At 71.0% G+C, this 114,463-nt stretch carries 112 protein-coding genes (1 of these 112 cut by a window edge); 65 read left to right on the top strand and 47 right to left on the bottom strand.

Annotated features, from left to right (window positions below):
• On the bottom strand, positions 1-509 hold the 5' portion of the coding sequence (locus AB0F40_RS02910; protein ID WP_357463895.1) for a hydrolase. 307 nt of this gene lie to the left of the window's left edge; the window shows 509 of its 816 coding nt (coding positions 1-509); it begins with the start codon at positions 507-509; its stop codon lies beyond the left edge, outside the window.
• 279 nt (positions 510-788) lie between these two features.
• Between AB0F40_RS02910 and AB0F40_RS02905 the strand changes: the two genes are divergently transcribed.
• The 9 genes from AB0F40_RS02905 to AB0F40_RS02865 all read left to right on the top strand — a co-directional run bounded on the left by AB0F40_RS02905 (position 789) and on the right by AB0F40_RS02865 (position 10,154).
• A complete protein-coding gene (locus AB0F40_RS02905) occupies positions 789-1,952 on the top strand; it encodes a right-handed parallel beta-helix repeat-containing protein (protein WP_357463892.1) in 1,164 nt (387 codons plus the stop codon).
• Between the two features lie 270 nt (positions 1,953-2,222).
• Positions 2,223-3,116, top strand: a complete 894-nt coding sequence (locus tag AB0F40_RS02900; protein ID WP_357463889.1) for a CPBP family intramembrane glutamic endopeptidase — start codon at positions 2,223-2,225, stop codon at positions 3,114-3,116.
• Positions 3,117-3,184: 68 nt separating this feature from the next.
• Entirely contained in the window at positions 3,185-4,729 is a 1,545-nt protein-coding gene (locus AB0F40_RS02895) for a histidine kinase (protein WP_357463886.1), read from the top strand.
• The gene (locus AB0F40_RS02890; protein WP_357463883.1) at positions 4,726-5,433 is read left to right on the top strand and encodes a response regulator transcription factor; all 708 of its coding nucleotides are present in this window, start codon (positions 4,726-4,728) and stop codon (positions 5,431-5,433) included. The genes AB0F40_RS02895 and AB0F40_RS02890 overlap by 4 nt, the downstream gene beginning before the upstream one ends.
• Positions 5,434-5,533: 100 nt before the next feature.
• A complete protein-coding gene (locus AB0F40_RS02885; protein WP_357463880.1) occupies positions 5,534-7,234 on the top strand; it encodes a carbon starvation protein A in 1,701 nt (566 codons plus the stop codon).
• Positions 7,235-7,237: 3 nt separating this feature from the next.
• A complete protein-coding gene (locus tag AB0F40_RS02880; protein WP_357463877.1) occupies positions 7,238-7,519 on the top strand; it encodes a cory-CC-star protein in 282 nt (93 codons plus the stop codon).
• Positions 7,513-8,526 (top strand): ArsA family ATPase, encoded by a 1,014-nt coding sequence (locus AB0F40_RS02875; RefSeq protein WP_357464061.1) that lies wholly within the window; start codon positions 7,513-7,515, stop codon positions 8,524-8,526. Before AB0F40_RS02880 ends, AB0F40_RS02875 begins: the two co-directional genes overlap by 7 nt.
• Positions 8,527-8,617: 91 nt before the next feature.
• Positions 8,618-8,872: a helix-turn-helix domain-containing protein gene (locus AB0F40_RS02870; RefSeq protein ID WP_357463874.1), complete on the top strand. Its 255-nt coding sequence runs from the start codon at positions 8,618-8,620 to the stop codon at positions 8,870-8,872.
• The gene (locus AB0F40_RS02865) at positions 8,865-10,154 is read left to right on the top strand and encodes a type II toxin-antitoxin system HipA family toxin (RefSeq protein ID WP_357463871.1); all 1,290 of its coding nucleotides are present in this window, start codon (positions 8,865-8,867) and stop codon (positions 10,152-10,154) included. The genes AB0F40_RS02870 and AB0F40_RS02865 overlap by 8 nt, the downstream gene beginning before the upstream one ends.
• A gap of 411 nt (positions 10,155-10,565) precedes the next feature.
• Here the strand turns inward: AB0F40_RS02865 and AB0F40_RS02860 are convergent, their stop codons facing one another.
• Positions 10,566-11,306, bottom strand: a complete 741-nt coding sequence (locus tag AB0F40_RS02860; RefSeq protein ID WP_357463868.1) for a hypothetical protein — start codon at positions 11,304-11,306, stop codon at positions 10,566-10,568.
• Between the two features lie 389 nt (positions 11,307-11,695).
• Between AB0F40_RS02860 and AB0F40_RS02855 the strand changes: the two genes are divergently transcribed.
• The 8 genes from AB0F40_RS02855 to AB0F40_RS02820 all read left to right on the top strand — a co-directional run bounded on the left by AB0F40_RS02855 (position 11,696) and on the right by AB0F40_RS02820 (position 22,419).
• A complete protein-coding gene (locus AB0F40_RS02855; RefSeq protein WP_357463865.1) occupies positions 11,696-12,595 on the top strand; it encodes an ATP-binding cassette domain-containing protein in 900 nt (299 codons plus the stop codon).
• A gap of 107 nt (positions 12,596-12,702) precedes the next feature.
• Positions 12,703-13,905 carry an ABC transporter permease gene (locus tag AB0F40_RS02850; protein ID WP_357463862.1) on the top strand — a complete coding sequence of 401 codons (1,203 nt, stop codon included), beginning with the start codon at positions 12,703-12,705 and terminating at the stop codon, positions 13,903-13,905.
• Positions 13,902-15,698 (top strand): PQQ-binding-like beta-propeller repeat protein, encoded by a 1,797-nt coding sequence (locus AB0F40_RS02845; RefSeq protein ID WP_357463859.1) that lies wholly within the window; start codon positions 13,902-13,904, stop codon positions 15,696-15,698. The genes AB0F40_RS02850 and AB0F40_RS02845 overlap by 4 nt, the downstream gene beginning before the upstream one ends.
• 68 nt (positions 15,699-15,766) lie before the next feature.
• Entirely contained in the window at positions 15,767-17,527 is a 1,761-nt protein-coding gene (locus tag AB0F40_RS02840) for a PQQ-binding-like beta-propeller repeat protein (protein ID WP_357463856.1), read from the top strand.
• Positions 17,528-17,593: 66 nt separating this feature from the next.
• Positions 17,594-19,258 carry a PQQ-binding-like beta-propeller repeat protein gene (locus AB0F40_RS02835; RefSeq protein ID WP_357463853.1) on the top strand — a complete coding sequence of 555 codons (1,665 nt, stop codon included), beginning with the start codon at positions 17,594-17,596 and terminating at the stop codon, positions 19,256-19,258.
• A 38-nt stretch (positions 19,259-19,296) separates the two neighbouring features.
• Entirely contained in the window at positions 19,297-20,982 is a 1,686-nt protein-coding gene (locus AB0F40_RS02830; protein ID WP_357463850.1) for a PQQ-binding-like beta-propeller repeat protein, read from the top strand.
• A 75-nt stretch (positions 20,983-21,057) separates the two neighbouring features.
• Positions 21,058-21,843, top strand: a complete 786-nt coding sequence (locus AB0F40_RS02825; protein ID WP_357463847.1) for a deoxyribonuclease IV — start codon at positions 21,058-21,060, stop codon at positions 21,841-21,843.
• Positions 21,844-21,912: 69 nt separating this feature from the next.
• Complete coding sequence (locus AB0F40_RS02820; protein WP_357463844.1) at positions 21,913-22,419, top strand: hypothetical protein; 507 nt, start codon at positions 21,913-21,915, stop codon at positions 22,417-22,419.
• 60 nt (positions 22,420-22,479) lie between these two features.
• Here AB0F40_RS02820 and AB0F40_RS02815 read toward each other — a convergent pair whose 3' ends face one another.
• Entirely contained in the window at positions 22,480-23,070 is a 591-nt protein-coding gene (locus AB0F40_RS02815; protein ID WP_357463841.1) for a TetR/AcrR family transcriptional regulator, read from the bottom strand.
• A 150-nt stretch (positions 23,071-23,220) separates the two neighbouring features.
• On the opposite strand from AB0F40_RS02815, the gene AB0F40_RS02810 reads away from it, so the two are divergent.
• Positions 23,221-23,781, top strand: coding sequence for a hypothetical protein (locus AB0F40_RS02810; RefSeq protein WP_357463838.1), 561 nt, complete (start codon positions 23,221-23,223; stop codon positions 23,779-23,781).
• A 1-nt stretch (position 23,782) separates the two neighbouring features.
• Positions 23,783-25,246, top strand: a complete 1,464-nt coding sequence (locus AB0F40_RS02805; RefSeq protein ID WP_357463835.1) for an NAD(P)/FAD-dependent oxidoreductase — start codon at positions 23,783-23,785, stop codon at positions 25,244-25,246.
• Positions 25,247-25,306: 60 nt separating this feature from the next.
• Here AB0F40_RS02805 and AB0F40_RS02800 read toward each other — a convergent pair whose 3' ends face one another.
• Positions 25,307-26,191 (bottom strand): DNA/RNA non-specific endonuclease, encoded by an 885-nt coding sequence (locus tag AB0F40_RS02800; protein WP_357463832.1) that lies wholly within the window; start codon positions 26,189-26,191, stop codon positions 25,307-25,309.
• Between the two features lie 95 nt (positions 26,192-26,286).
• On the opposite strand from AB0F40_RS02800, the gene AB0F40_RS02795 reads away from it, so the two are divergent.
• Together AB0F40_RS02795 and AB0F40_RS02790 are read left to right on the top strand one after the other, a co-directional pair.
• On the top strand, positions 26,287-28,974 hold the full coding sequence (locus tag AB0F40_RS02795) for a phosphoenolpyruvate carboxylase (protein WP_357463829.1): 2,688 nt from the start codon (positions 26,287-26,289) through the stop codon (positions 28,972-28,974).
• A 199-nt stretch (positions 28,975-29,173) separates the two neighbouring features.
• Positions 29,174-29,956 (top strand): CbiX/SirB N-terminal domain-containing protein, encoded by a 783-nt coding sequence (locus AB0F40_RS02790; protein ID WP_357463826.1) that lies wholly within the window; start codon positions 29,174-29,176, stop codon positions 29,954-29,956.
• Positions 29,957-30,032: 76 nt separating this feature from the next.
• Here AB0F40_RS02790 and AB0F40_RS02785 read toward each other — a convergent pair whose 3' ends face one another.
• Together AB0F40_RS02785 and AB0F40_RS02780 are read right to left on the bottom strand one after the other, a co-directional pair.
• Positions 30,033-30,974 (bottom strand): 5'-3' exonuclease, encoded by a 942-nt coding sequence (locus AB0F40_RS02785; RefSeq protein WP_357463824.1) that lies wholly within the window; start codon positions 30,972-30,974, stop codon positions 30,033-30,035.
• A 1-nt stretch (position 30,975) separates the two neighbouring features.
• Positions 30,976-31,206 carry a hypothetical protein gene (locus AB0F40_RS02780; protein ID WP_357463821.1) on the bottom strand — a complete coding sequence of 77 codons (231 nt, stop codon included), beginning with the start codon at positions 31,204-31,206 and terminating at the stop codon, positions 30,976-30,978.
• 211 nt (positions 31,207-31,417) lie between these two features.
• Between AB0F40_RS02780 and AB0F40_RS02775 the strand changes: the two genes are divergently transcribed.
• Complete coding sequence (locus AB0F40_RS02775) at positions 31,418-31,816, top strand: hypothetical protein (RefSeq protein ID WP_357463818.1); 399 nt, start codon at positions 31,418-31,420, stop codon at positions 31,814-31,816.
• A gap of 56 nt (positions 31,817-31,872) precedes the next feature.
• Here AB0F40_RS02775 and AB0F40_RS02770 read toward each other — a convergent pair whose 3' ends face one another.
• From AB0F40_RS02770 to AB0F40_RS02740, 7 genes are all read right to left on the bottom strand, one after another.
• Positions 31,873-32,274, bottom strand: a complete 402-nt coding sequence (locus AB0F40_RS02770) for a CrcB family protein (protein ID WP_357463815.1) — start codon at positions 32,272-32,274, stop codon at positions 31,873-31,875.
• Positions 32,274-32,747: a CrcB family protein gene (locus tag AB0F40_RS02765; RefSeq protein WP_357463812.1), complete on the bottom strand. Its 474-nt coding sequence runs from the start codon at positions 32,745-32,747 to the stop codon at positions 32,274-32,276. Before AB0F40_RS02765 ends, AB0F40_RS02770 begins: the two co-directional genes overlap by 1 nt.
• Before the next feature lie 50 nt (positions 32,748-32,797).
• Positions 32,798-33,259 (bottom strand): universal stress protein, encoded by a 462-nt coding sequence (locus AB0F40_RS02760; protein ID WP_357463809.1) that lies wholly within the window; start codon positions 33,257-33,259, stop codon positions 32,798-32,800.
• Between the two features lie 24 nt (positions 33,260-33,283).
• Positions 33,284-34,309 carry a sigma-70 family RNA polymerase sigma factor gene (locus AB0F40_RS02755; RefSeq protein ID WP_357463806.1) on the bottom strand — a complete coding sequence of 342 codons (1,026 nt, stop codon included), beginning with the start codon at positions 34,307-34,309 and terminating at the stop codon, positions 33,284-33,286.
• A gap of 101 nt (positions 34,310-34,410) precedes the next feature.
• Positions 34,411-36,606: a SpoIIE family protein phosphatase gene (locus AB0F40_RS02750; protein WP_357463802.1), complete on the bottom strand. Its 2,196-nt coding sequence runs from the start codon at positions 36,604-36,606 to the stop codon at positions 34,411-34,413.
• Between the two features lie 129 nt (positions 36,607-36,735).
• The gene (locus tag AB0F40_RS02745; RefSeq protein ID WP_357463799.1) at positions 36,736-39,765 is read right to left on the bottom strand and encodes an AAA family ATPase; all 3,030 of its coding nucleotides are present in this window, start codon (positions 39,763-39,765) and stop codon (positions 36,736-36,738) included.
• A 65-nt stretch (positions 39,766-39,830) separates the two neighbouring features.
• Positions 39,831-40,085, bottom strand: coding sequence for a hypothetical protein (locus AB0F40_RS02740; RefSeq protein WP_357463796.1), 255 nt, complete (start codon positions 40,083-40,085; stop codon positions 39,831-39,833).
• Positions 40,086-40,382: 297 nt separating this feature from the next.
• Here AB0F40_RS02740 and AB0F40_RS02735 point away from each other — a divergent pair, with 297 nt between their 5' ends.
• The 5 genes from AB0F40_RS02735 (at position 40,383) to AB0F40_RS02715 (ending at position 45,386) form a co-directional block, all read left to right on the top strand.
• On the top strand, positions 40,383-41,087 hold the full coding sequence (locus AB0F40_RS02735; protein WP_357463793.1) for a hypothetical protein: 705 nt from the start codon (positions 40,383-40,385) through the stop codon (positions 41,085-41,087).
• A 171-nt stretch (positions 41,088-41,258) separates the two neighbouring features.
• Positions 41,259-41,630: a YciI family protein gene (locus AB0F40_RS02730; RefSeq protein ID WP_357463790.1), complete on the top strand. Its 372-nt coding sequence runs from the start codon at positions 41,259-41,261 to the stop codon at positions 41,628-41,630.
• Positions 41,618-42,865 carry a DUF6596 domain-containing protein gene (locus AB0F40_RS02725; protein ID WP_357463787.1) on the top strand — a complete coding sequence of 416 codons (1,248 nt, stop codon included), beginning with the start codon at positions 41,618-41,620 and terminating at the stop codon, positions 42,863-42,865. Before AB0F40_RS02730 ends, AB0F40_RS02725 begins: the two co-directional genes overlap by 13 nt.
• A 126-nt stretch (positions 42,866-42,991) precedes the next feature.
• Positions 42,992-43,177, top strand: a complete 186-nt coding sequence (locus AB0F40_RS02720; protein WP_357463784.1) for a hypothetical protein — start codon at positions 42,992-42,994, stop codon at positions 43,175-43,177.
• A 124-nt stretch (positions 43,178-43,301) separates the two neighbouring features.
• Positions 43,302-45,386, top strand: coding sequence for a penicillin-binding transpeptidase domain-containing protein (locus tag AB0F40_RS02715; protein WP_357463781.1), 2,085 nt, complete (start codon positions 43,302-43,304; stop codon positions 45,384-45,386).
• Between the two features lie 72 nt (positions 45,387-45,458).
• Here AB0F40_RS02715 and AB0F40_RS02710 read toward each other — a convergent pair whose 3' ends face one another.
• From AB0F40_RS02710 to AB0F40_RS02680, 7 genes are all read right to left on the bottom strand, one after another.
• Positions 45,459-45,926 (bottom strand): hypothetical protein, encoded by a 468-nt coding sequence (locus tag AB0F40_RS02710; RefSeq protein WP_357463778.1) that lies wholly within the window; start codon positions 45,924-45,926, stop codon positions 45,459-45,461.
• Between the two features lie 193 nt (positions 45,927-46,119).
• Positions 46,120-46,524: an SHOCT domain-containing protein gene (locus AB0F40_RS02705; protein WP_357463774.1), complete on the bottom strand. Its 405-nt coding sequence runs from the start codon at positions 46,522-46,524 to the stop codon at positions 46,120-46,122.
• Positions 46,525-46,669: 145 nt separating this feature from the next.
• On the bottom strand, positions 46,670-47,335 hold the full coding sequence (locus AB0F40_RS02700; protein ID WP_357463771.1) for a response regulator transcription factor: 666 nt from the start codon (positions 47,333-47,335) through the stop codon (positions 46,670-46,672).
• Positions 47,332-48,726, bottom strand: coding sequence for a histidine kinase (locus AB0F40_RS02695; RefSeq protein WP_357463768.1), 1,395 nt, complete (start codon positions 48,724-48,726; stop codon positions 47,332-47,334). The genes AB0F40_RS02700 and AB0F40_RS02695 overlap by 4 nt, the downstream gene beginning before the upstream one ends.
• Positions 48,727-48,906: 180 nt before the next feature.
• Positions 48,907-50,127: an amidohydrolase gene (locus AB0F40_RS02690; protein WP_357463765.1), complete on the bottom strand. Its 1,221-nt coding sequence runs from the start codon at positions 50,125-50,127 to the stop codon at positions 48,907-48,909.
• 182 nt (positions 50,128-50,309) lie between these two features.
• Positions 50,310-50,606, bottom strand: coding sequence for a DUF4287 domain-containing protein (locus tag AB0F40_RS02685; protein ID WP_357463762.1), 297 nt, complete (start codon positions 50,604-50,606; stop codon positions 50,310-50,312).
• A gap of 113 nt (positions 50,607-50,719) precedes the next feature.
• Positions 50,720-51,151 carry an HIT family protein gene (locus AB0F40_RS02680; protein ID WP_357463759.1) on the bottom strand — a complete coding sequence of 144 codons (432 nt, stop codon included), beginning with the start codon at positions 51,149-51,151 and terminating at the stop codon, positions 50,720-50,722.
• 197 nt (positions 51,152-51,348) lie between these two features.
• On the opposite strand from AB0F40_RS02680, the gene AB0F40_RS02675 reads away from it, so the two are divergent.
• On the top strand, positions 51,349-53,463 hold the full coding sequence (locus AB0F40_RS02675; protein ID WP_357463756.1) for an NAD(+) synthase: 2,115 nt from the start codon (positions 51,349-51,351) through the stop codon (positions 53,461-53,463).
• Positions 53,464-53,554: 91 nt separating this feature from the next.
• Entirely contained in the window at positions 53,555-54,301 is a 747-nt protein-coding gene (locus AB0F40_RS02670) for a copper resistance CopC family protein (protein WP_357463753.1), read from the top strand.
• A gap of 10 nt (positions 54,302-54,311) precedes the next feature.
• Here the strand turns inward: AB0F40_RS02670 and AB0F40_RS02665 are convergent, their stop codons facing one another.
• Positions 54,312-55,733, bottom strand: coding sequence for an MFS transporter (locus tag AB0F40_RS02665; RefSeq protein WP_357463750.1), 1,422 nt, complete (start codon positions 55,731-55,733; stop codon positions 54,312-54,314).
• Positions 55,734-56,008: 275 nt separating this feature from the next.
• Between AB0F40_RS02665 and AB0F40_RS02660 the strand changes: the two genes are divergently transcribed.
• The 4 genes from AB0F40_RS02660 (at position 56,009) to AB0F40_RS02645 (ending at position 57,327) form a co-directional block, all read left to right on the top strand.
• On the top strand, positions 56,009-56,290 hold the full coding sequence (locus AB0F40_RS02660) for an HU family DNA-binding protein (protein ID WP_253872310.1): 282 nt from the start codon (positions 56,009-56,011) through the stop codon (positions 56,288-56,290).
• 175 nt (positions 56,291-56,465) lie between these two features.
• A complete protein-coding gene (locus AB0F40_RS02655; RefSeq protein WP_357463747.1) occupies positions 56,466-56,720 on the top strand; it encodes a helix-turn-helix transcriptional regulator in 255 nt (84 codons plus the stop codon).
• The gene (locus AB0F40_RS02650; protein ID WP_357463744.1) at positions 56,705-57,130 is read left to right on the top strand and encodes a HipA N-terminal domain-containing protein; all 426 of its coding nucleotides are present in this window, start codon (positions 56,705-56,707) and stop codon (positions 57,128-57,130) included. Before AB0F40_RS02655 ends, AB0F40_RS02650 begins: the two co-directional genes overlap by 16 nt.
• A complete protein-coding gene (locus AB0F40_RS02645; protein WP_357464064.1) occupies positions 57,094-57,327 on the top strand; it encodes a hypothetical protein in 234 nt (77 codons plus the stop codon). The genes AB0F40_RS02650 and AB0F40_RS02645 overlap by 37 nt, the downstream gene beginning before the upstream one ends.
• Positions 57,328-57,339: 12 nt before the next feature.
• Here AB0F40_RS02645 and AB0F40_RS02640 read toward each other — a convergent pair whose 3' ends face one another.
• The 3 genes from AB0F40_RS02640 to AB0F40_RS02630 all read right to left on the bottom strand — a co-directional run bounded on the left by AB0F40_RS02640 (position 57,340) and on the right by AB0F40_RS02630 (position 62,327).
• Positions 57,340-59,853, bottom strand: coding sequence for a lysylphosphatidylglycerol synthase transmembrane domain-containing protein (locus AB0F40_RS02640; protein ID WP_357463741.1), 2,514 nt, complete (start codon positions 59,851-59,853; stop codon positions 57,340-57,342).
• Positions 59,854-59,959: 106 nt separating this feature from the next.
• Positions 59,960-60,739, bottom strand: coding sequence for a CPBP family intramembrane glutamic endopeptidase (locus tag AB0F40_RS02635; RefSeq protein WP_357463738.1), 780 nt, complete (start codon positions 60,737-60,739; stop codon positions 59,960-59,962).
• A gap of 70 nt (positions 60,740-60,809) precedes the next feature.
• Positions 60,810-62,327: a peptidase S10 gene (locus AB0F40_RS02630; RefSeq protein ID WP_357463734.1), complete on the bottom strand. Its 1,518-nt coding sequence runs from the start codon at positions 62,325-62,327 to the stop codon at positions 60,810-60,812.
• A 186-nt stretch (positions 62,328-62,513) separates the two neighbouring features.
• On the opposite strand from AB0F40_RS02630, the gene AB0F40_RS02625 reads away from it, so the two are divergent.
• Genes AB0F40_RS02625 through AB0F40_RS02610 form a run of 4 tightly spaced genes read left to right on the top strand, consistent with a single transcriptional unit; the run spans position 62,514 to position 65,140 of the window.
• Positions 62,514-63,230, top strand: coding sequence for a hypothetical protein (locus AB0F40_RS02625; RefSeq protein ID WP_357463731.1), 717 nt, complete (start codon positions 62,514-62,516; stop codon positions 63,228-63,230).
• Positions 63,223-63,525 (top strand): transcriptional regulator, encoded by a 303-nt coding sequence (locus tag AB0F40_RS02620; RefSeq protein WP_357463728.1) that lies wholly within the window; start codon positions 63,223-63,225, stop codon positions 63,523-63,525. The genes AB0F40_RS02625 and AB0F40_RS02620 overlap by 8 nt, the downstream gene beginning before the upstream one ends.
• Positions 63,522-64,370 (top strand): ABC transporter ATP-binding protein, encoded by an 849-nt coding sequence (locus AB0F40_RS02615; protein WP_357463725.1) that lies wholly within the window; start codon positions 63,522-63,524, stop codon positions 64,368-64,370. The genes AB0F40_RS02620 and AB0F40_RS02615 overlap by 4 nt, the downstream gene beginning before the upstream one ends.
• The gene (locus tag AB0F40_RS02610; RefSeq protein WP_357463722.1) at positions 64,367-65,140 is read left to right on the top strand and encodes an ABC transporter permease; all 774 of its coding nucleotides are present in this window, start codon (positions 64,367-64,369) and stop codon (positions 65,138-65,140) included. The genes AB0F40_RS02615 and AB0F40_RS02610 overlap by 4 nt, the downstream gene beginning before the upstream one ends.
• Positions 65,141-65,216: 76 nt before the next feature.
• Here AB0F40_RS02610 and AB0F40_RS02605 read toward each other — a convergent pair whose 3' ends face one another.
• From AB0F40_RS02605 to AB0F40_RS02555, 11 genes are all read right to left on the bottom strand, one after another.
• A complete protein-coding gene (locus AB0F40_RS02605; protein WP_357463719.1) occupies positions 65,217-67,793 on the bottom strand; it encodes a heavy metal translocating P-type ATPase in 2,577 nt (858 codons plus the stop codon).
• An 85-nt stretch (positions 67,794-67,878) separates the two neighbouring features.
• Entirely contained in the window at positions 67,879-68,187 is a 309-nt protein-coding gene (locus tag AB0F40_RS02600; protein WP_357463716.1) for a cation transporter, read from the bottom strand.
• A 44-nt stretch (positions 68,188-68,231) separates the two neighbouring features.
• Positions 68,232-68,558: a metal-sensitive transcriptional regulator gene (locus AB0F40_RS02595; protein WP_357463713.1), complete on the bottom strand. Its 327-nt coding sequence runs from the start codon at positions 68,556-68,558 to the stop codon at positions 68,232-68,234.
• Positions 68,559-68,590: 32 nt separating this feature from the next.
• The gene (locus AB0F40_RS02590; protein ID WP_357463710.1) at positions 68,591-69,184 is read right to left on the bottom strand and encodes a hypothetical protein; all 594 of its coding nucleotides are present in this window, start codon (positions 69,182-69,184) and stop codon (positions 68,591-68,593) included.
• A complete protein-coding gene (gene eccCa / locus AB0F40_RS02585) occupies positions 69,181-73,245 on the bottom strand; it encodes a type VII secretion protein EccCa (RefSeq protein ID WP_357463707.1) in 4,065 nt (1,354 codons plus the stop codon). Before eccCa ends, AB0F40_RS02590 begins: the two co-directional genes overlap by 4 nt.
• Positions 73,242-74,054, bottom strand: coding sequence for a hypothetical protein (locus AB0F40_RS02580; protein ID WP_357463703.1), 813 nt, complete (start codon positions 74,052-74,054; stop codon positions 73,242-73,244). Before AB0F40_RS02580 ends, eccCa begins: the two co-directional genes overlap by 4 nt.
• Positions 74,054-75,412 carry an EsaB/YukD family protein gene (locus tag AB0F40_RS02575; RefSeq protein WP_357463700.1) on the bottom strand — a complete coding sequence of 453 codons (1,359 nt, stop codon included), beginning with the start codon at positions 75,410-75,412 and terminating at the stop codon, positions 74,054-74,056. The genes AB0F40_RS02580 and AB0F40_RS02575 overlap by 1 nt, the downstream gene beginning before the upstream one ends.
• Positions 75,409-75,624: a hypothetical protein gene (locus AB0F40_RS02570; protein WP_357463696.1), complete on the bottom strand. Its 216-nt coding sequence runs from the start codon at positions 75,622-75,624 to the stop codon at positions 75,409-75,411. The genes AB0F40_RS02575 and AB0F40_RS02570 overlap by 4 nt, the downstream gene beginning before the upstream one ends.
• The gene (locus AB0F40_RS02565; protein ID WP_357463693.1) at positions 75,614-76,897 is read right to left on the bottom strand and encodes a DUF6177 family protein; all 1,284 of its coding nucleotides are present in this window, start codon (positions 76,895-76,897) and stop codon (positions 75,614-75,616) included. The genes AB0F40_RS02570 and AB0F40_RS02565 overlap by 11 nt, the downstream gene beginning before the upstream one ends.
• Positions 76,894-77,796 carry an FHA domain-containing protein gene (locus tag AB0F40_RS02560; RefSeq protein ID WP_357463689.1) on the bottom strand — a complete coding sequence of 301 codons (903 nt, stop codon included), beginning with the start codon at positions 77,794-77,796 and terminating at the stop codon, positions 76,894-76,896. Before AB0F40_RS02560 ends, AB0F40_RS02565 begins: the two co-directional genes overlap by 4 nt.
• Positions 77,797-77,952: 156 nt before the next feature.
• Positions 77,953-79,632 carry a DUF222 domain-containing protein gene (locus AB0F40_RS02555; protein ID WP_357463686.1) on the bottom strand — a complete coding sequence of 560 codons (1,680 nt, stop codon included), beginning with the start codon at positions 79,630-79,632 and terminating at the stop codon, positions 77,953-77,955.
• 279 nt (positions 79,633-79,911) lie between these two features.
• Between AB0F40_RS02555 and AB0F40_RS02550 the strand changes: the two genes are divergently transcribed.
• From AB0F40_RS02550 to AB0F40_RS02520, 7 genes are read left to right on the top strand one after another with little or no spacing between them, the layout of a single operon-like run.
• Positions 79,912-80,247, top strand: a complete 336-nt coding sequence (locus tag AB0F40_RS02550; RefSeq protein ID WP_357463683.1) for a hypothetical protein — start codon at positions 79,912-79,914, stop codon at positions 80,245-80,247.
• A 38-nt stretch (positions 80,248-80,285) separates the two neighbouring features.
• Positions 80,286-80,597, top strand: a complete 312-nt coding sequence (locus AB0F40_RS02545; protein ID WP_357463680.1) for a pore-forming ESAT-6 family protein — start codon at positions 80,286-80,288, stop codon at positions 80,595-80,597.
• Positions 80,598-80,601: 4 nt separating this feature from the next.
• Complete coding sequence (locus AB0F40_RS02540) at positions 80,602-80,949, top strand: DUF6507 family protein (protein WP_357463677.1); 348 nt, start codon at positions 80,602-80,604, stop codon at positions 80,947-80,949.
• Between the two features lie 3 nt (positions 80,950-80,952).
• Positions 80,953-83,040 (top strand): hypothetical protein, encoded by a 2,088-nt coding sequence (locus AB0F40_RS02535; RefSeq protein WP_357463674.1) that lies wholly within the window; start codon positions 80,953-80,955, stop codon positions 83,038-83,040.
• Between the two features lies 1 nt (position 83,041).
• Entirely contained in the window at positions 83,042-83,473 is a 432-nt protein-coding gene (locus AB0F40_RS02530) for a hypothetical protein (protein ID WP_357463671.1), read from the top strand.
• 47 nt (positions 83,474-83,520) lie between these two features.
• Positions 83,521-84,138, top strand: coding sequence for a hypothetical protein (locus AB0F40_RS02525; protein ID WP_357463668.1), 618 nt, complete (start codon positions 83,521-83,523; stop codon positions 84,136-84,138).
• 1 nt (position 84,139) lies between these two features.
• Positions 84,140-85,087 (top strand): hypothetical protein, encoded by a 948-nt coding sequence (locus AB0F40_RS02520; protein ID WP_357463666.1) that lies wholly within the window; start codon positions 84,140-84,142, stop codon positions 85,085-85,087.
• 18 nt (positions 85,088-85,105) lie between these two features.
• On the opposite strand, the gene AB0F40_RS02515 is transcribed toward AB0F40_RS02520, so the two are convergent.
• On the bottom strand, positions 85,106-86,737 hold the full coding sequence (locus AB0F40_RS02515) for a PQQ-binding-like beta-propeller repeat protein (protein WP_357463663.1): 1,632 nt from the start codon (positions 86,735-86,737) through the stop codon (positions 85,106-85,108).
• Positions 86,738-86,858: 121 nt separating this feature from the next.
• Here AB0F40_RS02515 and AB0F40_RS02510 point away from each other — a divergent pair, with 121 nt between their 5' ends.
• The 21 genes from AB0F40_RS02510 (at position 86,859) to AB0F40_RS02410 (ending at position 105,539) form a co-directional block, all read left to right on the top strand.
• Positions 86,859-87,449 carry a hypothetical protein gene (locus AB0F40_RS02510; RefSeq protein WP_357463660.1) on the top strand — a complete coding sequence of 197 codons (591 nt, stop codon included), beginning with the start codon at positions 86,859-86,861 and terminating at the stop codon, positions 87,447-87,449.
• 84 nt (positions 87,450-87,533) lie between these two features.
• Complete coding sequence (locus tag AB0F40_RS02505) at positions 87,534-88,235, top strand: SAF domain-containing protein (protein WP_357463657.1); 702 nt, start codon at positions 87,534-87,536, stop codon at positions 88,233-88,235.
• Between the two features lies 1 nt (position 88,236).
• Positions 88,237-89,031 carry a hypothetical protein gene (locus AB0F40_RS02500; RefSeq protein WP_357463654.1) on the top strand — a complete coding sequence of 265 codons (795 nt, stop codon included), beginning with the start codon at positions 88,237-88,239 and terminating at the stop codon, positions 89,029-89,031.
• Complete coding sequence (locus tag AB0F40_RS02495) at positions 89,028-90,797, top strand: ATPase, T2SS/T4P/T4SS family (protein WP_357463651.1); 1,770 nt, start codon at positions 89,028-89,030, stop codon at positions 90,795-90,797. Before AB0F40_RS02500 ends, AB0F40_RS02495 begins: the two co-directional genes overlap by 4 nt.
• Positions 90,794-91,669, top strand: coding sequence for a type II secretion system F family protein (locus AB0F40_RS02490; RefSeq protein ID WP_357463648.1), 876 nt, complete (start codon positions 90,794-90,796; stop codon positions 91,667-91,669). Before AB0F40_RS02495 ends, AB0F40_RS02490 begins: the two co-directional genes overlap by 4 nt.
• Positions 91,666-92,577: a type II secretion system F family protein gene (locus AB0F40_RS02485; protein ID WP_357463645.1), complete on the top strand. Its 912-nt coding sequence runs from the start codon at positions 91,666-91,668 to the stop codon at positions 92,575-92,577. The genes AB0F40_RS02490 and AB0F40_RS02485 overlap by 4 nt, the downstream gene beginning before the upstream one ends.
• 63 nt (positions 92,578-92,640) lie before the next feature.
• Positions 92,641-92,838, top strand: coding sequence for a hypothetical protein (locus AB0F40_RS02480; RefSeq protein WP_357463642.1), 198 nt, complete (start codon positions 92,641-92,643; stop codon positions 92,836-92,838).
• The gene (locus tag AB0F40_RS02475) at positions 92,835-93,248 is read left to right on the top strand and encodes a TadE/TadG family type IV pilus assembly protein (protein WP_357463639.1); all 414 of its coding nucleotides are present in this window, start codon (positions 92,835-92,837) and stop codon (positions 93,246-93,248) included. Before AB0F40_RS02480 ends, AB0F40_RS02475 begins: the two co-directional genes overlap by 4 nt.
• A 236-nt stretch (positions 93,249-93,484) precedes the next feature.
• Positions 93,485-93,997, top strand: coding sequence for a hypothetical protein (locus tag AB0F40_RS02470; protein ID WP_357463636.1), 513 nt, complete (start codon positions 93,485-93,487; stop codon positions 93,995-93,997).
• A 137-nt stretch (positions 93,998-94,134) separates the two neighbouring features.
• The gene (locus AB0F40_RS02465; protein WP_357463633.1) at positions 94,135-94,506 is read left to right on the top strand and encodes a pilus assembly protein; all 372 of its coding nucleotides are present in this window, start codon (positions 94,135-94,137) and stop codon (positions 94,504-94,506) included.
• A 1-nt stretch (position 94,507) separates the two neighbouring features.
• Positions 94,508-94,957: a pilus assembly protein gene (locus tag AB0F40_RS02460; RefSeq protein WP_357463630.1), complete on the top strand. Its 450-nt coding sequence runs from the start codon at positions 94,508-94,510 to the stop codon at positions 94,955-94,957.
• Positions 94,957-98,223, top strand: coding sequence for a LysM peptidoglycan-binding domain-containing protein (locus tag AB0F40_RS02455; RefSeq protein WP_357463626.1), 3,267 nt, complete (start codon positions 94,957-94,959; stop codon positions 98,221-98,223). Before AB0F40_RS02460 ends, AB0F40_RS02455 begins: the two co-directional genes overlap by 1 nt.
• A gap of 32 nt (positions 98,224-98,255) precedes the next feature.
• Positions 98,256-98,879 carry a hypothetical protein gene (locus AB0F40_RS02450; protein WP_357463623.1) on the top strand — a complete coding sequence of 208 codons (624 nt, stop codon included), beginning with the start codon at positions 98,256-98,258 and terminating at the stop codon, positions 98,877-98,879.
• The gene (locus tag AB0F40_RS02445; protein ID WP_357463620.1) at positions 98,879-99,040 is read left to right on the top strand and encodes a hypothetical protein; all 162 of its coding nucleotides are present in this window, start codon (positions 98,879-98,881) and stop codon (positions 99,038-99,040) included. The genes AB0F40_RS02450 and AB0F40_RS02445 overlap by 1 nt, the downstream gene beginning before the upstream one ends.
• A 65-nt stretch (positions 99,041-99,105) precedes the next feature.
• The gene (locus AB0F40_RS02440; RefSeq protein WP_357463617.1) at positions 99,106-99,690 is read left to right on the top strand and encodes a hypothetical protein; all 585 of its coding nucleotides are present in this window, start codon (positions 99,106-99,108) and stop codon (positions 99,688-99,690) included.
• A gap of 353 nt (positions 99,691-100,043) precedes the next feature.
• The gene (locus AB0F40_RS02435) at positions 100,044-100,592 is read left to right on the top strand and encodes a hypothetical protein (protein ID WP_357463614.1); all 549 of its coding nucleotides are present in this window, start codon (positions 100,044-100,046) and stop codon (positions 100,590-100,592) included.
• Between the two features lie 58 nt (positions 100,593-100,650).
• Positions 100,651-100,977 (top strand): DUF6507 family protein, encoded by a 327-nt coding sequence (locus AB0F40_RS02430; protein ID WP_357463611.1) that lies wholly within the window; start codon positions 100,651-100,653, stop codon positions 100,975-100,977.
• A complete protein-coding gene (locus tag AB0F40_RS02425) occupies positions 100,971-103,307 on the top strand; it encodes a hypothetical protein (RefSeq protein WP_357463607.1) in 2,337 nt (778 codons plus the stop codon). Before AB0F40_RS02430 ends, AB0F40_RS02425 begins: the two co-directional genes overlap by 7 nt.
• A complete protein-coding gene (locus AB0F40_RS02420) occupies positions 103,304-103,987 on the top strand; it encodes a hypothetical protein (RefSeq protein WP_357463604.1) in 684 nt (227 codons plus the stop codon). Before AB0F40_RS02425 ends, AB0F40_RS02420 begins: the two co-directional genes overlap by 4 nt.
• Positions 103,988-104,122: 135 nt before the next feature.
• A complete protein-coding gene (locus AB0F40_RS02415) occupies positions 104,123-104,719 on the top strand; it encodes a hypothetical protein (protein ID WP_357463601.1) in 597 nt (198 codons plus the stop codon).
• Positions 104,720-104,822: 103 nt separating this feature from the next.
• On the top strand, positions 104,823-105,539 hold the full coding sequence (locus AB0F40_RS02410) for a rhamnogalacturonan acetylesterase (RefSeq protein WP_357463598.1): 717 nt from the start codon (positions 104,823-104,825) through the stop codon (positions 105,537-105,539).
• Positions 105,540-105,556: 17 nt separating this feature from the next.
• Here AB0F40_RS02410 and AB0F40_RS02405 read toward each other — a convergent pair whose 3' ends face one another.
• From AB0F40_RS02405 to AB0F40_RS02355, 11 genes are all read right to left on the bottom strand, one after another.
• Positions 105,557-106,129: a hypothetical protein gene (locus tag AB0F40_RS02405; protein WP_357463595.1), complete on the bottom strand. Its 573-nt coding sequence runs from the start codon at positions 106,127-106,129 to the stop codon at positions 105,557-105,559.
• Positions 106,126-106,767 carry a hypothetical protein gene (locus AB0F40_RS02400; protein WP_357463592.1) on the bottom strand — a complete coding sequence of 214 codons (642 nt, stop codon included), beginning with the start codon at positions 106,765-106,767 and terminating at the stop codon, positions 106,126-106,128. Before AB0F40_RS02400 ends, AB0F40_RS02405 begins: the two co-directional genes overlap by 4 nt.
• The gene (locus tag AB0F40_RS02395; RefSeq protein ID WP_357463589.1) at positions 106,764-107,246 is read right to left on the bottom strand and encodes a hypothetical protein; all 483 of its coding nucleotides are present in this window, start codon (positions 107,244-107,246) and stop codon (positions 106,764-106,766) included. The genes AB0F40_RS02400 and AB0F40_RS02395 overlap by 4 nt, the downstream gene beginning before the upstream one ends.
• On the bottom strand, positions 107,243-107,776 hold the full coding sequence (locus AB0F40_RS02390) for a hypothetical protein (protein ID WP_357463586.1): 534 nt from the start codon (positions 107,774-107,776) through the stop codon (positions 107,243-107,245). The genes AB0F40_RS02395 and AB0F40_RS02390 overlap by 4 nt, the downstream gene beginning before the upstream one ends.
• Positions 107,773-109,062: a hypothetical protein gene (locus AB0F40_RS02385; RefSeq protein WP_357463583.1), complete on the bottom strand. Its 1,290-nt coding sequence runs from the start codon at positions 109,060-109,062 to the stop codon at positions 107,773-107,775. Before AB0F40_RS02385 ends, AB0F40_RS02390 begins: the two co-directional genes overlap by 4 nt.
• A 1-nt stretch (position 109,063) precedes the next feature.
• Positions 109,064-109,354: a hypothetical protein gene (locus tag AB0F40_RS02380; RefSeq protein ID WP_357463580.1), complete on the bottom strand. Its 291-nt coding sequence runs from the start codon at positions 109,352-109,354 to the stop codon at positions 109,064-109,066.
• Between the two features lie 108 nt (positions 109,355-109,462).
• Positions 109,463-110,806: a glutamate-1-semialdehyde 2,1-aminomutase gene (gene hemL, locus AB0F40_RS02375; protein ID WP_357464058.1), complete on the bottom strand. Its 1,344-nt coding sequence runs from the start codon at positions 110,804-110,806 to the stop codon at positions 109,463-109,465.
• Between the two features lie 71 nt (positions 110,807-110,877).
• Positions 110,878-111,894, bottom strand: a complete 1,017-nt coding sequence (gene hemB / locus AB0F40_RS02370) for a porphobilinogen synthase (RefSeq protein WP_357463577.1) — start codon at positions 111,892-111,894, stop codon at positions 110,878-110,880.
• Between the two features lie 43 nt (positions 111,895-111,937).
• Positions 111,938-112,687: a uroporphyrinogen-III synthase gene (locus tag AB0F40_RS02365; RefSeq protein ID WP_357463574.1), complete on the bottom strand. Its 750-nt coding sequence runs from the start codon at positions 112,685-112,687 to the stop codon at positions 111,938-111,940.
• The gene (gene hemC, locus AB0F40_RS02360) at positions 112,684-113,739 is read right to left on the bottom strand and encodes a hydroxymethylbilane synthase (RefSeq protein WP_357463571.1); all 1,056 of its coding nucleotides are present in this window, start codon (positions 113,737-113,739) and stop codon (positions 112,684-112,686) included. The genes AB0F40_RS02365 and hemC overlap by 4 nt, the downstream gene beginning before the upstream one ends.
• Positions 113,740-113,811: 72 nt before the next feature.
• A complete protein-coding gene (locus AB0F40_RS02355) occupies positions 113,812-114,258 on the bottom strand; it encodes a hypothetical protein (protein WP_357463568.1) in 447 nt (148 codons plus the stop codon).
• Positions 114,259-114,463 lie beyond the last annotated feature (205 nt).

Below are 114,463 nucleotides of genomic sequence, written 5' to 3'. Positions count from 1 at the left end.
TGTCCGCCGGGCTGGCTCAGGGTGATGCCGGGCAGGATCTCGCGGTCGCCCTGCCACAGCTGGACGGCGTCGTCGGGGCGGGCGAGCCAGTGCGCGTCGGGTGTGCTGATCAGGATGGGGACACCGCCGAGGCGGCGGCTCCACTCGACCTGGACGCCGTACATGTGTGGGTGGCTGGCCACGATGTACGCGAGGCCGCCCAGGCCCTGGACGGCGGCGATGCCTGCGTCATCGACATAGCCAGGGACGTCGAACATCAGGTTCCCCCGCGCGGTCCGGACGACCTTCGCGGTGGGGCCGATGCCGACGTCGGGCACCGTGGTGAGGCCGAACAGGTCGGGCTCCAGCTCCTTGACCGCGATGCTCTGCCCCTCGGCCGCGAGCTCCTCAAGCGTCGTCCAGTGCTGCCCGTCGGCGGGCACCCACTGGCGTTCGTCGGCGCAGATGGCGCAGACGTCGGGCCGGGACGCGTGCTCCACGCCGCACGTGCGGCAGATCCAGAACGTCATTCGACTGCTTCCCTTCGTCGGGCTCGTGCTCGGTCACAATGCGCCTCGGCGTGCGCCGTGTCCAGCACATTCGCCCGACCGCGAAAGCCCCGGCCGATCCCCGCGCGCGGCCGCCCGGCCCGCACGTCGTCCGCGCCCTGCCCGCGCGTCGCCCCGCGTGTCGCCGGGTGAATCGTTTCGGATCGCCGACGGCTCTGGCGCCGGAGCCACGCGGTCCATAGGCTCGTGGCCACGTGCCTCTACATCGTTGTAGGGCTGGGTTCTCAAGGAGGAGTGACCATGGCACCAACGTCACCACGTCGCCCGCGGCTTCTCGCCGCCGGGGCAGCAGCACTGTCGGTAGTCGTCTCCCTGCTCGCCGCGCCGGGGGTCGCGGCAGCGCCGACCAGCGCACCGCTCACGACGGCGTCGCCCGGCGGCTCGACGTCGGATGTCGCGCGGGCCGCTGCCTGCGGTGACGGTGCTGACGCCCTTGTCACCGGCAGCCAGTCGTCGGGGTTCACGGCCACCTACCACGGGCAGACCGTCTACCAGGGCGAGTACTACATCACCGCGATCTGGGAGGCGATCGGTGCCCTCGACCCGGGTCGTACGAGCCAGGAGAAGGTGTCGGTCATGGCCAGCGCCTGGATCGGCAACAACACGATCGACCTGCCGAGCCACACGGCGTTCGAGGTCTGCGGCACCCTCGACACCGGCTACGTCGCCGGACGGGGCGCGATCCAGGCGATCGGGGTCCAGGACGTCTCCATCCCCACCCTGAACATGACGGGCGCACCGTACTTCGGGCTGCGCTTCGCCGACGTCGACGACCTGCACCTGGGCCAGATCGACCTGCGGATGACCGGCGGCATCGGTATCCGGTTCGAGCGGGACCTGCCCGGCAGCTCGAACGTCCGCATCGACTCCGTCTACGCCTCCGGCATGCCCGGCCACGCGATCGAGACCTGGCACATCGACGGCCTGCGGGTCGGCACCGTCACCGCGCGCAACGTCGGTGAATCAGGGCTGCTGATCCAGGGGACGAGCAACGCCACCATCGGGACGGTCGACGGCGAGAACGTCGGTACGGGCACCGGATACGCCACCTTCCGCATGGCCAACGACAACGGGCCGAACGTCACCGTGGACCACGTGCGGTCACGAGGCGGCGGCCGAGGCGTGTTCTGCGTGTCCAACTCGCGCGGCGCGCGCATCAACTCCGTCGACCTGGCGAACAACGGCAACAACTCGATCCTCATCGAGAACTGCTCGGACATCACCATCGCGGGCGGGACCGTCAACGGGGGCGGCGAGGTGCGGCTCGCCGCACGTTCCGAGTTCCCCAACAACCGGAACATCCACATCGCGCTCCGTGTGGACAACACCTCCGTGCGCGAGTCGCCGTGCGGGGAGAACACCACGTGGAACCTGAGCGGGAACGGCGCGCGCAACATCTGCTGACCCGCCGGGACCTGCAGCGCGATCTGCGGCCCACCGGGAGATGGCCTACGGCACTGACTCGCCGTACCGGGTACGGCGAGTCAGTACCGCAGGCCCGACACCAGCCCGGTCTCGCGCCGCTCCGTCTCCAGGCTCAGCGTCCCGGCTCCGTCTCCCGACTCCGTCTCCCGACTCAGCCTCAGGACGGAGGCGCTCCCGGCCCCGAGCCTCCTACGTTGGGAACATGGCCCTGCTACCGCGAACGTGCGAATCGAGCCGACGGAGCCTGCCGTGAGCGGGCCTGACCCGAACACCGCGGCGGCAGCCGGCGCCGGGCCCGCCGCGCCGCCACCGGCCGCCCGGCACCGGTGGATGCCCGCGCTGGCCGCCGCAGGATGCCTGGTAGCGGCGGTCGTCGCCGGCGGTCACCCGGTCGTGGGGCCGGTCACCGCAGGGGTCTCCGCCGCACTGGTCGTGGGGCTCGCCGGGATGTTCGGCACCCGGCGGCGTCCGCCGTCGGGCGCCCAGAGCGTCGCGGCGCTCGCGGCCTGCATCGTGGCGGCGGTCTGGCTGCTGCGCGGTGCGGGGGCGGTGCTGGAGGTGGCAGGCTTCGCCGGCGCCGGCTCCATCGCCCTGTGGCCGATCCCGCTCGTAATCGCACTCGGGCTGTACGGGCCGCTCAGCCGGATCGGAGCGCTCGGGCTGGTGAGCGACTGGTTTCTCCGGGGCACGATCAACCGGCCGGGACTGTGGCTCACCGCCGCGATCGTCCCGGTCGCGGCCCTGGTCCTCGTGCTCTGGTCCCTCGCGACAGGGGAGGACGGCAGCGGGTTCGACACGTACCGCCGGATCCTCGCTGACCAGGGGGCCGCTGTCCTGGTGCTCGGGGCGCTCGTGTTCTCCTTCGTCAACGCCGCCGCGGAGGAAGCCGCGTACAACGGCGTGGCGCAGCGGGCGTTCGGTCTCGACCTGGGCCGGGTCCTCGCGGTGGTGCTCGCTGCCGCGATGTTCGGTGCGTCCCACTGGTACGGCTTCCCGAACGGCTGGTGGGGCGTGCTCCTCGCGACGGCGTACGGACTGGTCCTGAGCGTGCTGCGGCAGGTATCGCACGGCCTGCTGCTGCCGTGGGTGGCGCACGTCCTGGCGGATCTCACGATCGTTGCCCTGCTGCTCACGCTCTGGTGACGCTCGGGTTCGCCGGCTCCTCCTTCAGGCGGAAGCGCGCACGCCCCAGGAGTTCCTACCCTGGGGGCATGGTCCATGCCCCACCCCGGTCCGAGACGCGGCCGCCCGACGTCGACCAACCCGCCGTCGGCGGTCCCGACGTGCCCGGGCGGCCCGGGCACCTGGCGGGCCTGCTCGACTGGTTCGGCGTCGACTCCGACTGGGAGCGGGTCCCCGCGGGCCGCGACGCCTACCGCAGGGACCTGCTGCTGGGCGCGGGGTTCGCGGTGCTGGCAGCCATCTCCGTCGAGCTCGGCCGCAGCATGGGCATCTTCGAGGAGGCGCGGGAGCCGCTGTGGCTGATCATCCTGCTCGCGGTGGTCAGCACGGCCCCGTTGGCCTGGCGCCGTCGCTACCCCCTGGTGTCGCTCGCTCTCGTGTACGGCATATGGCTCGGGCTCGGCCTGACGATCAGCGCGGTCACGGTGCTAATGCCGATGCAGGTGATGTACTTCGTCGCGCTGTTCACGGCAGTGGCCTGGGCGCGCGACCGGCGGGCGATGCTCGTGGTGGTCAGCATCTGCGTGCTGATGATGTTCACCTGGCTCATCTGGATGTTCGCGGTGCAGCAGGGCATGGAGACGCTCCTCGAGGAGTTCCCGACGCGCGCGGACTGGCCCGGTCTCATCGAGCCCTACCTCGCGAACGCCGTCTACCAGCTCATCACCAACATCGCGTTCTTCGGCGGCGCGGTGGTGGCGGGCCAGATGCAGTGGAACGCGGCCCGGCGCCGGCGGCAGCTCGCCGACCAGACGGACACCATCGAGAAGCAGGCCGCTGCACTCACGGACCAGGCCATCGTGACCGAGCGGGTGCGGATCGCGCGCGAGCTGCACGACGTCGTCGCCCACCACGTGTCGGTGATCGGTATCCAGGCGGCTGCGGCCCGCCGGGTGCTCGACCGTGACCCGGCCCGGACCGCTGAAGCGCTCGTCACCATCGAGCGCGAGTCGCGCGAGGGGGTCGCGCAGATGCGCAACCTGGTGGGGACGCTCCGCTCCGTGCCCGACGGCGGTGTCCGGGGCGGTCCGGCGAGGTCGGACGGCGGCGGCTCGCGGGCGCCGGAGCCGGGCCTGGCCGATCTCCCGGCGCTGACCGCCGCCGATCACGACGGCCTCGACACGACGTTCCGCCAGGTCGAGGAGCCACCCGGCGTCGCAGCCGACGTCACGGATCCCATGGGGCTCAGCCTCTATCGCACCGCCCAGGAGGCGATGGCGAACGTGCGCAAGCACTCGACGGCCCGGTCCGCGACGGTCACGCTGCGCGTGGTGCGGGCACCCGAGGCCGTAGCGGGCCAGCAGTTCGAGCACGGGTTCGCCGAGATCGAGGTGCTCGACGACGGGCGGCCGCGCCGCGGGACGTCCGGCTCCGGGCTGGGGCTGCTCGGGATCCGGGAGCGTACGGCGACCCACCAGGGCGTCGTCGACATCGGCACCAGGGCGACCGGCGGATTCCGGGTCCGGGTCCGGCTGCCGCTCCCCGCGCCCGGTGCCGAGGGTCGCGGCGCCCTCGGCACCGCCACCGACACAGCGACCACAGGCATCACCACAGGATCGGAGAGCGACGCGTGATCCGGGTACTGCTCGTCGACGACCAGGCGCTCGTGCGCTCCGGCTTCTCGCTCATCCTTTCGGTGGAGGACGACTTCGAGGTGGTCGGTGAGGCGCCCGACGGCGCCGCGGCGATCGAGCTGACCCGTGCACTGCGCCCGGACATCGTGCTCATGGACGTGCAGATGCCCGTCATGGACGGGATCGAGGCCACGCGCCGGATCGTCGCTGAGGACCTCGCGAAGGTGCTGGTGCTGACGACGTTCGACCACGACGAGTACGTGTTCGACGGGCTCGCGGCCGGGGCGTCGGGGTTCCTGCTGAAGAACTCGGACGCGGAGCACCTCGTCGAGGCCGTACGGACCGTGGCGGCCGGGCACGCCCTGCTCGCGCCGCAGATCACGCGCCGCGTGATCGAGCAGATGGTGGCGGGCGAGCGGCCGCTGCCGGGTGACACCGGTGCCCCTCGGCAGGCGCACGAAGCTGCCGTCGGAACCCGCCCCCGGCCGACGGTCGAGGCCTCTGACGGCCTGGCCCTCCTCACTCCGCGGGAGCGTGAGGTGCTGGAGCTGGTGGGTACCGGGCTGTCGAACGCGGAGATCGCAAAGACCCTGTACCTCGGCGAGGCGACGGTGAAGACCCACGTCTCGAACGTGCTGTCCAAGCTGCACCTGCGGGACCGGGTCCAGGCGGTGGTTCTCGCCCACCGCGTCGGGTTGGTGTGAGGCAGTGAACGGGACGACCGGTCAACGCTCTGTATTGGTAACCATCGAAACTAGTATGGTGTGCCGGTTCCCCCGTCGACGATGACCCTGGAGGCCCCCCGTGAACTCCCTCGTCCTGGCCGTCATCGGTATTGCACTGATGGTCGCCGGATATCTGCTGTACTCCAAGTTTCTCGGTAAGAAAGTTTTCCGACTCGATCCCGCCTTCAAGACCCCTGCGCACGAGCTGAACGACGGTGTGGACTACGTCCCCACCAACAAGTTCGTGCTCTGGGGCCACCACTTCACCTCCGTCGCAGGCGCGGCCCCCATCGTGGGCCCCGCCGTCGCCGTGATCTGGGGCTGGCTGCCCGCTGTGCTGTGGGTGACCATCGGCACCGTCTTCTTCGCCGGCATGCACGACATGGGCGCCCTCTGGGCGTCGCAGCGCCACAAGGGCCAGTCGATGGGCATGCTGTCGGGCAAGTACATCGGCACGCGTGGCCGGGCACTGTTCCTCGTCGTGATCTTCCTGCTGCTGCTCATGGTCGTCGCCGCGTTCGCGGTGGTCATCAAGAACCTGCTGATCAGCACTCCGTCGTCGGTCATCCCGGTGTGGGGCGCGATCCTCGTGGCCCTCGTGATCGGCCAGATGATCTATCGCTGGAAGATCAACCTGCTGGTCACCACCATCATCGGCGTCGTGGCGCTGTACGCGCTGATCATCGTCGGCGACGCCAACCCGATCGTCCTGCCCGACCCGATCCTTGGCATGTCGCCGGCGACCTTCTGGATCGTGGTGCTGTTCGTCTATGCGGGCATCGCGTCCCTGCTGCCCGTGTGGGTGCTGCTGCAGCCCCGCGACTACATCAACGGCGTCCAGCTCTTCATCGGCCTGGGCATCCTGTTCGGCTCCGTGCTGCTTTCGGCGCCGGCGATCGTCGCCCCGGCGATCAACCAGAACGTCCCCGAGGGCACGCCGCCGCTCGTCCCGCTGCTGTTCGTGACGATCGCCTGCGGCGCCATCTCGGGCTTCCACGGCATGGTGTCCTCCGGCACCTCGTCGAAGCAGCTCGACAAGGAGACGGACTCCCGGTTCGTCGGCTACTTCGGTGCGGTGGGTGAGGGTCTGCTGGCTCTCGGCGCGATCATCGCCGCGACGGCCGGCTACCGGACGCTCGCCGACTGGGAGGCCGTCTACACCGCGTTCAACGAGGGCGGTGTGGGCGCGTTCGTCGAGGGCGGCGGCAACATCCTCAACGCGGGCCTCGGCATCCCCCTTGGCCTGTCGGCCACGATCCTCGCCACCATGGCGGTCCTGTTCGCGGCGACGACGATGGACACCGGGGTACGCCTGCTGCGCTTCGTGGTCCAGGAGGCAGGGGAGCTCGCGAAGATCAAGGTCGGCGGCATCCTCGGTACGGTGATCGCGCTCGTCGTGTCCGTCGGCCTGGTGTTCAGCCTCGGGGCCGACGGCGAGGGCGGCATGCTGATCTGGCCGCTGTTCGGTACCACGAACCAGCTGCTGGCGTCCCTGACGCTGTCCGTGATCGCCGTGATCCTGCTGCGCAAGAAGATCAACCCGCTGCCGGTCGTGATCCCGCTCGCCGTGGTCATGGTCATGTCGATCTACGCGCTGGTGCTCCAGATCGGCACGTTCTACGCCGAGCAGAACTGGATGCTGCTGGTGCTCGACATCATCATCCTCATCGCCTCCCTCTGGGTGGCGCTGGAGGCGTTCATCGCCATGGGCAAGGCCCGCGGCGGTGTCGACGACGAGGACGACGCCGACAACAAGCCCGTCGCGAGCGTCGAGGGCTGACCTGTGCTCAGCCGCCGGTTCGGCACCGCCCGCCGGCGGCTGAGCGCTGTCTCCGAGGGGCTGCGCGAGTTCTACGTAGCGCCCTACCGCCGCACGTTCGCGCGCGCCCAGCGCGACGAGGACGACCTCTTCATGCTGCTCGTCCTGAGCGAGGCCCTCGGCGTGCCCAACCCGGCGTCGTACTACACGGCCGAGCTGCTCCCGCTCGTCTACGAGCGCGTGCACGAGTGGCACACCCGGATGGGCATGGACCGATCACCGCTGGAGGACGTGTCGTGCTGCTGACCGACGTCGTACGCGGTCGGCGCGTCCTGTTCCTGGGCGGGAAGGGCGGCGTCGGCAAGACCACGACGGCGTCCGCCCTGGCGCTCGCGCAGGCGCAGGCGGGCCGCCGGGTCCTGGTCGTCTCGACCGACCCCGCGCACAACCTGGGGCACCTCTGGCAGCGGGACGTGGGCGACGCCGTCGTGCCGCTGTGGAGGGCCGAGGCGGGCTCGGGCCGTTCGAACGGCACCGGTCCGAACGGCACGGGCCCGAACGGCGCGGGGCTCCTCGACGGCGTCGAGATCGATCCTCGGCGCACGACCGACGCACATCTGGCCCAGGTCGGGTCCACGCTGCGCCGCCTGATGCCGGACCACCTCGCCAAGGAGGTCGACCGGCATCTCGACCTCGCCAGGGACGCGCCGGGGACGCACGAGGCGGCGGTGCTCGAGCGGATCGCCGACGCAGTGGAGACGGGTCTGACCGACTACGACCTCGTCGTGTTCGACACCGCGCCGTCGGGACACACCGCCCGGCTCATGGCGCTGCCCGAGACGATGTCCGCCTGGACCGAGGGGCTTCTGCGGCGTCGCGACCGGGCCGACAAGTTCTCGGGTGCACTCTCCGGGCTCGGCGTGCGCGACCCGAAGGCGGAGCGGGACAGCGAGATCCGGCGCACGCTGCTGCGGCGCCGGGAGCGCTTCGAACGCCTGCGCTCGGTGCTCACCGACCCGGGGACGACGTCGTTCCTGCTGGTGCTGGCCGCGGAACGGTTGCCGGTGCTGGAGACCGTCGAGCTGGCCGGGACCCTGCGGAAGCTCGGTGTGCCGGTGGGTGGCTTGGTCGTCAACAAGCGCTCGCCCGCCGGCGCGGGCGGACTGCTCGCTGCCCGTCGCGCGCACGAGGACGAGTGGCTCGCGGTGCTGGACGCTGAGCTGGGCGACCTGCCGCGGGCCGAGTGCGAGCTGCTACCGGGCGAGGTCACGGGTGCCGCCGGTCTGGCGCAGTTCGGCGCGGCGCTGCGCTAGCCGGTGTCACCGATCGTTGACTTTCAGGACCGATGTCGCCGATCGTTGACATACACTTGGAATGTCACCGATCGACGTCATGGAGGTCAAGATGCGCGTCGCAAACGCCACGGACGTGGGCGCCGTCCTCCGTGACGCTCGGCAGCGGCAGGGGATGACTCAGGCGGAGCTCGCCGATTCGGTCGGAGCGTCTCGAGCCTGGGTGGTCGCTGTAGAGTCCGGTTCTCCTAATGCACGGCTCGACCTGGTGCTGCGCGCGCTGCAGTGGGTCGATCTGGCGGTGGACGTCTCGCGGGACGAGGACGGGGCCGAGCTGGACCGGTTGTTCGGTGGCGACGATGACTGACCGGCTCACCGTCTGGCTCGACGGGACGTACATCGGGAACCTTGACCAAGCTGACGACGGGATCTTGACGTTTCGGTATAGCGATACCTACAGGTCGAGTACACGCGCGAGCGCGTTGTCCGTGTCGATGCCGCTTGTTCGTGAGCATCATGCGGACGCCGTGGTCCGACTATGGGTCGACAACCTGTTGCCGGACAACGACGACGTGCGGGCACGGTGGGCGCGGGAACTCGACGAGCGTCGGGTGACGGCGTTCAACCTGCTCAAGCACATGGGAGCGGACTGCGCGGGCGCGGTCCAGTTCCTCCACGATGACGAGACGTTCGACAGCGCCGGCGAGTTCGTTCCCCTCGCCGATGATGCGATTGCGGCACACCTTCGGACACTCCGGCACGACGACAGCGCGTGGGACTTCGAGGAGTCTGGCGGGCGTTGGTCGCTCGGTGGTCAGCAGGGCAAGTTCGCGCTCGCGCGCAGTGCTGACGGAGCGTGGGGGCTGCCGACCGGGCGAGCCCCGAGCACGCACATCTTCAAGGTGGGTGTTGCGCGCCTCGCTGACAGCGATGCTGCTGAGTACGTGACGATGCGTGCGGCGCGCAAGTTGGGACTGCAGGTGGCGGAGATCGAGCTCTGCCGGTTCGGTCAGGAGCTCGCCGTAGTGGTCGAGCGTTTCGACCGCTCGGGCGAGTCGGGGCCTGGCTATGCATCTGGCCTTGCGCCACGCCGTGTGCATCAGGAGGACATGTGTCAGGCGCTCGGCTTACCTCGGACTCTCAAGTACCAGGCTGACGGCGGACCATCGGTGGGCGACATCTCGGCTCTGCTCGGGAGGGTCATCCCCCCTCGGCGGTTGGAGCGAGCGCGACACGGATTCGCCGAGGCGACGGTCTTCAACTGGCTGACTGCTGGCACAGACGCGCACGCGAAGAACTACGCGCTGATCCACGTCGGGGGCAGTTCCGCCCTGGCACCGCTCTACGACCTGATGTCCGCTGCGCTCGTCATGGATGAGCAAGAGGTCTTCTACCGTGGCAAGCTCGCAATGAAGCTCGGTGGTCAGTACGGGATCCGACAGGTCGGCTGGCGTCAGGTGGAGAAAGCTGCCAGGGACCTCGCTGTAGATGCGGACTGGCTGATCCATCGCGCTACGGAGATGTGGGAATCGATCCCTGCCGCGTTTGCCGATGCCGTCGACGAAGCGGGCTCTGCGATCGACCCCTCTGTTGGGCGGCAGTTCAAGGACGGTATAGCCGCTCTGGTCGGACGGCTCAAGCCAGTCTGACGACGTACCGGGTCGTCGCAGGAAGGTCTCGCCGGCTCGGCAGCTCCGGGTTGCTCAGGCGTTCTGCCACCGCTGCGCGAGGCACCGCCCGGTACCTCTCGCGACGCCGCCACGACCACGCTCTTAGTGGCGGTGAGTCGTTTCGAGGCGGAGATGCGGCTTCGTGGCAGCGTGATGCTGACCCTGGCGATGAAGACCGTCCGGTTGATCCTGGCTACCGATACCCGGCTCGGGGCTGCTGTTACCGGAGCGGCATTATCGGCACTGGCGGCTGCCCGCCGGATAAGGCCCTGAATCGCCCATTTATTCCTTGATCGGGGGTTTCGAGAAAGCACAGAGAAGCGCGGCCCACGCGAAAGGGCCTCGCTTCTTTGTGTCCTGTGCTGCGCGAGCACTGTTCGACGAACCGGACTATTCGGTCGGCTTCGTAGAAGGCTCCGTGGAAGGCTCGGGCGAGGGCTCCGTCGACGGTTCCGTCGACGGCTCTGGCGACGGTTCCGTCGAGGGCTCCTCGGTCGGCTCCTCGGTCGGCTCGGCCGGCGGTGGCTCGGTCGGCTCTTCGGTCGGCGGGTCCGTTGGCTCCTCCGACGGCGGATCGGTCGGCTCCGGCTCCGGCGTCGGCTCGGGTGTCGGGGTAGGCGTCGGAGTGGGCTCCGGGGTCGGCGTCGGGGTCGGGGTGGGTGTCGGCTCGGGCGACTGCGTCGGCGGCGTGGTCGGCCCCTGGGTCGGCGGCGTCGTCGGCTGCACCGTGGGCCGGGCCGACGGCGTCGTGGGGGCGCTGGGCCAGTGGCCCTTGCCGAAGTCGACGGTCGGCGGCGGCGTCATCGTGAAGGCGCTGCCCGGCTGGTCCGCGGACGAGCCGGCCATGTGCTTGGGCGTGTACGTCGACGCGGGCGGCGGTGTGTACGTGAACAGGCCGCCCTGCGGCTCCGGGTTCGAGCGCACGTCGACCGTGCCGTGCTCATCAGGCCGGGAGGTGGGCTCGCGCTTCACCATCATGGGCGGCAGACCCTGCAGTGCGTCGGGCACGACGGGTGCGGCCGTCGTCTCCCAGTCCTGGTCCTGGTCCGGCTGCACTGCTACGGCACCCACGATCCCCGCCGTCAGCACCATGGCTGCGGCTGTTCCTGTGACGATCAAACGCTTGCGCACGCTTAGCTCCCCCTGCGGGTTCAGATACTGCCTTGTGCCCCTCTGCTGTGACGTTTCGGCACTGGTGCACCGAACCGCGAAACATCCTCCGGAGCGCAGTGCTCATTTCTCCGGGGACGGGCTGTCGAACCGTTCAACGCCGCCGTCGTTCTCACGGCGTTCCGGACGGGACAATACGTGGCAGAACACCATCGGCAACCGGGACGTGTAATAAGGGTGCGCGCAACCGTGGTCGGCAGAATGTCGCGAGATCGGCAACTCGAAATGCCGATCTTCTGACATTTTGCCGACTACCTGGGGGAATGGAGCTCGCAGGCCATCCAGAAGGCGGAGGGGAGTCCACCTTCCGACGGATCCCCTGCCGGCGTCCGGCTCATAGCGTGCTCGCCATGAGCGATCTGGAGGTGCGGGACCTGACCCGCGTGTTCTCGACGGGCGGCACACCCCGCCGAGCGGTGGACGGCGTGAGCTTCACGGCCTCGTCGGGCCTGCTCACGGGGTTCGTGGGCGGCAACGGCGCCGGCAAGACGACGACCATGCGCATGATCATGGGCGTGCTGGCGATCACGAACGGCGAGGTGCGGTTCGACGGCTTGCCGGTCACCCGGCACGATCGCCGCGAGTTCGGGTACATGCCCGAGGAGCGCGGCCTCTACCCGAAGCAGCCGGTGCTGGAACAGCTGGTCTATCTGGCACGGCTGCGGGGGATCGCGGCCCCGGTGGCCCGGCGCGAGGTGCTGGAGCATCTCGATCGCCTGGGCCTCGCGGACCGGGCGAAGGACCACGTGGAGAAGCTGTCGCTGGGAAACCAGCAGCGCGTGCAGATCGTCGCGGCGATCATGGGGCAGCCGAAGGCGCTCGTCCTCGACGAGCCGTTCAGCGGCCTGGACCCGGCCGCCGTCGACGCCATGGTGGACCTGCTGCGCGAGCACACCCGGCGTGGGGTACCCGTGCTGTTCAGCTCGCACCAGCTCGACCTCGTGGAGCGGCTGTGCGAGCAGCTCGTCATCCTGGGCGGCGGCAAGGTCCTCGCCAACGGCACGCCCGACGACCTGCGGGCCCAGGGCGTGACACGGCACCGGCTGGTGCTCTCGGGCGACGCCGGGTTCGTCCGTGGTGTGCCGGGCGTGCTTGCCGTGGACGTGGACGGCCCGTCCGCGCTGGTCGAGGTGCACGACGACGCAGCGGCCGACCGCCTCCTGACCGCGGCCCTCGAACGCGGCACCGTCAAGGAGTTCTCCCCCGTACGGCCGACGCTGGCCCAGATCTACCGCGAGGTGACGGCATGAGCCCGACGCGCGGCGGAGAGTGGGGGCCGAGGGGCGACGCACGCGCGCGCAGCGAAGCCGCAGGCTCAGGCCGGAACGGCGAGGGCATGAGCAGGAGAGGCGACGGAGTGAGCAACGCATGGATGGTCGTGGCGACCCGCGAGATCGTGGTGCGGGCGCTCAACAAGGGATTCCTGATCGGCCTCGCGGTGACCGTCGCCATGATCGGCGGACTGATCGGCTTCACTGCCTACCTGGACGGCCGCACCCAGTCGTTCGACGTAGCGGTCGTCTTGGGCGACGAGTCGGCCGAGACGGCCCTCGGGTCGGCGGCCGCGGAGGCGGCGTCGGACGACCGGAAGATCGAGCTGAGCGTGGTGCGCGTGGAATCCGTCGCCGCGGCCGAGGCGGCCCTCGACGACGAGACCGCCGACGCCTGGCTCAGCTCCGCCGCCACACCCGGGACCGACGGCTGGACCCTGTCCGGCTGGCGCGAGCCCGACACGGAGCTCACCCAGCTGATCGAGACCACGGTGCGCGACCAGGTGCTGGCCGGTCACGCGGCCGACGCCGGAACCACGATGGACGCCCTCACAGCGGGTAGCGAGGTCGAGACCGAACGGCTCGACGGCAACCCCGTGGATCCGCAGATCGTGTTCGTGGCCGGGTTCGTGCTCGCGTTCCTGTTCTTCATGGGGGCCGTCGGGTCGGGCGCGATGATCGCGGGCAGCGTGATCGAGGAGAAGCAGTCCCGGCTGGTCGAGATCATCGCGACGGCAGTGCCGCTCCGGCAGCTGCTGGCCGGCAAGATCATCGGAAGCTCCGTGATCGCGCTCGGGCAGAACCTCCTGCTCGCCGCCGTCGGGCTCATCGGGGCCTCGTTCACCGACCTGTCGGCGATCCTGCCCGCCATGACGACCACCATGCTCTGGTTCGTCGTCTTCTTCACCGTCGGGTTCGTCGCGGTCGCGGCCCTGTACGCGGTGGCCGGCTCGCTCGCGTCGCGCACCGAGGACCTCCAGTACACGACCAGCCCTCTGATGATGCTGCTCATGGGCGTGTACGTGGTGACGTTCTCCGCGGACGGCATGCTGGAGCGCGTCCTGTCCTACATCCCGCCGGCGTCGATCGTGTCGATGCCGGTGCGGGTGCTCAACGGTGACGCGCTCTGGTGGGAACCGCTCGTGTCGCTCCTCATCCTCGTCGTGACGACGCTCGGCGCGGTGCTCCTGGCCGAACGGGCCTATCGCGGGGCGCTCATGCAGACCGGCGGCCGGGTGACGTGGAAGACGGCGTTGGCCGCGGAACGGGGCACTACCCTCGGGGCGTGACCGAACGCACCCCGCACGACGACGCCGCGCCCGGGAGCCCTGAGCCGTCGAAGGTGCACACCTTCGACCTGATCGACGAGGTTCCCGGCGTGTCCGACGGCACCGGCCCGGACGACGGCGGCCAGGACGGAGCCGACCCCGAACCGGAGGAGCCGGACGCCGCGCAGGACCAGCCTCGGGAGCGGGCTCCCCGCGAGCCCGGCCGGGTGACGGTGGCGCTCGCGGCTGCCCGCACCGCCGTCGGGCGGACGGCGCGGCGCGGTGGGGCAGCCGTCCGGCGGCGGCTGCCCACCACCCGCCGCGGCAAGGTCCTGCTGGTCGGCGGGACGGCGTTCGTGCTCGTGCTGGCGGTGGCGGCCGGAGTGCTGGTGAACGCTCAGCTGCGCGAACGGGCGCTCCTCGCCACTCCGAGCGGTGTGCGGAGCCTGGAGGCCAAGCCCACCGAGCAGTGGTCGATCGACCTCGACGACCCGATCGCCGCGACCCTGATCGAGATGCCGGGGGTGCTCGCGGTCGTCGGGGACGCGAAGGTGCGCGGCGTGGACCCGGCGTCCGGAGACGTGCGGTGGACCGTCGACGTCGGTGCGGACACGCGCTGCGGTCCGGCGGCGCCCCTCGGGATCGGCGGTCCGGCGTCGACCGAGCCCGCCGATCCTCTGGTCTGCGTCACGTCCCCGGGCGACGCCGGTGACGGCGACGGCGACGGCAAGCAGGTCGTGACGGTCGTCGACGCGGACGGCGCCGCGCAGACGCGTGAGATCGATCCGGACGCCTTGGTGCTGCCCGCCGACGACGGCGGGCTCATCGAGCTCGAGCCCACGGGCGGTGACCTGGAGCAACGGCCGGTGGTGGTCGACAAGCTCGGCGCGCCGCACCTGCCGAAGGACTTCGTCGGACCCGACCTGGCGGTCCGTGCGGAGGACGCCGCGACGGGCGCGGAGCGCTGGAGCGACATCGTGGCCTTCGGCGCCCCGCGTCCCGACAGCTGCGTGACCTACGACGACAACGCCGCCCCGGTGCTGGATGTCGTCGGCGCCCTGGGCTGGGACCTGCACGGCGGTGTCCTGGAGGTCCATGGCTGTGGCGTCTCCGCGGCGTACCTGCTCGGCGGCACCCGGCTCGACGACCCGGAGGACACGGCGGACCCACCGGCCGACGGCGTGGACACCGCGTCGTTCGCGCCCCTGCCGGACGGCGGCTGGATCGGGCCCGATGCGACGGCCACCGACGTCACGATGCCCAACGACGTGGTGCACCTGCCGCACGGAGCCAGCTTCGCGCTCGCCGGTCAGGTCCTGCTGCCCTGGGCCACCGACGGTCGTGACCCGGGCCTGCTGCTGGAGCGGGTCGGCGTCCACGTCGAGGCCAGGTCCACCGCCGAGGGCGACGCGGGGGCGCAGCTCTGGTCGGCGCCTGAGCTCCGGGCCACGACGCTGCTGGCCCGTGTGTCCGGCACCGCCGTCGTCGTGGACGAGCGGGGTGCGGTGCGCGCCATCGATCTCGGTACCGGCGCGGACCGCTGGACGCTCGACCCCGAGGTGCTCTCGTTCGGCGAGCTCGTCTGGGCCGCGGAGTCGACGATCTTCGGGGCCTATACGGACGGCGACACCCTGCTGCTCCCGGTGACCGCCGACCCGAGCGGCAGCACTCCGGGTCTGCGGCTCCTGGCCGTGAACCTCGACGACGGCTCGGTGCGCTGGGAGATCGCCCAGGAGACCCCGTACACGCAGCTGATCAGCGTCGACGGGTACCTCGCGCAGATCACGCAGCATGGCGTGGTGGGCCTGGGCTGAACCGGGGGTGTGGACAAGGACCACCGGACCGGCTGAACCGTGCGAGGCCCGGCACTACGCTCTGCCGCATGGCGCGCGACCCGGACGAGGGTGATGCGTTCGTCTTCGACCTGGTCGACGACGACGCGGCCGCCGGTGCTGCGTCGGCGGGTCCGGCGGGTCCGGACGGCGCCGGTGCCGACGGCGCCGGTGCAGACGGCGCCGACGCGGACGGTACGGACGCGACAGACGGTCCGGGCGGTACCGGGCCTGCGGAGGCCGACCCGGCGGCGTCGGGCAGCCCCGGACGGAGGCGGCGCGCGACCGCGCAGGTCGCGGCTGTCCTTGCGGTGGTGCTCGGGACCGGGCTAGCGGTCGAGAGCATGCAGGACCACGCGCGGATCGAGCGGATGCGGGCCATCCCAGGGGGTGTCGCCGACGTGTCGTCGCCCCTGGAGGAGACCTGGGCCTGGCACGGGGCCGTCGGTCCCGGTGGTGGCACCACCGAGGTCGCGGTGCTGGGCGACGTGCTGGCGTTCGAGTCCGACGGAGAGCTGGTCGCGCTGGACCCGGCCACGGGTGAGGAGGCCTGGACCGTCGAGCTGCGCGAGGACGCGGAGTGCGGGCCGACGGCCGCACCCTTCCGGAGCGATCTGGTGACCTCGTCGTTGGTGTGCCTGCAGGGCAAGGGCGCCGAGCGCGAGGTGATCGTGGTGGGACCGCGCGGAGCGGCGTCGCCCCCGCGGGCCCTCGACGCCACGGACACCCGCCGGCACGGGCCACCTCGCGTCGGGCCGGACGGGACGGTGCTGCGCGCGGAGCGGGTGGGGCCGCTCTCCGCGATCGACGTGACGGGCGCCCGGTGCACTGACGGCGGTGAATGTACCGGGACGGTGGAGTCCGGCCGCGACCTCGTGCTCCGAGCCGAGGACGCGGCGACCGGTACGGAGCGCTGGACGGTGACGGTCCCGTTCCGGCCGGCGGATGCCATGCAGTGCGCCCGTACGTTCGGCGGGTCCTGGAGCGGCTCGGAGAACCGGCTGGTGTTCAGCGGCGCGCTCGCCCCGGACGCCTTCGGCGGCTGGGCCTCGCCCGATCGCATCGACTTGAACGGCTGCGGCATCCAGGCGGGCGTCACCCCGCGCGGAGCGGTGCTCGGCACCGAGCTCGAACCGGGCACGGGCAACGTCACCAGCCTTGGCGCGGGCCGGTACGCCGTGTCGAGCTTCGCCGGCGCGGTCCGTGCCTCCCTGCACGCCCCCGACGGTGACGTGGTCGGCGAGGTCACCGGATACCCGCTCGCGCCGCTGGCGACCGACGCGGTCGAGCCGACGACGCTCCTCGCGGTGGACGAGCCCGGGCGGCGTCTGCGGGCCTACGGGCCGGACGGCACACCGCGGTGGGACATCACGCTCCAGTCGAGCGGTCAGGAGTTCCTCGCCCAGGTGGGCGACACCGCGGTGGTCACGACCGGGGCCGGCAGCGTGCGCGGGCTGGACCTCGCCACGGGCGCGGAGCAGTGGGACTGGGGCGGGTCGAGACCGGCAGCCGGCGGTGACGGCGGGTACTTTGGCACCGTCTACGTGGCCCAGGCCTTCACCGACGGCGAGTCCGTGCTGCTGCTGATCGAGGGTGAGTCCGGCGGTGCGGAAAGCCTGGTGGCGCTCGACGCGGTCTCCGGCGCCGTGGTCTGGGAGCGGTCCGGCGGTGGGGAGACCGATGTGTTCGGCCCGGCGGACGGCGGCCCGGCGGACGGCGACCCGCCAGGCCAGGACATCAGCGGCTATCTGGCCGCGGTGGACGGTTACCTGCTGGAGGTCGCCCCCGGCGGCGTCCGCGGCCTTGGATGAAACACGAACCCGGAGGAAACCCGACCTTGGATGAAACTAGGAGTCTCCCGGCATACCCTCGACTGCATGGCACGTGATCCGGACCAGGGTGGTGCGTTCGTCTTCGACCTGGTCGACGACGACACGGCTGATCTCGACGCACCGCTCGCTCGGTCCGGCACAGCTGCCGGGAGCGATCCGGACGGTGCCGAGATCGATACCGGCGAGCCGGCGCCGTCGGCCGAGCTGGGCAGGAGGGCGCGGGCGTTGGCCCCGGTCGCCGCGGTCCTGGCGATCGTGCTGGGCACCGGGTTCGCCATCGACGGCCTGCGGGACGACCGGCGGATGGAGCGGATGCGTGACGTGCCAGGGGGCGTCGTCGACGTGTCGTCGCCGCTCGAGGAGACGTGGGCATGGGAAGGAGCCGTGGGCTCGCCCCTGGTCACGGCTCAGGGACGAGGGAACGACGTGGCACTGCTGGGTGACCTGCTCGCGTTCCAGTCGGGTCGTGAGCTGGTCGCGCTGGATCCCGCGACGGGCGACGAGGCCTGGGTGATCCCGCTGGGCTCCTTTCCGGACTGCGGGCCGACGGGCGCAGCGGGCTGGGACGAGGTCACGACACCGACCCTCGTGTGCTTGACGGGATCCCCCGAGGCTCGGGAGGCCATGGTGATCGGGCCGGACGGCGTGATCGCGGGCGGGAGACCCCTCGACGCAGCGGACGAACGCCGGTACGGGCACGCCCGTCCCGGCCCGGACGGCCTGGTGCTCCGTGCGAAGCGAGTGGGACCCGAACCGGCGGAGGGCAGCGGCGATGCCGAGTGCACGGAGTCGTGGGAGTGCACGGGTACCGTCGAGTCGGGTCGCGACCTCGAGGTCCGTGCCGAGGACGCCGTCACCGGCGAGGAACGCTGGACCGCGACCGTCCCGTTCCGGCCGACGCCGGCCGAACAGTGCAACAACTGGTCCGGCATCTCGTGGGACAGCGCCGACAGTGCGATGGACCTGGACGAGATGATCGACACCGACTCGTTCGGCGCGCAGTTCACCGGTGGGCTCGTGCAGCTGCACGGCTGCGGCGTCACGGCAGGCCTGACGTCGGGCGGAGAGGTGCTCGGCCTGGAGACCGAGCCGGGGGCCGGCGGGGTGATCAGCCTCCGCGCCGGAGGATACATCGAGTACGAGTACGACGACGACGGCGTCCGGACCACTCTCTACGCGTCCGACGGCGGGGTGGTCGACGAGGTCGACGGCTATGTGAGCGAACCCGGTGCCCTGGACAGCCCCGAACCCGGCGCCCTCCTCGCTTTCGGCGGCGAAGAGTCGCGGCTGCGAGCCTATGGGACGGACGGCACGATGCTGTGGGACGCCGCCGCGCTGGACGGCGCCCAGGTCTTCATCGCTCAGGTGGGCGGGTCGGCGATCGTCGGCTCCTGGTCCGGGGCGGTGTACGGGCTGGACCTGGCGAACGGCGAGGAGCGGTGGACGTGGGGCGACCCGGACCCGAACGACGAGGGGCCTGGCGACCTGTTCGTGACCCGGGGATTCACCGACGGCAGGTCGGTGCTGCTGGTGACCCATGGCGGCGCCGGCGCCAGTGGGCTGGTGGCGCTCGACGCGCTCTCGGGTGAGCTGCTCTGGGAGCGGCCGGGATCGACCGATCTTGACGAAGCAGGGTTCATGAACGGGATGGTCGCCGTGGACGGCAACCTGCTGGAGATCACGCCCCAGGGTGTGCGCGGGCTCGGCTGAGCGGCTGGTGCTGAGCGGTTCGGCATACGCTCGGCCGCATGGCAGGTGATCTGGAAGAGGACGGCGCCGTCGTGTTCGATCTCGTCGACGACGACGCGGTCGACGGCGATGCGCCCTCCGGCCACGCCCCTGCAGGCCGTGCGGGGGCGGCGGGCGCCGACCTGGACGGCGCACGGGGCAGCTCCGCGGACGAGACGTCGTCGGGCTGGTCCTTGCTGGGCGGCGCCCTGGGCGTGCGGCTGCGCCTGCTGGCCCCGGCGGCTGCAGTGCTGGCCATCGCGCTGGGCACGGGGTACGTGCTGGACGGGGTCCGCGAGGCCGCGCGGGTCGACGCCGTCCGCGAGGTGGGCGGCGGCGTGGTGGACGTCTCCGCGCCGCTCACCGAGCTGTGGGAGTGGGAGGGCGCCGTGGGCTCCGGGATCTTCGGCGCGGAGGGCGGTCCTGCCCAGGTGGCGGCGCTCGGCGACCTGCTGGTGTTCATGTCGGAGGATGACCTGCTCGCGCTGGAGCCCGCCTCCGGCGCAGAGGCGTGGGCGATACCGCTCGGCGAGGACCCGGAGTGCGGGCCGACCGGCTACCCGGGTTGGGAGCCGGTAGCCACCGCGACCGTGGTGTGCGTCTCCGGTCCGACCGCGGACCGCGAGGTCATCGCGGTCGGGCCCGACGGCGTCCCGTCCGCACCGCGTGCTCTCGATCCCGCGGACCTGGCCAGGTACGGCAGCGCGAGGCCCGGGCCGGCCGGGACGGTGCTGCGGGCCGCGCGTGCCGGTACCGGATCGGCGCCGGACGGCGGCGATGCCAGGTGCGCGACGCCGGACGAATGCACGGGAACGGTCGAGTCGGGCCAGGACATCGTCGTGCGTGCAGCGGACGCCGTCACCGGCGAGGAGCGCTGGACCGTGACCGCTGGGTTCGTGGCCACCCCGGCCGCAGCCTGCACCACGCGGCGGAGCCGGACCTGGGACGGGACCATCAGCTTGGCGAGCGGCGACGACGCCCTCGACCGGGAGGCGTTCGGCGCGCGGATCGGGACCGGTCACGTGGACCTGTACGGCTGCGGAGCCAATGCCTCGATCACCGCGGAGGGCGCCCTGCTCCGTGGAGTGGGCGAGCCGGGAGCCGGGCGGATCGCCGGCCTCACCACCGGCGGCTATGTCGCGTCGGCCTACGGCTCCGCGACGCACAACACCGTCTACTCCGCCGACGGCGAGGCCCTCGCGGAGCTGGTCGGCTACCCGTTCGAGGCAAGCGTCGTCGACGGCGTGGGCACGCTGCTCGGCGCCGACGAGAGCGGGTCTCGCCTGCATGCCTACGAGCCGGACGGGACGCCGCGCTGGGCGGGCGCTGCCGGGTCGAGGTTCGTGTGGTTCGCCGCCGAGGTCGGTGACACGGCGGTCCTCCTGGCGGACGACGGCGCCGTGCACGGCCTCGACGTGAGCACCGGCCGCGAACGGTGGGTCTGGACCCCGGCGGAGCGCGCCGAGGACGCACCGCCCTGGAACGGTTCTGACTACCAGGCGTTCACGGACGGCCGGCACGTGCTCCTGCGCCTGCCGGACGCGGTTCGTGGCACGGCCCTCGTGTCGCTCGACGTGGCCTCGGGCGAGCATCTCTGGGACGCGGCCCTTGCCGACGTCCTCCGCCTGCGGCGGGACACCTCGCTGGTCGCGGTCGACGGCAACCTGCTCGCGGTGGCACCGGAGGGAGTGCGTGGGCTCGGCTGACGCTCGAGCCGCCGCTGTACGCCGGCCGGGGTGCCGGCCGCCGCCGTGTCGGTGTGCCGTTCTATGGTGGGGTCCATGGTGAAGATCGGCGCGCACGTGGACCTGACCGACGCGATCGGCGCGGCAAGGACGCTCGGCGCGGACACGGTGCAGGTGTTCCTCAGCGACCCGCAGGCGTGGAAGGTCCCCGACCTTCCGTACGAGGGCGGTGCGGAGGCCCTCCGCGCCGACGCCGCGGCGGCCGGCCTGGACCTGTACGTGCACGCCCCCTACGTGATCAACGTGGCGTCGACCAACAACCGGATCCGTATCCCGAGCCGCAAGCTGTTGCAGCAGATCATGGACGGTGCCGGAGCGATCGGCGCCAAGGGCGTCGTGGTGCACGGCGGGCACGTGACCGCGCAGGACGAGCCGGCCAAGGGCTTCGACAACTGGCGCAAGGCGATCGACGCCCTGGAGACCGACGTCCCCGTGCTCATCGAGAACACGGCGGGCGGGGACTACTCCATGGCGCGCCGCCTGGAGCGGATCGAGGCGCTGTGGGCGGCCGTGACCACGGCGGACGGCGGGGACAACGTCGGGTTCACCCTGGACACCTGCCATGCCTGGGCCGGCGGGATCGACCTCTCGACGGCGGTCGACCAGATCCGCGCCATCACGGGCCGCATCGACCTGGTGCACGCCAACGACTCCCGGGACGTCGCCGGGTCAGGGGCCGACCGGCACATCCACTTCGGCGAGGGCCTGATCCCGGAGGAGCTGCTGGTGGGGGTGATCGCGGCGGCGGGCGCGCCCGTCATCTGCGAGACCAAGGGCGACATGGCACCGGACATCGCCTGGCTGCGTGACCGCCTGGCCTGACCTTGGTCGTGCATCGTCGACCACCGGCGACGGGAGCGGTCCCGCCCGGGTACGGGTTCAATGGCGGTCATGATGCGTAGGAAGTCGTCCACCGCCGTCGCCGCCGTCGTCCTGCTCGCCGCTCTCACGTCGTGCTCCTCCGGCTCTTCGAACGGATCTCCCGCCGAGGACGGGCCCAGCGGGTCGAGCTCCGAGTCCCCGGCGTCTGACTCCTCGCCGACTCCCACGGAGCCGGCCGCTCCGTCGCCCTCACCGACCGGACCGTGTGCCGACGGGACGTGCGAGCTCGAGGTCGCCGTGGGTGACATCGTGACAGTGCCGGAGACATACGGCCTCGGGCCGATCGAGGTGATGGCCATCACCAGCGAAGGGGTAGAGCTGGCCGCGCCGCTGACCGGGTCGGGCTACAGCGTCTCCGGCTGTTCCGGTGGCGGCGGCGTGTCGTCGGCCGGCGGCGGAGGCGTGGGGCTGACCTGCGGTGAGGGACCCGCCGCGACCATCAACGACGCCATGAGCCTTGAGGTCGTCGAGATCCGCCGCACCGCTGCCGTCCTCCGTATCGAACCCGTCGGGTGACGATCGGCTCGGCCTGAGGCAGGGTGGAACCTGTAGGACAGGCTTCGGCACCGCACCGGCTCACCAACCCGTCGGTGCGCGGGACGCGCCGCGAATGACTGCCTGGCAGCTGCGGAGGAACGAGGCCGCGATCTTGGTGGGGTCGCCCAGGTAGCCGGCGACCATGACCCCGTCGCGCAACAGCATCAGGTCGTCGGCCACGGCAGCGGGATCAGCCAGCCCAAGCGGGGCGACGAGGCGCTCGAACGCGCTCGTCCACCAGTCACGATGTGTGTCGACGACCTTGCGGACGGAGCTGTCCGGGTCGGGGTACTCGGCGGCCGCGTTGATGAAGGGGCAGCCGCGAAAACCGGGGGCGCACGCGGCCGTCCCGGTGTGCTCCGACATCAGGCGCAACGAGGCGTCGACGTCTCCGGCACCGTGGGCGATGGCCGCGTCCACACCGTTCCGCTCGAGCTCCGCGCGGGACTCGAGGTACGCGACGATCAGGTCGTCCTTGCTCTGGAAGTGACGGTAGAACGTCACCTTCGTGGTGCCCGCCCGGTCGATGACCTTGTCCACGCTCACGGCACGCAGCCCGTTCGCGTAGAACAACTCGCTCGCCGCCTCGATCAGGCGCTCCCGCATCGACCCTTGCACGGTCGCGATCATACGTGGCTCCTCTCGTCCCTCCCCTTGCGCTGCACGGGCGTCGCTGTGTACTGTCCGAATCGGTAGAGTTACTAGTCAGTCTACCTAGAGATACCGCGCCGGGGGAAGAGCGCCAAGCCCTGAACCACGGCCCTCATCGAAAGGAACCTCATGTCTACGACCGCGGAATCCTCCGCCGTAGCCACCGCTACCTCGTTGCGGAACCTGTACTTCGTCCGGTTCGGCTTCGCCATCCTCTGGGCGGCCGGGATGTTCGCCGTCGGCAAGAGCCTCGGCCCGGTCACGATCGGCCTGCTGGTGCTCTACCCGCTGTTCGACGTCGCAGCGGCCGTCGTCGACTTCCGGTCCTCGAAGACCGCGCGCCCGACCGTGGGCCTGTACTTCAACATGGCGCTCAGCCTGCTCACCGCCGTCGGGCTGGCCGTGGCGGTGACCTCGGGTGTCCCCGCGGTCCTGCGGGTGTGGGGCGTCTGGGCGGTCACCGCCGGCATCGTCCAGCTCATCGTCGCGATCCGTCGCTACAGGCTCGGCGGCCAGTGGGCCATGATCCTCAGTGGCGGCATCTCCGTCCTGGCCGGTTCGAGCTTCTACCTGGCCGCAGGCACCCCGAAGGGCGTGCTGACCCAGGTGGCCGGGTACGCGGTCCTGGGTGGCGTCTTCTTCCTGGTCTCCGCGCTGCGCCTGCACCGTGTCGCGAAGAAGGAGAGCTGAGATGGCCGAGACGGCCCGGGCGGACGAGAGCGTGTTCGACGTCGTGGTGATCGGCGCGGGGCCGGTCGGCGAGAACGTCGCCGACGGCGCCGTCAAGGGCGGCCTCACCGTGGCGATCGTGGAGAGCGAGCTGGTCGGCGGGGAGTGCTCCTACTGGGCCTGCATGCCCACCAAGGCCCTCCTGCGCGACGCCGCCGCGCTGCGCGCCGTGCGCAGCCTGCCCGGGGCGAACGCCGCGGTGACCGGTGAGCTGGACGCGGACGCCGTCCTGGCGCGCCGCGACGCCTTCGCCTCGCACTGGCACGACGACGGCCAGGTCGCCTGGCTGACGGGCGCGGGGATCTCCCTGGTGCGGGGCGTCGGGCGGATCAGCGCCGCCCGCACCGTCGAGGTCACCCACACGGATGGACGGGCCACGGTGCTGAGGGCACGGCACGCGGTCGTCGTCGCCACCGGCAGCAGCGCCCGCATCCCGCAGATTCCCGGGCTGGCCGACGCCGCGCCGTGGACCAGCCGGGAGGCCGCGGCCGCCAAGACCGTCCCGGGGCGGCTGGCGATCATCGGCGGCGGCGTCGTGGGCGCCGAGATGGCCACCGCGTACGCGGCGCTCGGCGCGCAGGTCACCCTGATCGCCCGCGACGGCCTGCTGCCCACCGTGGAGCCGTTCGCGAGCGAGCTGGTGGCCGAGACGCTCAAGGCGCGGGGCGCGGCGCTGCACCTGCTGACCGAGCCCGACAGCGTCCGCCGCGACGAGGTCGGGACGGTACACCTCACCCTCGCCGACGGCACGACGCTGCAGAGCGACGAGGTGCTGGTCGCCACCGGCCGCACGCCGAACACCGGCACGGTCGGCCTGGACCGGGTCGGGCTCACGCCGGGGGACTGGTTGCACGTGGACGACTCCCTGCGCGTCCTGGGAGATGACGGCACACCCGTCGGCGACGGCTGGCTCCACGCCGCCGGCGACGTCAACCACCGCGCTCCCCTGACGCACCAGGGCAAGTACCAGGCCAGGGCCCTCGGCGAGACCATCGTCGCCCGGGCCGACGGGGCTGCCGTCGACACCTCTGCCTGGGGCCGGCACGCGGCCACCGCCGACGAGCGCGCGGTGCCGCAGGTGATCTTCAGCGACCCCGAGATCGCCACCGTCGGCCACACCGCGGCCTCCGCCCAGGCCGCAGGGATCAGCGTCCGGGCCGTCGAGCACGACCTCGGAGCGGTCGCGGGTGCCGCCCTGCACGCCGACGGGTACACCGGCCGGGCCACCATGATCGTCGACGAGGACCGGAAGGTGGTCGTCGGCTTCACCGTCGTCGGCCCCGACGTCGCGGAGCTGCTCCACGCCGCCACGATCGCCGTCGCCGCGGAGGTCCCGATCGACCGGCTGTGGCACGCCGTCCCCGCCTACCCCACCCTCAGCGAGGTCTGGCTCCGCCTCCTGGAGGCCTACGGCCGCCCCGCATGAACGCCGTGGGTCGTGAGCGCGGTCGTCGCGCCTGGAACGGACGCGTAACGATGGTCGCGCTCACGACCGAGGGGTGGCGCGGGGTGGGAGGGCGATCTGGTCCGGGGTCCTGATCTCCGACCAGGCACGTGCTCGCGGGAGGCGGTGGATCGTGATGTCCGTCGGCCGGCTGCCCGACGGCGTCGGTGGTGGCACCGCGAGCACGTCGGCCGCCGGCAAGGGGCCGAGGCCGAGCCGGGTCAGCGCCGCGACGTCGGCCACCGGCACCTGGTACGTCCGGAACGGGCCGAGCGGCGGGATGTCGTCCCGAGCCAGGGCCTGGGCGGTGATCTCGTGGAGCTGGGCGTCGTCGAGCTGGGGGGTCTGGTCCAGCACGAAGCCCGTGGACCGCAGCACCTCGCCCGGCCCGACCCACGCGACCACCTTCCAGAACAGGCGTGGGATGCGGACACCGCGGTAGGCCGGGTCGTCGGCGGCGAAGACGGGCCCCGTCTGCACGGCGATGCGGTGGTCGTGGGCGGCGGCGTACGCGAGCACATGGTCCTCGAGCCCGTTCCACAGCTCCTTGGACTGGTTGAACCTGTTCACCTGCGGCGCGGCGTTCGTGTAGGTGAACGTGTCGTGGTTGGCCCGCGTGGCGGTCTCGGCGTCGCCCCAGACCGGATCGAGGCGCCGGACGAGATGGCCGCGGTCGAGCGGGTTGCCCGCGTAGAGCTCGCTGCCCGACTGCTCGCCGTGGGGAACCCGGCCGTCCAGGCGCCACCGCCCGGTGCGGCGCAGCGCGAGGAGCGTCGCGCCGTCGATGACGCAAGCGGTGGCCGCCGCGAGGCGCCGGTGCGGGTCGAGCAGGACCGAGAAGTGCGTGTAATCCAGGACACGTATCTCGGCGGGCGAGACCGGGAGCGGGACGGTGAAACCGAGGAACTCTGCGTCGTAACCGGTCACAGACAGACAGCCAACCAGAGTCGGACAGGTCATGACCAGACCAACAACCGGACACGATGAACGTCCATTGGCAATCTCGTCCTAGGCTCTGGCCCGTGAGTGAATCAACTCAGACCGTTCGCGGCAACGCCCGGCACGAGGTACCCGACCCGCTGCGCGAGGATGTGCGCCTCCTCGGCGGACTACTCGGCAGGATCCTCCGCGAGGACGGGGGCCAGGATCTGCTGGACGACGTCGAACGTCTCCGCGAGCTGACCATCCGCGCCTACGGCGACCCGTCGCCACACGCGCTCGACGAGGCGGCGGACCTGGTGTCCTCCTTCTCGGTCGAGCGCGCCGAGCAGGTCGCCCGCGCCTTCACCTGCTACTTCCACCTCGCGAACCTCGCCGAGGAATACCACCGCGTCCGCGTGCTGCGTTCCCGAGAGGCGGCGACGACCACCGGTCCGGCCGTCCTCGAGGACACGATCCCCGCGGCGTTCGCCCAGCTCACCGAGGAGGTGGGACGGGACGAGGCGCTGCGCAGGCTCGGTGAGCTGGAGTTCCGGCCCGTGCTGACGGCCCACCCGACCGAAGCCCGCCGCCGGGCGATCAGCGGCACGATCCGCCGTCTCTCGGACCTCCTGGCCGAGCGGGACACCCGCCGCCCCGGCGGGGTGACCCTCGCCGAGAACGAGCGGCGCATCCTCGCCGAGATCGACACCATGTGGCGCACCGCACCGGTACGCACCAGCAAGCCCTCGGTGATCGACGAGGTCAAGACGGTCATGGGCGTGTTCGACGCCGTCCTCGTAGACGTCTTCGGCGACGTGTACCGCCGCCTCGACGACTGGCTCCTTGCCGACGACGCCGGCCGCGCCACCCCCGTCGCCAAGCCGTTCGTGAAGCTCGGCACCTGGATCGGCGGTGACCGCGACGGCAACCCGAACGTCACCGCGGAGGTCACCCGCCAAGCGGCGACCCTGGCGGCGGACCACGCGCTGGCGGCCCTGGAGCGCCTGGCGATCGAGACCGGCCGCAAGCTGACGCTCGACGCCGACGGCACCACGCCGTCGTCGGACCTCAATGCGCTGTGGCAGCGGATCCGGCAGATGTCCGACGACGTCGCCCGGCGAGCCGAGGCCGCATCGCCGAACGAGCCGCACCGCGCCGTCATGCTCGCGCTCGCCGAGCGGATCGCCGCCACCCGATCCCGCGACGCCGACCTCGCGTACGCGAACGCGGAGCAGTTCGAGGCGGACCTGCTGGTGGTCCAGAACTCGCTCGTGGCGGCGGGCGCCGCCCGCGCCGCGTACGGAGACCTGCAGCGCCTGGTCTGGCAGGTGCAGACCTTCGGGTTCCACCTGGCGGAGCTCGAGGTGCGGCAGCACTCGCAGGTGCACGCCGCGGCGCTCGCCGAGATCCGTGAGCTCGGTGTCAACGGTGCACTCAGCGACAAGACCCGCGAGGTGCTCGACACCTACCGCGCGCTCGGTGCCATCCAGCGCCGGTTCGGCGAGCGTGCCGCGCGCCGGTACATCGTGTCCTTCACGCAGGAGCCCGAGCACCTCGCCGCCGTCTACGAGCTGGCTGCGCACGCCTTCGCGGACGACCCGGAGGCCGGGCCCGTGATCGACGCTGTCCCGCTGTTCGAGACCTTCGCCGACCTGCAGAACTCGGTGCCGATCCTGGACTCGATGCTGGAGCTCCCCGTCGTGCAGAAGCGGCTCGCCGAGAACGGCCGGCGGGTCGAGGTGATGCTCGGCTACTCGGACTCGTCCAAGGACGTCGGGCCCGTGGCGGCGACGCTCGCACTGCACGACGCCCAGTCGCGCATCGCCGAGTGGGCGCGCAACAACGACCTGAAGCTCACCCTGTTCCACGGCCGTGGCGGTGCGCTGGGCCGCGGCGGCGGCCCCGCGAACCGCGCGGTGCTGGCCCAGCCGCCGCACTCGGTGGACGGCCGGTTCAAGCTGACCGAGCAGGGCGAGGTCATCCTCGCGCGGTACGGCGACCCCGTCATCGCGTCCCGGCACATCGAGCAGGTCGCCGCGGCGACGCTGCTGGCCTCCGCGCCGTCGGTCGAGACCGTCAACGAGGAGGCGACCACGAAGTTCGCCCCGCTCGCCGCCGACCTCGACGCGACGTCTCGCGCCAGGTTCCACGAGCTGGTGAAGGCTGACGGGTTCCCGCAGTGGTTCGCGCAGGTCACGCCCCTGGAGGAGGTGGGGCTGCTGCCGATCGGGTCGCGTCCCGCCAAGCGGGGGCTCTCGGTCAACTCGCTCGACGACCTGCGTGCGATCCCCTGGGTCTTCTCCTGGTCGCAGGCCCGTATCAACCTGGCCGGCTGGTTCGGCCTTGGCACGGCGCTCGCCGCATGCGGCGACGTGGAGCTGCTGCGGGCGGCGCGCAACGAGTGGCCTCTGTTCGAGACGCTGCTCGACAACGTCGAGATGTCGCTCGCCAAGACCGACGAGCGGATCGCCGCGCAGTACCTCGCGCTGGGCGACCGGGACGACCTGGGGCAGATGGTCCTGGAGGAGCTCCGACTGACCCGCGAGTGGGTGCTGAAGATCAGCGGCAACGAGTGGCCGCTGGCCTCCAAGCGTGTGCTCGGACGGGCCGTCCAGCTGCGGTCGCCGTATGTGGACGCCCTGTCGCTGCTCCAGGTCCGCGCGCTGCGCGGCCTGCGCACCGGGTCCGACGGCGGCTCCGCGGTCGACGGCGACTACGCCGGCCGGCTGCAGCACCTGCTGCTGCTCACGGTGAACGGGGTCTCGGCGGGTCTGCAGAACACGGGGTGAGGTGGGGTCGGCGCGGAGCGGCTGGAGCGGCGGTCGGCGAGTTCGGTCGGTTGCTCCGCCGTCGCGTGCCAATTCGGTCGCTTGACCTGAGATCGGTCGGTTAACCGACCGATCTCAGGTCAACTGACCGATCTGAGATCAAACTGACTGATCTCGGGTCGAGGCTCCGATCTCAGATCGACCGAACGAGGGAGACACGATGAGCGCGGTACTGGTCGGCACGTCCCATGGGACCGACGATCCTGCCGGGCGGGCTGCCGTACGCGCCCTGCTCGACGGCGTCCGCGTGGCCCGGCCCGAGCTCGACGTGCGCGAGGCGTTCGTGGACGTCCAGCAGCCCGAGGTCGGCGACGTGCTGGCGGGCGCGGTCCGGGACGTGGGCAGCGCTGTGGTCGTGCCGCTGCTGCTCTCGACCGGATACCACGTTCGCCACGACATCGCGCAGGCCGTCGCCGCCGTCAACGCGTCCGAGGGCGCTGGCTCCGACCGGTCCGCCGGCGCTGCTTCCGACGGGCGCACGGCGGTCGCCGCCGAGCCGCTCGGGCCGCATCCGCTGCTCGTCGACATCCTCGCCGACCGGTACGCCGCCGCTGAGGCGGCACACGGCCCGTTCCGGTCAGACGACGTCGTGGTGCTCGCCGCCGCCGGATCCTCGGTGGCAGCTGCCGCGACGGCGGTCGAGGAGGTCACGAGCGCGCTGGCGCAGCGTCTGGGACGACCCGTGACGCCGTCGTACGGGGCGGGCGCGGAGCCGCGCGTGCCTGCCGCTGTGGCCGCGGCGCGAGCAGCCGCCGGGACGCCTGCGGCGCGTGTGATCGTCGTGGCCTACCTGCTGGCGCCGGGGTACTTCCTGGACCGGGTGCTGGAGGCGGGCGCCGACGTCGTGACCGACCCGGTAGCGGGTCCCGCCCGAGCCGACAAGGCAGACCCGCGCCTGATCCAGGTGGTGCTGGACCGCTACGACGCGGCCATCAGAACCTGACCCACCTGACCTGACCCACCTGACCTGACGTTCAGGCCCATCCGAGCGACCTGAGCGTCTGACCCGGCCGGGGTGCTCAGGCCCAGCCGAACGCGGTGCGTACCCGTCCCACGCTGGACTTCAGGCCCCACTGCTCGGTCAGCGTTTCCAGCGCCTCGGGGTCGGCGGGTGCCGTGGGCACTGCCGGATCGAACGTAGGCAGCGGTACGTCCCGCGCCACCTGCACCACGACCGGCGCGACGCGCAGATAGGAGTCGGCCTCCTGGAGGCGGCGACGCTGCGTGGTCGTCAGGCCCTTGTCCCCGGCATCGCGCGCCGCGAGGATCCCGGCCAGGGTGCCGTACTGGGCGAGCAGCTTGGCGGCGGTCTTCTCGCCGACTCCCGGCACGCCCGGCAGGCCGTCGCTCGGGTCGCCCCTGAGCGTGGCCATGTCGGCGTAGGCCTGCCCCGACGTGACGCCGTACTTCTCGGCGAGCCGCTCCTGGTTCACCACGTCGGGGTCACGGATGCCACGCGCGGGGTACAGCACCCGCACCCCTGCGGCGTCGTCCACCAGCTGGAACAGGTCCCGGTCGCCGGTGACGATGTCCACCGGCCCGGTCCCCTGCTCGACGGCGCGGGCGGTCAGGGTGCCGATGACGTCGTCGGCCTCGTACCCGGGCACCCCGACTCGCGCGATACCGAGCGCCGCGAGCAGGTCCACGATGATCGGGACCTGGGCGAGCAGTGCCTCGGGCACCTCCTCGATGCCGGTGGTGCCCGGCACCTCCTGTGCGACGCGGTGCGCCTTGTAGCTCGGGATCGCCTCGACCCGGAAGGTGGGACGCCAGTCGTCGTCCCAGCACGCGACCATGCGGTCGGGACCGTGGGTCGTGGCCAGCCAGGCGATGGTGTCCAGCAGGCCGCGGACGGCGTTCACGGGCATGCCGCTGGGCGCCCGGAGCGAGTCGGGAACGCCGAAGAACGCGCGGAAGTACAGCGAGGCGGTGTCGAGTAGAAGAAGCTTCTTCTCCGGCATATCAACGTCCTCCGAACGGGTCAGTGACCCAAGTGTCGCCAGTGGGCGCGAACGCATGTTCAGCGGCCGCGATCCAGTCGTACGAATCGGTCGTATGAACCTTGCCCTTCGACACGAGGATGGCGGACGGCGTCGTGGTGAATCCGCTGTAGACGATGCGGTCGCCGTCCTTGATCACGACCTCGTACGACGTCCGAATGCTGAAGAAGGGCAGGACGCGCTTCTTGCCCACACGCCTAATCTTGATCAGCACAGATGCGTCCTCGCGCGGAAGTACAGCGAGGCGGTGTCGAGGAGCAGCAGGCTCATGGGGCGAAGCCTGCCACGCGCCACCGACACACGGGAGCCCGGAGTGCCGAAGCTGTTGGGCATTTTGTGGGGCGAATCCGGGATAAATGCCCTCCGAAGGCCTGTTCCGGACGGGTGTGCTCTAGTGTCCGAACATGGCAAGCAAAGAACAGCAGGTGACCGAGGTGATCGAGGGCCTCGGCCTTGGCATGGCCGCGATCGGCGAGACGCGAGTCACGTCCTCGAAGGCGGACCTCGAGCGTGCGTTGAGCCACGCGTGGTCGAGCTGGGAGCACAAGAGCGACTACCCGTTGATCGAGCGCGTGCAGAAGCCGGAGAACGAGCTCTGGTCAGGCATCAGCAAGTCCAGCAGGCGGACGAACGCGGCGGTCGTCTGGCGCGAGGGCGACGGCCGTTTCGTCGTCGACATCGCCCTGGTGAACCGCACCCCCGAGGAGGCGGCGCGCTTCGTCGGTGATCGGCCGCTCAAGGAGTGGACCTCGCTGGCGGAGCTCTTCCTCGGCGTCTTCAACTCCGGCGAGCTGCCGGTGTGAAGGACCCGCCCAGGACGCTCCGATGACCGCGTCCGGAGGTGGCGCCTCGGGCTCGGTCAGGCGAACAGCCCACCCACCACCAGCACGACCAGAGCCGCACCCAGCGCCGCGGCCGTGACGGTAACCGCCAGCGTGCCCAAGGAGTTCGCCAGCGCGAGGCGCATCCGGCCGGACCGGGCCAGGCGCACCGATTCCACAGTGGTTGTGGAAAACGTGGTGAACCCGCCGCACAGGCCCGTGATGAGGGCGATCCGCAGGAGCTGGGCGGTGTCGTTCCACGGGACGAGGGCGAAGAACAGCGCCGAGAACACGCCGATGAGGAACGAGCCCGCCACGTTCACCACGAACGTTCCCCACGGGAACCCGCTGTTGTGGCGGGCTCGGACCTCACCGTCGACCATGAAGCGGGCGGCGGCGCCCAAGCCACCTCCGGCGGCGACCACCAGCAGCTCGAGCATCAGCGTGACCTGCGCTCTCGTCGTCGGTCGGCGCGGGTAGCGATCGCGATGCCGCCGAGGCATGCCGCGGTGCCGCCCGCGAGGGTGAGCACCACGTAGAGCAGGGCGAGCCAGCCGAGTCCCTGGACGAGCAGGGTCTGGGTCTCCAGCGCCAGGGCCGAGTAGGTGGTGAACCCGCCCAGCACGCCGGTGCCGATCCCGATCCGGATCTTGCGTCGCCGCGCGGTCTCGCGACCACGGCGGGCGAGGGCCTCCAGGAGGTATCCCAGGGCGAGCGCGCCGACCACGTTGACCACGAACGTCCCGATCGGAAACCAGAGCACCGTTTCGGCCGCGGCGGGGAACAGCAGGGTCAGCGGCGTCAGGAGCGCACCCGCCCAGAAGCTCAGAAAGTACCGGGCGACCGAGCCGGCGGCTCCGCCGAGCGCGACGAGTCCGATGTACCGCCAGTCGCGGTGCGGTGCTCGCGTCACGCGATGTGTCCCCTCGCTGGTGCTCGCCAGGTCTTGGACGAACCTATCGCTCACGACGCCGTCGCCGGCTCTGGCAGCACCACGACGGGGCGGGGCTGGCTATGGATGAGCCGCCCCGCGACGGTTCCCCCCACGACGTTCGTCGCCCAGCTGCGGAGACCAGGCCGTCGCGAGCCCACGACGATCATCGCCGCTCCCACCTCGTCGGCCACGCGCACCAGCTCGGCGGCAGGGTCACCCGCACCGCGCAGGGCGCACCAGGGCAGGCCGACGTCGGCCATCGCCCTGTTCAGCCCCGCCAGGACGTCGGCCCCGTACGCGTCAGAGGACACCGCAATGTCCGGGTCCACCGACACGGTGAACCCTCGTGAGTCCGAGACGGCTGTCTCGTCGACCCACACACATACGAGCTCGATCAGGCTTCCACCCAGGGCCTGGACGAGCGACGCTGCCCGCCGAGCCAGGTCCGGGTGCTTGTGGTCCACGCCGACCACCACGGATCGCACAGTCACCCTTGTGAGGGTATGGGCAAACGCCTAGTCGAGGTGACTCGGCAGGCCGAATCGGGGAAACCATTTCTCCGTGTCGATGAAGGTGGTGATGCCGGTGACGTGCGTACCGTCGTTCTCCAGCACCACGATCCCCCACGCGAAGTGGCCGCCCTTTGGGTCCGGCCGGTACTGAGCGAAGCCCGGCGTGCCGTTGACGTGGATGGGCATGCAGCGTGAGCCCTCGCACCCGTGGCCGGGTCCGGTCAGCCACGCCTGGATGTTCTCGATGCCCTCCAGCCACATGGCGTACGGCGGCATGTTCATGACCGCGTCCTCGCGCAGGAGGTTGGCCAGCGCCTTCATGTCGTACCGCTCGAACGCCGCCACGTACCGCTCCAGCAGCTCGGACTCGTCCGCCGACGGTGGTACGGCCGGCGACTCCGAGGCACCCGAGCGGTCGGGTGCCTTGTCGGCGAGCGTGGCCCGCGCCCGTTGCAGGGCGCTGTTCACGGAGGCCACCGAGGTGTCGAGCAGCGTAGCCACCTCCGTCGCAGGCCAGCGCAGCACCTCGCGCAGGATGAGCACCGCACGCTGCTTGGCCGGCAGGTGCTGCAGCGCCGCGACGAACGCGAGCCGCACGGACTCTCGCGCCACTGCCGTGTCTGCGGGGTCCCCGGCGCCCGGCAGTACGTGCTCGGTCGCTACCGGTTCAACCCACGCGTACTCGGGCAGCACCGTCGCGAGGCTCTCCTCGACCGGGTCGACCGCAGCACCGAGGCCCATGGGCCGCTCGCGCTTGGCGCGGCTGGAGCCCAGCTGGTCGAAGCATACGTTGGTGGCGATCCGGTACAGCCAGGTGCGCAGTGAGGAACGGCCCTCGAACCGCTCGTACGACCGCCACGCGCGCAGGAGGGTCTCCTGCACCGCGTCGTCGGCGTCGAACGCGCCGCCCAGCAGGCGGTAGCAGTATCCGGTGAGCTCGCGGCGGTAGACCTCGAGCTGCGCGGAGAGCTCGTCCGCGGCCAGGCCCTCACCGGTGCTCTGCCTAGGGTGTGACGCTGTCTGTGCCATGGATCACACGTTACGCGGCACCACTGACACGCTCGAAGGGGATTCGACCCTGGCCGAAGCCATCGGCGGAAGTTCACCCCCGGCTCCCCCGATGGTCCGGTTCAGCTCAGGTCGAGCTCGAACCAGACGGTCTTGCCGGTCCGGCGGCTCCCTCGCTGGCCGGGGCGCGGCTGTGCCGTGGCGGGCTCGCCGTGCCGGTCCACGCCCCAGCGGGACGCGAGCCGCTCGAGGAACTGCACGCCCCGTCCGCCGAAATCGGTGACCGTCGGGTCGCGCAGCTCGGGCTGCGCGGTGGACGAGTCCCGCACCCCCACGCGCAGGCGCTCCATGTCCACCTCGACGGTGGCGGTGAACGGCGCCTGCCCGTGGTCGACGGCGTTGGTCAGCGCCTCCGACGTCAGCAGCATGACCGTGCGGCGCAGCGGCATCGGCACCCCGCAGCTCTCCAGTACGTCGTCGACCCAGATGCGGGCGGGGCCGACGTCGCACAGCGACGGGGCGAGCTTGCGTTCCGCCGTGGCGGGACGGCCCGGCGAGGGCGGTCCGGACGGGGAGGCGGCGCGCACCCGAACGGCGAGCACCGCGACGTCGTCCCGCTGCTCACCGGACGCGAGGCGGCGCACGAGGGTGACGGGCAGCGCTGCCGTGGCCGTGTCGACCAGCACGCCGAGCGTCTTCTCCAGCCGGTTCAACCACTGGTCGGGCGTGGTCCCGCGCTGCTCGGCGAGCCCGTCGGTGTAGAGCAGGAGCGTGTCGCCGGGATACAGCGTCGTGAGGTGGTCGGTGCGTTTCGCCGTCGGCCGGACGCCCAGCATCATGTCCGGCAGCACCGAGAGGCGCTCCACCGACCCGTCCGCCCGGAGCACGAGGGGCGGCGGGTGGCCTGCGGTGGACCACGTGAGCTGATAGGCCCCCGCGACCCGCTCCAGCCGGGCCACCACGGCGGTCCCGCTGGCGAGCAGCCCCAGGCCCGAGTTGGCCTTGTCGAGCAGCGACAACAGGGCCGACGGCGACTCGTCGTGGCTCCACGCGAACGCCCGCAGCAAGGACCTGAGCTGGCCCATCTTCGCGGCGGCGCGCATGTCGTGACCGGTCACGTCGCCGATCATGAACATGGTCGCGTCGTCGTCCACCGCCACCGCGTCGTACCAGTCACCGCCGATCTGGTCGGAGCGCGTCGCGGGCGAGTACGTGGCCGCCATGTCGAGGTGCGCCACCTCGGGCAGGCGGCTGAGCATCGCTCGCTGCAGCGTCTTGGCCGACTCGCGCCGTTCCTCCAGGAGCCGGGCCCGTTCGAGCGCGTGACCCGTGTAGTGCGCGAGGCCGGTCTGGAGCGCGTACGAGTCCTTGTCCGGCCCGCGCTCACGTTCCCACGCCAGCATGATGACGGCGACGACGACACCGGCGGTGACCACCGGAAGGAACGCCCGGGCGCCGACTCCCGGGTCGCAGAGGTCCCGCATCCCCGGGTACATCGCGAACAGCTCGTCGCTCGACCGGAAGAGCAGGGGCCGCCCGGTACGGGCCGCCTCCGAGAGCGGCCGGTGGTCGTCCAGCTTGGCCTGCCGCATCCGCTGCGGGAACTGGGGCTCTGCGTGGACCAGCGACCGGTAGGTGATGCCCCGCCCGTCGGCGTCGGCCACGGCGAACGCGCAGTAGCGCGCGCCGATCCCGGCGGTGCCCACCTCTGCGATGACCGCCTCGACCTGGTCCATGGTGTTCGCGTTCGCGAACGCCTCGCTCAGGGAGAGCAGAAACCTGCTGCGGCGGTTGGCCCGGACCGCCGTCTGCTGGATCCGGCGTGCCCGCTCCCGCTCGGCGCGCAGGCGCAGCTCGGCGGTGCACGCCGCGGCGAGGTCGGCCAGGGAGGCCAGGTCGTCCTCCGACCACACGCGTGGCTCGCCGACCACCGCGCAGAGTGCGCCGACGGCACGGCCACGCAGGTCGAAGACGGGGTAGCCGGCGAGCGCGACCAGGCCCATCTCGCGGACCAGGTAGGTCTCGCGCAGCGTGGGGTCCAGGCGGGCGTCCGACGACACGACCGGTTCCGCCCGCGTGGCGATCATGTTCGTGAGGGTGCCGGGGTACTGCAGCAGCCGCTTCGACTGCAGGGGCTCGGGCATGCCCGAAGCGCCCGCGAGGACCTGCCCCTCGGGGACCACGAAGTACACGACCGCTGCCGGCACCTTCAGATGCCGCCGAACCAGGCGGGCAAATCGGTCAAAGGCCTCGTCGGCAGTGGGTGCTCCGAGACCGACGTGCTCGAGGTCCCGCAGCGCCTGGAGGTCCGTCGGCATCTCATCAGTATTGCGAGAGAAGTGCGTGTGCGCGACAGATGTACCGGATGTGTCCCTTTTGCGCTGGGCGGGTAATCTGCGGCCTCGCGGTCACGCCACCCCCTCGGCCACGCCAGCCTCTCGGCCACGTCACACCTCGAGCAAGCCGCGCTGGTGCGCGAGGCTCACCGCCTCCGCGCGCCCCGAGGCCCCCAGCTTGGCCAGCAGGTTGGACACGTGGACGCTCACCGTCTTGGTGGAGATGAACAGGCGCTCGCCGATCTGCCGGTTCGACAGGCCCTGCGCGACCAGGCCGAGCACCTCCTCCTCCCGGTCGGTCAGGGTCGACGCGGTGGCGCGGCGTACGCCCGGCAGGTCGAGCCGCGCCCGCCTGGCCAGCGCGCGGACGGCGTCGGCCAGGGGACGTGCGCCCATGTCCTGTGCCTCCGAGAGGGCCTCGGACGCCTCGACCTCAGCAGCCTCGCGCTCGCCGGCACCGAGCAGGGCCTCGGCCCAGCGATACCGCGAGCGCGCCACCTCGTAGCGGTAGCCGAAGTCGAAGGCGTTCACCGTGTCCTGCCAGGTGGCTGCTGCTGCTCGCCACAGCTCGCCCGGCACCGCTTCGTCGGCGGCGGCGCCCGCTGACCCAGGGACGCGCCCGGCCACGGCGTGCAGACGGGCGTTCTCCGCGGTCGCGCGCTGGAGCCAGGCCCGTCCCTCCGGCCCGAGCACGCCGCCGCGTGGGCGGCCACGCTGGGCGGTCTCCCTGGCGATGGCGAGGAGCGAGTCGCCGCGGTCGAGGCGAGCGGTCGCGCGGGTCTCGACGGCCGTGGCGGCGGGGGAACCGGGCACACCGGCGCGCCCGGCCGTCCGGTCGGCCTCCGCCGCGTCGGCCAGGGCGGCGATCGCCAGCGCGGACAACCAGATCCGGCCGAGGAACACCTCCGTCCACACCTCGCCGAGGTGGTCGGTGATCCGTACTGCCAGGGCCGCCGCGTCGTCGTACCGGCCCGCCCAGGTCAGGGCGTCGACCAGGCAGCCACCGCCGAGCAGGGCGATCTGGCCGTCGCTCTGCCAGTGGTCGAGGAGGGCCTCACCGCGGGTGATCGCGTCGTCGTCGCCCCGGGCTACCGCCGCGTACATCCGGCTCGCGTCCAGGATGTGCTTGGACGTGGCGGGCACACCGTCCGCGGCACGTGCCGTGAGGTCGCCGCGGAAGTAGAGCATGACCTCCTCCAGGATCCGCAGGTTGACGGTGGGCGTGCTCCAGGTCAGGCCGAGCTCCTCGGCCCGGTCGAGGGCGTGTCGCACCCGCTGCTCGGCGGGTTCGAGCTCACCGGCGTAGAAGCGGTTGGCGGTGGCGCTGTAGAGCGTGCGCATCTCGGTGAGCGCGTCGCCGGCCTCGATGGCGGCCGCGCGCGCCTCGTCGAAGAGGGCGGCGGCGCGGTCCGGGTCGGCGACGTCCAGGACGGCGAGCGTGGACAGGGCGGCGGCGAGGGCGCCGGGCTGCCCGACTGCCCGTGCCTCCTCGATGGCGCACTCGGCGTGCTCGCGCGCGTCGTCGTCCCGGTCGATGATCATCGAGACGCGGGCCAGCAGGGCGTTCGTCCAGATCCGTTCGGGGCTGCGCTGCGGAAGCACCTGGAGGGCGGCTCGCAGGTCCGCGATCGCCGCCTCGACCTGCCCTGGCTCCTCGTCCCACGTCGGCAGGTCGAGGTACCGGTGCACGAGCACGTGCTGCAGGCCGGCCCGCCGCACGGGATCGTCGACGCTGTCGGCCGCACGCCGGGTCAGCTTGACCGCTCGCATCGGGTCGCCCGCCCGCGCGGCCGCCTCCCCGGCGAAGAGCGCGACGGCGACCCGGTCGCTGCCGATCCGTTCCTCGGCGTCCGGGACGGACTCCCACAGCGCCAGCACCTGCTCCCAGTGCCTCAGCTCCTCCTCGGGTGCGAGCAGCCGACGCGCCCGCAGGGCGGCGTCCCGCGACGCGCTGAGCGCGGCGGGCAGGTCGTGCCCCTCGAAGGCGTGGTGCGCGCGCTCGGCCGCGCTGCCGATCGGCATGCCGTCGGGCCCGTCCTGCTCGATCACCGCGAGGTAGGCGCGATGCACCGCCGAACGTTCGCCCGGCAGCAGGTCGGCGTACAGGGCCTCCGCCAGTAGCGCGTGGCGGAACTCCAGGTGCACTCCCGACACCACGAGGACCTGTTGGGTGACCGCCTCGCGCAGCGCGACGTCGACGTCCAGTGCGCCCCACCGGGCGGTGGCCGCCCGCAGCAGCTCCTCCCGCACGCGGCGTCCGGCGACCGACGCGATGCGCAGCACCTGCTGCACGTCGGGGTCCAGCCGTTCGAGCCGCGTGCGGAGCACCTCGGTGAGCGTCCAGGGCAGGCTGGCCGAGTCCGGCCCGGCGTCCAGGAGCTCCTCCGCGAAGAATGCGTTGCCCTCGGACCGCTCCAGCACCTCGGCGAAGCCCGCGGCGCCCAGCGGCCGGCCGGCCAGGGCAGTCGTGAACTCGCGCAGCTCGCTCTCGTCGAACGGCCGCAGGTCTATCCGCTCGACGTGCTCCAACCGGGACAGCTCGGCGAGCAGCGGGCGCAGCGGGTGGCGTCGGTCGACGTCGTCCGACCGGTAGGAGACCACGATCAGGACGTGCTCCGACCTGGCGCGAGCCGCGAGGAAACGCAGCACGTCGCGCGTCGAGGCGTCGGCCCAGTGGGCGTCCTCGACCACCAGCACCAACGGCCGCTCGGGCACGCCGGCCACCGCGAGGCTGCGTGCGATGCCCTCGAAGAGCTGGAGCCGCTCGTCGTGGTCGGCGTCGCCGCTCCCGCCGGGCTCCAGGAGCCGCCACAGCGCGGGCCGCTCCGCCACGAGCTCCGCCACCCGGGCGGCGGCCTCGGGCCCCGCGGCCCCGGTCTGCAGCTGAGTCAGCGCGTCCGTGAACGGGAGGTACGGGATGCCGACCTGCCCCAGGTCCACACAGTGCACGACGACGGAGCTCGCGCCCGCCCGCTCCGCCGCCTGGGCGACGTGGCTGAGCAGACGGGTCTTGCCCACCCCGGCGTCGCCGCCCACGAGCACCAGACCGGGCCGGCCCGCAGAGGCGCGCCCCACTGCCAGCAGGAGAGAGGCGACCTGCTCCTGCCGGGAGACCAGGGGAATCGTCGTAGACCGTCGCACCTGCCCATCGTGCCACCGGCCACCGACAGTCCCCCCGGTCTCGTCCGCCTCGGCGCCCGTCTCGATCACGCGAACAGGCCGCGACGGGTGGTGGTGGCCACCGGGCGCATACCGGCGACGCCCGCCCTGATCTGCTCGGCGCGGTCGGTCCGCGCCTGGCGCTCGGTGCGCTCCGTCCTGCGTGCCGACCGCCACTCCGAGCGGCGCCTCGACCGGAGGTGCCGGTCCGCGCCGCCGGCCCGCCGGCCGCCCCAGGCCTTCCTGACCTCCGCCTGCCGGTACTCGATCTCCGCCTCGGCGGCGGGTCCCCACATCGACATGATTCCTCCGGATGTCCCCGGCGGGCCGTGTGCCCGTCCGGCTGATGAGGAAGACACTCGTCCTGAGGCCGGTGGCACCGGATCGGTCGATCGGGCAGTCCTGGCGGACCGAGTGCCTCAGAACGACGTCTGAGGTACCTCTGAGGTGCCCCGACCTGGTCTGAGGTGCCCCCGCTCGGGCGCTCGGCCGGCGTCACGGAGGACGAGATCCAGGCAGTTCACAGCCTCGCTATTGCGATCTACGTCACACCGGACGCACACTGGAACAAGTAGCGGACCCAATTCGGGGGTGGAATCGTGACCGGAACCGAAGCTGGAACGTACGACATCTTGCCCATGCTGGGCCGTGGGAAGCACCGCAATCCCAAGAAGGGTGCGTGCTTCATGGAGCTCGCATCCTTCCTCGCGGGCGAGAAGTGGAGTGATCACCCCGCCTGTACGCACCCGCTGATCGCGATGCTGGCCCGCGCGGTGAACGACCTCACGGCAGACCACGCGCGTCCCCAGCTCGCGCCACTCATCCCGTCGGTCATCGGGCTGACCAGCACCGATCCGCGCTGGGACGTGCGCATCGCGCTGCGCGCAGCGCAGACGGCGCTGCCCGTGTCACCCGCCGACCGTCAGCAGACGCTCGCCGTGGCGATCCTCGGGTCGGAGCGCATGCTCGACGTCCTGGAGGACCGTCCGTCAGGCACCCTCGCACCGGAGAGCAAGGACGCGCTCGCGGCCGTGCCGAAGACGGCGGCCTGGGCCGAGCGGTTCTGCGCAGGCACCAGCGTGCGACCCAAGCGGTTCGTGCGCGACGCCGCGCCGAGCGTGGTCTCCACCGCGGTGCAGGGCATCTCGGAGGCCTTCATCCCCGACGTGGACGCCCGGCTGCGGAACCTCCTCGCCGCCACCATCGACGACGCGCGCCTCTGGACAGGGAGCGCGGACGACGGCTCCCGTTCTCTCGACCCGCTGGCGTGGGGCCCGGTGGTGAAGGCGGCGCCGACCACCTGACCTGCCCGGCCGACCAGAGGCCTGCTCGGCCGACCAGAGGGACCGGGTCGGGGCGTACCAGGGGGTCGCCCCGACCCGAGTCGTGTCCGAAGGGTTCTGCGGTCCTGTCGATCGGGTGGCCGCGAGATCGTCACCACGGTGTCAGACAGACACCGACCGGAGGACTGAACCATGCGCTACACAATCTTGCTGCACTACCCGGAGATGACGCCGGACGACCTCGGCGCGGACGGCTGGGCGGAGGGCGAACGCGCCTTCGACGCCTACGCCACGGCACTCGACCAGGCGGGGGTGCTCATCTCGGCGGAGGTGCTGCAGCCGTCGTCGTCCACGACCACCGTCGCCGTGCGCGACGGCGAGCTGCGGATCCAGGACGGCCCCTTCGCGGAGACGAAGGAGCAGCTGGGCGGCACGTTCGTCGTGGACGTGCCAGACCTCGACGCCGCGCTCGCCTGGGCGCAGAAGGCGCCGTCGGTCCAGTGGGGCACCGTGGAGGTGCGCCCGTCGGCCACCCACTTCGCGAACGGGTCGTGGACGCGCTGATCGAGCACGACGACGTTCGGGCTGCCGCGGACGCGGCAGCCCGCACGTCGTACGGCCGCCTGCTGGCGCTGCTCGCGGCACGTGACGGTGACATCCAGCGCGCCGAGGACGCCCTTGCCGAGGCCTTCGAGCGCGCCCTGCGTCACTGGCCCGACGACGGCGTGCCGAACAATCCGGACGGCTGGCTGCTCACCGTGGCCCGGAACCGGCTGCGTGACCTGTACCGCTCAGCCGCGCTGCGCACCACGACGCCTGCCGATGCCGCGCCAGAGCCGGTGGCGGCACCCGAGGAGCCCGGACCCGACGCCATCGGGGACCACCGGCTGGAGCTCCTGTTCGTCTGTGCCCACCCGGCGGTCGAGGCAGGTATCCGCACCCCGCTCATGCTGCAGACCGTGCTCGGTGTCGAGGCGCGCGACATCGCAGCCGCGTTCGCCGTGCCCGCGCCCACGATGGCGCAGCGCCTGGTCCGGGCCAAGCGCCGCATCCGTGACGCGCGCATCCCCGGCCGCGACGAGATGCCCGATCGCCTGCCACCCGTGCTGGAGGCGGTGTACGGCGCGTACGCGATCGACTGGCGCGGGGCGGCACCAGAGGTCCGGGGCTCCCTCACCGGCGACGCGCTCACCCTTGCCCTGCTGCTGGCGCACCTGCTGCCCGAGCCGGAGGTGCTCGGCCTCGCCGCGCTCCTCTGCTTCTCCGTGGCGCGGGCGGACGCACGCGGGACCGACGGCGCCTTCGTGCCGCTCGACGAGCAGGACGTCACCCGCTGGGACGCCGCACTGATCGAGCGCGGCGAGGCGTTGCTCCGGCGTGCGCTCGCCGGGGCCGCCGCGCCCCCCGACCTGCCAGGCCGGTTCCGGCTCGAGGCCGCCGTCCAGTCCGTGCACTGCGCCAGGGCCCGCACCGGGCGCACCGACTGGCCTGCGCTGCTCACGCTGCACCGGGCGTTGCTCCGCGTCGCCCCGACCCTCGGAGGAAGGGTGGCGCTCGCGGCGGTGCTCGGCCGGGTCGACGGCCCGGAGGCGGGACTCGCCGAGCTGGACGAGATCGCGGCGTCGGACGCGGCGTCGGGCAGGTTCCAGCCGTTGTGGGCCACCCGGGCGCATCTCCTGGCCGAGGCGGGCAGCGTCGATGCCGCCCACGCCGCCTATGCCAAGGCGCGCTCGCTCACCACCGACCCGGCCCTGCGAACGTTTCTGGGGAACCGGGCCGCCGCGATCGGGCCGCCGTGACCGGGTGAATTTTGTCGCCGCGGTCACAAATCGCGACGTCGTCGCTCCCTACCGATGAAACGAGCTCCTGGTACGTCCTGGTCACTGAGGGCGTCCGCTCGAGGGGCCAGGGAACGGGGATCGACCATGACGACCAGCACAGCAGCGCTCACCGGCAACAACGTCGCCGAGATCGAGCGCGACCTGCGGCGCATGGAGCTGCTCAACCGCCGCGAGCACAGGATGCGGGCCACCGCTCGCACTGCACCGACGATCTCGTACCTCAAGCTCGCCACGCGCCCCCGTGACCGGTGGCGGTACCCGGACGCGTGACGTCGACGGGCGGGGCCGCAGATCCAGGGGGTTCGGCGGCCCCGCTCTATTTCACCCGGGCTCGCCCCAATTCTCCCAAGAGATAACACGTGCTGACCATGACGGTCCCCTTAGGCTCCAGGGCATGAGCGGACACCCTTCACCCCATCTGCCCGCGGACGGTCATGCGCCGGTACCGCCTCCGCCAGGTGGGTACGCCACGGTGCCGCCGGCCGGAGGGCCGCCACCCGCGGTTCCGACTCCGCCACCCGCGGCTCCGGCTCCGCCCCGCAAGGGCACCCGGGCGCTCATCATCGGCATCGTCGTCCTGGTCCTCCTCGCGCTGGGCGCCGGGGCCTGGTTCCTGTTCCGCGAGCCGCCCGTCCCCGACCCTGAGGTCGCCGCTGAGGAGCTGGCGGCCGCACTCGAGGCGGGCACACCGGCGGACGTCCCGCTCGTGATGGAGACGTCGGCGTCGCCGGACGAGCAGTACGCCCGGGTGTTCGAGCAGATGCTCGCCGCCGTCGGCGAGGACTCCGGGACCGTCACGGTCAAGAGCGTGACGCCGATGCAGGAGGGCGACGGCGGCACCGCGACCGCCACCGCCACGTTCGCCTGGACCTGGCCCGTCGCGGCGGAGGAGGCCTGGGAGTACGAGACGGTCACCGAGCTGACCTACCCGGGCCCGACGGACGGGGAGGCCGGCGCGTGGGAGGCTACCTGGGGCACGGACGTCCTGGTCCCCGGCCTGGAGGCAGGCGAGCGGCTGGCTGTCGAGCGCACCGAACCGTTGCGTGGCGAGATCGTCACGACCAGTGGTGAGACGCTCGTCGGCATGACGCCGGTGCACCACGTGGGCATCGACAAGACCCGGCCGGGCTGGGACACCGCCGCCACGAAGCTCGGCGACGTTCTGGACTTCGACCAGGCGACCACCGAAGACATCGCCGCACAGGTGGAATCGGCCGGGGCGAAGGCGTTCGTCGAGGTCATCACCATCCGCGAGAACGACCCGGAGTACGACTTCGACGCCGCCATGGCTATCGACGGCGTCGTCGGGATCCCGGACGAGCTGCCGCTCGCGAAGGAGCGCGACTTCGCCCGGGGCGTGCTCGGTTCGGTCGGCGAGGCCACCGCGGAGATCGTCGAGAAGTCGGAGGGTACCGTCAAGCCAGGCGACATGGTCGGTCTCTCCGGCTTGCAGGCCGCCCACGACGACCGGCTGCGCGGCGTGCCAGGACTCGCGGTGACCATCGAACCCGCGGAGGGCGAGGGTCGCGAGGCGTTCACCATCGATAAGCAGGACGGCGAGCCGGTGACGATCACGCTCGACCCGGCGACCCAGCGCCGCGCCGAGTCCGCGCTGGCCGACCTCGACGACCTGGCGAGTGCCATCGTCGCGATCAAACCGTCGACCGGCGAGGTGCTCGCCGCGGCGTCGGGTCCGGGTTCCGACGGGTACAACACGGCGACGCTGGGCCAGTACCCGCCCGGGTCGACGTTCAAGATCGCGACGTCCCTCGCGATGCTCCGCTCGGGGATCACGCCGGAGACCGCGCTGCCGTGCACGGCGACGATCAACGTCGAGGGCCGTGAGTTCCAGAACGTGCCCGGTTACCCCACGTCCGCGATGGGAGACGCTGTGCCGTTCCGGACGGTGTTCGCGAACTCGTGCAACACGGGCTTCATCTCGCAGCACCAGAAGATCTCGCAGCAGCAGCTCCACGACGCCGCGGCGTCGCTCGGTCTGGGCGTCGAGCCCGCGGCCTTCGGGGCGGCGGTGGCGCTGGGCGACGTCCCGACCGAAGCGCCGGCCACCGAGCACGCCGCGTCGATGATCGGCCAGGGCAAGGTGCTGGCGACACCGCTCGCCATGGCCACGGTCGCGGCGAGCGTCTCGGCCGGCCACACGGTGTCGCCGTGGCTGGTGGAACCGTCGGGCGAGAAGGAGGCCGACGCGCCGTCGGGCGACCTGACCGCTGACGAGGCGGCCACCCTGCGCGACCTGATGGGCGGCGTGGTCGAGGAGGGTTCGGCCGCGGTGCTGCAGGACGTGCCGGGAATCGTCGGCGCGAAGACCGGTACCGCGCAGTTCGGCGACGGGAGCAAGGCGCACGTCTGGATGCTCGCCATCGCGAACGACCTGGCGGCTGTCGTGTTCATCGAGGAGGGCGAGCTCGGCTCGACGACGGCCGGCCCGGTGATGCACGAGTTCCTCAAGGGCAGCTGACCCGCTGGCCGTCCAGCGGCCGAGCTCGCCGTCGTCGGTCGGGCTCGCCGTTCGGCCGACGTGCCGAGGGGGTCAGCCCTTGAAGCCGGCCTCCTCGCACGTGGCCTTGTACTCCTTGATGGCCGTCTCGACCGCCGTGGGGCGGGCGATGGAGCCGTCGAGCGCCTGGTCGAACGGCGCACGCACTGCCTCGAGGTGGGCGATGCTGACCTCGTCGGACTTGCCGATCAGCAGGCCGATGTTGCTGCTGATGTCGCTGACGGTGCCGGTGAGCTCCTCGCTGAGCGGAGCCTGGACGGCGTCAGCGGCCTGCGAGACCGTCGAGACGATCGGGCCGGTGAAGAACGCGTTGCACGACTCGACGAGGTCGTACTCGCCGGTGCTGACGGGGGCTTCGGCGACGGGCGAGGGAGCGTCTTGCGCGACCTCTTCGCCCGACGGGCTGAAGTCGCTGGCCATGTCCTCGAGGGCGGCGCATCCGGACAGCAGTAGTGCACAGCTGACCAGTGCGGCCGTTGCCCAGTTCTTGCTGGTGCTCACGATCTACTTCCCTCACGTCATCGGGTCAGAAAAGTGCGTTCGGTCGCACTCGCCCGCGAGTCTAGCGGCACCCCCGCAACAGGAGACCAATCGTTGCCGGGCGCCCGGGCCACCGGAGTGGCCTGGGCGCCCGGCACCTGCGCCGGCCGCCGCTGAGCGGCAGACAGCGGCCGTCAGCGGCCGTCAGCGGCGGTCAGCGGTCGTCGTCAGCCGGCGGCTGGTCCTGCGGCGTGGGAGCCGCGGGGGGTGCGCCGGCCGCCGTCGGACCGGCCGCCGGGCCGGCGCTCGGGTGGGCCGTCGGGTAGGGGTCCGCCGAGCGGAGCACGGCGAGACGTGAGCGGTACTCGGCCTCGTCGATCTCCCCGCGGGCGAACCGGGTGCCGAGCAGCGTCACCGGGTCGGCGCCCGCCGCCGCGTGCGCCGCCCAGGGGCCGCCCCATCCGCCGCGTGCTCCGCGCCGGGCGCGGCGGGCGATCAGGATGATCACCGTCGCGAACAGCAGGAACCAGAGCAGCGGGATGATGAAGAAGAACGGGCCGGGTCCGTCCCAGCCGTTGTGGGGCCCGTTGGCGAGGACCTCCGTCGTCGCGGTGAGCATGTCGACCTCCAGCATTCGGTTCGGCCGGACGTTCCGGCCACAGCACCAGGCTCTCGCCGCCCGACGCCGGGGTCGTCGCCCCCGCGTACCTGTTCCCCTACCCCCGTGGTGCCGTATCCCCGGCCCACCTCTACGCGGCCCAGCTCTACCCGGCCCAGCCGGGGCGCACCAGGCCTGCCTCGTACGCCAGCACCACGAGCTGAGCGCGATCCCGCGAGCCGGTCTTCATGAGCACGCGCGAGACGTGCGTCTTCACCGTCGACTCCGAGAGGTACAGCTTGCCCGCGATCTCGTCGTTCGCGAGCCCGCCCGCCACCTCGACGAGCACCTCGCGCTCGCGCGGCGTGAGCTCGGTCAGCGCGGGCACCGGCCGCACCGTACGCGTCGCCTCCGCGACCTTGGCCAGCAGCCGTCGTGTCACCGTTGGCGACAGGAGCGCGTTGCCCGACGCCGCCACGCGCACCGCCCGCACGAGCTCCGCGGGCTCGGTGTCCTTGACCAGGAATCCGGAGGCCCCGGCGCGGATCGCCTCCGTGACGTACTCGTCCAGCTCGAACGTCGTCACCACCACGACGTGCACGCCCGCAGCCCGCGGCTCGGCGATGATCCGCCGCGTCGCCTCGAGCCCGTCCAGCCCCGGCATCCGGATGTCCATGAGCACCACCTGGGGCAGGTGGTCGAGGGTGAGGGTTACGGCGTCGTCACCGGTCGCGGCCTGGGCCACGACGCGCATGTCGTCCTCGGAGTCGATCAGTGCGCGGAAGCCGCCGCGGACCAGCGCCTGGTCGTCGGCGAGCAGGACGTCGATCATGTGGTTTCTCCGGGCTCGGGTCGGGTATCCGTCTGTTCGGCAGAATCCTGGCGGGTCGGCTCGGCCCGCGCTGCGAGCGGGAGCGTGGCCCGGACCTCCCAGCCCGCCCCGTCCGGGCGCGGACCCGCGTGGAGGGTGCCGCCAGAACCCTCCACGCGTTCACGCATCCCGAGGAGCCCGTAGCCGGGTTCGGTGGGTTCGCCGGAGGGCACGGCCTGGACGCCGTCGTCGGCCACCACCACCTCGACGCTCTCGTCCCGGGTGACCCGCAGCGCCACCCGGCGGGCCGACGGCGCGTGCCTGCGCACGTTGGTCAGCGACTCCTGCACCACACGGTGCACGACGCCGGCGACGTGGTCGGGCAGGTCGCCGATGCCGGGGGCGAGGTCGACGGTGACGTCGAGCCCGTCGGCGCGAGCCTGGTCGGCCAGGTGACGCAGCCCGCTGAGGTCCCAGGTGGGAGTGAGGGGCGCGGCGTCGGCAGGCAGCGTGCCCGGGGGCGGCGTCGTGCCCTCGCGGACTATGCCCAGCACCGTGCGGACCTCGGCGAGCGCGTCCTTGCTGGTGTCGCGGATGTTGGACAGGGCCTCACGGGCCTGCCCGGGATTCTTCTCGAGCAGGTGCAGTCCCACGCCGGCCTGCACGTTGATGGCGGACAGGGAGTGGGCGAGGACGTCGTGCAGCTCGCGCGCGATCCGCAGGCGCTCCGAGGCGACGGCGGTGCGTTCGCGTTCGGCCGCGGTCGCCCTGGCCGCGGCTCGCGCCGCCGTCCGGCGTGCGATCCGGTCCCGGGCGGCGCTCGCGATCAGCAGCACGACGGCGATCCACGCTGCCCCGGCGATCATCGCCTCGATGTTCAGGAACCAGGCACCGCCCCCGTGGCCCCAGCCGGAGCCCGGCCCCCACTTCTCGTGCCGGCTGGGCGGCAGGTCGGCCACGAGTCGCTCGATGCGCGGGGCGATCAACGCGGCGACGGCGCCGACGGCCCCGGCGAACAGGGCGGCGCCGGACCACGCGATCCGGCGGGCACGGCGCACCTCCCCGCTGAGCATGACGCCTGCGAGCACGGCGATCGGACCGAGGAAGACCGGGCCCCACGGGCGGCCGAGCAGCAGAAACGTGACTGTGGCCGCGACAGTCAGGACCGTGGCGAGCGCAGGACGGCGGGGCAGGAGGAACAGCAGCGCCGCCGGCGCGACGAGGAGCAGGAGCGCCCCGACCAGGCCGGGCTCTGTCGCCCAGACCTGGCCGCGTGCCACACCGACCGAGCCGAGGTTGGTCGCGATCGCCACGGCCACGGCGACGAACGCACGTGGCCGGGTGCGGTCGAACGGCCCGGGGGCGTGCGGCTCCACGGGGGTGTCGCCCGGAGGTTGGGAAGTACCCAGCATGCTCGCACGCTACGCCCGGCGGCGGCCGGCCACGTCGGACCGCGGTGCCGGTGCGTGTCGTACCGGGGTGCCGGGGCGAGGTGCGGTGACTGTGGTCGGCAGAACGTCAGGTGATCGGCAACCCGGGTTACCGAACACCTGACCTTCTACCGACCACGTGCGGTCCCTGCGTGCCCGTGCTCAGCGCTCCAGCACGCGGCCCGCGCCGCGCCCGCCGTCTCCGGCCGGGTCCCAGGTGTAGACCTCCGTGCCGGTGATGAAGACGCGCTCCGCGCGCGCCGTGGTGTCGAGCGGGTCGCCCGACCAGAGCACGACGTCGCCGTCGAGCCCCTCCTTGATGGCGCCCACCCGGGTGTCCAGGCCGAGGAACGACGCCGGGTTGGTGGTGATAGCAGCCAGCGCGGTGGTCCAGGGCAGCCCGTCGCGGAGGGCGAACGTCGCCTGGTGCACCAGGAAGTTGATGGGGATGACGGGGTGGTCTGTGGTGATGGCGACGCGGACGCCGGCCTCGGCCATCTTGACCAGGTTCAGGATCGAGCGGTCGCGCAGCTCGACCTTGGAGCGGGACGTGAACATCGGGCCGTAGATGACCGGGATGTCCTTCTCTGCGAGGACGTCGGCGATCTTGTGGCCATCGGTGCCGTGGTTGATCACGAGCCGGTAGCCGAACTCCTCCGACAGGCGGATCGCCGTGGCGATGTCGTCGGCGCGGTGCGTGTGCTGGTCCCAGGCGAGCTCGCCGGCGAGCACGCGGGCCAGCGTCTCCTTGGCGAGGTCCCGGTCGAACGGCTTGCCCTCGGCCGCCGCGGCGTCGCGCTGCGCGACGTAGTTCTGCGCGTCGACGAAGGCCTTGCGGATGACGTTGGCGACGCCCAGCCGGGTGGAGGGGAGCTGTCCCTTGTCCCCGTAGACCCGCTTCGGGTTCTCGCCGAGGGCGGACTTCACCGACACGCTGTCGCTCACGAGCTGTTCGTCGACGGTGCGGCCGCCCCAGGTCTTGATCGCGACGGTCTGGCCGCCGATCGGGTTGCCGGAGCCGGGCTTGATGACCGCGGTCGTCACGCCGCCGGCGAGGGCGTCACGGAAGCCCTCCTCGTCCACCTGGATCCCGTCCAGGGCGCGCAGCGCGGACCCGTCGGGGCCGGTCATCTCGTTGGTGTCGTTGCCGGCCCACCCCTCGCCCTCCTCGTGCACACCGAGGTGGCCGTGCGCCTCGACGAAGCCGGGCAGGAGCCACTTGCCCTGGGCATCGATCGTCGCAGTGCCCTCGGGGACCGTCACGTCCTGGCCGACGGCGGTGATCACGCCGTCCGTGATGAGGACCGTCCCGTTGTCGACGGGCTCGGCCGCGACGGGGACCACGTGGGCGTTGATGATGGCGATGGTGGAGCGGGTTGTCATGGGTACATCATTACCCAGGCTAACGAGATTCCGGCAATGTGGCCGGAGCTGGTGGAGCCGGACTGGTGGAGCCGGACTGGTTGAGCCGGGCCGGTTGGACCCGGGAAGGGCGAGCCCAACACCATGCGCGCCATCCTCGGCGTTTCGCGTGCACGGTGTTGGGCTCGATGACCCCGGTTCGCTCAGCCGGTCGACGCAGGGTTGGTCGCCCTGCCGTCGAGCCACAGGGTGTCGGACGCGTCCGCATGCGACCCGGACGAACCGACGTGCTTGGCGCTGATCTGCGGCCCCTTGGTGATGACCTGGACCATGGCCATGCCGTGCCCGCGGCCCAGGCCGTAGTCCTCCTTGAGCCACTCGAGGATCGGGCCGGCCTTGGTGGACGGCGTGAACCCGCGCTCCTCCGCGAGCGTGATGAGCTCGCGCGGAGTGTGCCCTGTCTTGGTCTCGACGGCGTCGAGGTAGGCCTGGAATGACATGGAACGTCCCTTCACGTGCGGTGCAGTGCCGGTCGGCGCCGCGTTCTACCAGGTCAGACGGCGGCGGCCCACGGAACTCATCGCCGCGTCGGACCGGCACCCCAGACCCTCGCTCAGGTGGCCGGGCCCAGGAGATCCGCCGCGGCGGCGATCCGGGCCGGGTCGCCCGGCGTCGGCGTCCACGGGAGGCGGAGCGAGTCGCGGTCCGGGCTGTCACGGAACCGTGGCACCACGTGCAGGTGGAAGTGGAACACGGTCTGCCAGGCGTCCGCGCCGGCGCAGTTCAGGAGGTTCACGCCGTCGGCACCGAGCCGCTGCACGGCACGGCCCGCGATCCGCTGCGCGGTGAGGGTGCAGGCGGCCAGGTCCTCTGGCGTGATGTCGTGCAGGTCGCGCGCGTGACCTTTCGGGATCACGAGCGCATGACCGTCGGACGCCGGGTTGATGTCCATGAAGGTGAGCGTGCGGTCGTCCTCGTCGATCCGGGTCGAGGGCAGCTCGCCGCGCACGATGCGGCAGAAGAGGCAGTCGGGGTCCTGGGTCATGAGGGGGACCCTAGCGAGACATCGGCCATGCGCGTCGAGGTCCACGTGAAGGTCCTCCACCAGAATGCGGTAAGGCACGGCCCAGCGCCCTGGAGCAGGCCAGATCGCATGCTCGAAGCGGACCGGCCGGCACCGGCATCGGGGTCCGGAACGATGTCCCGACTCATCACACGGCCCGCATCCATAGACTCGAACCCGTGGACTTCTACAACGCCTACGCCCAGGGGTTCGCCCGGGTCGCGGCCTGCACCATCCCCGTCGCCGTCGCCGACCCCGCCGCCAACGCCGCAGCGATCCTGGAACAGGCGCGGCGGCTGCACGACGACGGCGTGGCCGTCGCGGTGTTCCCAGAGCTCTGCCTGAGCGGCTACGCCATCGACGACCTGCTCATGCAGGACGCCCTGCTGGAGTCCGTGCTCGAAGCGCTCGCGGAGGTCCGGCAGGCCAGCCTCGACCTCACCACGATGCTCGTCGTCGGCGCGCCGCTGCTGGTCGGCAGCCGCCTGCTCAACGCCGCCGTCGTGGTGCACAGGGGGCGGATCCTCGGGGTGGCACCCAAGTCCTACCTGCCGAACTACCGCGAGTTCTACGAGAAGCGGCAGTTCGCCCCCGGCGACGAGTACCGCGGCACCCTCAGCCTGCTCGACGAGGAGGTGCCGATCGGCCCCGACCTGATCTTCCGGGCCGACGACGTCCCCGGCCTCGACCTCCACGTCGAGGTCTGCGAGGACATGTGGGTGCCCGTGCCGCCGAGCGCGCTGGCGGCGCTCGCTGGCGCGACGGTGCTGCTGAACCTGTCCGCGAGCCCGGTCACGGTGGCGCGCGCCGAGGACCGTCGCCTGATCGTGCGCAGCGGGAGCTACCGCTGCACCGCCGCGTACGTCTATACGGCGGCTGGTCAGGGCGAGTCGAGCACCGACCTCTCCTGGGACGGCCAGACCATGGTCTACGAGGCGGGCGACCTGCTCGGCGAGACGGAGCGGTTCCCCGACGGCGCCCGCGCCACCGTGGTCGACGTCGACCTGGACCGGCTGCGCCAGGAGCGGCTGCGGCAGGGCACCTTCGACGACAACCGGCGCGGGCTGGGGATGGGCGTGGCGGGTTTCTCGACAGGCTCGACCACCGGGGGCGGCTCGACCACCGGTACGGGCGCGACCAGCCGGGGCTTCCGGGACGTCACCTTCAGCGTGCACCCGCCGCAGGGCGACATAGGCCTGCGCCGCAAGGTGGACCGCTTCCCCTTCGTGCCCGACGACCCCGAGCGCCTGGCCCAGGACTGCTACGAGGCGTACAACATCCAGGTCACCGGGCTCGAGCAGCGCCTGCGCGCCATCGGGCAGCCGAAGATCATGATCGGCGTCAGCGGCGGTCTCGACTCGACGCACGCGCTGATCGTCGCCGCCAAGGCGATGGACCGGCTGGGCCGGCCGCGCACCGACATCCACGCGTTCACCATGCCGGGCTTCGCGACGGGCGCCGAGACGAAGGACCGGGCGATCCGGCTCGCCGAGGCGCTGGGCGTGACGTTCCAGGAGCTCGACATCAGGCCCGCCGCCGAGCAGATGCTGCGCGACCTGGACCACCCGTTCTCCGATGGCGTCAAGCAGTACGACGTGACCTTCGAGAACGTCCAGGCCGGGCTGCGCTACGACTACCTGTTCCGGCTCGCGAACCACCGCGGCGGCATCGTGCTCGGCACGGGCGACCTCTCGGAGCTGGCGCTGGGCTGGTGCACGTACGGCGTCGGCGACCAGATGTCGCACTACGCGGTGAACACGGGCGTGCCGAAGACGCTGATCCAGCACCTCATCCGCTGGTCGATCGACAGCGGGCAGCTCGCCGCGGAGGCGAGCAGCCCGGTCAACGCCGTCCTGGCCGAGATCCTCGAGCAGGAGATCACGCCGGAGCTGATCCCCACCGAGGAGGGCGAGACCCCGCAGTCCACCGAGGCGACGGTCGGGCCGTACGCGTTGCAGGACTTCACGCTGTTCCACGTGCTGCGGCGCGGCTACCGCCCGTCCAAGATCGCGTTCCTGGCCTGGCAGGCGTGGCACGCGGTGGACGACGGCGAGTGGCCGCCCGGGTTCCCGTCGTCGGGCCGCACGGAATACGACCTGGCGACGATCAGGCGCTGGCTCGACGTGTTCGTGCGCCGGTTCTTCGCCTCGCAGTTCAAGCGGTCGGCCCTGCCGAACGGCCCGAAGGTGTCCCCCGGTGGCACGATGTCGCCGCGCGGCGACTGGCGCATGCCGTCGGACGCGCCGCCCGCCGCCTGGCTCACGGAGCTGGAGAACAACGTCCCGCAGTCCTGACCCGACGTGGTGGCGGGCGCGGTCGTTGTGCCCGTGGCGGACACGTAGCCGCAACGGTCAGGCCCACAGCAAGGACGAGTAGGGTGCCGCTATGCCTGCTGTCTCCGTAGCCCTGGCTCGGCCCGGGAGCCGTCGCCTTGTCCGCGTGATCACCGTGTTCGCCGGGGTCCTGACCTTCGCGGCGCTGCTGCTGGTGGGCGGCCCGGCGAGCGCGCACGACCAGCTCCTGTCGTCCGACCCGAAGGACGGCGCGACGCTCGACGAGCCGCCGGCGAGCATCACGCTCACCTTCAGCTCGGCGCCGCTCGACACCGGCATCGAGATCGTCCTCGCCGGCCCCGACGGCACCACCGCGCGGGGCGAGGACATCCAGGTCGATGACGAGGTGGTCACCGCACAGCTCGCCGACGACCTGCCGGCAGGCGCGTACGACGTCGCGTGGCATGTGGTCTCCTCCGACGGCCACCCGATCGACGGCGAGTTCAGCTACGTGGTGGAGGGCTCTGCCGAGTCGAGCGACGAGCCCACCGACGGATCGACGGCCGCGGCCACCGAGGAGCCCGAGATGTCGACGCAGGAGGCGGCGCCCGTCGACGAGCCCACCGACGGCGCCGAGGAGTCGGGCCCGGTGTCCGAGCTCGCCGGCGACGGAGACGGCGCGGGCGTCAGCGGCCTGGCCGTGACCGGCGGCATCCTCGCTGCGGTGCTCGTGGTGCTGGGCGTCGTGGTGATGATGCGCCGCAAGATCCTCGAGAACGACAAGCTGCGCCAGGCCAACGAGGCCGACCCCGAGGACCCGGACGGCGACAAGCCCAACGAGAACCAGCCCAAGGGCTGATCCGGCCGGGTCAGCGCGCCCGGACCGCCAGGATCACGGTCACCACGGCCGGCACGAGCAGGATGGCGCCCGCCGTGTTGACCGCCTGGAATCCGCCCCACGCGAGAAGCGGGCCGGCGAGCGCGGCGGAACCCGCGCCGAAGTAGTTCATCAGCGCGTCCGTAGCGCCCTGCAGCGGCAGCTTGACGTGTGGTTCGGACACGGACGCCAGCACCGCCGACGACGCGATCACGCACGCCGACCAGCCCAGCCCGAGCAGCACGAGCGCCACCGCCGTGAGCACCTCCGTGTCGAGCCCCGGAGCGGTGGCGCCGTGCCCGGCGTGCGCTCCGGCGTCGGGCACCAGGGCCGCCGCGGTGAAGCCCAGCGTGACCGCCGCACCCTGGAGCACCATCCCGCCGACGGCGACGCGCAGCGGGCCGAAGCGGTCGGCCAGCCACCCGAACACCGGGCTGAAGGCGAACATCCCCAGCACGTGCAGGCTGATCACGATGCCCACCAGCCGCAGCGACATGCCGCCGTGCAGCATGTGCACTGGCGTCATCACCATCACCATGATCATCACGCCGTGCGCCACGGCGGTGGTCACCACGGCGAACCGTGCCTGCGGGTGCGCCCAGGCCCAGCGCAGCGCGGCGAGGGCACCGGTGCGCCTCGGTTCGGCGCGCCCAGCGCCGTCGCCCCGCCCGCCCGGCTGCCCGACGGCGGTGCGGGCGCTCGCCACCGCCAGGCTGCCCGCCGGGTCCCGGTAGAGCGCCGCGAGCAGGAGCCCGGCGAGCAGGTACGCGACGATGGAGAAGAGGTACGGCCCGCCGAGGTCGGGCACGCCGAACCCGCTGCCCAGCGCCGCCCCGGGCGCGGCGAGGTTGGGGCCGACGACCGAACCGACCGTCGTCGACCACAGGACTATCGACATCGTCCTCGCGCGCGCGCCCGAACCCACGTTGTCGGCGGCCGCGTACCGGGACTGCAGGTTGGTCGCGTTCGCCACGCCGTAGAGGGTGAGGCCCACCAGGAGCACGACGAGCTGCCCGAGGACCGCCGCCGTGACGATGAGCAGCGCACCGATCGTGGACAAGCCGTACCCGAGCGACAGCGCCCAGCGGCGTCCGCGGACCTGGGCGAGCGTCGCGAGCGGGATCGAGGCGACCGCGGCCGCCAGCACACCGACGGCCTGCGCGAGGCCGGCCATGGACGTGCCACCGAGGCTCTCCGCGAGCAGCGCTCCGACGGCGGCACCGGACGCGACGCCGACCCCGGCCAGCAGGTTGCTGAACACGAGCACGACCAGGTTGCGGCGCGCGTGCGGCACCTTCTGGGGGGCCTTCTCAGAGGCCTTCCCGGGGGCCGGCTCGGCAGGCTCGGCGACCGTCTCGGAGGTGTCGACGGCGCCCTCGACGGTGACTGGGACCTCGGACGGCGGTTTCTCCACGATTTCCTCTCATTGGCGTTGCACCTACCGGAACGGTAGACCGCTATGGGTTGCGGAAGTCATCGGATAATGCGTGGTGACACTGCCTCGGGAGCCGTTACACCGTCGTCGTCCACAGGCTCGTACACAGGTTCGCGTCCTCTGAGAGCGGAAAGTTACCCACGACTCGCCGTAGAAGTGCCCGTTCTCCGCGAATTCCTGCCGATCTGCTGGCAGTATGGGGCCTCGTCGTCGGGCGGGTACCGCCGCACGACGTGACCGAAGAAGGGAACCGCATGTCGCTCAACAAGTCCGAGCTCGTCTCGGCCATCGCCAACAAGGCTGAGATCAACAAGACCGAGGCCGAGGCCGCGCTCAACGCCTTCCAGGAGGTGCTGATCGAGTCGCTCGCCAAGGGCGAGGCCGTCAAGGTGACGGGCTTCCTCTCGGCCGAGCGCGTCGAGCGTGCCGCCCGCACGGGCCGTAACCCGCGCACCGGCGAGGAGATCCAGATCCCCGCGAACTTCGGTGTGAAGATCAGCGCCGGCTCGCTGCTGAAGAAGGCCGTCGCGAAGTGACGCTTCTCCGCTGATTTTCCAGCGACGCGAAGGCCCGGCTCCCCACGGGGCCGGGCCTTCGCGTGTCCGGGAGGGTGTGCTGCCTGCCCTACCGCGGATGATGTGCACGTACGTGCACATCGGGTCGATGTGTACGTACTTGCACATGGAGTGAAAGTGCAGGTACGTTCACATCATGGTGATACGTGACGCGCACTCGCTGGGCATCGGTCTGAGGGCGGCTCGTCTGAAAGCTGGGCTGACTCAGGCAGAGCTGGCGGAGCGGTCCGGCGTGTCGCGTCGCACCATCATCAACGTCGAGAACGGCCATTCCGCCGGCGAGATCGGCCGCATCATCACCATCGCACGGGCGCTCGGTCTGGTCATGGTCCTTGAGGAGGCGTCGAACACCGGCGACGTGGGCATCGATCTGAAGTGGGGGGACCTGTGACCGACCGTTCTCTTGCGGTCCACCTCTACGGGCAACGCATCGGCACGCTCGTGCAGACGGCTGGAGGCGGCCACTTCTTCACCTATGCCGAAACGTACGCCGAGGCCGGTGGCACCCCATTGTCTCTGGCGATGCCCATCGCTCCTAGCTCCTATGCCAAGAAACGGATCGATCCGTTCCTCGAAGGACTGCTCCCGGACAACAGCGACGTTCGCGAACGATGGGGGCAGAGGTTCGGCGTCAACGGGCGCATCACGTCTCGCCGAGACGATCACGCCAACCGCGTTACACCACTATCAGGGACGCAACTGACGTCGCTTCGGCGTTCCCCTACGAACCTACGAGTACTGCCCACGAGCTGGACCTTTCAGCGATGGGCATCGGTGGGGAGAAGAAGTTCGGTCTGGTGACGGCAACCCACTGGGGAAAACTGGCTCGCCAGTGCCGCATGTCAGCTGACCGGGTTCGAGCGATCGTCCGGGAGCTCGCCACTGACATTCCAGGAGCGCTGGAGCAGGCGTTCGAAGAACATCGCACGGCAGCGCTGCGAGATCGGATGCTCACTCGGGTCGGGGAACATTGCGCGGCTGCGCTCGCGAAGCTCTGACCGTGCTCACCGTCACAGGTCGCCCTTGCGTTCCAGGTATCGCATCGCCACCCAGCCGATCGGGACCCGGCCCCAGTAGGTGCACAGGCGGTACAGGATGGTCACGGAGAACGCGATGGTGGCAGGCACTCCCGCGGCGGACAGCCCGGCCGTCAGGGCGCCCTCGACGCCACCCAGGCCGCCCGGTGTCGGGATGAGTGCGCCGAGCGCGTTGCCCACGAGGTTGACGAGAGCTATGTCGACCAGCGAGAGCGACTCCCCGAACGCCGCGAGGCAGCACCACAGGGCGACGATGTAGCCGAGCGTCATGATGAGGTTCCCCGCGACGCCGAGCGCGAGCCGGCCCGGGTGGCTCAGCATCTGGGCCAGCCGGGGCCACACCTGCCGCAGCCGCGGCCGGATGTACCCCATGCCCCACCGCCGCACGGGCGGCACCAGCAGCGTCGCGACGACGGCGAGCGCGACACCTGCCAGCGTGATCAGCACCGCCGGGGACGGCAGCTCGACGAGCGCACCGGACCCGGTGAAGATCGACAGGGCCACGAGCAGCAGCACGGTGACGACGAACTGCGACACCTGCACCAGCGCCACGGTGGCGACCGCCATCGACATCGCGACCCCGCGCTGGGTCAGCAGCCGCAGGTTGAGCGCGGCCGGCCCGATCCCCGCGGGCGCCGCCAGCGCCACGAACGAACCGGCGGCGGCCGTGAGCGTGGCGCGTCCGATCGGTACCCGGGCGGGGGAGAACGCGACGAGCGTGAGGCCGGCCCCGAGCCAGGTGAGGATCGCGAGCCCGAAGGCCAGCGCGATCCACCACGGATTCGCGTCGCGCACTGCCTGGGCGATCTCGTCGAAGTTGATGGTGGTCACGATCACGGCGACCGCGGTGATCATCAGCGTCGTGGTGAGCACGGTGCGCGCGCTGAACCTGGAGATCCGCTGCGGCTGCACGCTGGCCTCGGGCAGACGTTCGACGAGGGCGTCGCGCAGCTCGCCCAGGAGGCCCTTCGCGCGCCGCACCTCCTCACGCGTGGTGCGGGGCAGGGCTATCGACTGGATCAGTGGGCCGATGGCGGCGATGTCGGCGTCGGGCAGGGCGCGCACCGCGGAGGCGACGGCGCGTCGCGGCCCGACCCGCAGCCCGAGGAGGGCGAGCATCTGCACGAGGTCGAGGCGCCGGGACAGCGGCGACGAGGCGATGTCGCCCTGCTCCCAGCCGGTGATCCACACGTGGGCGTCGTCGTCCTCGTCCGGCGCGGAGTCGCGGTGCGTGAGCAGGACGTCCTGGGTGAGAGCGCGGTGTGTGAGGCCCGTGGCGTGGGCCCGGCCGAGCTGCTCCCAGGCCTCGGCGAGGACGTCGTCGTGCACGTCGTCGTCGGGCAGGTCCCGGAGCGAGACGGCGGGGGAGGCGTGCTCCAGGACGAGCGCTATCGAGTCCCCGAACTCGCCGATGCCCAGGAGCCGCGGGGTACGGACCCCTGCGGCCGTCGCGGCGTAGGACAGCAGGGCGGTGCGCTCGGCGACGGCCTTGAGCGAGATTGCCGCCCGCCCCTCGATGCCCCGCAGCCTCAGGGCCCGCCACAAGCGGGTGATGAGCCCGACGACCTGACGGTCGCCGTCGAGCACGACGACGTCGCGGCGCACGCCGTCGTCACAGTTCAGGGCGTACACGCGATGGTCGCCGGCGCGGCTCAGGGCGACCGCCACCGGGTCGTCGGAGGTGCCCTCGGCCGGGACATGCACCCGGATGAGCGACGTCGGCACGTAGCCGGCGCGGCGCACGGCGGCCACGAGCTCCGCTCCGTAGGCGCGCTCGCTGCGGGTGCCCGACACGTACTGCACGGACGAGCCGGCGAGCCGCCCCAGCAGGAGCGCGACCAGCACGCCAGGCAGCGACACCTGGCCGGTGATCAGGACGATCAGCAGCGCCGCGAACATGAGGTTCCAGGAGATCCGGACGGTACGACGCCGCGTCGCGGGCCCCGCGACGGTGAGCATCGCGGTCACGGCGACGGCGTACTCCGGGATGGTCAGTACGTACCCGACGCCGCGCTCCCACACCGACAGGCCCCGCACGAGCTCGTCCGAGCCCAGGTGCTGCACCAGGACCGTCGTGAGCACGCCGAGCAGCAGCCCGAGGACCGCCGCGACGATGGACTCGATGATCTGCCGGCCCAGGCGGCGGACCGCCAGCTCGATCAGCACGGCGACCGGGGCGAACAGGCTGACCAGGCCCTGCAGCACCGCGACGGGGATGAAGAGGATCGTCGCCAGCAGGTCGTTGAAGCCGCGGACGTCCTCGGTGACGCCCTCCGTGGTGCCGTGGGCGACGACCGACAGGATCATGACGCCCGCGACGCCGAGCGCGCACCCGATCATCCAGACCAGCGCACGCGGGTGCCGCACGCGCTCCTCCGGGGAGTCGACGACGCGGACGAGGCCGAGGCCGGATCCGGCCGGCGCTCTCTGCGGTGCGTCGGAGCGTTCGGCACCGGCGTCAGCGCGGCCGGTGCGCGAGTTGGACATCTTCGGATTCTAGGGGCGTTGGGTCGCGCATGGCCGGAGGGTCGGCGGTGACGCCCGTTATATCCAGGTCAGGTCGCGAATATCCCCTGTGCCCGCCTGCGGGTCCTCACCGGATCCCCAGCGCCTCCCGCCATTCGGCCGGCACGAGGGCGTAGCCGACGAACGCCACCACGTCGAGCAGGGTGTGGGCGATGACCAGCGGAATGACCCGGCGTCGTCCGCCGGCCTGGAACCTGGGCGACGTGTAGAACCAGGAGAAGACGATGCCCATCACCACGTTCCCCAGGAACGGCCCGATGCCCTGGTACAGGTGGTAGGACCCGCGCAGGAGCGAGCTGGCGACGATGAACTTCACCCGGTTCCAGCCGAGCTCCCGCGTGCGCTCGTACAGGTAGCCGACGGCGATGACCTCTTCCACCACGCCGTTCTGGAACGCGCTGAGCAGCAGCACCGGGACGGTCCACCAGTGGACGTCCAGTGCGCTGGCCTGCACCTCGACGGTGATGCCGACCGCACGCCCGAGGGCGTAGAACGCGAGCCCGGGGATGCCGATCGCGGCCGCGAGGGCGACGCCCCAGCCGAGGTCCCGGCCCGGCCGGCTCCCGTCCAGGCCGAGGCTGCGGACGGCGCTGCGGCCCTGCCCGCTCAGCAGGTACAGGGCCAGGGCCACGGGGACGAGGGCGAACCCGATGCTCAGCAGCTGGTACACCAGGTCGAGGTACGGGCGCTCGGACTGGCTCGCGTTGAGCGTGGCGGTCTGCTCGGCGAGCGGCGTGCCCGCGGTGAGCCGGGCCGCGATGTTGACGATGGCGTACACCGCGGACTGACCCAGGCTGAGCCCGAGCACAATCCACACCTCGGCGGCGACGCGACGGTTGGAAGACACGCGCCGTTTATAGCAGCCGCCGCTGAGCGCGGGCCGCACCCGCGCTCGGCGGCGACCGCCGTCGGCCCGGTCAGCCGCGGTTGGACGCGCGCCGGACGAAGTCCGTCAGATCCGCAGCCTGTGCCGTCCGCGACTCGGGGTGGACGTACATCATGTGCCCCGCCGGGTAGACCCGGGTCTCGATGCGGTCGCGGTAGGACGCCGGGATCGCCATCTGGTCGAGGCTGTACTCGATGGCCTCGACGGGCACACCACCGTCGTACCGGCCCATGGCGATGTGCACCCGCAGGTGCGGGTTGATGATCATCGCCGTCGCGAGCTTGTCGGCGACGTCGACGGCCTGACCCTCGAACTCCTTGTACGACCAGGGGTGCACCTGGCGGGACAGCACCTCGTAGATCGCGTCGTGCTCGTACTCGAGCTCACCGCGCAGGTAGTGGTGCAGCGCTGCCGTGTAGGCCCCGGCGGTGGCGGTCATGAACGGGTCGTACGGCATCTGCTCGTGGATGTAGTGGTCGGCCGGGCCCGTGAACCGGGTGTCGAGGCGGCCCGTCACGAGGCGGCGGGAGCGCAGCAGCTCCGCGTAGACACGGGTGTGCTCCAGGCGGAGGTTCGCCCGGTCAACGAAGTCCTCGCTCAGCCCGGTCAGGGACGAGATCTTGGCGACGGCGGCGGCCCGCTCGTCGTCGGGCACGCGCGCGCCGCGGGCCAGGACGGAGGCGTAGGTCCCCGCCCAGTCCCGGGCCTCGCCCACCACGTCGTCCATCGTGCGGTCGCCGAGGAGGCCGTGATACTGCGCCGTCGCGGCGTAGAGCGGCAGGAACAGCGGGTGCGGCAGGTTGGAGCGCTCGCCGTCGAACAGTGCCTCCAGGTTCAGCGCCGGGGCCACGAGCATGACGCCGTTGAAGAACATCCCGAAGCGCTGCTGCAGGTACTCGGCGAGGGCCGCGCCGCGGGTGCCGCCGTACGACTCGCCGATCAGGAACTTGGGGCTCATCCACCGGTCGTTGCGGCTCGTCCACAGGCGGATGATCTCGCCGACGGACTCGAGGTCGCCCGTGAACCCGTGGAACGGCTTGGCCTGCTCGCCCTCGGTGGCGCGGGAGAAGCCCGTCGAGACGGGGTCGATGAACACGAGGTCGGAGACGTGCAGCAGGGTCTCCGGGTTGTCGACCAGCCCGTACGGGGGCGGGGTCAGGCTGCCGACGTCGCCCGAGTCGACCCGCCGGGGTCCGAGCAGGCCCAGGTGCAGCCACACCGACGACGAGCCGGGCCCACCGTTGAAGGCGAACGTCACCGGACGGCGGGTCACGTCGGTGTCGCCCTGCTCCGTGCCCGGCGCGGAGTCGAGGGTGTAGTACGTGATCGAGACCTCGGCCTTGGCCTTGCGGCCGTCGTACTTGTCCTCGGTGAGGACCTCCTGGCGGAGCACGATCCGGCCAGTCGTCGCCGTGTACGAGAGGTCACCCTGCGGGGTGTGCAGCGTGTGGCTCGTGGTGACCAGGTCGTCGGCGGGCTCGGGCTTCTCCGCCGTCCCCGAGCTGTTCGTCGTCGCGGAGTCGGTCTGCGTCTTCTCATCGTCCGTCACGCGGGGAACCTACCCCGCCTGGTGCGGCCGGCTCCAGGGCGAATGTGTTCGGCAGTTCGTCAGGAGATCGGCAGCTCGGGCTACCGATCTCCTGACGAACTGCCGACCACACCGAACTTCCTTGCATTCTCCTGACGTGTGCGGCAAAGTAGTTTGCAGTACAAACCAGACGACGAGGTGGGGACGATGACGGACGACAACCCGGCGGGCGAGCGGGCACCAGCGGGCGGCGGTCCCGAGGCCGTGCCCGACGGCGGGCTGAGCCCTGCCGAGACGCTCCGGATGATCCAGCGGCAGCAGGAGGCGGCCAGGGACGCGACCGAGCCCGACGGTCGCCTGCTGTTCGGGGTCTGGGGCCTCGCCTGGCTGATCGGGTACCTGGCCATGTGGACCACCGCGCGCGACACCGGCAGCCCCGAGGGCTGGGCGGGCTGGGTGCTCGCCGGCTGCATCGTCGGTGCGATGGCGTTCACGATCGTGCACAGCGTCAGCCGGACCGCCGGCACGCGCGGAGCGAGCGCCCGGATCGGCGCCATGTACGGGTGGACCTGGTTCCTCGGGTTCACGACGTTCGGCGTCCTGATCGGGGCCATGGGCGACGCCGGAGCGCCCTCGGAGGTGATTGCGATCGCCGCCAACGGGGTCGCGTGCCTCATCGTCGGCATCATGTACATCGCGGGCGGCCTCCTCTTCGAGGAGAACCGCATGTCCGCCGTCGGCGCGTGGATGCTCGTCACGGCCTGCCTCGCGGCGTTCGCGGGGATGCCGAACACCTACCTCGTGATGGCGGTGGCCGGCGGTGGCGGGTTCCTGGTCATGGCCGTGGTGGAGCAGGGGATCCGCGCCCGGCGCAGGTCACCCCGGGTCACGGGACGGACGCCAGGTGGTGGGCGGGATGCCTGACGAGCTCGACCCCGTCATCCACGCCCCCGCGCGCCTGCGGGTGGTGGCCTCGCTCGCGGCCCTCGGGCACGGGGACGAGGTGGCCTTCCCCAAGCTGCGCAAGCTGCTCGACATGACCGCCGGAAACCTGTCGACCCACCTGCGCAAGCTGGAGGACGCCGGGTACGTGCGGGTCACCAAGACGCACGAGGGCCGGATGCCTGCTACCTATCTGGCCCTCACCGAGACCGGCCGCACCGCGTTCGCGGACTACCAGGCGGCACTGATGGACCTTCTGAAGGGAGCACAGGGATGAGTGCGGTAGAGGCGCGAGGGGTGACCCGGCGCTTCGGCGACGTCGTCGCTCTCGACGATGTCTCGCTGGAGGTGGGGCACGGCGAGCTGGTGGGCATGCTCGGCCCCAACGGGGCCGGCAAGTCGACGCTGCTGTCGCTGGTCAGCGGCCAGCGCAAGCCTGATACGGGCGCGGTGCGCCTGGGCGGCAGGGATCCGCGGGACGCGAGGGCGCGCACGGTGCTCGGCCTCACCCCGCAGGAGACCGGGCTGCCCGCGACGCTGCGGGTGCGCGAGGTGGTCGACTTCGTGGGCGGCCACTACCCCGACCCGGTCCCGACGAGCGAGCTGCTGGAGCAGTTCGGCCTCATCGACCTGGGCAAGCGGCAGACCGGATCGCTGTCCGGCGGGCAGAAGCGGCGGCTCGCCGTGGCGCTGTCGCTCGTGGGCAGGCCGAGCGTCGTGCTCCTCGACGAGCCGACGACCGGGCTCGACGTGTCCGGCCGCACCGCCCTGTGGGACGCGATCCGGGAGTACCACGCCGGCGGCGGGACGGTGCTCCTCACGTCGCACTACCTGGAGGAGGTGCAGGCGCTCGCCGAACGCGTGGTCGTGATCGACCAGGGCCGGGTGCTCGCGGACGACTCCCTCCAGGCCATCCTGAGCCGGGTGGGCATGCGCAGGGTGCAGCTCACCGACGCCGCCGGAGCGCGGCAGGAGCACCTCGTCCCCGACTCGGACGCCTTCGTGCGCGACCTCGTCACCTCCGGCACGGAGTTCCGCGACCTGGAGATCCGTGGCGCGTCCCTCGAGGAGGCGTTCGGCCAGCTGGTCAGCCACGAGGCCCCGGAAGGAGCACTGCGATGAGCGCGACGACCCAGACCCAGCCTTTCCTGACGCTGTCCTGGCTGCACCTGAAGTACCAGTTCCTGGAGACCATCCGGATCCCCATCGCGGTGCTCGGGAACGTGCTGTTCCCGTCGCTGTCCATGTTCTTCTTCGTCGTGCCGCAGACGGCGGTCGCCGGCAACCCCGAGTGGGCCACCACCGCCGTCGCCGGCCTCGGGCTGTTCGCCGTCTGCTCCGCCAGCCTGTTCACGTACGGGCTGGGCGTGGCCGAGGACCGGCAGCTGCCGTTCTACCCGTTCCTGCGGTCGCTGCCCACCGGACCCGGACCGCAGATGGTGGCGCGCGTGCTCAACGGCGGCATCTTCTCGCTGTTCGGCGTGCTGCCGCTGATCCTCATCGGCTGGCTCTTCACGGCGGCGACCGTGACCCCTGGGCAGCTGCTCGCCGGCATCGGGACCATCCTGGCCGTGTCCGTGCCGTTCGTGCTGCTCGGCATGGCGATCGGGTACGCGCTGTCGGCCAAGGCGGCGCTGCCCGTCGTCCAGATCATCCTGTTCCCGCTGGCCTTCGCGGGCGGGCTGTTCCTGCCGCCCCAGATGTTCCCCGGCTGGCTGGACGCGATCTCGCAGGCCACACCCACCCGCGCGGGCCGCGATCTGCTGGTCCAGGCCACGACGGGGGTGGAGGCCTACGCCCTCGCGCTGCCGGTCCTGGCCGGATGGACGCTGCTGTTCGTGGTGCTGGCCGCCCTCTCCTACCGCAACGACGAGGGCCGCCGCTTCCGCTGACCCTCTTCGTTGAGTGCTGGCTATTTGTGGGTCAGGAGTGTCCGAGCCCACAAATAGCCAGCACTCAACGAAGAGGTCAGAGCGTGCGGTTGAGGCGGAGGGAGTTCGCGACCACCAGGACGCTGCTCGCCGCCATCGCACCACTCGCGACCATCGGGCTGAGCAGGCCGGCCGCCGCCAGCGGGATCGCCGCGACGTTGTACGCGAACGCCCAGAACAGGTTCTGCTTGATGATCCGCAGAGTCTTCCGGGACAGGCGGACGGCGCTCGCGGCGGCCCGCAGGTCGCCGCGGACCAGCGTGATGTCGCTCGCCTCGATCGCGACATCGGTGCCGGTGCCCATCGCCAGGCCGAGGTCGGCGGTGGCGAGGGCCGCGGCGTCGTTCACGCCGTCGCCCACCATCGCCACGGTGCGCCCCTCCGCCTGGAGCCGGGACACCACGGCGGCCTTGTCGGCCGGCAGCACGCGGGCGATCACGTCCGCCTCTGGGATGCCGACGGCCAGCGCCGCCACGCGGGCGGCGCCCGCGGAGTCCCCGGTCAGCAGGTAGGGGCGCAGGCCCAGCTCCCGGAGCTCCGCCACGGCACGGGCCGACGTCGGCTTGGCCGGGTCGCGCAGCGTGATCACCCCTCCGGCGGTCCCGTTCCAGGCCACGGCCACGGCAGTGGCCCCGGCCTCCTCCTGCTGCCCGACGGCGGTGCGCACCTCCTCCGGGACCGTCATCCCCTGGTCGGCGAGCCAGGCGAGGCGGCCGACCAGCACGCGGCGGGTGTTCAGCGCCCCGCCGAGGACCAGGCCGGAGTGCGCACGCCGGACCAGGCCTTCGACGCCGCCGCCCGGGTGCGCGATGAAGCCCGTGACCTCGAGCGGCGTCTCGGTGTCCGGCTCGCCGGCGGCTCGTCCCGCCGCCGTGATCGCCTGCGCGATCGGGTGCTCGCTCAGCGACTCGACGGCGGCGGCGTACCGGAGCACTTCCGGTGCGTCGGTGAGGTGGTTGGCGTCGGTCTCGACAGGCTCGACCACCGGAGGGGCAGGCTCGACCACCGGAGGGGCAGGCTCGACCGCCGGACGGGCGGTCTCGGCCACCGTCGGACGAGCCTGTCGGGTCCCCGTGCCCCACACGTCGACCACTCGCATGCGACCCTCGGTGACCGTGCCGGTCTTGTCGAGCACCACAGCGTCGACGCGCCGCGTGCTCTCCAGGATCTCCGGCCCGCGGATCAGCACACCGAGCTGGGCGCCACGGCCCGTGCCGACCAGGATCGCAGTGGGAGTGGCCAGCCCCAGCGCACAGGGGCACGCGATGATCAGCACCGCGACCGCGGCGGTGAACGCGGCCTCGACGTCGCCGGTCACGACGAGCCAGGCCGCGAGGGTGAGCGCCGCGAGGACCAGCACCACCGGCACGAACACCGCGGAGATCCGGTCCGCGAGCCGCGCGACGGGCGCCTTGCCGGTCTGTGCCTGCGCCACGAGCCGCCCGATCCGGGCCAGCATCGTGTCCTCGCCCACCCGGGTGGCGCGCACCAGCACGTGTCCGGAGGTGCTCACCGTGCCGCCCACGACGTCGTCCCCCGGTGCTACGTCGACCGGCACCGGCTCGCCCGTGACCAGGGAGGTGTCGAGGGCGGTGGCACCCTCCACCACCGTGCCGTCCGTGGCGACGGTACCGCCGGGGCGTACCGCGAACACGTCCCCGACCTGGAGGGCGGCGATCGGCACAGCGGTGGTGCGCCAGCCGCCGTCGGGCAGGTGCATGGGGGCGCCGTCGGGGCCGAGGGCGATGCGCTCCGCGTCCTTGGCGCCGAGATTGAGCAGGGTCCGCAGCGCATCGCCTGCACGGCGCCGCGACCGGTGCTCCGCGTACCGGCCGGCCAGGAGGAACGTGGTGACGACGGCGCCGACCTCGAAGTACAGTCCGGGACCCGCGCCGGCCTCCGCGGGCCCGAACGTGCCGGCGACCAGGACCCACAGCGACCAGAGCGTCGCCGCGAGCACGCCGATCGACACCAGCGTGTCCATCGTGGAGCTCGCGTGCCGCGCGGCACGGGCGGCGGCGGTGTGGAACGGCCAGGCGCCCCACGCGACGACGGGCAGCGTCAGCGCCGCGACCACCCACTCGCTGCCCGGGAAGGACAGCGCCGGGACCATCGACAGCAGCAGCACCGGGACGGTCAGCACCGCCGAGAACCGCAGGCGGCGCAGCAGGTCGGCCCCGCGGTACCCGGCGCCGGCGGAGGCGCCAGGGCCCTCGCCCGCCGTACCTTCGGTGGTAGACGCGGTGCCCGACGCGGTGCCCGACGCGGTGCCCGACGCGGTGCCCGACGCGGTGCCCGACGCGGTGCCCGACGCGGTGCCCGACGCGGTGCCCGGTGCGTCCTGGCTGCCGGAGGGCGCGGCCCTGTTCGGTGTCCGACGCCGCGTCACGCGCGCCTCGTATCCGGCCGACTCGACGGCGCCGACCAGGTCCTGGTCCGTGACCTGCGTCGACAGCACGACGTGCGCCGACTCCAGGGGCAGGTTGACGGTGGCTGCGACGCCGTCGAGCCGGTTGAGCTTGCGCTCGACCCGGGCCACGCACGAGGCGCACGTCATCCCGGACACGGCGAGCTCTACCTCGCCGACGGGACGCTCTGCCTCAGCGGTGGTCACGGGTTCTCCTCGGAGCTGCTCGGTATCGCCCAGCGGAGGTCGTCCACAGGCCTGGCGGGATGCGGGTGGTGCGTCGTCGAGCGTTTCAGGACGGGACGATCGGCAGCGTTCGGTTCGCCTGGCGGGCCGGGGCCTGCGCGGCAGACTCGGCGGCGACGGCGTCCTCGAGCACGTCGACGTCGGTCACGTCGTAGCCGGCCTCGTCGATGGCCTCCCGGAGCGGTGCCTCGGCGAGCGGCAGCTTCGAGATCACGCGCACCAGCGACTCGGCACCGACGTGGAGCTCCACGCTGACGTCCTGGACGTCCTGGACGGTCCGCAGCTCGTTGGTGACGGCGGACACGCAGTGCCCGCAGGTCATTCCGGTCACGGACAGCTTGGTCACGGTGGTCATGTCATCTCCTCGGATCGCGTGCTGGTTGCCGTGCTCGTTGCCGTTCACATGCGGACGAGGCGGGCGATGGCCTCGGAGGCTTCCTTGACCTTGGCGGCGCCGTCGTCGTCGGACGCCTTGGCCGCGTCCACGACACAGTGCCCCAGGTGGTCCTCGACCAGCGCGAGGCTCACGGCCTGCAGGGCCTTGGTCACCGCGCTGACCTGGGTGAGCACGTCGATGCAGTACACGTCCTCGTCGATCATGCGCGCGATGCCGCGCACCTGCCCCTCGATGCGTCGCATCCGTTTGAGGTACGCGGGCTTGTCGGACGTGTAGCCGTGCGGCCCGTCGTGCGAGCCTGCCTCGGTGGTCTCCGTCGCCTCGGTCATACCTCCATCAGATACCCCTCCCGGGTAAACAGTCAAGTACCCAGGCCATGCGCGCGCGCCAGGGCCTCGACAGCGACCGCGGTCACCGCGTCGTGCGTCGGGGAGCCGAGCACATCGTCGCGCACCGTGCCCGGTGCGGTGAGCGCGACGTCGTACGGCAGTGCCAGGCGGTCGGGCATCCGGCGCGAGCCGCGGGCCAGCCACGCAGTGTCGACCGCGACCACGAGCGCACCCGGAAGTTCGGCCGCGGCGCGGTCCGCGAGACGTAGCCCGTCGGAGTGCCAGGGTGCCACCACCAGCGGGACCACGCCGGGGACGCGCACCACGGTCTCGCCCGGGAGCAGTGCGACGGCCCCGGCGCACTCCACCGATACCTGCGCCTGGCCGGGTGCCGCCCATCCGTCGCTCGGGGCGCTGCCCGCCCGTTCCGCCAGCGTGCCGGCGGTGTGGTCCACCAAGGCCACGCGGCCGGGCCGAGCTCGTGCGACGGCACGCGCCAGGAGTGCGGCCAGCGTGGTCGCTCCGACCCCACCGGTGACCCCCGCGACGACGACGCGCACCGTGCGTCTGCCGAAGTCTGCCGTGAGCCACTGCTGCGCCGACCCGCCCGCCGTCCTGCCGGTCACGAGATACCTCCGTGTGCGACCTGGACCAGAACGGGGCGTTCACCGCGACGTGCCCAGAACCCCCTGCCCGGTGGGAGCTGCTCGGCGCGGACACCGGGGAACAGCTGTCCCTCGGCGCGTTCGCCGGACAAGACGAATCCGCTGGCCCCCGTGTCGCGCAGGGCCTGCAGCACCGGGTCGTAAAGCGCACGGGAGGCGCCGGCGACGGGGCGGGCGAGAAGCACGTGCAGGCGCAGATCACGCGCCGCGGGCAGATATGGCAGCAGCGGGCGCAGGTGGTCCGTGCCGCCCGAGGAGAGGATGTCCTCGTCGTCGACCACCACGACGATGCGGGGCCCGTCGATGCCGGTGCCCCGCGGCGCGCTGCCGAGCGCCTGCGTCCGCTTCTCGAGCTCGACGGCCACGGCCGCCGACAGCTCCAGCGCCTTCACCGGGTTGGTCGCGAGCCCGCCCAGGTAGTCATCGTGGGGACAAGCGTCCACGACCGAGCCGCGCATGTCGTACAGCGCCAGCGACAGCTCGTCCGACGTGTGCCGGTCGGTCAGTGCGGTGATCAAGGTGCGCAGCAGGGTCGAGCGGCCGCTGCCGGAGTCGCCCAGCACCAGCAGGTGCTGATCCCGGCGCTCGAGGTCGAGCAGTGCCGGCTGCATGGTGTCCTGGCGCAGCCCGAACGGAAGCGCATCCGGCTCGTCCAGCTCGTCGGGCAGGTCGTCGAGCAGCAGGTCGTCAGGGAGCATCCGGATCGGCGGTGCGGCAGGGCCGGCCCAGGCTCGTGCCGAGAGTCGCGCCAGTGCCTCCACGCCGTCGCCAACCTGTGTCTCGCCCACCCGTGTCTCCCCCACCCGTGTCTCGCCCTCTGCGGGTTGGTCGAGGCTGCCCAGCAGCGGGAGTGCCACCTGCGCGAACAAGCTCTCGTCCGTCAGGACGCGGCCCGCCTGCGCCGGCCGGATCGTGGCGTTGAGCTTGCGTGCGATGGTCGAGTCCGCCGGGTCGTTGAGCCGCAGCTCGACCTTGGTGCCGATCAGGTTCTGCTGCGCGGCCCGGAGATCGTTCCACCGTCCCGTCGCCACGACGACGTGCATGCCGAACCCACCGCCGCGCTGCAGCAACTCGACGAAGCCGTCCTCGAGCTCCTGGAAGTCCTGGCGCAGCAGCCCCACGCCGTCCACCAGGAGCACGACGTCCGCCGCGGGCAGCTCCGGGATCCCGCCGGCACCGTGCCGGCCCCGCAGCATGGCGAGCGAGTCGATCCCGTACCGGGCGAACACGCGCTCTCGATCCGCCAGCATGCCACCCAGCTCCTCGAGCAGACGTCGCAACCGGTCCCGCCGAGACCGGGTGGCGACTCCACCAACGTGCGGAAAGCCCTCGATGCGGGCCAGCCCGCCCCCGGCCAGATCCATCCCGTAGACCGCGACCTGCTGCGGGGTGTGCGTCAGCGCCAGGCCTGCGGCAACCGACCACAGAAATGTCGTGCGGCCCGACTGCGGCGCCCCGAGCGCCACCACATGGCCACCCGCCCGGGTCAGGTCGAGCCACCACGTCTCCTGGCGTTGGCGGGCCGGGTCGTCCAGCAGACCGATGGGCACGGCCAGCGGTCGGCCGTGGGCCGCGGCGCGCGCGAGCTCCTCGGACGTCGGCACCTGCGACCTGTCGAGCACCTCGCCCAGCGTGACCCGAGCGGGCAACGGCGCGAGCCACACGGCCCGTGCCCGGGCACCCACCCGCCGGAGCTGCTCCACGATCACGTCGACCATGGGCTTCTCGACCGACGGCCGGGAAACCTCGGCCTCGCCGGTGCCCGTGTGGGTGGCCGCTATGCCGTTCGCCCGCCGGACGTCGTTGTAGTGCCCCAGCAGCAGCGGGCGGCGCAGCACCTCGTCCGGTTCGGGCGCGGACTCGGTGGACTCCACCGGCCCCGAGACGTATCCCGCACGGAACCGCCGGTACACGCTCGTGTCGACCTTCAGATACCCGAACCCGGGCACCGCCGGCAGATGGAACGCGTCCGGGGAGTCCAGCACCATCGAGGACTCCGCCTCCGAGAACGTCCGCAGCCCGATCCGGTAGGACAGGTAGGTCTCCAGGCCGCGCAGACGCCCGGCCTCGATGCGCTGGCTGGACAGGAGCAGATGTACACCGATGGACCGCCCGATGCGCCCGATCATGAGCAGCAGGTCCACGAACTCAGGCTCCGCCGTGAGCAGCTCGCCGAACTCGTCGATGACCAGCAGCAGGTGCGGCAGCGGCTCGAGGTCCGGGCGCTCGCGGCGCATCTCGCGGTAGTGGGTGATCGACGGCGAACCGGCGTCACGCAGCACCTGCTGGCGCCGCAGCACCTCGCCGGCGAAGCTCGCGCGGGCCCGTTCGGTCAGCCCAGCGTCGTCGGCGAGGTTGTCCAGGATCCCGGCCACGTGCGGGAGCCCGGCGAACGGCGCGAACGCCGCACCTCCCTTGTAGTCCACGAGGATCATCGCCAGGTCCTCGGGTGGGTGCGACGCCGCGAGGGCGGCCACGAGCGTGCGCAGCAGCTCACTCTTGCCGGAACCGGTAGCGCCCACGCACAGGCCGTGCGGCCCCATGCCGAGCTGGGCGGACTCCTTGAGGTCGAGGAGTATCGGCGCGCCGTCGTCGTCCACACCGATCGGGACGCGCAGGAAGTCCCGCTGCGAGCGCGGCGCCCACAGGGCGGCGACGTCGAGGTGCGTCACGTCGTCGACACCGATCAGCTCGTCCGTTCGCGCCGCACGCTCCGCGGTCGGAGCACCGTCGGCGGACGACGTGCTGAGCCGTACCGGTGCGAGGGTGTGTGCGATCCCGCGCAGGACGGCGGCACTCGGGGCGTCCGACACCGCGCGCACCTGGGGCGGCGCCTGGGCGGTGAGACCGTGTCGCAGGTCGTCGACGGTGAGCTCGACGGCGTCGTTCCCGTTCTCGGAGCTGGCGCGCGCGGTGATGCGCAGTGCTGTCTCCGAGGGCTCGTGCAGCCGGTTGGAGACGAGGTGAATCACCGTGATGCCCAGGGTCGCGAGGCTCAGTGCGGCGTCGGGGGTGTCGAAAGGCTGCGCGATGTCGCCCCACCCGTCGACGACGACCAGGAGACGCGGACCGCGGTCCGCCTGGCCGGGCCCTGACCGGCGGTCCGCTTCGGCCGCGCGTGCGGCGCGGGTGGCCAGGTCGGACGCCAGCAGGCGACGCAGGCCGGCCAGGTCAGGCGCTACGCGTCGCACGGCGGCCGGACCGTCGAACGCCGAGTCGTCCACGACGTGCGGCAGGAGGTCCACGCCGCGCCAGTCGTCCAGCCGGTCCGGCGGGGCGACCAGGGCGACCCGCACGTCGTCGGGAGCGTGCAGGGCGGCGACCTGCCCGAGGATCGTGTGCGCGACGCCGAGGACCTGCTCGCGTCCGCCGACCACCGCCACGTCGCCGACACCGTCGAGCGGGACGGGCACGGGGACGTGCCGCAGGAGCGAGTGGCGGTCCGCGACGCTCCGCGCCTCGGCGAGCAGCATCGGGTCAGGTGGTTCCGTCGCGCCGTCGGTGGACGGCATCGCGAGGCCCGGGCGCGGGACGTCACCTATGCCCACACGCACCTCGAGGAAGTCGGGGCCCCAGCGACGGCGCTCCCACAGCCGGGCGGGATCGCGGACGACGTCGAGCAGCGCCTCCGGGGCCGGGTGTACGGCGTGTGCGTCGGCGCGGGCGGTGCGTTCGGAAGCGCGCAGCTCTGTACGCAGGGTCTCCAGATGGTCGAGGTATCTCTCCCGCTGGTCGTGCCGGGTGCGCGTCGCGTTGCCCCGTTGACTGAGTGCCATGCCCAGGCCACTGACCAGGGCGACCACCAGTACGACGAGCGCGACCAGCACCATCACCGGGTTGTTGCGCAGCACCAGCATCATCGTCATCGACGACAGGGCACCGACCAGCGGCAGCAGCGCCTGCAGGGGCAGTCCGGCGACGCTGCCGCTGCCGACGGCGGGTGGCGTCGCCAGCTTGCGCGACGAGGGTGCCACGAGGGGGCGCACGGTGCGGGCAGGCCGGTGCACGATTCGTTGTGTCATGCCGACCGTGCCTCGGAGATCAGGTGAGCGGCCGCGTGGACGACGGCGGCGCGGGTTCCCGCCGCCAGCTGCGGCAGCGGAGTGCCGAGCGAACGCGCGGCTGCGAGGTCGTGCGGTATCGCGAGCGCCCCTGGCCGTTCGCCGTGTACGAACGGCGGCTCACCGGGCGCCACTCCGACCAGGACGAGTTCCACCCGCGCCTCGGGCAGCGCGTCGCGGATCGTGTCGGCCAGCACACGGCCTGCGGCGAACGAGCCGGCGTCGGTCCGCGCCACGACGGCCGTGGCGTGGGACCGGGCGGCGAGCGTGGTGGCGTCGTGGGACGAACGACGTCCGGCGTCGGTCACGACCACCTCGAAGAACCGACCCAAGGCCGCGGCCCCGTCGGTCCAGACGGCTGGATGGAGCGCCCAGCCCGATGCCCCGGCGAGGTGCAGACCGGGTCGGGCTTCCCGCGTGATCTCGCGCGCGTCCGCAAGAGACCGGACCGGGGCGCCGTAGGCGACGTCGTCGAGCGGTGGGACGTCCTCGACGTCCAGCCGGACCCGCAACGCGGACGGTCCGCCTGCCGCGTCCAGCGCGAGGACCGGTCCAGTGCGGCGGTGCGCGAGGGCCAGTGCGACGGCTGCCGCCAGGGTCGTGGTCCCGGCCCCGCCGTCGGCCGCCAGGAACGTGACCCGACGGCTGGTTCCGACGGGCGCGCGGAGGGCGCTGTCCCAGGCCGCCGCGTCCTGAGCGGTCCGTCCGGCGCCGCGCAGGACAGCAGCAGGTAGGACGGCGCGAAGCGTGTCGGGGGTGCGGGCCGCCATCAGAAGACCTTGAGCAACAGCTCGTAGACGCCGAACACGCCGAGCAACGCGGGTATCACGACCAGCATCGAGAGCAGCTCTAGCAGGTCGCCGGCGCGGCGCCAGCGTGCACGCTGCTGCGTGTTCGGCCTTCGGGAGACCATGAAAGTCACGAGCAGGCTCAACGTGCCCAGCACGCCCGCGGTGAGGGTGGGCCGGTCATGCAGCGCGGCGATAGTGCCGACGACCGTCGAGACCGCTACGGCGCCCCACAGGACCGCCGCCTGCGCGGTGAGCGGCAGGGGACGGACTCGTAGAGCGGCGACGAGCAGCACGGCGACCCCGAGCAGCCGGGCCCAGAAGGTCGGGGTGGAGAGCAGCACCGCCGCAGCGAAGGCGAGCGAGATACCGGCGGTGACGGTGGTCCAGGTCAGGGCGCGGTAGGCCTCCTCGAGCGAGGGCACCACGACTCGCCGTTCGGGTGCTTCGCCTTCGAGCGCGGCGTCGTCCAGCCGGTGTACGCCAGACGTGTTGAGCGCGACGGCAGGCAGCACCCCGAGCAGGACCGTCACGACCGTTGCCACGACGGCCGCCACACGGTCGGCGCCCAGGTCGAGGCCGATGGGCACCGCCGCGATGACGATCAGGGCAAGACCGGTGCCCGCGCCGGTGAGCATGCCGCGGCTGCGCCGGGAGACCCCGGCGGCCCAGAGCGCGCCGCAGCCGACCGCGAAGGCGACTGCTCCGGTGAGCTCGAGTGCGGCCCGGTCCGGGACGGGGCCGACCAGGTTGGCCACGGGCGGGAGCGCGGCGACGGCGAAGCCGAGCGCCGGGCCGAGACCTGTCGCGGCGGAGCAGGCCGCCAGTCGCAGCCAGGCGCCCCGCTCGCGCCGGCTGCGGGCGCGTGGGGCGGAGGCGGCCAGGATCAGGAGGGCCAGCACGATGATGCCGAGCAGGATCGCGGCGGTGCCGTCCGGCCCGGCGGCGAAGGCGGGGACGAGGCCGGCGGCACCGGCGGTCAGGCCGACGCCGGTGGCCCCGGTGGCACGGCGAGCCCGCTCGTTCCACCGTCCGGGCAGCTCGGTGAGCACGTCGGTAGCGGCCTCGGTGACGTCGGCGATCTCGGCGGGCGGCGGTGCGTCCTGGGCGCGAACCACGCGGAGGATCTCGCCGTCGGGCAGGCCAAGAGTGTCGAGGTCGTGTGAGACGTCGAGCTGGTCACCGGTGTGTCGCACGAGGGCGACAGCGCCCTGCCCCGGCGGCTCGGCGACCAGGTCGAGGATCTGCGGGAGCAGCACGGCGAGCTCCTCGTCGGACGGAAGCACGATGTCGCCCCGGCGGGCGGAGCCCACCACCGTGACGCGGGTGAAGCGGCTCACTGGCCCAGTCCTCCGAGGTTGGCCTGCACGAACGAGTAGCCGGCGCACCCGGCACATGCCACGGCGGCGAGCACGATGCTGCCGACCAGGCGCTTGACGTTGTCGGAGACGTTGCGCCGCCCGGCGAGGTCTCCGTGCAGGAAGGCTGAGGCGAGGCGTGCGCGGCGGGTCTCGACGGATTCGAGCAGCTGCTTGTCGGGGTCACGCGCCATCGGTGGCCGCTCCTGTCTGCTGGACTTGTCTGTGCTGGTCCGGTGCCTGCTGGTCCGGTGCCTGCTGGTCCGGTGCCTGCTGGTCCGGTGCCTGCCGGACCCGGTCTGCCTGCCGACCAGCCCGCGGCTCTACGTGTCGGGATCGGGGCGGGCCGCCCGCCGCGGCCAGCACCTCGTCGGCGCCGATCCAGTGAGCGATCTCCGATGCCGTGCCCCAGTCGGCGTGGTCGAGGGTGCCGAGCGGAAACTGGAGGCCGGGTAGCCGCCGCTTGCCGACCCGCACCGCGTCGAAGCGGCGGGCAGCCTCGTCGAGATCGACCTGGAGCCGGCGCACACCGGGTGGCCCGAGCAGCATCGTCAGCGGAACCGGAGGTTCCTGAGCCTCGGACGAGACGAGCAGATCGGCTCGCCCGGTTCGGGTGGTGGCGAGGAAGAACAGCGGGATCGTCTCCTCGGCCAGCGCCTCGAAGAGGCCCGACACCCGGTCGACGATGGTGCGGGCGGCGTCGGCACGGTCCGGCTGGTCCGGCTCGTCCAGTCCGTCCGGCTGGGAGGGGCCGGTGGCGAGCTCGAGCGTGGTGGTCTCCTCCAGCCCGTCGCTGGTGCGGCGTACGAGCACCGTCCCGATCGCGCCGTCGCCCACGACGACGAATCGCGTCGGTAGCGGGGCGCGCTCGCGTGCGTCGGCGGTCAGCGCAGCGCGGTCCCATGCGAGCAGTGCGGGTTCGTGCCGGCCCCACGTCCTCGGCGGCGCCCCGGTCAGGGATTCGACGGCGAGCTCCGCGGTGCGGCCGAGCACCGTGGTGCGGCGAGCCGAGTGCCGCACGGACATCGACAGACTCACCAGCCGTGCCGCAGGGGCCGCGCGGCGCCGCTGCAGGTCCCGGAGGACATCGGGCCCGACACCGGGGGGCGTCTCCCCGAGAAATATCGGCGAGGTGTTCCCGGGCGAGAGCGGGCCCGACGGCAGCGTGGCCGCCAAGGCGTCATCGAGCTGTCGGCCGGTGACGGCGTCCCGACCACCCTGCTCGTTGCCTTCGCTGACGACCCACACGCCTCCGGTCGCAAGCAACGCGTCGCGCATCGGCAGGGTGAGAGTGGATTCCTCACCTGTCAGCAGCACGACACGCCGGTGCTGTTCCGTTGCCAGCCGTAGCAGGCCGGCCCGGGCCGCAGTGAGCTCGACGACCTGCGCGCTGGACTCGCTGACGATCACGTCGTCGTGCGCGCGACCGACCAGCGGGTGCCTCGCGGAGCCGTCCGAGGTGGTCATGACACCTCCACCCGGAAGGACCGGTTGCCCAGCTGCACCGCGCATCCCGCCGGGACAGCGAGCGGCACGCCGGTCCGGGCGCGCTCGCGCGCGCCGTCGGCCCGCACGACCCACGAGCCGTTGGTGGACCCGCGGTCCACCAACCACAGGGTCGCGCCGTCCCAGTCCAGCAGGGCATGCGTGGCGGACACGGACCGTGTGGGATCGGTGAGCTCCACGACGGTGCCGACTGCCTCGTTCGGTTGGGGTCTGGGGCGGCGTCCGAGCAGCACGGTGCTCGCAATCTCGATGCGGTGCGTGCCGTCCGTGAGGACAGCGGACGGTCGGTGGGGCGGGCCGGGCTGCTGAGTCGGTGGCGGTGGCCGTGTCGGCGTGCCGGGCGCCCCTCGCGGCGCCGACGGCGTCGCTGCCCCTCCTGCCAGGGCTGTCCTGGCCGCAGACGCGGCCGGCGCAGCCGGTCGGCGCTCGCCGAGATCGACCACAGCGATCTGAGCTCCGGGCCAGCGGCCTGATCCGGGCGGAGTGCCGTTCAGCTTGTCCACGTAGCGGGTCCGGGTCACGAGCGTGCCGGGGGTGCGGCCGGTGCGGCGGAACTCCTGCAGCAGTGTGATGGCCACGCCGACGACGAGGACGAGCCCGAACGGCATCCCGATGGAGGGCGGCCAGATACCGGTGGCCCCAAGGATCAGAGGCACGGCGGTCAACAGGACCAGGCCGAGGTCCACGGCGATGGCCAGGGTGCGTTCGACGCTCGACACCGGAGTCAGGTTCGCGAGGAGTACCGGCGTCGTCGGGCGAGGGCCGATGACCAGGGCCTCGCACCTGTCGCACCCGGCCGCGGTCGATGGCAGTACCGCACCACAGGAGCCGCACGAGCCGATCACGGCAGGTCCTGTCACCGTGGCACCTTCCCATGGGTCCGACGTTCTGGTTCGCGTGGCGGCATGTCACGGCCTGGAAGATTCTGGCACGCCGGGCGAATTTCCAGGACGAAACTCCCAACTGGGCTTCTGCGGCCCAGCCACGCGGGTCGCTGCCGACTGGACATGACCATCTCAGGCGGCTTCGGCGGCAGGCGGAGGTAGGGCCTCGACCGCCTCTGGCAGACGGATGCGGTGGCCGTGGGCGTCGGTGAAGGCCCACCCTGTCTCCAGCAGGGCACCGGCACCGACGTCGGTCTTGGGCTTGCCGGTCCACTGCATGACGATGCCCTTGGCATCGACGAGCTGATGATGGAACCAGCACAGCAACGCACTGTTCGCGACCGAGGTCTGGCCCCCGTCGGCCCAGTGGGTCACGGCGTGGTGGACCTCGCACCGTGACGGTGGCTGGTCACATCCCGGGTACACGCAATGCTCGTCCCGGGCGATGACCGCGCGACGCATCTGCCCGGTCACGGTCCGCTGTGCCCGCCCGACGTCGAGCGCCGCACCATCCGGCCCGAACACGATCCTCGTGATCGCGCTGTCGCAGGCCAACCGGCGCAGCAGCGCGCGTGGTGCACGCCCGCCGGTCTCGGTGAACACGGGGCCGCCCGCCGACAGCAGCCCGGACACCGTCATGGTGCCCACTGCACTCGCGCCCGTGCCCGCTGCCGCACCCGCGGCTGTGCCCGTGCCCGTGCCCGCGGCCGTGCGGCCTGGTGCTGCGCGGGAGGGACTGGCCTGTCCGCAGGTCAGGCACAGGCCGTCGCGGGTGCGGGTGACCTGGGTGACCAGCTCCGTCCAGGACACCGTGACGTTCAGGTGCGGTGTGACCGCCGCCCCCGGAGAAGGCTGGTTGGTGTCCAGCACCACTCGGGCCACGTCTGCCAGGCCCTGCGCCCGACGCTGGGTGGACGTCCTGGTGTCCTCCGCAGCGGGCGCACCCAGCACCGCGGTGAGCGCTGTCTGAACCAGCAGCCCGTGCTCGTCGGTCAGGAACCCCGCCACGTGATATCCACCAAAGGTCTTGGCCAGGTCCAGGAACTCGCCCTGCGCGGCCTTGTCGTCGTCGGTGTCGTCGGAGTCGGGGTCGGTCACGGTCGCGAACCGGCGTGCCACGACCCGGAACTGGTCCGCGTTCAACGAGCCCGCCTCCCGCAGGACCAAGCCCTCCCCGGTCACCAGCGTCCCGTCCTCGACCGCACCCTCCAGCACCCGCGTGATCTGCTCACGGGTGCGGTCACCATCGGGGTCATCCACCGGGTCCGGGAAGTCGACCGGCACGGTCTGCACGAACCGCTCCGGCGTCGTCGTCTCACCCGTGCGGGTATCGATGAGCCAGGCCAACGCGTCGGTGCGGGTCTCGCTGGTCGGCGCGACTTCCGTCATCACCCGCGCGTGATCCACACCCAGGTCACCCGCGACCAGGCGCTCCCGCGTCACCGGCAGTGCCGTGGCCAGGCGGCGCGCCATCGTCATGTCCTTGCTCGCGGTGGCCGCGGACACACCCTCACGCAGGCGCAGCCAGGACGTGAAGGTGCGGGCCATCCCGCTCGACCGCCACGAACCCTCGGCCTCGATCCGCGGCAACAAGGTGTACCGCACCCCGTCCAACCGGCCGGTCAACCGACGGACCCGGGAGTGCGCCTCGACCAACCGGCCGACACTCGGCGCGTCCCACCCGTCCAGCACCTCCTGACCAGTCAGACCCGCCAACTCAGCGACAGCACCCTCGATCCGCGCCAACGCGTCCTCGATCGAACCCGCGGGAGGCAGACCACCGGCCGCCATGCCATCCGTCGACTGATCCACTTGTCCCACCCCCGATCCGTTGTCCGCTGACTCCATTCTCTCGAACGTTCGTGCGATCTGCACCCGCTCATTCAAATCTGTGGATAACTCTTGAGGCTGCGAGCAGGTACCCGCAAGCGCCGCGCATACGCGCGCCACCACAGATCGGGCGAAACGCATTTCGTAGACAGGGTGAATCGGCCCCTTGTACCTTGGCGTGGGCGTCTATGCCCTGTGCGCCCTTACGGCGCGGCTGATCGTTCATTTTTCTGACATGGGTCCGATGTGGGGGAGCTGGCTATGAAGTTCGCGATGGGCTCTGAAGTCCTTTCGACTTTGACGAAGAAGACCGGCGCGTCCTCCGAGGACCTGGGCGCACTGGTGCGGGAGCTCTCCGCGGCGGCGGAGCCGCTCGAGGGCAAGTTCAACGGCGCCGGTCGCGCAGCGTTCGACGCCTTCAAGGGCCGGACCGACGAGATCTCGAACGAGCTGAACCAGGCGCTCGGCGCCGTGCTGGCCGGTATCTCGGGGATGGACAGGTCGTTCGCCGAGGGCGACACGACGATGGCCGACGAGACACGTGCCTCACAGGGAACTGTGTCGTTCGACGCCGCGCGCTTCGGCTCCGGTAAGTAACCGACGGATAGCTCAGAGACCAGGAGAGAGCAGGACTCATGGCCAACGCGATGGATCGTCGGGACTACGAGCTGGGTGCGTCCACCACGACGCAGGAGAACTTCGAGCGGGTCGCATCCCGTCTGGAGGCGCTGATCGAGCAGCGGGATGCGGACGTCAAGGCCGCGATGGCCGACTACGAGGCATCGGGCGTGTCCGAGGACTACCGGGCCAAGGAAGTGCGGTGGAACACCGTCGCGGGCGAGGTCCGCGGAATCATCCGTACGCTGCGAAGCTCGCTGGAGCAGAACGATGCGACCGCCCAGGACGCGATGACGCGCGCCCGGGCAGCTGTCGACTCGATCGGCTGACCAGATGAGCGGTTACCGGGTGTCGCCCGAGGGCGTGGAGGCGACGCTGCGCAGGGTCCAGGACCGTGCGCAGTCGTTGTCCACCGCTCTGGGCGGGCTCGAGGACCATGCAGCGTCGGCGGTGGCCGGTGCCGACGGGAGTCCGGTGATCTCCGAGGCGCTCGGGACGTTCTTGAGCGAGCGGTTCGAGACGCTCCGGTCGATCGGCGCGCGCATCGAGTCCGGCATGGCCGGCGCTGCCCAGGCGGTGGGTGCTTACAACCAGGCGGACGGAGAGATGGCGCAGACGCAGAACAGTCTCTCTTCGCAGGCGACGACGTCAGGTGGACCTTCCGGCACGGCCAGGGGTTGAGTCGTGCGGTTGGTTGAGGTGGCCGATGTTCCGGGTGCGGGGCTGGATCCGGATGCGGTGGGTGATGCTGCGCGGGGTGTGCGGGCTGACGCGGGTGCGGTGCGTGGCGGTGGCGATGATGTCGCTGGTGCGTGGGCCGGGCTCGGTGCGTCGTACGAGGCGCCGGAGGCCGCGCAGTTGTTGCGCGTGATGGATCCGGTGCGTGCTGATACTGATCGTCTGGCGGATGAGCTGGAGCGGGTTGCCGGCGCGCTGCTGGCGTTCGCGGGGGTGTTGCGCGAGGTCGTGTCCGAGCGTGATCGGCTGCGGGTCGAGGTCGCGGAGTTCCGGGCTCGGGTTGCTGCGGCGCCGGTGGGTGGGGCTGCGGAGGTCGGTCCTGCCTCGGGCTTTGGTCCGGTGTCGGGTCTTGGCGGTGTGTCGGCGGTGGGGCTGGATCCGGTGCTGGCGACACAGAACGCGTTCCTGACCGCCCGGGTTACTGCTCTTGCTGAGGACCTGGCTGAGGCTGAGCGGGCCTGCGCTGCGGCGGTTCGTGCGATCGACGGGTGGCAGGAGCGCGCGGCTGGGCTTCTGTTCGACACCGCTCGTGGCGTCTCCAGTGACCGCATGCCGTGGGGCGATTCGGGTGGGCCGGAGTCGTGTGCGGGTCAGGCGATCGAGCAGGTGACCGTCGGGTTGTGGAGCTCGGCTTCGTGGGCCACGTTCGCGTCCGCGTATCCGGTGCTGTCGAAGCTGAGTGGGCCGGGTGTCTCACCGTTGGATCAGCAGGCGGCCTGGGCTGCGGCGGGGCGTTCGTTGATCGGGTGGGGCGTCTCGGAGGCCGAGGGTTTAGTGTCCGGGATCGGCGACGCGGCCGAGAGTGTCCTGAACTGGACCTCGGATCAGGCCGATGCGTTGTGGCAGGTGAGCAAGGACACCGCCATCTGGACGGCCGAGGCGAACGCTGCTGCATGGCTCTGGGTCGGTGACCGCGCGGACTCAATCGGTGGATCCTGGGCCGACGTGGGCGACGCGACGAGTCTGCTCTGGAACGCGACCGTGGTTCCACTGGTGCACGGTGAAGATCCGAAGTTCACCGAGGTTGCGGCTTCGGACATGCAGCTCGTCGGGTCGTTGCTCGATGCAGCGGGGACCACGTTGTCGTACGGCGTGTGGGACGTTGACCTGGCCGGTGATGGGCAACCTGCGATCGGCGAGCCCATTACGTACGACGGCACAAAACCCGGCCAAGAGCCACCTCAGAAGCTGCAGACAGTAGCGGATGTGCTGCTGAGCATCTCTGACGCCTACAAGACGAGCGAACGGTTGGGCGAGAGGTCTGAGAACGAGTGGGACCAGGGATATATCCGCGTCACGAAGATCTCGCCGAGCGATGGCGGTGAGCCGGTGGTGGTCGTGAGCGTCCCGGGGACTCAGCCATGGTTTCCGTGGAACGATCCTGGCAATGACCAGCCAGCGGACTTTATCGGGAACGTCTACACCGCGGCCGGCGGACGTTCCACGATGACGGAGTCGGTGGAGATGGCGATCGACCGGGTCATCGCGGATGACGCCACCTTGTCGGCCAGCACACCGATCATGCTGGCCGGTCACTCCCAGGGTGGCATGACTGCGGCCGATCTTGCGTCGGATCCCGAGTTCCTCGCCGCCCACAACGTGACCGATTTGGTCACGGTCGGTTCCCCGATAGATAACACCCAGGTCAGCAATGACGTCCGCGTCTTGGAGATTCAGCACGCCGGGGACCTGGTTCCTTTGCTCGACACCGAGAACAGCACTCTGCAATTCTCTCCGGGGTCCGTCCCGTTGAAGATCACTCTGGGCGACCCTTCTCCTGACGGGGAGCACCACACTAAAATCACCCTTCCCACGCCTGATTCAGAAGAAGACCTCCGTATCGGAGAGAGGCTCGACCGTAACCATTCTTACCTCGAATATGCACGATCGGTACAGGAGAACATGGAATCCGTTCCGAAACTCTTGGAGTACCAGAATCAGATCGATGGAACTGCGGATGATAGCGGTGTCCGGTTTCTGAATTCGGAGGGCGAGTTCAGTGTGATTGACGTTCCGATCGTAAGAAAGGGCTGACGTGAGAATCTTCAACCGAAGTGCGGTCGTAGCGGGCACTAGCCTGGTGGCGGCATCTCTCGTCGCTGGCTGTGGTGATTCCAGTGACCTGGATGAGCAATGTGCGGCGGCGTTTGAGCGCGCAGCCCTTACGGTAGATCAGGTGGTTTCGGCCGAGTATGAATGTGGTGGCTCGTTCGGTGCTCCGAGTCAGGATGGAACGATCGTTATGTCCGTCGAAACGCAAGAACAAGCTACTTTGGTAATCGAGGAGATATACAAGGCCTTTGCTTTCGAGAGCGCCTTGGACGATGCGTGGATCCCTGGTACGCAATTCCTTGCGGACGAGGGTGGAGCGAGTTTCGATGATCTTGATCTCGGATTTAACGGGGGGACGCCGCCAGTCGGCGACATGCGTGACCGCTATGACATCCACCCGCCCGGCGCCGATTGAATAATGTTTGGCTGGGCCACATAACCATTGCGAGGAGAACCTGTCGCATGCTCTACAAATCTCCGCCCTTCGCCGTGCTGAGCGCTACCATCGCGGTGGCTCTGGCGCTTGGTTTGTCGGCCTGTGGAGGCGAAACCGAGGCCAGTTCGGAGGCCATGGTGTCTCCACCAGTCTCGCCGACACCGACGGCCTCCCCATCGCCAACCGACCCGGCAGCGGCGGCCAAGGAGAAGAACGTTGCTGATGCCGAATTGCGCTATAGCGAGTTCCGGGATATTAGCGACCGGTATGCGAAGAAGGGCGAGAGCCCGTTCTGGGAGCTGATGAACAACGGCTATCTCGGTAATGCTGATATTCAGGCTTCGCAACAATCTTTCTGGGACCAGTTTACGGAACTAAAGTTGAAGCAGACCGGCCAGGCGAGCGTTGCGTCGGTCGAGGTTACTGACTACGAGGGTGATCCGCTCGACGAATCAGTCCAGGGGCATCGCGTGCATTTGATCATCTGTACGGACAACAGTGGCAAGGACGTCGTACGACCCAACGGTACGTCCGCTCTGAAGAAGGGCGACTCGCGCAGGATTGAGATGGGAGTCGTGATGCAGGGGCAGAGTAGTGGCGTGTGGTCGGTCGTCGAAACTGCTTCGACGGGGAAGGACTGCTGAGGTGCGCCGCGCCGGCGCAATGATCGTGCTCCTCACGCTCGTGCTCGTCGGGATTGCAGCGCCGAGCTTTGGAACAGAGAGCGCAAGTGTCGCGATGGCTGTCGAACCACCAGAGGGCGGGGCGGAGGCCGGCCAGGATGGAGAGATCATCGTCGGAGTTGGCACGCCTGGCGAGGGCGAAAGCGCCGCTCCTGTTGGAACCCCGGATCCAGGCACGGACAAGGAAAGGGCGTGTCGGTTCGGCGGGAACGTGATCGATTGCGAGTCCCAGTTCGGTGTGTGGGACGGGCGGTGTTATGTCGAGGTGGCCGATCCGCAGCCGTCGAAGGACGACGACGTCTGGGCAGGGCACGATGATGGCGTGATCGTGGTTTGCATGCCATACATCTGTGTCCCGCAGCCGGGCCAGGACACGATTCCTGTTGCGGACTGCCCGGGGCGGTCGGTCTACTGGGCGCCACGAGCGCCCGATTCTGATGTCGACCCCGCCGTCCTCGCCGAGCGCGCGGTTGACCGGATGCAGTTGCAGCCGATCGATATCGGCATCGTTCCGGAGGACAAGCCAGGCAGCGTCGGGATCGTGGGGATGCCGCAGTGGATGTGGGTGAACGAGCCCGCGCCGAATACGTTCGGTCCGATCACGGCCTCGGCGTCGGCCGGTGGGCACACCGTGACGGCGACAGCGAGCGTGGACAAGGTCGTGTGGGACATGGGCGACGGCAACACGGTCACGTGTGTCGGGGCGGGGACGCCGTACGAGGACCGGTTCGACATTGCCGATTCCCCTGACTGCGGACATCGGTACACCAAGCAGGGTGAGTACGAGGTCACCGCGACCTCCTACTGGACAGTCGAGTGGGATGGCATCGGCCAGACCGGCATCATCCCCGTCGAGCGCACCAACAGCACGAATATCGTGATGGGCGAGGCGCAGGTCATCACCCAGTGACGGCCGCTCCCGTGCCGATCACCACAGGTCGCGCAGCCGGTCCGTCAAGGTGAGCTCCTCGGGCACCGTGTAGCGCGCCATTCGGTCTGTGCCGCTCACGAAGACGCTCTCGGCCTCTTCGCCGTCGGCCAGCGTGAGTGCCGCGACCGAGAGCGCATCGGTCTTGATCTCCGAGCCGTCCTGGTCGCAGGGGAACCGTGCGTCACCGCCGCCGAACGGCGACGTCTTGCCGAGCTCGCTGGGGTGGGGTGCGATGAACTCCTCGCGGGCTCGTTCGCAGAGGTACGTGCCCTCCGGAATGGCGTCGATCGCTCCGGTAGCGAGATCGACGGCCTGGACCTCGCCGTCGAGGTCCAGAATCAGGCTCTGGTCGTCGCTCACGAACGACTCGCTGTCCTCGGTGTACTCCAGGTTGCCCAGGGGCACTGACCAGACCTCGCGTCCCGTGTGCGGGTCGATGCCGAGCAGGTCCACGTCGGGCGTCTCGGGATAGGTGACGTCGTCGCTGCCCGCGGTGCTAGCGAGCTCTCCTGCGTTCCAGCGGCATGCGACGAGCAGCTCGTTGTCTTCTTCGCCGAAGACATCCAGGTTGATGAACGGGCATCCTCCACCGCCGGCCAAGGCCCAGCGAGTCTCGCCGGTTCCTCGATCGAGAGCCACGACCTGTCGCTCGGTCAGGTCGCGCGTGTACGAAGTCCCGTCGGGTGCGTCAAAGATGGAGGAGTCGACGAAGGAACCGGATCCGATGGCGAACTCGGTACTGTCGCCGTCAGCCCATTCCCAACCCCCATCCGTGGAGTAGCCCTTGTCGAAGACTTCGGTGTAGGGCCGGTGCCAGACCACCTCGTCGTCCTCGATGTACCCGAGCTGCTCCGGCTCCTCGCCACGGTGGCCCCGGCCGTAGGTCGAGAAGAGATGAACTCCGACCATTCTGAAGCCGTCCGCGCGCACACCGTCCGAATTGCCCTCGGCGGCGGTGACACGCTCGGCGCCGATCTGGAATCGGAGGTCTGCGAAGTCGGTGGTGCCATGCAGGAAGCCGGGGACGCAGACCACCGTCTCGTCGTCGTCGCACTGTTCCGGTGGGGACGTGGCGTAGATCGAAGAATTGACGATCCGCTCGCGCTCGCCGGTGGCCAGGTCCGCAACGACGAGGTATTGCCACGTGCTGCCGGTCTTCGGCCGCAGGTAGGTCACCCACGACTTACCTTGAGAGGTGAACGCCTGAGCGCTTCGAGTGACGCCGGGAGTCCCCGCACCTGTCGACACGGGCTTCCGCCACAGTTCCTCGCCGGTCTCTTCATCCCAGACAGCGATCGTCAGATCTTTGTCGTCGAGCAAGTACGACGTGACCATGCCGTCGACAGCCGACGGCGACCCGATCAGCTGCTCCTCGACCACCCAGTCGGGTTCGACCGTCGTCTCGAAGTCGAGCCCGTCCAGCGGACCGGCCGAACAGCCTGTCGTCACCAGAACACCTGCTACGACCAACCCCGCCACCACACGCCTCATGCGCGCAGAATAAGGACTCGGACGCCGAACTTCCACGAAAACACGCCAGTGTAGATTTTCGCCCCAACCCCGTACCGTAACCCCTTGGAATGTCGGACGCTTCCCAGGGCGTGCGGCTCCGGTGGAGGGGGTGGACATGGTTGCGGGGCGAGTTCTTCGACTCGATGCGGAGCAGTGGGCCAGGGTCCAGGATCAGGCGCTCGAGGGCGGCGGTGGTACCGCTGTTGGCACAGCGCTGGCAGACCACCAGAAGGCTCCGGTGCGCGCGACGCTGGTCGCGACGTCCGGGGACCGCGGGTCGATCGCACGACTGACGCTGCTCGACGGACGTGTGCTGCTGGTGCTCCACGTGATCGCCGACCGTGACGGCGAGACAGTCATTGCGCCGGGGGCGGAGCTGCGGTTCGTCCGGCCCGAGGACCTGTGGGCAGCCCTGCAGGCCGCACTACCTGCTGCCGCGGCGCTACGCGCGCCCGCCGGCGCGGCCTCGGCGGCAGCCGCGGACAGCCCGACGCCGGACAATCTCACGCCGGACAACCCGACGCGCGACGACACCGCCCGCCCCCTCACAACCGCTGAAAAGGTCTGGCCCGCCGCCGTCCTCGCCGACGAAGAGGCGAACCTGCAGGTCGTCGTCGAAGCCTGGCCCACCCCCGACCGCCCGACGACGGTCTGGGCACGGCTCTGGTCCGTCGTGGACGGCAAGCTGCTCGACGTACGCCGCCGCGGCGGAGAGACCACCCCGGTGGAGCGCCCGGCAGGGTCGGTCGCGGCCGAGTTGCAGTGGGCTCTCGTCGGGGCGATCGGTGTAGTACGCGAGGTACCTACTGATCTTTCCTCTGAATCCTGACAAGCCCCGACTACGATGCGGGGGCGGACGAGGGCAAAATTTTCGCCCGTCCGAGGCCGCGTACCCCAGGAAAGGCCTTCCAGCATGGCAACGACCACACCCGCCCCTGACGCCGCGCGCGCCGAGCGCTCAGGCCGCACCGGCGGGGAAGCGGCGACTCTCGATCAGATCGCACCGCCGCCGAAGATGCGCCGCCGACCCGCCATGATCGCTTTGTCGGTGGCTCTGATCTGCGTGGGTGGCCTGGCCAGCGCGTGGGCGTGGCAGTCGACGTCGAACGCGCAGGAGGTGCTGACGGTCCGGGAGACCGTGTACCGCGGCGAAGTGATCGAGGAGAGCGACCTCGTGACCGTGCGGATCGGCGTCGACCCGGCGATCCGGGCCGTCCCGGCCGCCGACGCGGAGACGCTGGTGGACAAGCGGGCGGCGCTGGATATCGCCGCGGGCGGCGTGGTCACCCAGGACCAGGTCACTGACGCCGTGGTTCCGCCGAAGGAGTTCTCGGTGGTCGGCCTGAGCCTGACCGCCGCGATGCTACCGGCCGACCAGCTCGTCATCGGCGACAAGGTTCGCGTGGTGCCGACGGGCGGTGAGGGTGGTGCCGCCGCCCCCGCGGCGGGCGGCGAGATACCGACGTACCCCGCGACGATCGTCGGGAAGGCCACGGACGAGATCACCGGCAACTCCCTGGTCAACGTGCAGGTGGCCAGCACCAGCGCCCCGGTTGTGGCCACCCGTGCCGCGGCCGGCCAGGTCGCGCTCGTGCTGGACAGTCAGGAGCCGTGACATGGCGCTGATCGTCCTGGCCTCCGCCAGCGGTTCACCAGGCGTGACCTCGACGGCGCTCGGCCTGGCCATGACCTGGCCACGACCCGTCATCCTGGTCGACGCCGATCCCACGGGCGCGCGAGCCATCCCCGCCGGGTACTTCGGCGGTGCCCAGCTGCCGAACGACCACACGATCGTCGACCTCGCGGTCTCGCACCGGCAGGGCAACCTGGCCGAGGACCTGCCGCGAATGCTGATGCCCGTCGCTGACTCTCAGGTGCAGTTGCTCGGCGGCCCGCAGAACCACTTCCAGGCGCGGGCACTCGACAGCCTCTGGGAGCCGTTCGGCGGCGTGCTCAAGTCGCTGGAGCGCACCGGGCAGGACGTGATCGTGGATGCCGGCCGCCTGGGTCTCGAGGGCTTCGCGATGAAACTCACCACACAGGCCGACCTGGCGCTGCTCGTGACGCGCTCGCATCTTCCTGCCCTTGTCGCCGCCAGCTCGTGGGCGGCGACGCTCCGGGAGTCGTTCACCCGCGCCGGCGCTCTGGACAGCCTCGGCCTTCTCGTCGTCGGGCCTGGTAGGCCGTACGACAACCGGGAGGTAGCCAAGGTCCTGGAACGCCCCGTGATGGCGAGCGTGGCGTGGGACCCCGCAGCGGCCGAGGTCTACTCGCACGGCGCCAGGCCGCCGCGAAAGTTCGAGGCGTCGGCCCTGAGCAAGTCTCTGCGTGCCGCGGTGCAGAGCACACGGGCGAGCGTGACGCGCTCGCGGGCCCAGCTGGAAGTCGTCGGCGAGAGGGGCCTGCTGTGACGGACCAGCCCAGCGACCCGACGGCGCTGCCGATCTTCGGCGGACCGAGCGAGCGTCGGGACCCGCCGGACCTCGTCCGGGAGTCGCCCGTGGGTCAGATTCAGCGACAGCGGCCCGGCGCACACGCGTTGGCGGGGCGGATCGCCGCGCAGCCTGGCGCCGGCACCCCCGCCGCTCCCTCCGGGACCGCGGAGCCGAGCCCGCAGCCGGCGCCACCGGTCCTGGCACAGCCGCCGTCCGCCGTGATGAGCCCGTGGCCGGGCAAGGTGGCCACCACCTATGTCGAGCTGAGCGAGGGCAGCCAGTTCCCGGTCGCGCCCGAGGCACCGGATCCGGACGTCACCCGGATACGTCGGGCGGGTCAGCCTGCCGCGGCCGCCCCTTTCACCCCGGTCGCCCCGTCCGTTCCGGCCGTCAAGATCGACTGGCACCAGGTGGCGCTGTTCCGCGCACAGGCGTCCGAGCGGCTCGTCGAACGTCTCGGGGAGGACAAGGGCAAGGACCTGGACGCGGAACGAGAGCTGGGCAAGGCGATCATCCAGACCCTGCTCGAGGACACCGTGGCCGAACGGCTGCACGACGGCGAGCAGGTGTGGCGTACCGACGAGCAGGACGCCCTGGCCAAGGCGGTCTTCGACGCGCTGTTCGGCCTGGGGCGTCTGCAGTCGCTGGTCGACGACGACTCGGTCGAGAACATCATCATCAGCGGCGCCGACAACGTATGGGTCGAGAAGATCGACGGTGAGCTGGTCCGCAAGGACCCCATCGCCGACTCCGACAAGGAGCTGCTCGACGAGCTCGCTTTCATCGCGACGCGTTCGGAGACCAGTGCGCGGAGCTTCTCCACGTCCAGCCCGCGGCTGCACATGCGGCTCGACGGCGGCTCCCGCCTTGCCGCCGCCGCGTGGGTCACTGCCCGTCCGTCGGTCGTCATCCGGCGGCACCGGCTGCGCAAGGTCACGCTCGACGACCTCGTCGGGCGCGACATGTTGAGCGCGAGCCAGGCCTCGTTCCTGCGTGCCGCGATCCGAGCACGCAAGTCGATAGTCGTGGCCGGCCCGCAGGGCGCGGGCAAGACCACCATGGTCCGCGCGCTGTGCGGGGAGATTCCCCGCTACGAGGCGATCGGCACCTTCGAGACGGAGTTCGAGCTGCACCTGCACGAGCTCACCGACGTGCACGACATCGTGCACGCCTGGGAGGCCCGCCCGGGTTCCGGGGAGATCGGCCCGGACGGCCGCCAGGCCGGGGAGTTCGGGCTGGACGAAGCGCTGTACGACTCGTTCCGGTTCAACCTGTCGCGCCAGATCGTCGGTGAGGTCCGCGGTAAGGAGGTGTGGGCCATGATCAAGGCCATGGAGTCCGGTGCGGGCTCTATCTCCACCACGCACGCCGCCGATGGTGAGGCCGCGATCCGCAAGCTGGTCACCTGCGCCATGGAGGCGGGCTCCCACGTGACCCGCGAGCTGGCGACGTCGAAGCTGGCCGAGACGGTCGACCTGATCGTGCAGATCGACCTGGAGACCAGGCCGACCGATGCCGCCGAGACGCGGTGGCGCCGCTCCCGCTGGATCTCGGAGATCGTGCACGTGGCTCCCGGTGAAGCAGTCAAGGGCTATGCCACCACGCACGTGTACAAGCCGAACCGCCAGGGCGGGCCGGCCGTCCCGGGCACCATGCCGGACGAGCTCCGGGACCTCGAGCGGTTCGGGTTCGACCTGACGTCCTATCTGGCCGAGGACGGCCGCGAGGAGGTCGTGCGATGACCGTGCTCTTTCCCGCGCTGGGCGGCGCGCTGGTCGTAGCGGGGCTGATCGGTGTGATCGTGGGGCTGCGCAAGGCCCCGGTCGACGAGGCAGCTCCTCCTCGCCGTCGTCGTAGCCGCCTCGTGGCTCGGCTGATGCGAACGGGGCGTCGTACTCGGCTGCTGGCCCTGGTGGGTCTGGTCGGGGGTGTCGTCATCTACCTGATCACCGGCTGGTTGGTGGCCCTGGTGATCGGGCCGCTGGCCGGGATCGGTCTCCCAGTACTCCTGGCGTCGGGCGACTCGGGGTCCACGGTCAAGAAGCTCGAGGCGCTGGAGGAGTGGGTCCGCAGCCTCGCGGGAGTGCTCACCGTCGGCGTCGGCCTGGAGGAGGCGCTGCGGATGACGCTGCGCTCAGTCCCTGACGCGATCCGGCCCGAGGTGACCACGCTCGTCGCGCGGTTGCGTGCTCGGTGGGGCACAGAGGCCGCGCTTCGGGCGTTCGCCGACGATCTTGACGACGCCACCGGTGACGTGGTCTCCGCCAGCCTGATCCTCGGTGCCCGACGTCGCGGCGCCGGCCTGGCGTCGGTCCTGGAGTCCACTGCGCAGTCGGTGGCGGACGACGTCCGGGCCCGTCGGGAGATCGAGGCCGAGCGTGCCGGGCCGCGGTCGACTGCGCGCTGGGTCACGATCATCACCGCGTGCGTACTGGGTGTCCTCGCCCTGACGGGCGATTACATCCAGCCGTACAGCACCCCGATCGGCCAGGTTCTCATCACGCTCTTCCTCGCCGCGTACGTCGGCCTGCTCGTGCTGATGCGGAACATGTCGAAGGGCGCGCCGCTGCCGCGCTTCATGGGCGCGGACGCCCGGGAAGAGGCTCGGGCATGATGACGACCGGTCTGCAGATCGCGCTGATGGGCGGGGCAGTGTTCGGCCTCGGCATCGCGCTGCTGGTCTGGCGCCTGATGCCCGCCGACCCCGACGTGGTCGACGTCGTGCGGCGCTACTCGCCCGAGGCCGCCAAGGAACGCTCGGCGGTGCGGACGGAGGTCGTTGCTCCCGGAACCGTCGAGAAGCTCGGCATCTGGGCCATCCGCCGACTCCCTGCGTCGGTCTGGGGCAGGTCTCCCACCAAGGAGCTCGCACTGCTGCGGGTGCCGGTCCACCGGCACTACGGCACCAAGGTGGTGTACGCGCTGGCGGGTCTGGTGGTCCCGCCGATCCTGTCGTACTACTTCACGCTGGTCGGGCTGCCGATCCCCGTGGTGCTGCCGGCCGCCGGCTCGCTGGTCCTGGCGGTCTTCCTGTTCATGGCACCTGACATGAACATCCGGTCCGACGCCAAGAAGGCCCGTTCGGACTTCTCCAGGGCCCTCGGTGTCTACACCGACCTGGTCGCCCTCGAGCGCCTCAGCGGCGCCGGGTCGAGGCAAGCCATGGAGAGCGCAGCCGAGGTCGGTGACAACTGGGTGTTCCGCCGCATCAGCGAGGAGCTGCAGCGCTCCCGGTGGAACGGCGTGGCGCCCTGGGATTCGTTGCAGAACCTCGCCGACGAGCTCGGCCTGCCCGAGCTCAACGACCTGGCCGACGTCATGCGCATGAGCGGTGAGGGCTCCCAGGTCTACGACAACCTCCGGGCCCGGTCGACCGCTCTGCGCTCGGCCATGCTGAACACCGAGCGCGCCACGGCGAACGCCGCCAGCGAGCGGATCAACATGCCGATGTCCCTGTTGGGCGTGGTCTTCATGGTCATCCTGGTCACCCCAGCCCTGCTGCGCGTGATGGGTGGCATCTGATGCCCCAGCCTCGTACCAGCCCGAACCGTCCCTGATGCACGAACCACCGGAAAGGGGAGCCCGATGCTCCACATCGTCGCAACACTGCACACCTTCGGCTTGAAGCTCGCCGAACGCGCCCGGCCGACCGACGACGCCGCTGAGCGCGGCAACGTCACGATCGAGCACGTCCTGTGGGCAGTGGCCGTCATCGCCATCGTCGGCACCGTGGTCGGTGTGATCACGACCTTCGTCAATACCGAAGCGGGCAAGATCGGGTGACCTATCGTCCTCGGCACGCACGATCCCGGGTCCGTCGTTCCCGGAGGTTCGGCGAGCGCGGCTCGGCCACGATCGAGCACGTCTTCCTGCTACCTGCCCTCTTCACGCTGATGTTCGTGTTCGTGCAGGGAGCCATGCTGTACCAGGGCCGGGCCGTGGCGCTGGCCGCGGCGCAGGAGGGTGCACGTGCGGCGGCGGCGGAGCACGGTACCACCACCGAGAGCTCAGCGGCGGCGCACGCGTACGTGAGCACGACGACCGTGGGGCTGAAGGGCACATCGGTCACCGCGCAGCGGACGGCGACGCACGCGACGGTGACCGTCACCACGCACACGGTGTCGCTCGTTCCCGGCTGGTCCCCGACCGTGCAGCAGTCGGCGACGCTGCCCGTCGAGCGGCTCACCGGATGACCGGGACAAAGATCGACTCGAAGTTCCTGCCGATTCGCCGAACGGCAGAAGACTGCACCTGGGAGCTCAGCAGCATGAACAGCCGTGTCGGACACGATGGGAACCACCTCTCCGCAACCGTGGGCATGCGCGCGTTCGCGGGTGTCGCGGCAGCACTGCTCCTGACAGGGTGCGCGAGCACGACATCGGGGGGCAGCTCCGAATCCGGGGGTAGCTCCGATCCGGAGCTCACGCAGGTGAGCCGCCCGCCTGCCGAGTACGGCGTTCCGGCCGGCTGGGAAGAGGACAGCCAGGACAACGTCACCCACGTCATCGACGGCGAGACCCCGGACCAGTGGGTCGAGCACCAGTCCGGCCGCGAGGCGATCGTGCAGTGGTCGGTGATGAGCCCTCCACCGTCGGAGCCCACTGAGGACCAGGTCCGCGGAGCGATAGACGCCGGACTGGACGGCATGAGATCCGCGTCACCGCAGGACATCGGCTACCTGCGTGAGGCTACCGGAATGGGGTGTGTCGGTGACGCGACGGTCGTCGACCCGCCGCGCACGGAGGAGGTCGGTGAGGGTTACGCCCTGCGCTACGCCTACACGTGCGCCTCCCCGTCCGGTCCGGCACGGTCGATCACGATCACCGCCTACGGCTGGGACGGCCGGAAGCATTCGTGGACCGTGTCCACGACCGAGGACTACTGGGCGGAACACGCCACGGAGCTCGAAGCCGCGGCCGACTCGTTCCGCATTACCGACTGACGACCCGCCCACCGAACATCTGCTACTGATCGCCACGCGTGATCATGACCTGGAGGCACTGGATGCGACGGGTGTGTGTCAGGGCGCGAGCCCGGGACGGCGAACGGGGGTCGGCGTCCATCGAAGCGGTGATCGGTGTGTCCGCGTTCGTGCTCCTCGGGTCCCTGGTCATCGCCGGTGGACGGGTGGCGATCGCGAACCAGGCCATCGAGTCGGTGGCGGCCCAGGCGGCACGGTCGGCGTCGATCGCGCGTACCCAGGGTGAGGCCAACGCCTCGGCCGAGGACGGGGCGGCGGCGAGCCTGGCCAACCAGGACATCCGGTGCCGCACCAGCAGCGTCACCGTCGACACCAGCGGGTTCGCCGCGCCCCCGGGCACACCGGCGTCGGTCGAGGCCACCGTGTCCTGTGCGGTCGACCTGTCCGACGTCGCACTGCCCGGGGTGCCCGGCTCGATCACGATCACCAAGACGATGTCCAGCCCGATCGACACCTACCGGGAGCACTGACATGTGGCACCTGAGACGCTCACTGACGACCGAAGCCGCCGCCCGCGAGCGAGGTTCGGTGTCGTCCTGGCTGATCACGTCGACGTTCGTGATGATCCTCGGTGTGGGTATCGCTGTCGACCTGACGGGGCAGGTGCACGCACAGCAGCATGCCCGTGACGTAGCCGCCCAGGCCGCTCGTGTCGGCGGGCAGCAGCTCCAAGGTGGGTCGGCCATCCGCGGGCAGGGTGCGCAGGCGAACGCGCACCAGGCCGCCGTCGCCGCCCAGACCTACCTCGCCTCGACGGACATGACCGGGTCGGTCACGGTGCCGGGAGGCGATCGCGTGGTGGTGCGGACCAGCGACGTCTATCAGACCAAGTTCCTGTCGTTCATCGGCCTGAGCTCCATGCGGGTGTCGGGTGAGGGTGAGGCACGTGTCGCACGGGTCGCTGGAGGGATCGAGCAGTGATGCGTCGTCTGAAGGGCCTGCTGGCGCTGCTGCTGATCGTGGGAGTGACCGTCGGCCTGCCGTTCGTGCTGCTCGCCGTCGGCGCCGACCCGTTCCAGGGTGGCACGCCGTCGTTCGGCTCACTGGTCGATCTGCTGACCGCGCGGGACGACGGCACGCTGTTCATGGTCGTGCTGCAGGTGGCCGGCTGGCTGGCCTGGGCTTTCCTGGCCCTGTCGATCCTCGTCGAGCTGGTCTCGCAGCTCCGAGGTGTTCGAGCGCCCCGGCTCCCCGGACTGCAGCTGCCGCAGAGCGCCGCCCGCGGCCTGGTCGGTGCCATGCTGCTCCTGTTCACCGCGGTGCCGATGGCCAACGCGGCGGTCCTGCCGGCGGGTGCGGCGCCGGTGCCGCAGGAACACACAGTGTCGGTGTCCGCACCGGTCGCGGTCGAAGCTCCCGCGGAGCGGACAGCACCTCCGACGCACGAGGCAACCGACCGACGTCAGACGACGGAGCAAGCAGAGAAGCAAGCAGAGAAGCAAGCAGAGAAGCAAGCAGAGAAGCAAGCAGAGAAGCAAGCAGAGAAGAAGGCCGCGCCCAGCACCGTCGAGCACACCGTGGTGCGCGGCGACACGCTGTGGGGGCTGGCCGAGAACTACCTGGGTGACGGACACCGGTTCCGGGACATCGTCGAGCTCAACCAGGAGCACCTCGCCGACAACCCGGCCTTCCTGACGACCGGTTGGGTCCTCACGATCCCGGCGGCGCCCGAGACGTCGCCTTCCGCGGACCCCGGGGACGCGGCGGACGGCGACAAGTCCGTGGTGGTCGAGAAGGGCGACACGCTGTCGGGCATCGCCGCCGAGGAGCTCGGCGACGCCACCCGTTATCCGGAGCTGTTCGAGGCGACGCGGGACGTCGAGCAGCCCGGTGGCGCTCAGCTGACCGACCCGGACCTGATCCACCCGGGGTGGACCGTGGAGGTACCGGGCGCTGGGGACGTCGCGCCAGAGGCCGCAGAGGAACGCCGGGCCGCCGAGCTGACGTCGTCGACAGAGGCACCGTCGCAGGTCGAGCCGGTGTCGCAGGTCGAGCCTCCGTCGCAGGTCGAGCCTGTCGAGACCAAGACGCAGCCGCCCGCCTCGGATGCACAGGTGGGTGACACTGCCCAGACCGAGGCCGCGGACGACGGCATGTCTGAAGACGCCCCCTGGCAGGTCGCCACCGCCGCCGGCGTGGGCACGGTACTGGCCGCCGGGGTGCTCGCCGTGCTCGCGCGCCGCCGGCGGGGCCAGCAGCGGGTGCGCCGACCGGGGCAGCGCATCCCCCTTCCCGCCGGGAACATCGCGACCTTCGAGCAGACGATCCGGGCCGCCGCCGACCACATGTCGGTGGAGGCCGTCGACCTGGCGCTGCGTTCTCTGGCGAGCCTGTGCGTCGAGTCGGGCCGTGCGCTCCCCGTGGTGCGCGCGGCCCGGCTGACCGCCCAGGCCTTCGAGCTGTACCTCGAAGAGCCGACGCTCCTGCCCCAGCCGTGGCGCAACGCGGGCGACTCCACGGTCTGGACGCTCGACGTCAGCGACCTGCGGCGGCTCCCTCCGGCGGACCCCGCCGTCGTCCCCGCCCCCTACCCGACGCTCGTCACCATCGGGTCCGACGACGACCAAGGTCACGTCTTCCTCAACCTCGAGCACCTCGGGGCACTGGGGATCACCGGCGACGACGCCGCCACCCGCGAGATCCTCGCGGCACTCGCCGTCGAGCTCGCCACCTCCGTGTGGGCCGACGACCTGCAAGTCACCCTGGTGGGCGCCTTCCCCGACCTCGAGGACACGATGCGCACGGGCCGTATCCGCTACCTGCCGACCGTCGGTCGGATCATCGAGGACCTGACTCAGCGCGCGCACGCCGACCGCGCGGCGCTCGCCGCGCAGAGTGTGCCTGACCTCTACACGGCCCGCGTGACAGGGGCGGTGCCCGACGCCTGGGTCCCCGAGATCGTGCTGCTCGCCGGCCAGGTCTCCGACGCCCAACGAGTGCGCATGGCCAGGCTGATGGACGACCTGCCGCACGTGGCCCTGGCGACGATCACCGGCGGCACCAGCGTGGGCGAATGGGCTCTCCAGCTCCTGCCCGATCAGGAGCTGGCATTGCTGTCGCCGATCGGCTTGGAGCTGCGTCCACAGCGCCTCCCGGCCGAGCAGTACGGGCACCTGCTGCGGCTCGTCTCCCTGGCGGACCCCGGCGAGCTCGAGGGAACGGGGCAGTCGGAGCCGAGCGTCGCGGAGGTGGAGGCGATCACGCCGGTCCTGGAGCCACTTTCGGTGGCTGAGCGTGCCGAGACCCAACAGGCCTCGCTGGTCGAGCCGACCTCGTCGATCGAGCCGACCTCGTTGATCGAGCCGACCTCGTTGATCGAGCCTGTCGAGATCCCGTACGCGACCGAGTACGACGAGCCCGCCCCCGACACCCTTGAGATCGCGATCGTCCCGGCTCCGCGCGCCGACTCCGCGTCGTCGGGCGGCGTTCCCCGGATCCTCGCGCTCGGTCCGGTGGACCTGCGGGACTCGGCCGGCACCGTGGAGGACGGCAAGCGAGCCCGCCTGCTGGAGCTCGCGACGTTCCTCGCGCTGCACCCGGGTGCGACGCGCACCGCCATCGACGACGCGATCTGGCCCGATCGTCCGGGAACAGACAACCTGAGCGCCCGGAACGCGGCGATATCGCGCCTGCGCCGCTGGCTCGGGCAGGACGCCGACGGTCAGGACTACCTGCCCCGGCACCAGGCCGACGGCGGGTACGGGCTGCTGCCGTCGGTCACCACCGACGTCGGCGAGTGGGACGGTCTGCTCGGTGGCGCCCCGCTGGCAGCATCGGTGGAGGACCTCGAGACGGCGCTCCCGCTGGTGCGTGGTGTGCCGTTCGAGGGCGCGCACGGCCGCCGGTACGCGTGGGCGGAACCGGTCCGGCAACGCCTTGTCGCGGAGATCGTGGATGCGTCGTACGCGCTCGCGAAGCGGCGTCTGCTGGAGGGGCGCTGGCGCTCCGCGGAGGAAGCCGTCGCAGTGGGTCTGCGGGTCGAGCCGGCGCAGGAGAGCCTGTGGCGGGTCCGGATCCTCGCCGCGCACGAGAGCCGTGACGCCGACGCGGAGTCCGAGGCGATCGAGAGCCTGCTCAGCATCACCGAGCGCCTCGAGTGCGATCTGCAGCCCGAGACGGAGCAGCTCCTGGCTGCGCTGAAGAATCCGGGCGCCGGGTTCGACCGGCTGATGGTCGACGCCCTCTGATGAGAACTCACTTGTCCCGTAGGAGGACCCGTATGTCCCGTACTTCTCGTATCGGTGCTCGCACCGTGAGCGCTGTCGCTGTCGTGGCGCTCGGGCTGAGCCTGGGAGCCTGCTCTGGGGGCACCGAGCCTGCTGCTGAGCCGAGTGCCTTGGAGTCAGTCTCAGCCTCGCCGACGGCGTCGCCGTCGCCGTCGGAGCTGTCGCCTGAGGACGAAGCGATCCGTCTGGCCGAACCGGCCGTACAAAAGTACTTCGAGGTCGCTGATGCTTCGTTGCAGGATCCGACGGATTTCGATCCGAAAGATTATGAGGATGTCGCCATCTCCTCGGCACTGCTTGAGCTGCAGAATCTGCACTATTCGACTGAAGCACAGGAACTGCATCAGGTCGGCGGAACCGAGCTGGACTCAATCGAGCATCCCAAAGTGGACCTGACTTTCAAGCCCAAGGTAACCCCACCGAGGATTCCGAACGTCGAGTTCACAGTCTGCTACGACGTGAGCGGCCTCGACACGGTCAAGAACAACGGCGAGTCTATCATCACGTCGGCGCGCAAGGACCGGGGTGTTGCCCGGATCGGCGTGACCAATTACGAGTACCCGGACGGGCCGTGGCTGGTGGCTTTCGTCGAGTACAAGAAGAAGCGAACGTGCTGATGCGTGGGTTGACTGTCCCGACCCAGTCCGACGTGATCGAGAGCCTGCTCAGCATCACCGAGCGCCTCGAGTGCGATCTGCAGCCCGAGACGGAGCAATTCCTGGCCGCGCTGAAGAATCCGGGCGCCGGGTTCGACCGGCTGGTGGTCGACGCCCTCTGATGAGAACTCATTTGTCCCGTAGGAGGACCCGTATGTCCCGTACTACTCGTATCGGTGCCCGCACCGTGAGCGCTGTCGCTGTCGTGGGGCTCGGGTTGAGCCTGGGAGCCTGTTCTGGGGGCACCGAGCCTGCTGCTGAGCCGACTGCTTCGGGGACTTCGTCGCCAACCATGTCACCGTCCCCGGCGGAGCTGTCTCCGGAGGACAAGGCGATCGAGCAGGCAGAGCCTCTCGTCTCGGCCTACTTCCAGATGAAGGACGAGGCGCTGCAAGATCCGGCGGCGTTCAAGCACCAGTGGTTCGGGAAGGTCGCCATCGGGACGGCCGAAAACGACCTGAAGAGGTTGCACGGTGCCGCTGGAGAGCAGGGATTGCACCAGATCGGCGCGACTGAGATCGCCTCGGTCGAGGCTGACAAGGTGGACTTGGCTTTCAAGCCGGAGGTGACGCCGCCGGAGATTCCATACGTCGATTTCAACGTCTGCTATGACGTGACCGACCTTGACACCATCGACAAAGCTGGCGAGTCAATTATCCCCGCAGACCGCAACGACCGAGGGGTCATGAGGGTCGGAGTGGCTAACTATGAGTATCCGGACGGTCCATGGCTGGTGGCGTATACCGAGTACCAGAAGGACAAGTCGTGCTGAGGCGGGCGCTGTTCGTGCTCGCACTCTGTTGTTTCTCTCTGCTTGCAGCGGCAGCGCCTGCTAATGCCGAGGTCATCTGTGATGAGGCCACGGGGATCTGTACTGGCGAGGCTGAGGAAACTGCGGGTGATGGCCCTTCGGGGGGTGGTGCCGAGGTTCCGACAGTTGGCCCGGGGAGTGGCGGAAAGCCGGCGTGCACCGACAACGGAGAGGTAATTCCATGCCGCACGAGTGCCGGCATCTGGGACGGAGGCTGCTACGTGGCCGCAGTGGATCCGCCGCCCCCGACTGGCAACCCTGTGTGGGAGGGACACACGGACGGGTTGATCATCACTTGCACTCCGCCGGCATGCTTGGGGCAGCCGGATCAGTCGTGGGTGTCGGACTGTGCATTCGACCGCTGGATTGCGTCCGTCCCAGATCCGGGTGGCCCGGATGCGGAGCAGTTGGCGTTGCGTGCGGTGTCGCAGATGGACCTGAACCCGATCGATATCGGGATCGTTCCTGAGGAGGGCCCCGACCGAGTAGGAATCGTTGGGATGCCGCAGTGGATGTGGGTGAACGAACCAGCGCCGAACACGTTTGGCCCGATCTCGATGACAGCGACGGCAGGGACGGCGTCGGTCACGGCTACGGCGAACGTCGACAAAGTGGTGTGGGACATGGGAGACGGCAACACCGTGACGTGTACCGGTCCGGGCACCGTGTACGAGGACCGGTTCGACATCATGGATTCTCCCGACTGTGGATATCGCTACACGAAGCAGGGTGAGTACGAGGTGACGGCAACGTCGTACTGGACAGTGCAGTGGGAGGGCATGGATCAGCGAGGGACGATCCTGCGGGACTTCGAAGCGAAGGCGAACATCGTGATGGGCGAGGCTCAGGTCATCACGCAGTAGGCCGAGGATGGCGCCCGGCTGGCGCGACTCCAAGATATTGCCGGAGAGGATCACGGGGATGAAGTTCAGTGTGCAGCCGGCGTCTGCCCGCGCAGTGGTGCGGCAGACAGGGCATCGGGCCGGGGATCTTTCGGCTGTGGTGCGTGAGGCGCGGGCAGTCGATGCCGGTGATGCCGGTTCGTTGTTGGTCGGCGGCGCGGTGAGTGTGTTCTTCGAGGAGCGAGCCGAGGCCGTCGAGAAGCTGCGGAACCGGGCGGAGACTGCGGTCACAGCGGCGGCTGAGGTGATCGAGGTCTACGAAGCGGGCGATCGTGAGATGGCTCAGCAGACCGAAGCGCTCTCAAGGCGCGAGGAGAAGTCCGGTGGGGACGGTCTCGCGTGGTGACGTCCGCGGATCTGCAGGACTCGGACGGGTTGATCGATATGAGTCGGTTCCCGTACCGGTCGTATTCGCTCGGGATCGAGTGGGTGGCGCAGCAGGCAGCCCTGGCGCGGCGGCTGGGTGCCAAGACATCGAGCGTGACGTCGGAGGTGCACGGGAACTGGCAGTCCTTGGGGGAGTACCACAGCGCTCCTGAGGCGTCCGACCTGCGAGGGAAGATGGCGGCCGTCAAGACCGGTGGTCAGGACGAGTACGAGGCGTTCTTCACCGGGGCTGACCATATGGACGCTTGGGTGGAGGAAGTGTCGGCGTGCAAACTGCGGCTGGGGAACGTGGAGCGGGAGGCCGAGAGTTTGCGGCGCTCGGTGGCGATGCGCGGTGAGTCGTGGGTAGTGACGAGGCTGGCTGCGGCGCAGGATCTGCAGGCGAGACAGCTGGTGGAGTACCACGAAGAGCTGTTGGCGTTGGCGCGCACGGTGATGGGGCAGCTGCAGGCGGCGGACGAGGAGCTGGCGCGCAAGCTGCACGGACAGGGCCAAGGCTCGGGTGCTGGCGGGTTCAGGTTGTTCGGCGACGCAGGGCTGGGCTTCCCCTCGAGGCCGGGCTCGCAGGGCTTTGTCCCGACCGAGAAGTGGCTCCGGACCGCGTCGCCGGAAGCGGTGCTGGCGTGGTGGGACGGGCTGCCGTCGTGGCAGCGGGAGTTGATGAAGGACGCGATCGATGAGTCGGACCTGCCGCCGGTGGTGCGGCGTCGACTGGTCACCGACGCGCTGGTCGGCGCGGGGGCGATGGACGCTGAGGCGTCTGACGCGCAGGCGTTGGTGCTGGCGACGGAGCTGTTCGGTGGTCCCAAGGTCATGCCTGCCGCGGTGGCCAGTGCTGGCGGGGCCGCGGTGGTTGGTGCGATGAGCACCATCGGTGCCAGTGCGTACGACGATCGTGACGATGAGGTCTACGGGGCGGCGGCGCTGGCGGCGTTGGTCGCGGTGCGTGCGGGTGTGGTGGGGGCGAGCCGGGTCTGGGATCGCAAGGGGTCTGCTGGGCAGGCCAAGGCGGAGAAGTTCGCTCGCGACATGATGGTCGGGGTGAATGCCAGGCGGGATGGTGCGCCGGTCGGGTTCTTGTTCGCGGGTGGTGAGCAGGAGCTGATGGGGCGGGAGCTGACCGTGGCGGTCGCGGACGAGCTGGACTACTGGGAGCGCGGTACCGGGGTGGTGCCGAGTCAGCGCGGGATTGCCTACCTCGCTGATCAGCCGGGCGCTGGCGGGGCGGGAGAAAAGCTGTGGTGGGACGAGAGCACTGTGGTGCTGTCTACGCTGGCTGAGTATCCCGATGCTGCTTTGGACTGGCTCACCGCGGAAGGGGCAGACCCGATCACAGGCATGGTTTTAGGTGACGAGCGGGTGGCGCATTACTTCAGCGAGGTCGGTATGGATCGGCAAGGGCGGGTCGAGGTCGTGGCGGATCTCTGGTCCGGCGCGCAGTACGCAGACGGCTCGCTGCTCGGGAGCGGCAGAAACGCCGAGACCCAGATCGCGGTGGCGGACCTTTCCACGCTGGTGTTTGAGCAACTCGCGGCCAACGAGGGCCTGGTTCCGGAGCGGATCACCCCGCAGGGCGCTGAGCGTCTGGCCGAGGCAATGATGCAGCAGCTCCCGCAGTTCGCGGTAAACGGCGTGATCGGAGGCCCATCGGGCAACTACCACGCAGACGTAATGCTGGTGGGGGGTGACGAGCGGGTGCCGGTGGTGAACGCGACGCAGCGAGAGTTGGCCCGGGCGCTGGGGCCGGTCCTGGCGCATGAGTCGGGGATGGAGGTCGCAAACCGGGCCGTCGAGGATTTCAACGAGCGGGTGCGGGCCTCATTCGGGAACACGAGCGAGCTGGAGTCGGCCGATAATGCGGACCTTTTGTTCCAGGTCGACGGTGCTCTGGAGGGCGCCCGGCTCGTGGCGGTGAGCGAGGAAGCGCTACGGGTGGACCAGAGGGTCGAAGGGGCGGTCGACCTGGGGACCTCGACGCTGGCGGCTGGCGCGAAGAAAGTCGCCCCGGAGGTCGTCGTGAACTGGTCGATGGACAAGATCAATGAGATTGCCGACGCGCACCTGGCAACCCAGGTCGAGGAGGTCCAGCAGAGCGAGCGTGCCCGGTTGGCAGGCATGGCCGATCAGCTGGCCAGCAAGTCAGCGGTGGCATATGACGCTTACATCGGGGCGCACGGGCAGCAGTCGTTGAGCGTGACAGCGTTCGCCGAGCGGAAGAACACGGAGTTTTCTAACGCGTACGGGGCTTGGATCAACCGGGCTGAACAGGAAGGCGAGAGCGGCACGTGAACAGAACTCTGAGCACCACCCTTGCTACCGGCGTGCTGGTGGCGCTGCTTGCCGGGTGCGGACCGGCCGCGCTGCCGGTGCATGCCGAGGTCGAGTGGGAGGGCCAGAACGCGGGGGAGTTCGAGGACGACCCGCGAGTGCAGGTTGTCCGGGAGTACGTCGTGCAGGTATATGCCGCGGACAACGCCTTCAACTACTCCGACCCCGCGCTGACTGAGATCGCAACGAACGCAACAGTTCTCAGCTTGGCTAGGTCCACCGCGTCCTCCATCCGCCAGTCTCCGGTCGACAGCGCTTCCATGTGGGAGGGGCCGCCGTCATTCACAGTGACAAACATCGTGAAGCGTGAGCGTCTGGAGCACACCTTTGACGTGCATGTATGTCAGAGGGTGGCTCCACGGTGGACTCTCGCGATCGGGGACACCTTCGACGAGGGGAAGATCCAGGAGCGGGACGGCGCGTACCGGATTGAGCAGGAACATTTCGTCAAGCACCAGTACTCGGTGAGTGATGCGCTGGGGAGCTGGCGCGTTAGCGGTGGAGGGGTGAGTACTGAGGAGTGTGAGCCGACCGACGATTTTGCGGTCGGCACGTACACGACTCCGCCGGACATCGACCTTCTCCATGAGGCCACCCCCGACATGGTGCGCGGCCCGGGCGGAAGGCGCGTGGACGATTAGACGCTGGACTGTCGCTCGTCAGGGTGTGGTTGAAGAGGGAGGCGAGAGCGGCACGTGAACAGAGCTATGAGCACCACTCTTACTGCCGGCATCGTTGTGGTGCTGCTCGGCGGGTGCGGCCCCGCGGCGCTACCGGTGCACTCCGAGGTCGAGTGGAGCGGTCAGAACACCGGAAAGTTCGAGGATGATCCGCGGGTGCAGGTCGTGCGGGAGTACGTCGTGCAGAAGCACGCCGCGGACAACGCCTTCAACTATTCTGACCCCGCCCTGACTGAGACCGCGACCAACGCAATGGTCCTCAGCCATGCCAGGTCTACCGCGTCGTTCATCCGTCAGTCCCCGGTCGACAGCGCATCGATGTGGGAGGGGCCGCCGTCGTTCGAGGTGACTGAGATCGAAAAGATCCAGGACAACGAGTTCGCGGTGCATACATGCCAGAGGATGGCTCCACGGTGGACTCTCGCGGTCGGTGACACGTTCGAGCAGGGAAAGCTCCAAGAGCAGGACGGTGCCTACCGGATCGAGCAGGAACAGTTTGTCGAGCACGAGTATTGGGTGAGCGAGCTACGGGACGGTTGGCGTGTCACTTCTGGAGGTGAGTCGAACCAGAAGTGCGAGCCGACCGACGAGGTCGCGGTGGGCACGTACACGACCCCGCCGGACATCGACCTTCTCCGTGAGGCGACCCCGGACATGGTGCGCGGCCCGGACGGAAAGCGCGTGGACGAGTAGCCCTCGGCGTGCCACACCAACCCTGAAGATGCCGGGTTCGACCGGCTCCTGGCCGACGCCCTCTGAAGAAGCCCTCTGAAGACGTCCTCTGAAGGAGAACGGTATGCCCGCCCCCGTAACCCGCCGTATCCATATCGCCGGTGACTCCACCGCCGCGCAGAAGTACGCCGCCGCCGCCCCGGAGACGGGCTGGGGCATGGCTCTGCCCTGGTACCTGGCGCCAGGCATCGAGGTGGACAACCACGCGATGAACGGCCGCAGCTCCCGGAGCTTCCTCACCGAGGGACGCCTCGACGCCATCCTGGGCGGCATCCGGCCCGACGACGTCCTGCTCGTCCAGTTCGGGCACAACGACCAGAAGACGGATCCGCGCATCGGCACCGAACCGTGGACCTCCTACCGGTCCCACCTGCGGCGCTACCTCGACGCCGCCCGGGAGCGGGGCGCTGAGCCGGTGCTGCTGACCCCCGCGTCGCGCCGGCGGTTCGATGACGACGGGAACGCCGCCGCATCGCACGGCTTCTATCCGGACGCGATGCGGGCGCTGGCCGGCGACGAGGGTGTACGCCTGCTCGACATCACGGCACAGACTCTCGCGCTGTGGCAGGAGCTCGGCCCCGAGGCGAGCCTGCTCGACTTCCTGCCCGAGCGGCAGGACAACACGCACTTCAGCCCTGCGGGCGCCGGCCTGGTCGCGCGGCTGGTGGCGCGTGGGCTGCTCGCCACGGGGGTCCTCGCCGAGCACGAGGTGCAACGGATCGACGAGGCCGTCCCGGTGGAGTGGTTCACCTGGCCGGAGGCGGTGGCCGCCGCGACCTGACGGTCAGCCGGCCAGGCTCACGGAGCGGGATCCGACGCGCGCAGGCCGATCGACGCGGCGAACTCGTCCAGGTGCGGCAGGAGCTGGTCGAGCTGGACGAGGTTCGGCGTGCCGAAGGTGACGACGACGTCCTGCTCCTCGGTGCGCCACGCCCAGTTCACGGCGGCGACGATGTCGTAGCCCAGCTCGGGCGCCGCCAGGTATCGCACCGCGCGCCGTCCTGTCCCCAGGCGGCCCTCGACGGTCTCGATGGCCGCGGGGCTGGTCATGCGCTCGTCCGGGAGGCCGAGCAGCACGTCGTCGTCGACCTCGTCGCCGCGGGGCAGGTCGTGCACGTCGACGGACACGAACTCGGCGTTCGGCAGGCCCATCATGATGAACCGGTGCTCCGCGCCGGCTCGGGGTCGCTCGGCATGCAGCCGGAGTTCCTCCTCGAGCACGCCGCGCGTCCGCTCGTCGTACTCCCACGCCTCGGCGGCGAGGTCCGCAACCAGCTTCGCCCAGGCCTCGGGGCCGGCGATCTCGCCGGCGGGGTAGGACTCGGGGACGAGCGTCCAGTGATACGTGTCGAGGTCGATGTGGATAGTCACTGCGGTGCCTCCTGTGCGGGCTCCGCACGAGGGGCGTCGTCGAGGCCCGTCCACACGAGGGAACCCATGATCGTGTCGCCGAGGTCCGTCAGGGCGTCGGCAAGGGGCGCGAGCTCGGGCTCGTCGTCGCCCGAGACCGAGAAGGTGCCGACCAGCAGGCCTGCGCCCGCGTCCGGCGTCTTCCAGACGTGGTGCACTGTGCGCCACACGGTCCTGCCCTCGCCCATGGCCGAGCCGTCCGGGGCCTCGGCCCGTTCGAACCCCGGAGCCTCGGGCCGCTCGACGACGCTGCGCAGCGCGTTGCCCGCCCGGGTGGGCACGACCTTCCCGCCTGGGTCGGAGTCCGGCCGGGCCGGGCCGAATCCCATGCCGATCGACAAGGGTGCGTTCCAGTAGTTGCTCACCGGCAGCACGATGTCGACGACGCCCTTTCGGCCGGCGTCGGTGGCGTACTCGGTCAGCTTGCGTTCCGCGATCCGCAGGCGTCCCCTGGCACGGTCGTCGAGCGTGTCGTAGAGGGCCCGAACCTTGGTGCGCACCGTGGTCGCGACATCCCCCTGGGTCGGGATCAGCACGAAGCCAGGGGGAAGGATGAGGGAGTAGCCGGGGCCGCGGCGCGTGCGTTCCGTCGTGGTCATACGAGCCCTTCGTGGTCAGCGCTGTCGGTGGACGGTGCGTCGTGCGCCGACCGCGCGCCGCCGACGGCGGCGACCAGCGTCAGTGCGAGCACGAGGAGCACCGGGATCCAGCGCAGCCACAGGACGGCTGCGCCGGGTTCGCCGGGATCATTGGTCGTCAGGGCTACGGTGACGATCGCCGTGACGATCACGCCGAGGCCGCCGTCGAACACGGTCCGCGCGGGGCGGACTCCGGTGATCCGGTCGCGGGCGCTCGCCGGTGCGCGGAGCCATGCGACGACGTGCGCCCCGTACGCGGCGGCGACGAGCCAGGTGACCAGGGCGAGGACAGGGTAGAACGGCGCCTGGTCCATACCCGTCGCATCCGGCCCGTTGACCTCGGAGTTGAGGATCACCCCCACGACGACGCAGATCACCGCGGCCACGACCGAGAGCCAGTACAGAGCGCGGAGGTAGAGCGGCCCGGTCACGCCCGTCATCGGCTACCGCCCGTCACGCGTCGTGGGAGGTCGTCCTCCGTGAGCTCCTGCCAGCCGGCGGGTACCCAGCCGAGCGTCCCGGCGAGCGACCGGAGCAGGACCACCGCGGCGGCGGCGAGGGTCACCCAGGCCGCGGCCTGGACGGGCGGGAACTGTCCGTCCACGAAGATGGCGACCCTCGGGTCGTCGTACGCCAGGACGGAGTACTGCACCTGGATCACGATGGTCGCCCCGAGGCTCCACCAGAACAGGGCACCGCGTCCGGTCCGGTGCCTGTCCGGGTGGTCGAGCCCACGGACCAGCTCTCGCGGGATGTGTGGCGTGGGCAGGTTCAGCACCACGGCCACCGCCGACGACGCGGCGGGTAACCACCACTGCCAGCCGATGACGTCGGTGAAGCTCTCGAAGTTGCTGAGCAGGGCGACGGGCAGGGGCGAGAGGATGCACCAGAACAGCACGAAGGTGGCCGCCACGCCGGAGATCCGGTTGCGTGGGGTGGAGGCGGCAAGCTGTAGAGCTGTCCGGCTCACTTGCCGTCGCTCCCCACCAGGTTGCCCAGCGCCTGGTGTGCCTGCCAGCCGCTGAGCGCCAGCCCGCCCAGCACGTTGTTGCTGTTCTCCGCAAAGCGTCCGAGGTTCGCGTTCGCCATGGGGATGAGGTCCGTCGTAGCGGTGCGTCCACGGGTGGCGTTCGCCGCGATCTGGGCGAACCGGGCACCGTCGACGCTGCCGTTGCGGGCGACCTGCGCGATCAGGCTCGGATTCCGCGCGTACGTCATGATGCTCGGGTTCACGTCCAGCTGCAGGCCGTTGCGCATGGCGTTCTGGAAGTTGCGGCTCACGCGCCCGCTCTGCTGGGTCATTGCGCGGGCGAGGCCCGTGCCTCGGCTGGTCGCCAGCCGGGTGAGGCGTGTCGTCCGGTTCATCTGCAGCAGGGCGCGCGCGCCCTTGACCGTGGCGCCGGCCGCTGCCCCGACACCGAACGAGAGCAGGCCTACCGCATCCCAGGCGACGTCGGCCCAGGTTCCGTTGCCGGTCGCCGCCAACGTGAGGCTCAGGGCGAACGTGGCGGCCGCGAGGCCGAGCGCGAGCGGCGCCAGGACCGGGAAGAAGATGGAGAGGACACCCACGACCGCGGCCAGGACGGTGAGCACGTCCTTCAGGATCTTCAGGACGGGGGCCGCCCAGTCGACGAACGAGTCGACGGCGGAGCCGATCTCGTCCAGGACGCCATCGCTGAGGCCGTCGGAGTCGATGGCTTCGTTGAGCCGGTCCTCCGCGGTCTGGGCGCGTTCGTCGACGTTGCCCGTCGCCGTCTGCCACGCGGAGTGCGCGCCCGTGATCGCCGTGATGTGCGGCTCCGCCGCGTCCTCCAGGCGGTTGACCTCCTCGGCGGGGGTGGGACCGTCGTCGCCCGGCCGCTGCATCGGCTGCGCGCCCGCTTCGAGGATCTGCCCGTTCAGGTTCTGCAGGGCCTCGACATGGTTGTCGCGCGTGATGACCGAGCTGCGGGCCGTGCTCTGGGCCTCCGACAGGACGTTGGCGAACGCGGCGAGCTCGGTGCCCGCCACCTCGTAGCGGCCCTTGACGTCCTCGATCTTCGGGATCACCTCCTCCGTCTTGGCCAGCCACTTGTCCGTCGACAGCGCGCTGTACCGCTCCGGGTTGTCGGTGATGGTCCGCAGGTCCTGGGCCGCACGGGAGACGATCTCCGCCATGTCCGTGTACTTGTTGGCCTGCGCCAGGATGCCGTCGGCGTCGCCGGGTATCTCCGCGATCTCTTCGGCCATCGCGAGGGCCTGGTACGGACTGGTCACGTCACTTCCTCTCCAGTGCGCCGGCGAGCTTCGCGTCGAGGTCGGTGAACGCCAGGAAGATCTGCTCGCCTGCCTTGTTGGCCGCCTCGACCTTGCTGATGATCTCCTCGCGGGCCTTGTTCCAGTCGTCGCCGAACTTCTGGACGCAGCCGGCGAGACCGTCGTGCGGGATCATCCCCGCGACGGTCGCGGCGTCGTTCTCCGCGCTCCGCAGGTTCTCCGCGATGAAACTCAGCTTCTCGGAAGTCGTGTCGACTTCGGCAAGATCGATCTTGAGCAGCTCGCCGCCCATGGCGCTCCCTCGTCCGCACTGGTCAGGTCCTGGCCAAGGATGCCAAAGGAGCGGACCAGCGTCGATGGGTAGACCTACCCCCCCGGCCGGGTGCCGACCGGAACGGCGTCAGGGGCGCGCGGTCGCCGCTGCCCTCGCCGCCGCGGGCAGCGCCTCCAGGATCCGGTTCACCGCGGCGTCGTCGTGCGCCGCGGAGACGAACCAGGCCTCGAACACCGACGGCGGCAGGTTGATCCCCGACGCCAGCATCGAGTGGAACAGGGCCGTGTACCGGAAGGTCTCCTGCGCCTGGGCCTGCGCGTAGTCGCGCACCCCCGACGCGGCGGCCAGCGGACCGAAGAACACCGAGAACAGCGAGCCGGCCCGCTGCACGCGGTGCTCGACGCCCTCGGCGCTCAGCGCCTCGCCCACGGCGTCGGACAGCGTGGCGGCCACCTCGTTCACCCGGGCGTAGACGGCGTCGTCGGCCAGGCGGAGGGTCGTGAGACCCGAGGCGACCGCGACGGGGTTACCGGAGAGCGTGCCCGCCTGATAGACGGGGCCGAGGGGCGAGAGGTGGTCCATGATCGACGCCGGCCCCCCGAGCGCCGCGACCGGCATGCCGCCACCGACGACCTTCCCGAACGTGAACAGGTCGGGCGTGTACCCGTCGCCCCCGGCGGCGCGGATGGCGTCGTTCTCGACACCCCACCAGCCGGACGGGCCCACGCGGAAGCCGGTGAGCACCTCGTCCATGACGAACAGCGCGCCGTGCTCGGCGGTGATCCGCCGGAGCCCCTCGTTGAACCCCTCGGCGGGCGGCACCACGCCCATGTTCGCGGGCGACGCCTCGGTGATGACCGCGGCGATCTCGGAGCCGCGCTGGGCGAACGCCGCCTCGACGGCCGCGAGGTCGTTGTAGGGCAGCACGAGCGTCTCGGCGGCCGTGGCCTCGGTGACACCGGCGGAACCCGGCAGCGCGAGCGTCGCGACACCCGAGCCGGCCTCCGCCAGGAGCCCGTCCACGTGCCCGTGGTAGCACCCGGCGAACTTGACGACCAGCGGCCGGCCCGTGAACCCGCGGGCGAGGCGGATAGCCGTCATCGTCGCCTCCGTGCCCGTCGAGACGAGCCGCACGCGCTCGGCGGCAGGCACCCGGCGTCGGACCTCCTCCGCGAGGTCGACCTCGGCGACCGTCGGGGCGCCGAACGACAGGCCGCGCGCGGCGGCCTCCTGCACGGCCGCGACGACGTCGAGGTGCGCGTGGCCGAGGAGGGCCGGACCCCACGAGCACACCAGGTCGACGTACTCCCGCCCGGCCACGTCCGTGACGTACGGACCGCGGGCCGAGGCGAGGAACCGCGGGTCACCCCCCACGCTCCGGTACGCGCGCACCGGCGAGTTCACGCCGCCAGGGATGGCGCCCTGCGCGCGCAGGAACGCCGCATGGTTCGCCTCCGGTGCCCGGCGCAGGCCCTGGGTCTCGACAGGCTCTCGGGTCTCGACGGGCTCGACCACCGGGGCCGGGCGATCCACCGGTTCGCTCACTTGATCCACTCCGCAATCTCCAGGGCCCAGTACGTGAGGATCACGTCCGCGCCCGCTCGCTTGATGCTCGTCACCGACTCCAGGACCGCGCGGTCGCGGTCGATCCAGCCGTTCGCGCCGGCCGCCTCGATCATCGCGTACTCGCCCGACACCTGGTAGGCCGCCACCGGCACGTCGCTCCGGTCGGCGACGGCGCGCAGCACGTCCAGGTACGACCCGGCCGGCTTCACCATCACGATGTCCGCGCCCTCGGCGAGGTCCAGGTCGGCCTCCCGCAGCCCCTCACGGCTGTTGGCGAAGTCCATCTGGTACGTCTTGCGGTCGCCCTTGAGCTCCGAGTCCACGGCCTCCCGGAACGGGCCGTAGTACGCGCTCGCGTACTTGGCGCTGTAGGCAAGGATGCTCGTGTCGACGAAGCCGGCGTCGTCGAGGGCGTCCCGGATCATCGCCACCTGGCCGTCCATCATGCCCGACGGCGAGATCACGTCAGCGCCCGCCTTCGCCTGCGCCACCGCCATGGAGGCGTAGCGGGTGAGCGTCGCGTCGTTGTCCACAGCCCCTGTGGACGTGAGGACGCCGCAGTGGCCGTGGTCGGTGAACTCGTCGAGGCACGTGTCGGCCATGAGGACGGGGGTCGCCGCGCCACCGGGTGTCGAGCCTGTCGAGACCACCTCGTCCAGCACCTGCCGCGACGCCCGCAGCGCCCGCTGCAGGATCCCGTCCGGCGCGTCGGCCTGCGAGCCGCTCGCGTCCTTGACGGCGGGGATGCCGAACAGCATGATGCCGCCGAGCCCGGCGTCGCGTGCGGCCCGCACCGCCCCCACCAGGGACTCCTCGGTGTGCTGCACCTGGCCGGGCATGCTCGTCAGCGGCGCTGGCTCGGTCAGCCCTTCCTTGACGAAGAGCGGCAGCACCAGGTCGGCCGGGTGCAGCCGGGTCTCCGCGACCAGCCGGCGCATGCCCGGTGTGGCGCGCAGACGACGCGGTCGGTACACGATCCCGGTGGAGCTCAAGGTGTCCTACTTTCTGTTCTGCAGACGTGAGATGACAGGTGCATCAGGTGCTGACGAGTGCCGCGGTCACGGCGTCGGCAAGGGACTCGTCCGTTGGCTCGTCGGCCACCGCGAGCACCGTGTGCCCGACGTCGCCCGCTACGCGGGCCGACGGCTCCCCGATGGCCACGACCCGCTGCGGACCGAGCTGCTGCGCGACCTGGCGCGCAACCGAGCCGGAGGTCACCACGACGACGTCGTAGGGCCGCCGGAGCTCCGGGGGGAGCTCCCGGGTCACCGTCCGGTAGGCCGTCACGACGTCGGCCGCCCACCCCTTGGCCACGAGGCCCGCGCGCAGCGTGTCGGACGCGAGGTCGCCGAGGGGGAGCAGCACGCGGGGCGCTGTGTCCCGGCCGCGAGGCGCCGCGGGGAACGCCTCGGCGAGCCCGGCACCTGTGGCGGTGGCAGGGACCAGGTCGACGGTGACGCCGTGCCTGGCCAGCGCCTGCTGCGTGGCGGGGCCGACGGCGGCCCATCGGACGGTGTCGGGAACCGCCGCACCGAGCAGGGCGTCCACCGCGTTCACGCTCGTGATCGCCACCCACTCGTAGGCTCCGTCGGCGAGGCGCTCGCGGGCCGCGTCGAGCTTCGCCCGGTCCTCGACCGCAGCGCGCTCGATCACGGGGGCGGCTACCGGGTCGAGCCCGTGCGCGCGCAGCAGTGCGAGCAGCCCGGCGGCACGCTCAGGGGAACGGGCGACCAGGACGGCCGTCTGTCCGTGCGCCGCGGCCGTACGGGAGCCAGGTTCGGTCACGCCTTCTCCGGGACGGTGGTGCTCAGCGGGGCCAGTCGCTCGGCACCGTCCGCCAGGAGGTGCTCGGCGACAGAGATGCCCAGCGCCCGGGCGGCGTCGTCGATCACCTCGGGTGCGATGTCCGGGGAGAGGCGCGTCTCACCGCCGCGCGACATCTGCTCCGTGCCGTCCACCGCGGCCACCACGGACCGCAGCCGGAGGACGCTGCCCGACACCGTGGCGTACGCGCCGACCGGTGCGGCGCACCCGGCCTCCAGCCGCGCCAGCACCGAACGCTCGGCGAGGACCGCGAGGCGGGTCGGGCGGTGGTCGAGCAGGTGGATCGCCTCGGCGAGGCTGTGTCCTGAGCCTGTCGAAGGATCGGACACGATGTCGGCGGTACGCACCTCGACCGCGAGCGCGCCCTGCCCGGGCGCCGGGGTGACGACGTCGACGTCGAGAGCCTCCGTGACCACCTCGGTACGGCCCAGCCGCGCGAGCCCCGCGTAGGCGAGCACCACGGCGTCGAGGTCGGCCTCCGGACCCAGCGCCCGGTTGAGCCGGGTGCCGACGTTGCCGCGGATGTCGACGACCTCCAGGTCCGGCCGGGCGGCGCGGATCTGAGCGGCGCGCCGGGGCGAGCCCGTGCCCACGCGCCCGCCGCGCGGCAGCGTCGCGAGGGTGAGCCCGTCGCGGGCGCACAGGGCGTCGCGCGGGTCCGCGCGCTCGGGCGTCACGAAGGTGAGGTGGGGTGCTGGAGTGGTGGGCAGGTCCTTGAGGGAGTGGACGGCGACGTCGCAGCGCCCGTCCAGCAGGGCCTCGCGCAAGGCCGTCACGAACACCCCGGTGCCGCCGAGGCTCGCGAGGCTCCCCGTCTTCACATCGCCCTCGGTCCTGATGTGCACCAGCTCGACCGGCCGGCCGGTCAGCTCCTCCAGGCGCTTGGCCACCAGCCCGCTCTGGGTGGTGGCGAGGGCGCTCGCGCGCGTACCGAGGCGGATCGGCGCGACGTCGTCCGGGGTGCTTCCGGGGGCGCTTCCGGGTGTGCTGACGGGAAGGGGGGTCGGGGTCACCATCCCAGTCTCTACCCGATCCCGGCGGGGACGAAACCCGGCCGCACATCTCACACGGTTGCTGGCGCGCTGTCAGAACGTTGTGTCAGAACCCGGCTCCCCGAGCCGCTCGGCCGTGCGCCGTGCGTGCCCGACGATCGCCGCGAGGCCCGTTCCGGCGATCCAGCCGCCGGTCGCGTCGAGCCCGGGCTGGGCAAGCACGGCCTCCTCGATCTCCTTGACGACGACTCGGTAGGCCGGCGTCGGCGGGGGCAGCGAACCGTCCCAGCGCTGGTGCAGGCTGTCCCGCACGCGGCCGGTCAGGTCGACGCCGAGCAGCGCCGACGCGTCGCGGGCCGCCTCCTCGGGGGTGGGGTCGGGCGTCGGCTCGCCGATACGGCCGTAGCTGAGGCGCACGACGTGCCACCCGGGCCCGACGGCGTCGTGCACCCGCCGGGCGAGCCACGGCCACTTCGCCGTCGCATGGGTCAGGGCCTTGGCCCGGACGTCGCCCGGCGAGCTGCCCGGCGCCACGAGCATCCCCGAACCGCGCGGGGCCGTGTCCAGCTCCGGTGCCTCGAGCAGCAGCGTGACGAGACGGATGTCGGCGCCGCGCTCGGGGGCCGGCGGCGCGCCCGCTTCGAGATCGGTCGGTTGCCTCGAGATCGGTCCATCGATGGACCCGCACTTCCCCGCTGAAGACCGGACGCTTCCGACATCGGTGACATCCCACGATCGTCAAGGG

It is taken from the genome of Promicromonospora sp. NPDC023987 (genome assembly GCF_040639055.1).
GTDB lineage: Bacteria > Actinomycetota > Actinomycetes > Actinomycetales > Cellulomonadaceae > Promicromonospora.
The sequence above is the reverse complement of the archived record's forward strand: the minus strand, read 5'-3'. Positions and strand labels throughout refer to the sequence as shown.

Coding starts and splice junctions, on each gene's coding strand:
- AB0F40_RS02905 (WP_357463892.1), top strand. CDS start 789: ATGGCACCAACGTCACCACGTCGCCCGCGGCTTCTCGCCGCCGGGGCA.
- AB0F40_RS02895 (WP_357463886.1), top strand. CDS start 3,185: ATGGTCCATGCCCCACCCCGGTCCGAGACGCGGCCGCCCGACGTCGAC.
- AB0F40_RS02870 (WP_357463874.1), top strand. CDS start 8,618: ATGCGCGTCGCAAACGCCACGGACGTGGGCGCCGTCCTCCGTGACGCT.
- AB0F40_RS02865 (WP_357463871.1), top strand. CDS start 8,865: ATGACTGACCGGCTCACCGTCTGGCTCGACGGGACGTACATCGGGAAC.
- AB0F40_RS02855 (WP_357463865.1), top strand. CDS start 11,696: ATGAGCGATCTGGAGGTGCGGGACCTGACCCGCGTGTTCTCGACGGGC.
- AB0F40_RS02840 (WP_357463856.1), top strand. CDS start 15,767: ATGGCGCGCGACCCGGACGAGGGTGATGCGTTCGTCTTCGACCTGGTC.
- AB0F40_RS02835 (WP_357463853.1), top strand. CDS start 17,594: ATGGCACGTGATCCGGACCAGGGTGGTGCGTTCGTCTTCGACCTGGTC.
- AB0F40_RS02830 (WP_357463850.1), top strand. CDS start 19,297: ATGGCAGGTGATCTGGAAGAGGACGGCGCCGTCGTGTTCGATCTCGTC.
- AB0F40_RS02825 (WP_357463847.1), top strand. CDS start 21,058: ATGGTGAAGATCGGCGCGCACGTGGACCTGACCGACGCGATCGGCGCG.
- AB0F40_RS02820 (WP_357463844.1), top strand. CDS start 21,913: ATGATGCGTAGGAAGTCGTCCACCGCCGTCGCCGCCGTCGTCCTGCTC.
- AB0F40_RS02815 (WP_357463841.1), bottom strand. CDS start 23,070: ATGATCGCGACCGTGCAAGGGTCGATGCGGGAGCGCCTGATCGAGGCG.
- AB0F40_RS02810 (WP_357463838.1), top strand. CDS start 23,221: ATGTCTACGACCGCGGAATCCTCCGCCGTAGCCACCGCTACCTCGTTG.
- AB0F40_RS02805 (WP_357463835.1), top strand. CDS start 23,783: ATGGCCGAGACGGCCCGGGCGGACGAGAGCGTGTTCGACGTCGTGGTG.
- AB0F40_RS02790 (WP_357463826.1), top strand. CDS start 29,174: ATGAGCGCGGTACTGGTCGGCACGTCCCATGGGACCGACGATCCTGCC.
- AB0F40_RS02785 (WP_357463824.1), bottom strand. CDS start 30,974: ATGCCGGAGAAGAAGCTTCTTCTACTCGACACCGCCTCGCTGTACTTC.
- AB0F40_RS02775 (WP_357463818.1), top strand. CDS start 31,418: ATGGCAAGCAAAGAACAGCAGGTGACCGAGGTGATCGAGGGCCTCGGC.
- AB0F40_RS02770 (WP_357463815.1), bottom strand. CDS start 32,274: ATGCTCGAGCTGCTGGTGGTCGCCGCCGGAGGTGGCTTGGGCGCCGCC.
- AB0F40_RS02755 (WP_357463806.1), bottom strand. CDS start 34,309: ATGGCACAGACAGCGTCACACCCTAGGCAGAGCACCGGTGAGGGCCTG.
- AB0F40_RS02750 (WP_357463802.1), bottom strand. CDS start 36,606: ATGCCGACGGACCTCCAGGCGCTGCGGGACCTCGAGCACGTCGGTCTC.
- AB0F40_RS02740 (WP_357463796.1), bottom strand. CDS start 40,085: ATGTCGATGTGGGGACCCGCCGCCGAGGCGGAGATCGAGTACCGGCAG.
- AB0F40_RS02730 (WP_357463790.1), top strand. CDS start 41,259: ATGCGCTACACAATCTTGCTGCACTACCCGGAGATGACGCCGGACGAC.
- AB0F40_RS02720 (WP_357463784.1), top strand. CDS start 42,992: ATGACGACCAGCACAGCAGCGCTCACCGGCAACAACGTCGCCGAGATC.
- AB0F40_RS02715 (WP_357463781.1), top strand. CDS start 43,302: ATGAGCGGACACCCTTCACCCCATCTGCCCGCGGACGGTCATGCGCCG.
- AB0F40_RS02705 (WP_357463774.1), bottom strand. CDS start 46,524: ATGCTCACCGCGACGACGGAGGTCCTCGCCAACGGGCCCCACAACGGC.
- AB0F40_RS02700 (WP_357463771.1), bottom strand. CDS start 47,335: ATGATCGACGTCCTGCTCGCCGACGACCAGGCGCTGGTCCGCGGCGGC.
- AB0F40_RS02695 (WP_357463768.1), bottom strand. CDS start 48,726: ATGCTGGGTACTTCCCAACCTCCGGGCGACACCCCCGTGGAGCCGCAC.
- AB0F40_RS02690 (WP_357463765.1), bottom strand. CDS start 50,127: ATGACAACCCGCTCCACCATCGCCATCATCAACGCCCACGTGGTCCCC.
- AB0F40_RS02685 (WP_357463762.1), bottom strand. CDS start 50,606: ATGTCATTCCAGGCCTACCTCGACGCCGTCGAGACCAAGACAGGGCAC.
- AB0F40_RS02680 (WP_357463759.1), bottom strand. CDS start 51,151: ATGACCCAGGACCCCGACTGCCTCTTCTGCCGCATCGTGCGCGGCGAG.
- AB0F40_RS02670 (WP_357463753.1), top strand. CDS start 53,555: ATGCCTGCTGTCTCCGTAGCCCTGGCTCGGCCCGGGAGCCGTCGCCTT.
- AB0F40_RS02660 (WP_253872310.1), top strand. CDS start 56,009: ATGTCGCTCAACAAGTCCGAGCTCGTCTCGGCCATCGCCAACAAGGCT.
- AB0F40_RS02655 (WP_357463747.1), top strand. CDS start 56,466: ATGGTGATACGTGACGCGCACTCGCTGGGCATCGGTCTGAGGGCGGCT.
- AB0F40_RS02645 (WP_357464064.1), top strand. CDS start 57,094: ATGGGCATCGGTGGGGAGAAGAAGTTCGGTCTGGTGACGGCAACCCAC.
- AB0F40_RS02640 (WP_357463741.1), bottom strand. CDS start 59,853: ATGTCCAACTCGCGCACCGGCCGCGCTGACGCCGGTGCCGAACGCTCC.
- AB0F40_RS02625 (WP_357463731.1), top strand. CDS start 62,514: ATGACGGACGACAACCCGGCGGGCGAGCGGGCACCAGCGGGCGGCGGT.
- AB0F40_RS02620 (WP_357463728.1), top strand. CDS start 63,223: ATGCCTGACGAGCTCGACCCCGTCATCCACGCCCCCGCGCGCCTGCGG.
- AB0F40_RS02615 (WP_357463725.1), top strand. CDS start 63,522: ATGAGTGCGGTAGAGGCGCGAGGGGTGACCCGGCGCTTCGGCGACGTC.
- AB0F40_RS02610 (WP_357463722.1), top strand. CDS start 64,367: ATGAGCGCGACGACCCAGACCCAGCCTTTCCTGACGCTGTCCTGGCTG.
- AB0F40_RS02600 (WP_357463716.1), bottom strand. CDS start 68,187: ATGACCACCGTGACCAAGCTGTCCGTGACCGGAATGACCTGCGGGCAC.
- AB0F40_RS02595 (WP_357463713.1), bottom strand. CDS start 68,558: ATGACCGAGGCGACGGAGACCACCGAGGCAGGCTCGCACGACGGGCCG.
- eccCa (WP_357463707.1), bottom strand. CDS start 73,245: ATGACACAACGAATCGTGCACCGGCCTGCCCGCACCGTGCGCCCCCTC.
- AB0F40_RS02580 (WP_357463703.1), bottom strand. CDS start 74,054: ATGGCGGCCCGCACCCCCGACACGCTTCGCGCCGTCCTACCTGCTGCT.
- AB0F40_RS02570 (WP_357463696.1), bottom strand. CDS start 75,624: ATGGCGCGTGACCCCGACAAGCAGCTGCTCGAATCCGTCGAGACCCGC.
- AB0F40_RS02565 (WP_357463693.1), bottom strand. CDS start 76,897: ATGACCACCTCGGACGGCTCCGCGAGGCACCCGCTGGTCGGTCGCGCG.
- AB0F40_RS02550 (WP_357463683.1), top strand. CDS start 79,912: ATGAAGTTCGCGATGGGCTCTGAAGTCCTTTCGACTTTGACGAAGAAG.
- AB0F40_RS02545 (WP_357463680.1), top strand. CDS start 80,286: ATGGCCAACGCGATGGATCGTCGGGACTACGAGCTGGGTGCGTCCACC.
- AB0F40_RS02540 (WP_357463677.1), top strand. CDS start 80,602: ATGAGCGGTTACCGGGTGTCGCCCGAGGGCGTGGAGGCGACGCTGCGC.
- AB0F40_RS02525 (WP_357463668.1), top strand. CDS start 83,521: ATGCTCTACAAATCTCCGCCCTTCGCCGTGCTGAGCGCTACCATCGCG.
- AB0F40_RS02515 (WP_357463663.1), bottom strand. CDS start 86,737: ATGTCCACCCCCTCCACCGGAGCCGCACGCCCTGGGAAGCGTCCGACA.
- AB0F40_RS02505 (WP_357463657.1), top strand. CDS start 87,534: ATGGCAACGACCACACCCGCCCCTGACGCCGCGCGCGCCGAGCGCTCA.
- AB0F40_RS02500 (WP_357463654.1), top strand. CDS start 88,237: ATGGCGCTGATCGTCCTGGCCTCCGCCAGCGGTTCACCAGGCGTGACC.
- AB0F40_RS02490 (WP_357463648.1), top strand. CDS start 90,794: ATGACCGTGCTCTTTCCCGCGCTGGGCGGCGCGCTGGTCGTAGCGGGG.
- AB0F40_RS02485 (WP_357463645.1), top strand. CDS start 91,666: ATGATGACGACCGGTCTGCAGATCGCGCTGATGGGCGGGGCAGTGTTC.
- AB0F40_RS02480 (WP_357463642.1), top strand. CDS start 92,641: ATGCTCCACATCGTCGCAACACTGCACACCTTCGGCTTGAAGCTCGCC.
- AB0F40_RS02460 (WP_357463630.1), top strand. CDS start 94,508: ATGTGGCACCTGAGACGCTCACTGACGACCGAAGCCGCCGCCCGCGAG.
- AB0F40_RS02455 (WP_357463626.1), top strand. CDS start 94,957: ATGCGTCGTCTGAAGGGCCTGCTGGCGCTGCTGCTGATCGTGGGAGTG.
- AB0F40_RS02450 (WP_357463623.1), top strand. CDS start 98,256: ATGTCCCGTACTTCTCGTATCGGTGCTCGCACCGTGAGCGCTGTCGCT.
- AB0F40_RS02445 (WP_357463620.1), top strand. CDS start 98,879: ATGCGTGGGTTGACTGTCCCGACCCAGTCCGACGTGATCGAGAGCCTG.
- AB0F40_RS02430 (WP_357463611.1), top strand. CDS start 100,651: ATGAAGTTCAGTGTGCAGCCGGCGTCTGCCCGCGCAGTGGTGCGGCAG.
- AB0F40_RS02410 (WP_357463598.1), top strand. CDS start 104,823: ATGCCCGCCCCCGTAACCCGCCGTATCCATATCGCCGGTGACTCCACC.
- AB0F40_RS02400 (WP_357463592.1), bottom strand. CDS start 106,767: ATGACCACGACGGAACGCACGCGCCGCGGCCCCGGCTACTCCCTCATC.
- AB0F40_RS02395 (WP_357463589.1), bottom strand. CDS start 107,246: ATGACGGGCGTGACCGGGCCGCTCTACCTCCGCGCTCTGTACTGGCTC.
- AB0F40_RS02380 (WP_357463580.1), bottom strand. CDS start 109,354: ATGGGCGGCGAGCTGCTCAAGATCGATCTTGCCGAAGTCGACACGACT.
- AB0F40_RS02355 (WP_357463568.1), bottom strand. CDS start 114,258: ATGCTCGTGGCGCCGGGCAGCTCGCCGGGCGACGTCCGGGCCAAGGCC.